The organism is Aeromonas sp. 30P, from assembly GCF_051919805.1.
Taxonomy (GTDB): Bacteria; Pseudomonadota; Gammaproteobacteria; order Enterobacterales; family Aeromonadaceae; genus Aeromonas; species Aeromonas veronii.
This window is the reverse complement of sequence record NZ_JBQBEA010000001.1, coordinates 2591215-2703564: the sequence shown is the minus strand read 5'-3', so window position 1 is coordinate 2703564 and position 112350 is coordinate 2591215. Positions and strand designations below refer to the sequence as shown.

The window sequence follows — 112350 nt, the reverse complement described above, 5'->3', positions numbered from 1 at the left end:
CCAGGATCAGGAACTCGCCAACAAAGTTGCCGGTGCCCGGCATGCCGAGCGACGCTACCGAGAAGAAGAGCATCACGCCGGGCAGATAGCGCAGGCGTCCCCACAGGCCGCCCATCTGGCGCAGATCCCGGGTGTGCAACCGCTCGTAGAGCTGACCGCAGAGGATAAAGAGGCCGGCAGCCGAGAGACCGTGGGCGATCATCTGCACCACGGCGCCCTGCAGGGCCAGCTCGCTACCCGAGTAGATGGCGATCATCACAAAGCCCATGTGGGAGATGCTGGTGTAGGCTACCAGTCGTTTGATGTCGGTCTGGGCAAAGGCCACGATGGCACCGTAGACGATACCGATCAGGCCAAGCACCATGGCGTAGGGAGCAAACTCGGCGGACGCCTCGGGGAAGAGCGGCAAGGCAAAACGCAGCAGACCGTAGGCGGCGGTTTTGAGCAAAATACCTGCCAAATCCACCGAGCCTGCGGTCGGCGCCTGACTGTGGGCATCCGGCAGCCAGCCGTGCAGCGGCACCAGTGGCATCTTGACCGCGAAGGCGATAAAGAAGCCCAGCATCAGCAGCCACTGAACGCCCTTGCTCATCGGGGTATTGAGCAGCTCCAGATAGTTGAAGGTGAAGACACCGGTGGCATGCTGGTGGGTCAGCACCAGCCCGATGATGGCCACCAGCATGATAAGGCCCGAAACCTGGGTGTAGATGAAGAACTTGGTTGCGGCGTTGATCCGTGATTTGCCGTCAGTGACCGAATGGCCCCAGAGCGCAATCAGGAAGTACATGGGGACCAGCATCATCTCCCAGAAGAAGAAGAAGAGGAACAGATCCAGCGCCATAAAGACGCCGAGCACGCCACCCAGGATCCAGAGCAGGTTTAGATGGAAGAAGCCGATGCGTTGCACGATCTCTTTCCACGAACAGAGGATGGCCAGCACCCCGATAAAGCAGGTGAGGATCACCATCAAGAGCGACAGGCCATCCACCGCCAGATGCAAAGAGATGCCGAAGCGGGGGATCCATGGCAGGCGCCACTCGGCGGCCCAGGCGGAGGCAGCACCGGAGACGCCCGTGCTGTCTAGGCCCGTGGTGGCAAGGGAGAAATCACCACTTAGCCAGATGGCACAGGAGAGCAGCAGGCTGGCGCTCATGGAGAGCAGGGCTACCCAGCGGACAAACTGCCCGCCGAGACGCTCCATCTGCCAGCAGAGCAAGCCGCCGATGAAAGGAATTAACAAGATCCAGAGTAAGGTCACGGTATCAGCTCTCGTTCAAGTTCATATGAGATTGCACGCCCTGTTCCATCAAGGTCGGCAAACAGCCCGGCTGTACGATTTTCGTGTTGTTCATCGCGTTTACCCCAGTAGCAGCAGTGCCAGCACCAGTGCGGCACCGATCCCCATGGAAGCGGCATACCAGCGCAACTTGCCGGTGACTGTCCAGGCCAGCAGCTGGTTGCCACGCAGGGCGAACCAGGCGGGCAGGCCCATCATCCAGTCCAGCGGATCCTGTCCGACCAGACGGGTTGCCAGCAGATAGGGTTTGACCCACAGCTGGTCGTAGAGCCAGTCAAAGCCCCAGGCGTTGAACCAGAGGGTGCTGAGCAGGCGACCCGGCGCGCTGTTGGCAATGGAGGTGGCCAGACGGCGCTCACCAAGGAACAGAAATGCAGCCAGCACAATGCCAGCGATGGCGATGATGCCAGAGGCTACCTCCAGCGCATGGCGACCCTCTTCGATATGGTCCCCCGGGCCTGCGGGTAGTACACCTGCCAGTGGCGGGGTGATCAGCGCACCTATGCCGGTAGAAAGCACCAGCAGCACCAGCAGCGGCAGATGGTGAGCCAGACCGTGGCCCGCATGGGCTTTGGTCTGCTCTTTGCCATGGAAGGCGATAAAGATCAGCCGGAAGGTGTAGAGCGAGGTGAGGAATGCCCCTACCAGACCTGCCCACAGCAGCGTGCTTTGGCCCGATGCTTCCACTTGCCACAGGATGGCATCCTTACTGTAGAAACCGGAAGTGACCAGCGGCAACGCCGCCAGCGCCGAGCCACCCACCAGGAAGCAGGCATAGACCAGCGGCAGACTCTTGCGCAGGCCACCCATCTTGAAGATGTTCTGCTCATGGTGGCAGGCAACGATAACGGCACCGGCGGAGAGGAACAGCAGCGCCTTGAAGAAGGCGTGGGTCATCAGGTGGAAGATGGCCCCTTCCCATGCGCCGACACCCAGTGCCAGAAACATGTAGCCAATCTGGCTCATGGTGGAGTAGGCGAGGATCCGCTTGATATCGGTCTGAACCAGCGCGGCAAAGCCTGCCAGCACTAGCGTGATGGCGCCAACCAGCCCGACCAGATGGAGGATCTCTGGCGCCAGCAGGAACAGGCCGTGGGTACGGGCAATCAGGTAGACACCAGCAGTCACCATGGTGGCGGCGTGGATCAGCGCTGAGACAGGGGTCGGGCCTGCCATCGCATCCGCCAGCCAGGTTTGCAGCGGCAGCTGGGCCGATTTGCCGACCGCGCCGCCCAAAAGCATCAGGCAGGCCAGCGACAGGGCAGGGGAGCCCTCGGCAAACAGGGTCGGGGCACGAACCAGCAGCTCGTGGATATTGAGGGTGCCCAGCTCCCGATAGAGGATAAACAGGCCGATGGCGAGGAAGACATCACCCACCCGGGTCACGACAAATGCCTTGAGGGCCGCTGCGCCGTTCTTGCGATCCTTGTAGTAGAAGCCGATCAGCAGATAGCTGCACAGCCCTACCCCTTCCCAGCCGAGGTAGACAAACAGCAGGTCATCGGCCAGCACCAGAAACAGCATGCTGGCGATAAAGAGATTGGTGTAGGTGAAGAAGCGGGAGTAACCCTCTTCCCCGCGCATATACCAGGAGGCGAACAGGTGGATAAAGAAACCGACCCCGGTCACCACCCCCAGCATGGTCAGCGACAGGCCATCCAGTGCCAGCGAGAAGCTCGGGGTAAAGTTGCCCACCGCCATCCATTGCCACAGGCGCTGGACATAGACGCCCCCCTCGGGCGGGTTGCCCAGAAAGTCGATGCCCACCCACAGGGTAGTGAGGGCCGACAGGCCAATGGAGCCTACCCCGATCAGCGCCGAGGTACGCTCACCAAACCGGCCGAGGGAGAAGGCCAACACCAGCCATCCCAGCAGCGGAAATAGAAAAGTCAGATATAAGAGGCTCATCCGCGCATCTCGCTCACAGTGTCCACGTTCAGGGTGTGGTAACGACGATAGAGCAGCAGTAACAGGGCAAGGCCGATACTGGCCTCCGCTGCCGCCAGAGAAATCACCAGGATATACATGATCTGGCCATCGGCCTGGGCCCAGCGGCTACCCGCCACCACAAACGCCAGTGCCGAGGCATTCATCATGATCTCGATACTCATCAGGATGTAGAGCAGGTTGCGGCGGATCAGCAGACCGCACAAGCCGATGCAGAAGAGCACCGCGGCCAGCAAAAGCCCGTGCTCCATGGGGATTCCATTCATTGCTGACCTCCTTCTTGTGCAGAGCGGGATGCTGTGCGGGGGACGGAGAGCACTTCACCGCTCTTCTCTTCCCGACCCAGGTGATAGGCGGTTACCAGACCCGCCAGCAGCAGGATGGAGGCAAGCTCCACCGCCAGCACATAGGGGCCAAAGAGCTCGACACCCACCTGCTTGGCGGTCACCTCGGTCACTCCGATCAGGCCCCCGGTCACCCCGAGAATGCCGTGGGCCAGAAAGCCCAGCAGGATCAGCGAGAGCAGGGCAGGGCACCCCCAGGTCATGGGGGTGAGCCACTTTTTCTCCTGCGCCTGCGCTGAGCCTAGGTTCAGCATCATGACCACAAACACGAACAGCACCATGATGGCGCCTGCGTAGACGATCACCTGCAGGGCGCCGGCAAAGGCGGCACCCAGGCAGAAGAAGATCATGGCCACGGCGATGAGGGAGATGATGAGATTGAGCAGCGCATGCATGGGATTGCTGGTGCTGATCACCCGCAGCGTGCTGTAAATGGCCACCAGGGCCGAGGCATAAAATGCCAGTTCCATGATTGACTCCTCAGGGCAGCAGGCTCTTGACATCGATGGGCTTGGCTTCGTTTTCGGCATCCCCTTTCGGCTTGCCGTCGATGGCCATCCCGCTCATGCGATAGAAGTTGTAGTCCGGGTATTTGCCGGGCCCGCTGATCAGCAGATCCTCCTTCTCATACACCAGATCCTGGCGGCGATACTCACCCATCTCGAAATCCGGTGTCAGCTGGATGGCGGTGGTGGGGCAAGCTTCTTCACACAGGCCGCAGAAGATGCAGCGAGAGAAGTTGATGCGAAAGAACTCCGGATACCAGCGACCATCTTCCCGCTCGGATTTTTGCAGCGAGATGCAGCCGACCGGGCAGGCAACTGCGCAGAGGTTGCAGGCCACGCAACGCTCGTCCCCGTCGGGGTCACGGGTCAGCACGATGCGACCGCGGTAGCGGGGGGCCGCATAGACAGCCTGTTCCGGATAGTTGAGGGTTTCACGGGGCCGCCAGGCATGGGAGAAGACCATGGCCAGACTGCGTAACTGGGTGCCGACACCCTGAATAATGCTCACAATTTTCATATTGAGTGCCTCACTGCGTACTTATCAGTACAACTGCCGCGGTGACCAGCATATTGATCAGGGTCAGCGGCAAGCAGACTTTCCAGCCAAACGACATCACCTGGTCAAAGCGCGGGCGAGGCAGGGAGGCCCGCAGCAGGATGAAGAACACCATGAAACAGGCGGTCTTCAGGGCAAACCAGATGAAGGGGGGCAGCCAGGGGCCGTGCCAGCCACCGAAGAAGAGGGTCACGATGAGCGAGGAGATCAGCACGATGCCGATATATTCGCCCACGAAGAAGAGACCCCACTTCATCCCCGCATACTCGATGTGATAGCCGTCGGCGAGCTCCTGCTCGGCTTCCGGCTGATCGAACGGGTGACGGTGGGTGACGGCGACACCGGCAAACAGGAAGGTGACAAAGCCCAGGATCTGGGGCACCACGTTCCACAAGTCTGCCTGTGCCTCGACGATATCCCGCAGGTTGAAACTGCCGGTCTGGATCACAATCCCCATCAGCGACAAGCCCAGAAACACCTCGTAGGAGAGGGTCTGGGCCGAGGCGCGCAAGCTGCCGAGCAATGAGTATTTGTTGTTGCTCGACCAGCCGGCGAACAGCACCGCATAGACCGCCAGCCCTGCGATGGCCAGGATGTAGAGCAGCCCCACATTGAGATCCGCCACGCCCCAGGTGGGGGTGATGGGCACCACCGCAAACGCCAGAATAAAGGCAGTGAAGGCGATGATGGGGGCCAGGATAAAGATCCGCCGATCAGCGAACGGCGGGATCCAGTCCTCCTTGAAGAACATCTTGATCATGTCGGCGGCCAGCTGGAGCAGACCAAACGGCCCCACCCGGTTGGGGCCGTAGCGATCCTGCCACAGGGCCAGCAGACGGCGCTCGATGAAGCTCATGAAGGCGCCAGCCCCCACGATCCCCACCAGCACGATCAGTGCCTTGCCCACCTCCAGCAACAGATCGATCAGCGACTCGCTCATGCGATCACCTCCTGCAGGTTAGTGATTGAGGCTTGTTGCAGGGCTGTCGGCAGGCCGTTCACCCCAAGGGGGAGCCCCACCAGACCGGCGCTCAGCTGCTCGCTAAGCCGCAGACGCAGTTGCCAGTGGCTCCCGCCCCAGGAGAAGGAGACCTGACTGTCCCCGTGGAGGGCCAGACGCTCTGCATCAAGGGGATTGAGCACCAGCTCGGGTTCGTTCATCCGGGCCTGAATGACCGGGCTGCGAGCGGAGAGCTCCTCGCCGCCAAACAGCTGGGCATAATTGACCACTTGCAGCGCCTCTGCGGCCTTGAAGGGGGCGGGGATGGTGGTGAACCAGCCGAGCAGCTCCTTGCCTTCTGCCTGCGGGTCTGTTGCTTCCAGCAGACGGCGACCCGGATCGCCAGCACGCAGTTTGCCACCCACTTCATCCTGGAACTTGTTCCATGCGGAGGGAGAGTTCCAGCCCGGCGCCCAGGCGAACGGTACTTGCGGCAGCGGCTGACGGGCTCCGGCATACCCTTCCATGGAGAAGTTGAAGGGGGAGTCGGGATCTTGCGCTACCCGCGGCTCGCTGACGTTCTGATCCGCCAGCATGGAGGTGCGACCGCTGTAACGATGCGGCTCACGGGCCAGTCGCATGCCACGGATCCGCAAGCCTGCGTTGGGCGCCGCTTCCAGCATGGTAGCCAGCAGCGGATTGCTGGTGGCGCAAGCGTGGCTGATCTGCTCGAAGTTCTGCCAGCGCAGCGGTTTGCGTTCGATCGCCCCTTGCAGCGCCGCCACCCAGCGCCACCCTTCACGCACCTGAATATCGGCGTTGTAGAAGGCGGGTGCATAGACCTGGAAGAAGCGCTGGGCGCGCCCTTCCATGTTCACCAGGGTGCCATCGGCTTCGGCAAAACTGGCGGCTGGCAGCACCAGATCAGCCTTGTTGGCGGTCGGAGTTGCCTGATGGTCGATGACCAGCAGGTGCTGCAGCCGTGCCAGCGCAGCATCCACCCGGTTGCGCGGCGCGCGGCGGTAGAGATCGTTCTCCAGGGTGACCAGCGCCAACCCCTCTTCTGACTCGATACGCGCAAGGGCGGCTTCGAGTGGCTTGTCTGTCAAGGTTTGAGCGCCCAGCATGGCCAGACCCAGCGAGTTGGCCTCCTGGCCAACCAGCGCGATGCTGGCTTCTAGACCTCGGCCTTTCAGGGCGCGGGCAATGTTGCTGGCCGCCTCAAGCAGCGCCACATCGCGGGCACTGGAGCCTGCAATGATGAGCGGCTTCCTGGCGTTGCCGAGCAGCTCGGCCCAGCGAGCCGCTTGTGCCCGCTGTTCGGGGCAGAGGTCGCTCACGGCCGGTGCGGCCGGGTCGAGCAGGTTGGCGATGGCAAAGCCAAGGCGCGCCTGATCGGCATAGGGGGCGTGCAGCTTGTCGGCCGCCACATCGTCCAGACGGGTGGTGTCGAGGCTGGTGATAAGCAGCGGGTAGCGCTCGCTCTGCCCCAGGGTCTGCACTGCGGCGACTTGCCACAAATCCACCTTCATCTTGCGGGCCAGCTCGCGGGCCTTGCCCTTGACAGCCTGACGCAGCGCCAGCGCGATACGGGCGGCGCTCATGGTGACATCTTCGCCGAGCAGCAGAATGGCGTCGGCCTCTTCCATGTCCCGCAGGCTCGGAGTCGGCACGCAGCCCTGTTGCAGGATCTGCAGCATCTTCAGCTGACAGGCCCACTCGGCCTGCTCGACGCCAGCGTAGAAGTTGGCTTCACCCACCAGCTCGCGCAGGGCAAAGTTGCTCTCCAGCGAGGCGCGGGGCGAGCCGATGCCGATGAGGTCGCTGGCACTGCGCAGGGCATCGGCGGCGCGGTTGAGGGCGCCATCGACCGTGATGGCCAGCTTGTCGTTACCATCGTTGAGCAGCGGTTGGCGCGGGCGGTCGGTCAGGTTGACATAGCCATAGCCAAAGCGGCCACGGTCACAAAGGAAGTAGTGGTTGACGCTGCCGTGGAAGCGGTTTTCGATGCGGCGCAGCTCGCCATAACGCTCGCCCGGGCTGATGTTGCAGCCCACGGAGCATTGCTGGCAAACGCTAGGGGCAAATTGCATGTCCCACTTGCGGTTGTAACGTTCGGAGTGGGTCTTGTCGGTGAAGACGCCGGTGGGGCAGACCTCCACCAGGTTGCCGGAAAATTCGCTCTCCAGGGTGCCATCCTCGACTCGCCCGAAATAGACGTTGTCGTGGGCACCATAGACCCCGAGATCCTCGCCACCGGCATAATCCTTGTAGTAACGGACGCAGCGGTAGCAGGCGATGCAGCGGTTCATCTCGTGACCGATGAAGGGGCCCAGCTCCTGATTCTGGTGGGTGCGTTTGGTGAAGCGGTAGCGACGGCTGTTGTGGCCAGTCATCACTGTCATGTCCTGCAGGTGGCAGGCGCCGCCCTCTTCACACACCGGGCAGTCGTGGGGGTGGTTGGTCATCAGCCACTCCACCACGCTCTTGCGAAATTCTTTAGCCTCTTCATCCTCGATGGCGATGTAGCTGCCATTGGTGGCCGGGGTCATGCAGGACATGACCAGACGACCGCGTTTGTCATCGGCATTCTGATACTGTTTGACCGCACACTGGCGGCAGGCGCCAACGCTACCCAGCGCCGGATGCCAGCAGAAATAGGGGACGTCCAGACCCAGCGACAGACAGGCTTGCAGCAGGTTATCTGCTCCGTCTACCTCGTACTCTTTGCCGTCTACATAAATGGTTGCCATACAACTTCCCTGAAACCTGTTTTGTGAAATCTGTGGTGTCGTTACCAGCGCTCGCCCAGCAGATTGGGCTGGATCCCTTTGACCGGCTTGCGGTTATCACCGCTGCCTTTGATCCCGGCCTCGAATTCGGAGCGGAAATATTTGATGGCGCTGGCCAGCGGCTCGACGGCGCCCGGTGCGTGGGCGCAGAAGGTCTTGCCCGGGCCAAGGAAACCGCAGAGTTGTTCCAGAGTCGCCAGATCGCCGGATTGCCCTTCGCCACGCTCCAGTGCCCGCAGCAGCTTGACGCTCCAGGGCAGGCCGTCGCGGCAGGGCGTGCACCAGCCGCACGACTCGCGGGCGAAGAACTCCTCCATGTTGCGCAGCAGGGAGACCATGCTGATGGAGTCATCCACCGCCATGGCGAGGCCAGTCCCCATCCGGGTACCTACCTTGCCGATACCGGCGGTATACATCTGGGCATCGAGGTGCTCCGGCAGCAGGAAGCCGGTTCCCGCGCCGCCCGGTTGCCAGGCTTTCAGGCGATAGCCGCTCTTCATGCCGCCGGCGTAATTTTCAAACAGCTCGCGGGCGGTGATGCCAAAGGGCAGCTCCCAGACCCCGGGGTTGTTCACCTTGCCGGAGAAGCCCATCAGCTTGGTGCCGTGATCTTCCGAGCCCGGCAGCGCCAGCCCGTGATACCAGGCGACCCCGTTGCCGATAATGGCGGGGACGTTGCAGAGGGTTTCGACGTTGTTGACACAGGTGGGTTTGCCCCAGACGCCGGAAACGGCGGGGAAGGGGGGTTTGGCACGCGGGTTGGCGCGGCGCCCTTCCAGCGAATTGATCAACGCCGTCTCTTCACCACAGATGTAGCGGCCGGCGCCGGTGTGGACGAACAGCTCAAAGTCAAAACCGGATCCCAGAATGTTCTTGCCCAGCAGACCGGCGGCTTTTGCCTCTTCCACCGCGCGGCGCAGGTGGATGGCAGCATCCACATACTCGCCGCGCAGGAAGATATAGCCGCGATAGGCCTTGAGCGCCCGGGCACTGATGATCATCCCCTCGATCAGCAGATGGGGCAGTTGCTCCATCAGCAGGCGATCTTTCCAGGTATTGGGCTCCATCTCGTCGGCGTTGCAGAGCAGGTAACGGATGTTCATGCTCTCGTCTTTGGGCATCAGCCCCCACTTCACGCCAGTGGGGAAGCCCGCGCCGCCACGCCCCTTGAGGCCGGCATCCTTGACGGTGCTGACGATCTCGTCCGGGCTCATCTGGCCGAGCGCCTTGCGGGCGGCGTCATACCCCTGTTTGGCCTGATACTCCTCCAGCCACACCGGCTGGCCGTCATCCCGCAGCCGCCAGGTGAGCGGGTGGGTCTCGGGGGCTCGCGGGGTGTGATTGGCGGTGCCAAGAGAGGCGAGGATCTTGTTTTGCGGCAGGCTCATGGGTAAGCCTCCAGGGTTTTCAGCAAGGTCACCGGATCGAGGCCGCCATAGGTGTCGTCATCGATCATGATGGCTGGCCCCTTGTCGCAGTTGCCAAGACAGCAGACCGGCAGCAGGGTGAAGCGGCCATCCGGGGTGGTTTGACCGGGGCCCAGGTTCATCACCTCCTTGAGACCGGCCATCAGATCTTCATGGCCATTGATGTAGCAGACCATGCTGTCGCAGACGCGGATGATGTGACGGCCTACCGGCTGGCGGAAGATCTGGCTATAGAAGGTGGCAACCCCCTCCACGTCGCTGGCGGGAATGCCGAGCTCGGCCGCGATGGCGTGAATGGCTCCATCGGGTACCCAGCCTCTGGCCTGCTGCACGATCTTGAGCGCTTCGATGCTGGCGGCGCGTGGATCTTCGTAGTGGTGTTTCTCGTGTTCGATGGCATCGCGTTCAGCCTGGCTCAGAACGAAGTCGTCCTGTTTGCTGCTGCATGCCCCTTGCCCCTGTGGGGTCTGATTATTGTGACACTGACATTGCTGGCTCATGACTTGACCTTTGGTGGCTTGTCCTTTTACTGCTCGTCCGGCGATCCCAATTCCCGGCCATGGCCGGGAGGCGGGATCACTTAACGGTCCACATCCGACATAACGAAATCGATACTGCCCAGGTAGACGATGAGGTCCGACACCATGCTGCCCTTGATCACCGAGGGGATCTGCTGCAGGTGAGCAAAGCTCGGGGTGCGGATCCGGGTCCGGTAGCTCATGGTGGAGCCGTCACTGGTCAGGTAGTAACTGTTGACCCCCTTGGTCGCCTCAATCATCTGGAACGACTCGGCAGCGGGCATCACCGGGCCCCAAGACACTTGCAGGAAGTGGTTGATCAGGGTCTCGATGTGCTGCAGGGTGCGCTCTTTGGGCGGCGGTGTGGTGAGGGGGTGATCTGCCTTGAAGGGGCCCTCCGGCATGTTTTTCATGCACTGCTCGATGATCGACATGCTCTGGCGGATCTCCTCGATCCGCACGGTGGCTCTGTCGTAGGCATCGCCATTGCTGCCGACCGGCACTTCAAAGTCGAACTGATCGTAACCGGAGTAGGGGCGCCACTTGCGTATGTCGAAGTTGAGGCCGGTGGCGCGCAATCCGGCCCCCGTGGTGCCCCAGGACAACGCCTGCTCGGTGGTGTAGGCAGAGACGCCTATGGTGCGACCGCGCAGTATGCTGTTGCGCATCGCCGCTTTTTCGTAATCCATCAGACGTTTGGGCAGCCAGCTCAGCAGATTGTCCTGCACCAGCCGCTGCCATCCCTTCGGCAGGTCGTGGGCCACACCGCCGATACGGAACCAGGCCGGATGCATGCGGGCACCGGTGATCGCTTCGATGATGGTGTAGATCTTCTGCCGGTCGGTGAAGGTGAAGAAGACCGGGGTCATGGCCCCCACGTCCTGGATATAGGTTCCGAGGAACAAGAGGTGGCTCTGGATGCGGAACAGCTCCGCCATCATCACCCGGATCATGTCGACCCGCTGCGGCACCTTGATGCCGGCCAGCTTCTCGACCGCCAGCACATAGGGGAGGTTGTTCATCACCCCGCCCAGATACTCGACCCGGTCGGTATAGGGGATGTAACTGTGCCAGGACTGGCGCTCGCCCATCTTCTCGGCACCGCGATGGTGATAGCCGATATCGGGCACACAGTTGCGGATCTCCTCGCCATCGAGTTGCAGTACCAGACGGAAGGCGCCGTGAGCCGAGGGGTGGTTGGGGCCGAGGTTGAGGAACATGTAGTCCTCATTCTCGTTGCCGCGGGCCAGCCCCCACTCTTCCGGTTTGAACAGCAGGTTCTCCTGCTCCATGTCCTGTTTGGCGGCATCGAGCATGAAGGGATCGAATTCGGTAGCGCGTGCCGGGTAATCCTTGCGCAGCGGGTGACCCTGCCAGCTCTTGGGCATCATGATCCGGGTCAGATGGGGATGGCCATCGAAGGTGATGCCCATCAGATCCCACACTTCCCGCTCGTACCAGTTGGCATTGGGGAAGTGGTTGGTGATGGTGGGCAGATGCAGGTCACTTTCGGCCAGCGCCACTTTCAACATCACATCGGCGTTACGGTCGATGGAGATGAGGTGATAGAAGACGGTGAAATCGCTCTGGGGCAGACCGTCGCGATGGCTGCGCAGCCGCTCATCGGTGGCGCTGAGATCAAACAGCATCACAAACGGGGAGGGCACCTTGCGCAAAAAGCCCATCACATCCTGCAGCAGTTCGCGGGGGAGCCAGACCACCGGCACGCCGGTGCGTGTGGTCTGCACGGTGAAGTGCTCGGCCCCGAAGTGGGCAAACAGTTCGCCAATGACTTTGGCATCCTTGTGGTCGCTGGGCTGCCACTGGGCCATGGCGTAATTGCTGGGAAAATCACGAGTCAGTTTCATGGTCAGATCTCATCCGGCGTGCGCAGGTTGGTCACATTGATCCGTTCGCCGCGCTTGCGCTCTTTTTCGGCCTGCATCTGGGGACGGTAGATCCCCTGATCGCCCACCACCCAGGAGAGGGGGCGGCGCTCTTTGCCGATGGAGTCCTGCAGCAGCATCAGGGCTTGCAAAAAGGCTTCGGGACGGGGCGGGCAACCCGGAATGTAGACGTCGACCGGCAGGAACTTATCCACCCCCTGCACCACTGAATAGATGTCATACATGCCGCCGGAGTTGGCACAGGCCCCCATGGAGATCACCCACTTGGGTTCGAGCAGCTGTTCATACAGGCGCTGGATGACTGGCGCCATCTTGATGAAGGGGGTCCCTGCAATCACCATGAAATCGGCCTGACGGGGCGAAGCGCGGATAACTTCGGCGCCGAAGCGGGCCACATCGTGGGGGGAGGTGAAGGCGGTACACATCTCCACGTAGCAGCAGGAGATACCGAAGTTGTAAGGCCAGAGGGAGTTTTTGCGGCCCCAGTTGACTGTGTCTTGCAGCACCTCCTCTAGACGGCCCATCATGATGCCGCGCGTCGCTTCTTGCGCCAGTGGGTCATCGACGGTCTGGCGCTGCTCCTGGGGGTAGCGCTCAACGGGTGCATCCGGGTCAATCCGGGTCAGGGTGTACTTCATGGTGCAACCTCAAGGAAAGGGTCTGTGGTTCAATCACTGTTTTTGTTGTTCAACTGCGGTTTGCGCGGTGACCAGTCCAGTGCGCCGATGCGCCAGAGGTAGATCAGGCCGATAAGCAGCAGTCCGATGAAAATGGTGGCTTCAATAAAGCCGACCCAGCCGCTCTCCCGCACGGAGACAGACCAGGCAAACAGGTAGAGCGCCTCGACGTCGAAGATGACGAAGAACATGGCGACCAGATAGAACTTGGCGGAAAAACGCAGGCGGGCACTGCCGACCGAGTCGACACCAGATTCAAATGGCTTGTTCTTGGTGCGGCCGTAGGCACGACCTCCCAGCAGGGCGGCGAGGCCTATCATCACCAGACAGATGGTGATGGCACCGATGACATAAATGGCAAAAGCCCAATGTTGAGCAGAAATATCAGCAAACATAGAGGTTTTTCCTAACCAAATTAATCAAGCGACTTAACAATAATGTTACGCATTATGACACTTTCGCACTGATTTACATGTCATTTTTACGGGTTAATTATTAATCGGTTAACCGGTAATTAAATTTTGTTAAGAAGCGCACTTTTTTGTTGGTTATGGCGGGCGAGAAAGGCCTGGAAAGCGCAGAGAGCTGCTCCTCGTCATCACCTGAAAGGGGTATGTCTCGTGCGAAGCAGGATCCGGTCGGTATCGCGGGCAGGGGGGCACAGGCGGGAGAAGAGCGTGATGGCGGGTGAGATAGGGGGGTGGCAAGAGCAATAAAAAGAGAGGCTCGCAAGCCTCTCTTGTCGTGACGATCCGGTTATAGGAATGTGGTGGTCAGGGCTTGAGCAGTTGCAGCGACTCTTCTGCGGCCTTGCCTTGAGAGAGGGTGATATCGACCCGGCGGTTCGCCTGGCGATGTTCGGGGGTGTCATTGGCAAAGCGGGGTTGGGTGTCGGCAACACCCTGAGCGATGACTCGTCTGGCATCCAGCTGGGGGTTGGTCAGCATGGTCTGCACGATGGAAGAGGCCCGCAGCACCGAGAGCTCCCAGTTGTTGCGATAGAGCTCCACCGGCGCTTGGGAGTTGTCGGTATGACCGGTGACCACTACCTGCCCCGGGATGTTGGCCAAAATACCGGCGATCTTGTTGACCAGCGGGATGAACTGGGGCTGCAGGAACGCCGAATCGGAGGGGAATAGCGCCTTCTCGCCGATGCGGATCACCAGCTGACTGCCAAGCTGCTCGACCTCGAGATCCTTCGATTCAATCTGGGCCTTTAGCTGCTGCTCCAGCTTCTGCTTGGTCACCTGCACCCACTCCTGCTCCTTGGTCTTGTGGGGCCAGGCTTCGGTGGCGCTCGGTTTTTCAGAGGCACCTATGGTCTCGTTGAAGGGGTCCGATGCCGCCATGGGGTCATCTTTCTCCAGTACAGTCTCTTCTTTCGGGCTGCTCGGCGTGGTCTTCGATTCCGGTTCGAGAATCCCTGTGCCCCCCTGCATCAAAGGTGAGCCGGCAGGCGGGGAGATGAGGCCGATTTTACCCAGCGACTCGATAAAGCCCTGGATAAGCACCCGGGTTTCGGACTGCTTTGCCATGGCAAAGGAGTAGAGCACCACAAACAGGGCGAACAGCAGGGTCATGAAGTCGGCATAGGAGACCAGCCAGCGTTCGTGGTTCTCCGGTGCTTCAGCCTTTTTCTTTTTCGCCACCGTGACCTCCCAGATAAGGTTCGAGGGTAACTTGCAGGCGTGCCTGTGACTCGCCATCCACGATGCAGAGAATGCCGGTCAGGGTCATCTCCTTGTAGTGGCGGATCTGGTGGGCAAACCCTTTGTAGCGGTTGCCGAACGGCAAGAAGATCAGGTTGGCTGCGGATACCCCGTAGATGGTAGCGATAAAGGCCACCGCGATGGCGCCGCCCAGCTTGTCGGGGGCATCTAGCAGACCCATGGCGTGGATCAGGCCAAATACCGCCCCGACGATCCCCATGGTCGGGCAGTAGCCGCCCATGGCTTCATAGAATTTGACCGTCTGTTCGAGATCTTCCTGTTCAAATTCGATCTCGTTCTCCAGCACCTCGTGTATCTTGGTTTTCTCGTAACCATCAACCATCATCTGCACCCCTTTCTTCAGGAAGGGATCCTTGATCTCGTCGATCATCCCTTCCAGCGCCAGCATGCCGCTGCGGCGGGCGTTGCCTGCCAGGGTCTCCAGTAACTGGGCCTGTTCATGCATGTCGAGCTTGAGGGGGGAGAGCAGCCATTTGAAACGCTTCATGGTGCTGCCGACGACGGAGAAGGGGAACTGGGTCAGCGCAGCACCTATGGTACCGCCGATCACGATAAGAAATGCGGGCAGATCGAGCAGTGCGCTGGGATGACCACCCTCGATCATGTTGCCGCCAAGGATGGCGATCAACGCCAGTACCAAGCCAATCAAGCTCATTTTTTACACATCCCTGCATGTTGATAATCGCTAGTGTAGCTACTTAAGTATCAGTTTTTCAAAATGATATCCAATCGCTGAGCAATTAATGGGCGCTGGGTAACGTCCATAAAAGAAGGCGTGTTGCGGCCATAAGATGGCATTGCAATCATCTTGTTGCTCCTGTTGTGACAGGCAGGAACGCTTGTCGGGTGGGGCAATCACAAAAGCAAGGTAGGGGGCGGGAGTTGGCAATACGAAAAGCAGTGATGTTCCATCAGTGCTTTGCAAACCGGGGGATGAGAGCGTGGATGATCTGCCACTGCGTGGCTCTGGCTCACTTGTCGGCATAGGTGTTTGCCGGAAAGCAAAAAACCGACCCTGAGGTCGGTTTTTTTAGATTTGGCGGTGAGGGAGGGATTCGAACCCTCGATACGTTGCCGTATACACACTTTCCAGGCGTGCTCCTTCAGCCACTCGGACACCTCACCAAATTTTCGTTCGCTGCGCTGTTGCGCTGGAACGGGGCGTAATTTAGGGGAAAGGGCTGTGTGGGTCAACCTCTTTTCCCCTTATTTTTCATAATCTTTTCCGAATGCTTAACCCTTGTGCAGAATGCCGTTTTTTTAAACCGGATCAGGGCTTGTCGAGGATGATCAGACTGTCCGGCAACTCGTTTTGATCCCGGGTGGCCGGGAAAGCGTCGGTCAGAATGGCGCTAACGCGTTCCACGCACTCCAGAAAACCCTGTTCGATCTCCTTGTTGCGCACTCGCGCCACGAAGTCGTCGATGATCTCCTGCCACTGGCCATTGTCGATATGCTGGGCGATGCCGTCATCCACCAGTATTTCTACATAGTGCTCGGCGGCCGAGACGAAGATCAGCACCCCGAGCCGGTCGCGGGTGCGGTGCAGCCCCTGTTCGACAAATTGCAGGCGAGCCATCAGCGCAGCCCGGTGCTGGCGAACCTTCTTCGGGATGAGCCGCATCTTGATGGGGGTCCAGTGGAACAGCAGGCTCAGCAGCAGCCAGACCGACCACTGCACCAGCAGGATTTCGTACCAGCCGAGCCAGAAGCCGAGCTGGAACACCAGCAGCGGGGTGAGCATCGCCAGTAGCGCCGCCCAGAGGGTGGGAATGTAGCGATAGCCATCGCTGGCCGGGGCCAGCACGGTGACCAGTTCAGCATCAGTCTCTAGCTCCGCTTCACGCACCTTTGCCTGAAGCGTGTGGAAGAACTGTTTAGAAATCATGATTTGTCTCTTTACTCCTGTTACCAGCCACCGGAGGCTCCGCCGCCGCCAAAACTGCCGCCGCCACCGCTGAATCCGCCGCCGGAGCGACCACCAAAGGAGCCGGCACCCAATCCACCGGCCATGTAGGTCGACCGACGTCGTCCTCCCGGCCCACCGCCACCACCGCCGCGCAGGTTGTGGAGTACGATCATCGCAATCACCACCAGAATAAACAGCCAGGGGCCGCCACCGTTGTCACTCTTTGGCTGCTCGACCGGCTGATACTCTCCGGCGAGTGCCTTCATGATGCTCTGGCTGCCCGCCATGATCCCGGCCACCATATCGCCGCGCTTGAAGGCGGGCAGGATGCGGCCATGGATGATGTTGGCTGCGATGGCGTCGGGCAGGGCGCCTTCCAATCCATAGCCTACCTCGATCCGCACCTTGCGCTCATCCTGGGCGATCAGCAACAGCACGCCATTGTTTTTGCCTTTCTGGCCGATCCCCCAGTGGCGACCGAGCTGGTAGCCGTACTCCTCGATAGTCTCCCCATCGAGGCTGTCGACAGAGACCACCACCAGCTGGATACCGCTGCGCTTTTCAAAGGCGGCCAGCTGTTGGGTCAGTTGATGGGCCTGTTTGCGGGACATCAGACTGGCTTCATCCACTACCCGTCCGCTCAGCGTCGGGAAGTCCGGTGCCGCTTGCAGGGCAGTGGCCCAGAGCAGCAGACAGGGAAGAAACCAGCGCAGCATCATCTTCATTGGAAGCTGACCTTGGGCGCCTCATCGGCACCGGGTTTGGCACTGAAACTGGGTTTGGCCTCCAGATCCGAGTAGAGCAGCTTGGACCAGATGACGCCGGGGAAAGTGCGGATCTCGGTATTGAACTGGCGCACCGCCTCGATATAGTCGCGGCGTGCCACCGAGATGCGATTCTCGGTTCCTTCCAGCTGGGCCTGCAGGGCAAGGAACTGCTGATCCGCTTTCAGCTCGGGGTAGCGTTCTACCACTACCATCAGGCGAGAGAGGGCGCTGGAGAGCTGGTTCTGCGCCGCTTCAAACTCCTTGAGCTGGGCAGGATCGCTCACCTGCACGCTGCCGACCCGGGCACGGGCATCGGTGACCGCTTTGAGGGTCTCCTGCTCATGGCTGGCGTAGCCCTTGACGGTGGCGACCAGATTGGGAATAAGATCGGCGCGGCGCTGATACTGGTTTTCCACCTGCCCCCAGCTCGCCTTGACCTGCTCATCCAGGGTCGGAATGTTGTTCATGCCGCAGCCGGTCAGGCCGAGCAGCAGGGTCAGGGTCAACAGGCTCTGCGTGGTTCTGCGCCAGAGTGATGTGGTCATCTTGTTGTTCTCCTTTGATATTTCGAGTCGATAGTGCGCCATGGATGGTGTACGACCAAGAGTGCATCACCATACCAGCTTGGGGTCAGTTGCCACAACGCGCAGGTAGCTCAGGTCGCTTGTTGATGCCGGATACCTTGGGCAGTTGGGGCTTGTCTTTGAGCCAGGAGGCCAGCTCTTCCCCACAGCCATTGCTGGGCGGAATGGGAGCCTGGGGTTCACAATCGGGGCTGCCTACCGGGCAGCGCAGCCGCACGTGGAAGTGGCTGAAGTGGCCCACCCAGGGGCGTAGCTTGGCGACCCAGGGTTCGTTACCAGCCTGTTGGCAGACCGCGGATTTGATCACCGGATTGACGAAGATGCGGGCCACCTCGGGCTTGCTGGCCGCCAGCCGCAGCAAGGTGAGCTGCTGGGGACCAAAGCGACCCGGCAACATCTTGTAGCTGGGTTCGTCGATCAGTGCCCACTCCTTGGGGGCATCCTGCTCCCATTTGCTGATGGGGCGGTTGGCCATGCGAAACCAGATATCGGCATCAAGGCCAGTCTGGTGGCTGCGATGGCCGGAGGTAAAGGGGCCGCCACGGGCCATCGCCAGATCGGCGATATAGAGATCCGGCAGCCCGGCCATGCGGGTCTGGTTGGCCAGCGTCTGCAGGTAGTGGATAAGGTCGGGGTGGCCGTAGTAGCGTAGCCGCTTGGTGCGGATCACCTGATAACCCGGCCCTTCGAGGGGCAGGGATACGCCGTTTTTCAAACAACCGGCGGCATAACCGCCGATGGCTTCTGCTTGCAATACGGTCGCCAGCAACAGGGACGTCAGCATGTGCGTGCTCCTTGTCTTGCTTCGAGTCGGCTCAGCAATACGAACAGACTCAAACATATAAATAAATAGGCCGCGGCCACCAGCAGCCAGATCTCGTAGACCAGTCCGCTGGAGTTGGCCATCTCGGTGCCGACGAAGGTGAGCTCCTGCACCGAGATAAGGGAAACGATGGCGGTATCCTTCACCAGCGCAATGAGCTGGCCGGTGAGGGGGGGGAGCATCAGCAGCATGGCCTGCGGCAGGATCACATGGCGTAGCCGCACCCAGGGAGAGAGCCCGAGGCTCTGCGCCGCCTCCCACTGGCCACGGGGGATGGCAGCCAGCCCAGCGCGGACGATCTCGGCGACGAAGGCTGCGCTGATCATGCCAACGCAGAGGGTGCCTGAGATGAGGTTTTCCCAGCGGGCAGGTGGGCCAAACAGCGCCTCTTGCCACGGGGAGAGCGATACGGTGCCGAGCCAGCGGGAGAGGCCGCTCGCAGGCAGCAGCTGGTTGGCGATAAAGAAGTAGAAGATGAAGATAAAAACCAGCGGCGGCAGATTGCGGATCAGCTGGATAAACAGGGTCGCGGGCATCACCAGCCAGGGGCGGCGGCTGAAGGCGGCTACCCCCAGCGCAGTGCCGAGCAGCAGCGCCAGCACCATGCCGAGCAGGGCGATGCGCAAGGTGGTGAGCAGACCGCTGAAAAAGTAGGGCAACTCGCCGTGAGGGCCAGGGGTGAACAGCAGATCGAAGGCCTCATGCCAGCGCCACTGATAGGCCACCCCGATGTGCAAGCGGCTGGCCAGCCAGAGGCCAGCCAGCAGCAGGATCAGGGCGATCGCCCCATCCAGCCAGTTGATGTTCCGACATGCCCCACGGACGATGCGCCGGATGGTCTCTTTTAGAGCAATCAGCATCAGGGGTTGGCGACCTGCGCTTCCCAGGCCAGCGACTTGAACCAGTAGTCATGGCGCGCCTTGAGCCAGCCATCGGCCTGACGGGCGGCGATCCACTCGTTGAACTGTTCAGCCAAGGCATCATCCCCCTTGCGCAGGGCAAAGCCTTCATCGCCTTGTGCCAACGGCTCGGCAAACGGCATAAAGAGGGCATCCGGGTGGCGCAGCGCCTCTTGCTCGGGTTTCGGGGAAGAGGAGAGGGCGCCGTGGGCGCGGCCGTTCAGCACCTCCTGAAATACCTGTGACTCGTCATCAAACTGGCGCAGGGTGGCCTTGGGGAAGTGTTCTTTTGCCACCTGTACCGGTGAGGCGCCACGACGTACCGCCAGGATCACCCCGCGCTGTTTGAAGTCCGCCACGGTTTTCTTCTCTTTGGCCATGGTGCTGGAGGCGGCCAGCTGCACCCCCGAATGGGAGTAGGCCTGGGTGAAGCGCACGCTCTTCTCCCGCTCGGGGGTGATGGTGAGGCCGCCGATGATGACGTCATATTTTTTCGCCAACAGGGAGGGGATGATGCCATCCCAGGCGGTAGGCACGAACTCTACCTGCCAGCCGTTATCTGTGGCGAGGCGACGGGCCACGTCAATCTCGAAACCGATCAGGGCCCCCTGCTTGTCGCGCATCGCCCAGGGGGCGAAGGTGGACATGCCGACCCGCAGGGTACCGCTCTGCTCGATCTGCGCCTGGGTGTCGGAGGGGGCGGTTTCTGCCAGTGCTGGAGTGAGCAGGCTTGCCAGCAGCAGGGCTGCGCCCGACAGGGTGGTCTTGAATGACAGAGTCATGGTTAGCGTCCTTGTTGATCCGGATTCAGGTGACGGGCCAGCGCCCGCGAACAGGCTGACAGCGTCAGGGTTAACAGCAAATAGAGGGCAGCTACGGTAAACCACACCTCAAAGGTCAGAAACGTATCGGCAACCAGAGTACGCCCTTCGTTGGTCAGATCGAAGATGGCGATCACACTCACCAGCGCCGAATGTTTGATAAGGGAGACCAGCTCGTTGGTCAGCGGCGGCAAGGTGATGCGCACCAGCTGGGGCAGGATCACCTTGCGCAGGGTGATGGTTCGCGACAAGCCAAGAGAGCGGGCCGCCTCCCACTGTCCTTTGGGAATGGCCTGTACGCCTGCACGCAAGACCTCGGCGGTGAAGGCACCCTGATAGAGGGAGAGGCTCAACACGGCGCAGGCAAGGGGGGCCAATCCCAGCATGGGGCCAAGCAAGAAATAGAGAATATAGAGTTGCACCAGCTGGGGCGTGGTGCGCACCAGCGCCAGATAGGCGATGGCGAGCCAGGGGCCGAGCCGGGAGGGGACCAGCCGCAGGCTGACCACGCACACCCCGATCGCCAGAGTGCCCAGCAGACTGAGCAGCGCCACCTGCAAAGTGACCAGCAGGCCGTTTAGCAAGGGGCCGGCATAAAAGGTTCCCTCATCCCATTCGCCGAGAAAGGGCAACACCCGCGGCCACTGCCACTCATAGCCCATCTGGCGAGCGCCGCTATAGAGCGCCCAGCCCAGTAGCGCACAGAGCATCACAGTGCCTGACAACCAGCCGAGCAGGCGGGGGCGATTGAGCCTAGCCATGATAGCTGAGCACCTGTTCGAGGAAGGCCCAGGTACGCGGGTGACGAGGGGCGTTGAACAGCTGGGCGGGCGGGGCCGACTCGATGATTTTCCCCTCATCCATAAAGAGCACCCGATCCGCCACTTGACGGGCAAAGCCCATCTCGTGAGTGACGCAGATCAGGGTCATCCCCTCGTCAGCCAGCTCGCGGATCACATCGAGCACTTCGCGGATCATCTCGGGGTCGAGGGCGGAGGTGGGCTCGTCAAACAGCATTAGCTCGGGTTGCATGCAGAGGGAGCGGGCGATGGCGACCCGCTGCTGCTGGCCGCCGGAGAGCTGGTGGGGGTACTTGTCGGCCTGCGCCTGAATGCGCACCCGCTCGAGCAGCCCGAGCGCCCGGGCTTTGGCCTCCTGAGGGCGCAACCCCAGGGTATGCACCGGCGCCACCATCAGGTTTTCCAGCACCGTCATATGGGGGAAGAGGTTGAACTGCTGAAACACCATGCCAACCCGACCTTGCAGGCGGCGCAGGTAGGAAGGGGTCACCGGCTCGCCAAACAGGAACAGCTGGCCGTCGTCGATCTCCTCCAGCCCGTTGATGGTGCGGATCAGGGTCGATTTTCCCGAGCCTGACGGGCCACAGATGACCCACTTCTCTCCCCGTTCAATGGTGAGATCGATGTGATGAAGCGCCTGAAAATCGCCATAGAATTTGTCGACGCCACAAAAGCGCACACAGGGTTGCGAGCTGGTCAAGAAGCGGGTTCCACTGAGGATCATTTACGCCATGGTATTGATTTTATAGGGGGATGACAAAGAAAACCCCCTTGTCAGCATCCTGATGGCTATTCACAATGGCGCCATTTCGTGATGACAGGAGCTTTTCATGCGTATTACATCCTTGCTTGCCGGTTCCCAGGTGCAGCTGTTGATGCCGCCAGCGGTTCGCTATCGCTGCGTCATTTTTCTGTTGTTGCTGGTGAGTTGGGGCGTGGTGGCGGCCTCCTTGTGGGATGGCTGGGGCGCCATGGCGCTGCTCAACTGGGTGGGCGTGGTCTTTGGTGGCATCACCGGGATCATGGTGTCGCTGCCCCGCAGCTGGCAGCCCTGGCGCCTGGCGGAGCTGGGGTGGGATGAACAGCATATCTATCTGCTCAATGGCAACAAGGATGAGGCGCTGGCACTGCCCCGCAGCCAGCTGGTGGCGCTCGAACGGGAGCGGCGAGTGGGTCACGACGGCCAGTGGCTCGACTTCAGCCTCGATCTGCAACTGAGTGAAGAGGAGCTGGCGGCGGCTATGGCCTTGCTGGATCTCAAGGCGGGGGAGCTGCATCTGGTGAGCCCGTCTGTCTATCGCTTCGGCTTTAAACGGGCCTGGCACGGTCGCCAGATGCTGGCGCAACGGTTGTCAGATCTGCAATCGGCCTGAGTCGACTATTTTCTCGACAATTCCCGGCAAAGCTCAGATACTGCCAGTGACTCGAATTGATCTTGTCTGCACTGTTAACCCAAGAGATCAATCACTTGACGACAGTGTGGAGAAGGCCACGGCATGAAGCCATGGCAGGTCCGGCATAGGGGTTGTGCCCTTACCGTTATGCTGGGAATTGCATAGAGAAGGCACCTTGAATCGAGAGTGGATGGCATGAAGATTTACGTAGGAAATCTGTCGTACCGGATGACGGCCGACGAACTGAAAACCCTGTTCAGCCAGTTTGGGCAGGTCGACAAGGTTGATATCATCATCGACCGCGATACCGGCCAGTCAAAGGGGTTTGGTTTTATTGAAATGCCGGTCAATGGTGATGCCGAAAAGGCCATCGCTGGTCTGCATGGCACAGAAGTCGGTGGCCGTACCATCACCGTCAACCAGGCCAAACCGAAGACAGATGCTCCCCGTGGTCGCCCGCAACAGCGCCACCGCTAAGGTACCTCGGCAATAAAAAAACGGCATGGGTTTCCCCCATGCCGTTTTTGTTTCTGGACGTTTTGCTGTTATCAGGGGACGTCGTAACCGAGCGCTGCCTTGCGGATGCGGAACCACTGCTGGCGATTGAGGGCGATGGATTCGGCGGCCACGGCGGCAGCAATCCGCTCCCGTTTGCCGGAGCCAATCAATGGCAGCGGCTGGCTTGGCAGCATCATTACCCAGGCGTAGACCACCTGCTCGATAGTCTGGGCACCCACTTCCTGACGGATCTGCTCCAGTTCGGCACGCAGCGGGGTATAGGCGTCATCGCTGAACAGTCGGCCGCCGCCGAGACATGACCAAGCCATCGGCTTGATGCCAAGCTGCTGGCACTGATCCAGGGTACCATCAAGGGTCCCTTCCTGATGAAGCGGCGAGATCTCCAGCTGGTTGGTGACCAGCGGGAAGGGGAGGCGCGATTGCAGTAGCTCGAACTGACGGGCGGTGAAGTTGGATACCCCGGCGTGCTTGATCTTGCCCGCCTGTTTCAGGGTGATAAAGGCGTCGGCCACTTCATCTGCGTTCATCAGGGGATCAGGGCGGTGGATCAGCAGCAGGTCCAGATGGTCGGTGCCGAGCTTGCGCAGCGAGGCCTCGGCGCTGGCGATGATATGGTCCTTGCCGGTGTTGTAGTGGTTGAGAGCATGCTCCGGCTTGGCGGTGAGGGCGATACCGCACTTGGTGACGATCTCCATCCGGCTGCGCAGGGAAGGCTCGAGGCGTAGGGCGTGACCAAAGGCCTCTTCGCACTGGTAGCCACCATAGATATCGGCGTGATCGATGGTGGTGACCCCCAGATCCAGATGATATTTCATCATATCGAGCAGAGCGGCCGGAGAGAGCTGCCACTCCATCAGGCGCCAGTAACCCATGATGAGGCGAGAGAAGGTGGGGCCTTGCGGATGCAGGGCGACACGGGATACAGACATGGTTGACTCCTTGAAAAACACGATGCGAAAACGATGTGCAACATAGATGACTGCGGGCATCTTGGCCTCATGTGGCTGGCAAAGCAATAATGGGCAGTGGCATGATTCGAACTTTGGTTCTGATCGCAGAGTAGGAGAGAGAGTTGGATGGAAGGATTTGCCGAGCGCTTGCAGAGCCTGATCGGGGAGATGAGCGTGAGCGCGTTTGCCCGCAAGGTGGGGCTCAGTGAAGCGCTGATACGCAAATATTTGAAGGGAGCCGAGCCTGGCCTGGCGCGGGCCAACCAGATCGCCATGGGGGCCAACTGCTCGCTGGAGTGGCTGGCAACCGGCTGCGGTTATCTCTACCGTCAGGCGGAAGTGGTCGACAGGGAGGCGCTGGCAGCGGCGCAGCTACTGCTGGGCGAGCAGCAACCCGGGGTGGGGCTGCCCGATGAGGAGGCACTGGTCACCCTGCTCGCCTATTACCAGTTTTTGCGCACCCACAAGAAAGCGGACGGTTTTCTCGACTTGGCGCTGGCGCGGGAGTTTGGTCGCCATCTGGGGGAAGCGTGATGGGGGGCATATTACCCTTTGGTCGTGTCACGGCCGGTTGATTATTCTGATACGCTCTAAGCAAGATAACTCTCCATGGAATGGGCGATGAGCTACTTGATCCTCGGAAGTGGTGCGCTGGGCTCGGCGCTGGCAAGAGAGCTGATGGCAAGGGGGGAGTCCTTCCTTCTTGCCGGGCGCACCTATCCAAAAGGGATCGAGATGGGGGCTTTCTTCCCGTTGCAAGAGGTGGACGCCATCTCGTTCGACGCCCTGTTTACCCTCTACGACACCGATCCGCTTCCCACTGTGGTGATCAACACCATCGGCCTGTTGCACGATGTCAGCTTTATGCCAGAGCGGCGGGTCGAAGAGGTGCACCCCAAGTGGCTGTGCGACAGCCTGCTGGCCAATGCCTGGCCAACACTGGCGCTGGCTGCCCGTTTCAGTCGGTTGATGGGCAATGGCCATCCGCTGTGGCTCTGTGCCATCTCTGATCTGGCGGGCTCCATCACCTCCAATCTGGAGGGTGGGCGTTACAGCTACCGGATGAGCAAGGCGGCCCTCGACATGGGGGTGAAAACTCTGGCCCTCGAGTGGGCGCAACGTTTCCCGCAAGCGGGGGTGGTGGCGGTGGCGCCCGGCTTGATGGACTCCCCGATGAACACCCCCTTTCTGAGTGAGTTGCCTGCGGAGCAATTGCAGGAGCCTGCCGAGGTGGCGGTGAAACTGCTCAATCTCATCAAGGGGTTATCGTTGACCCAATCGGGCCAGCTACTGGATCTCAACGGTCAGCCGCTACCCTGGTAAATCCCGCCTGCGGGTTCTATGGACGTCTATTGGCTTCACATTCTGCTCATGCGCCCCTTGCCAAGCGAGGGGCGCATGGCTAACGTCACTCTCCTGTTTCAGGAGGGATCTCATGCGCTATATCGATTTACGAAGTGACACCGTCACCCAGCCTACTGACGCTATGCGTCAAGCCATGCTCCACGCCGAAGTCGGTGACGATGTCTATGGTGAAGATCCGGGCGTCAACGCGCTGGAGGCCTTTGGGGCCAGATTGCTGGGCAAACAGGCGGCGCTGTTTGTGCCGTCCGGCACCATGTCCAATCTGTTGGCGGTGATGAGCCACTGTCAGCGCGGTGAGGGGGCCATCCTCGGCAACGCCGCTCACATCTATCGCTATGAAGCGCAGGGGAGTGCCGTGCTGGGCTCCGTAGCCCTGCAACCCTTGCCGATGCAGCGCGATGGCACGCTGGCATTCGATGATATCAAGGCTGCGCTGGCCCCTGATGATGCCCACTTCGTCCAGACTCGCCTGATCTGCCTTGAGAACACCCACAACGGCAAGGTGCTGCCGCTCTCCTATCTGCAGGAGATGGGGGCATTTGTTGCTGAACGTGGCTTGAAGCTCCATCTCGATGGCGCACGGCTTTTTAACGCCGCCGTGGCCAGCGAGACCCCGGTCGAGGTGATCGCCGCTCCATTTGATAGCATCTCGATTTGTCTCTCCAAGGGGTTGGGCGCACCGGTGGGCTCGCTGCTGGTGGGCAGCCACGATTTCATCGCCCGTGCGCGCCGCCTACGCAAGATGCTGGGAGGTGGCATGCGTCAGGCGGGGATTCTGGCGCAAGCCGGTCTGTTTGCCCTCGAGCAGCATGTGACCCGCCTGGCCGATGATCACCGCCGTGCCAAACGGCTGGCCGAAGGGTTGGCTGCACTGCCGGGCATCGAGCTCGACCTCTCGCTGGTGCAGAGCAACATGGTGTTCCTGCGGCTGCGTGAGGGGGAGTCTGCCCCTTTGCTGGCCTTTATGAAGGAGAGGGGGATCCTCTTCTCCGGTTACGGCGAGCTGCGGCTGGTGACCCATCTGCAAATCAACGATGACGATATTGAAGAGGTGATCGACGCCTTCACCGAGTATCTCGGAGCGCGTTGAGACGGCTGGTCAGGTAGAGGTTATACCAAGACCTGTTCATACCGAAATAACAGAGGGCGCCGCGGCGCCCTCTGTTATTTGCTGCAAGCTCAAGCCTGCCGCTGGCCGCTCATCAGCATGGCCTCATCGGTGGCATCGTAGATCATCACCGCGATGTGGGTCACCTGACCGCCGAAATCGGCTAGTGGCACCAGCGTCAGGTTCTGGAACATATGGGGAGCCGAGCCGGTAATGGGGCGATAGTTGGAGAAACGCAGCAGATAGGGCTTCTGCTCCCAGGTGCTGAAGGCGCGGTTGTTGAGCTTGAAGACCATGTTGGCCTTGCGCTCGAACCAGGCTCTGTCCACATCGGGGAAGATCTCGAACAGTACGCCATCGCGCACGTCACTGGCCAGTCGGCCGCTGTGGCTCTCCATAAAGCCGTTCCACACCTGTACCTTGTACTCCTTGTCGAGCACAACCAAGCCTACGTCCAGGTTCTGGACTATGTTCATCAGCCAATGAAATTCACGGATTTCCATAGTCACTCCTAGAGCATGTGCATGATTTTGTTGTTCATGGTGGCGATGGAATCTTCGGTAAACAGCAGCAGCAGATCACACTGCACCGCGTAATCCTGGATCCGGTAGTTGATCTCGATGGCGAGCGTGCGGCGCCAGCGACTCTTGTTGGTGTTGATCAGCTCGTTGATGGGTCTGTGCTGGCCGAGCACCACCGGGTGCCCCTGACTGAAGGGGGTGTCGAGCTGGTTGGCGTAGCCGCGCAGGAAGGCGCCGATCAGCACGTTGGCGGTATCCATCAACAGCTCCAGTTCGGCGGTGCGATCCAGCGTCCCCTGATGGTTCATCAGCTTGGCCAAATCTTTGAAGCTGGAGTCATGGAACAGGATCAGCGCTTCACCGGCGATCCCCGCTCCGATAAACCCCTGACAGACGGCGGAGAGGGTATCTGAATCCGCAGCGGCCGAGAGGGCCATGTGCAGCTCGGAGACCTCCAGCACGTTGACGTTGGGGATAGGCAGTACCACGAAGGCGTTGAGCAGCCGAGCCAGCAAGTCGGCTGCCTGACCCATGGAGACGTTGGCCAGCTCCTGATAGACATCGCGGATTTCGGGGGTGATCTTGACGCCTGCATCGGCTACCACGCCGTTTGGCTGCAGTTCGGGGACGCTTGCTTGACCGCTCGGGGCGGCACTCCAGAAATCATGCTTTTTGAGCAGGGCGAGCAGGGTTTCTGGGGCGGCGGGTTTCTTGATGAAATCGAGCGCCCCCAGCCCCATGACCCGTTGATAGGCCTCTGGTTGGATATCCCCGGAGACCACGATCACCTTACTGCGTAGACCCTCCCGTTGGAGGGTCTCCAGCACGCCGTAACCGTCCATCTCCGGCATGGTCAGATCGAGGAAGATGAGATCGCCATGACCCATCAGCACCTGTTCGATCCCTTCGAGACCATTGGCTGCGTAGTGCAAATCGACTTTCCAGTCGGCCGGGAGCGCCCGCGCCAGCTGTTTGCGGGCGAACCCGGAGTCATCACATATCAATACATTCATGGCGTTAGGCAGGCTCTGTTGGCAAGGGATGCTATAAGTGTGGCCCGCTAACGGTCAGATGCAATGGGTGAGGCTATCACCTTGTGAAAATTGGTTGTCCCACTGCCGATTGCGATAGCGTGCTGAGTATTTTTCAACAAATTCAACGAACATCTTAACACGCAACGGAGCGAACTGGTGCTGGCAACACAACATGTAGAAGGGGCGATTGCCGGTTTGCCAGTCGGTCAGTACCGGCACCAGTTGCTCGTCATGGAGGAAGCTGCTCAGATAGTGCAGCGGGGCGTTGACGATCCCCAGATGACGCCGGGCTGCGCGTACCGCGGCCTGGGTCTGGTTGACGGTCAGTTTGGCGCTGCGTTTGATGCAGACGCTCTGGCCATCCTTGTCGGTCAGCTGCCAGTGCTGGTGAGGCCAGCAGTAGATGAGATCATGCTCTTCCAGCTGGTTGGGATGGGAGGGAGTGCCCTTCTTGGTCAAATAGAGTGGTGAGGCAAACAGGCCGTACTCGATATGGCCGAGACAGATCGCATTGGGCAGCGACTGGGGCAGCTCACCGTTGAAGAACACCAGATCCCGATCATTGTCGAACAGGTGCTGGTGATCATTGGTCTGGGTGATATCGAACTGTACCTCGGGATAGTGCAGCCCGAATTCGGCCAGCATATCGATGAGGATGGTGTTGGAGAGCGCGATCGGCGCAGCTATCCGAATAAGCCCGGTGATATCGGCCTCTTGACCCTGGATCTCGCTGGTGGCCTGCTCGATTTGTGCGAGTGGCGTGCAGAGACGTTCGTAGTATCTGAGGCCATCATCGGTAAGGCGGAGCTTGCGGGTAGAGCGATGTAGCAGGGAGCAACCCAGTTGCTCTTCCAGCTGGGAAATGCGTCGACTGATGGTGCCTGTTGGCATGCCCAGTGCGGCTGCAGCGTGGGAGAATCCTCCCTCTTGCACCACCTTGACGAACAGGTAGAACTCTTCGATGTGCTTCATAAACGCTGTTCTGGGTGTAACAAGGGGGCAACCATAAAAAGAGCGTTCCGGGTTGGCAAGGTTAATTCAGCGTTTAATTGATCTGGATTCGATTTCTGTTGATACCAGTTCTCCACCCGCCCGTCATCTCAGTTTCTCCGAGCTGGTGATTATTCCGGCACGATGCCAAATGGTACTGCGGCAGTGATGTTTGCCATATTCCCTGATTTGTTCCGCTATAACCGCAGGCGAAGGCCGATATTGCAACCTGATGGAAGGGCGCCGGGTTGCTCTGCGTACTCAGCCGGGGTGGTTTGCCATCTACAGCCAATGTGATGCAGATCATATATTCGGGTTTTGCTCATTGCCTGTTGAAAAATGAATTTGGGGTATATCAATTCCGCCTTAGTGAACTATTTTTGTCCGTTTTGGCGTTTTTTTGGCTGTTTATCCATCCGCTTGGTTAATTAATGGAAGCTTTGTGACAGAGAGTGATGACTATTTCCACCATTGATTTAAATGTTAATAACAAATTTGTCGCAGCAAATATGCAATCGCTCTTTCAAGGTCTCGAGTGGATAGCTCTTAGTGCTTGTTTTTACTGGGGAAAAAAGTTAAAAATCGACTATATGATTCGCCTGGATTAACAGGGTCCTTGGCTGAGTCCTTTGTAGTATTGCCGTACAGGCTGCCCTGTTGTTGATATCTGAAATAGTTTTGTCCGCTCTTGGCTATGTGAAAAGGGATAATGGCCGAGAGGTATTTGCACCTTGCATTCTGCAGCTAGCGGTTTGCCAGATCTGTTTTCCGGTTAACCAGTGACCATCCAGCATGAATGACCTTGACCAGATGAATACGCTTGACGAACGGTTACTGAAGACGATGGATGTTCTGCATACCCCGATCTGGGTTTATGACATCGAGCATCACCATATTTTCTGGGCAAACAGCGCCGCGCTCTCCGTGTGGGAGGCGACGTCTCTCGACGAACTCTGCTCCCGCGACTTCTCTGCCGATATGGCAACCGCCATCGATCTGCTGCTGCAGCGCTATCTGGGTGATTTTCAGCAGGGGCGCAGTTACAACGAGTGGTGGACCCTCTCCCCAAAGGGGGTCAAGAAGCAGATCTATCTGCGCCTCTCTGGTATTCAACTGGCTGGCCGTCTGATGATGATGACCGAAGCGGTGCTCGACTCCGATACCCTCTATCAAGAGTCCTCGCTGGCAACCGGCGATACCCTTGCCTGCCTGTTCGATAGCCATGGTGTGTTCGAGAGCGGCAATTATCACTTCGAAATGTGTTTTGGCCACCAGATCGCCAAGCTCTCCCAGGTTTTCTCCGGCAATGATGACAGCTTCTACCAGAAGCTCTCCCGTCTCGATGAAGTGGTGACCGAGGGGGAGTGCCGAACCCTCAAGGGGATGCGCTGGTTCCAGTATCAGTTCCGCTATATCCAGCAGGGGGCCCGCATTCTGCTCACCATGCGGGATATTACCGATCGCAAACTCGAAGAGCTGGAGCATCGCCACCTCGCCTGGCACGACTCCCTGACCGGCCTGCTCAATCGGTATGGCTTGATGAAATCCCTTGAGGCCTATTGCGGGCTGGGGGAGCGTTTCGCGTTGGTGTTCATGGATCTGGACAACTTCAAGCTGGTCAACGACAACTACGGCCACAAGGCGGGAGATCGCCTGCTGGAGCGGGTCGCCGGTCGCCTCAAACAGATTTGCCCGCGGGATGTGGAGCTGGCTCGCCTCGGTGGCGATGAATTCACAGCACTGGTGCCGCTGGGCAATCAGGGGGATCGGGCACAAGAGGTGGCCGATCAGATGCTCTCCCAGATGACCAAGCCGCTGCAACTGAGCGGGCTGCCGGAGGTGACCATCGGTGGCAGTATCGGTATCGCCATTTATCCCGATGATGCAGATGACGGGGACAACCTTATCACCCGTGCCGATATGGCCATGTATCAGGCCAAGCAGATGGGGCGGCTGCGCTGGCAGCGTTTCACCCCCAGCATGCAACAGACCCTGCAGCGCAAGCTCAATCTCAAACAGTTTCTGGCCAAGGCCATCGGCCGTCAGGAGCTGAGCCTCTGTTACCAGCCGCAGGTCGATGCCGCCAAACGGCGTCTGATCGGTTACGAGGCCCTGCTGCGCTGGTACAACCCGGTGCTCGGCCATGTCTCGCCGGTGGAATTTATCCCGCTGGCCGAAGAGATGGGGCTGATCCGCGAGATCGGCAGCTGGGTGCTCTCCACCGCGCTGGCACAGGTCGCCAGCTGGCAGAAGCGCTTCCATCAGCGGGTGCCGGTCTCCGTCAACCTCTCCGGTTTCCAGCTCTCGTCGGCGTTGCCCGGGCAAGTTCGCCAGCAGCTGGAGCTGCACGGGGTGGATGCCTCCCTGTTGACGCTGGAGCTGACCGAAACCGTGCTGATGCTCGATATGAAGGGGTGCCTCGGCATTCTCGACGATTTGAGCGAGCAGGGGATCAAGATTGCCATCGACGATTTCGGTACCGGCTACTCCTCGCTGGCCTATCTCAACCGGTTGCCGATCAACAACATCAAGTTGGATCGCTCCTTCGTGGTCGGTCTCAACTTGCCGGTGATCCGGGCGACTGCGGCCATGGCTACCAATCTGGGGTTGGGGATCATGGCGGAAGGGGTGGAGGAGCCTCACGAGCTGGCCGCCCTGCAGACCCAGGGGTGCCATGTGTTCCAGGGATATCTGTTCAGCAAGCCGCTGACTGTGGCGCAAGTCGAGGCTAGCGGTTTTGTGGTTGAGTGCCTGGCTGGGCGTTATCCACTGCTAGATGCCGTAATGGCAGAGTAACAAGTGTGCGTTAGGCCACAACTTGGGATTTTATTCCGCAATATTTAATCAAAATTAATCATTCTTTTGCGATCGGTCATGAGACGGATTGGCTGGAATTGCTAGCATGCGACCTCGTTTCTAGGGAAAGGAGTATCGCAATAATGAGTCATGCTGCTGTCAATGACCGTCCGGCCAGCCCTCCCAAGGGTTGGCTGAACCGTTTCCTCAATGGCGTCGAGAAAGCCGGGAACAAATTACCCGACCCCGCCATGCTGTTCCTCTACGCCTTGCTGATCGTCTGGGTCGGCTCCTGGGTGTTGTCACAATTCCAGTTTGATCTGGTCAACCCCCGTACCGGGGAGGCGGTAGTGGTCAACAACCTGCTGACCGGTGCCGGTCTGGCCGAGTTTCTCTCTACCATGGTCACGACTTTTACCGGCTTTGCCCCGCTCGGGATCGTGTTGGTGGCCATGCTCGGGGTCGGGGTGGCCGAGCAGTCCGGTTTTATCAATACCGGTCTGAAAAAGTTGCTGAAAGTGACGCCTGCCCGTTTTCTCACTCCCATGCTGATCCTGGTAGCGATCGTCAGCCACACCGCCGCAGATGCGGGTTATGTGCTGGTGATCCCCATCGGTGGCATCATCTTCCACGCTGCCGGACGCCATCCGCTGGCGGGGATCGCCGCTGCCTTTGCCGGCGTCTCAGGCGGTTTTGCCGCCAACTTCCTGCCCTCCGGCGGGGATGCGCTGCTGCAGGGTTTTACCCAGTCCGCCGCTCAGTTGCTCGATCCTGACTACATGGTCAACACCCTGTGCAACATCATATTTACCGGTGCCTCTTCGTTGCTGATCATCTGCGTCGGCTGGTTCGTCACCGAAAAGGTGGTGGAGCCGCGCCTCAAGCATGTGGCGCTCAACGAGGATCTGGAGAGTGCCGACGAGATGGGGCGCTACAGCGCGCAAGAGAGCCGGGCCTTCAACTGGGCCGGGTTTGCCATGCTGGCGGCTATCGTGCTGCTGGCGCTGGCGCTGGCCCCGAGCGATTCACCGCTGCGTGCTGCCGATGGCTCCCTGACCACCTTCGCCGCACCGGTGATGAAGTCCATAGTTCCGCTCATTTTCCTGCTCTTTATCCTGCCCGGGATTGTCTACGGCTTTGTCGCAGGCAGCTTCAAGAGTGGCAAGGATGTGATCGACGCTATGTCGGCCACCATGAACAAGATGGGCTCCTACATGGTGATGGCCTTCTTCTGCGCGCTCTTTATCAAGGCGTTTGGCGACTCCAACCTGGGCACCCTGCTGGCCCTCTCCGGTGCCGAAGTGCTTCATGCGCTGGCGCTGCCCGGTGAAGTGACCATCGTCGGGATGATCCTGCTGACCGCCAGCGTCAATCTGGTGGTGGGGTCGGCTTCGGCCAAGTGGGCGCTGATCAGTCCGATCCTGGTACCCATGCTGATGGCGGTGGGGATCTCCCCCGAGCTGACCCAGGCGGCCTATCGGGTCGGGGATTCCGCCTCCAACATCATCACCCCGCTGATGGTCTTCTTCCCGCTGGTAGTGGTCTATTGCCAGCAGTATGTGAAGAGCACCGGGATCGGTACTCTGGTCTCCATGATGCTGCCGTACTCGCTTGCCTTCCTGGTGAGCTGGACGATTTTCCTGCTGCTCTACTGGGCGCTCGGCTTCCCGCTCGGGTTGCAAGCCCCTTACGTCTATCCGGCCCCTTAAGCTGGGTGTGCGAGGGAGCCTTGGGCTCCCTCGTTTTTTTCGCTATGGTGTTACCTCATTTTGGAGGTGCCATGAATCAGACCATCGATCTTATCCTTTCCCATCGCTCCATTCGTCAGTTCACTGCCGAGCCGATCGCCCCGCAGCAGCTGGATGCCATTCTCGCCGCCGCCCAGTCCGCCTCAACCTCGAGCTTTTTGCAGCTGACCAGTATTGTGCGAGTCTGCGAGCCCGAGGCGCGTCAGCAGTTGGCCATGCTGGCGGGCAATCAACCCTATGTGGTGCAGGCGGCCGAGTTTCTGGTGTTCTGCGCCGATTACCACCGCCACACCCAGATCGTGCCCGAGGCCCAGACCGGCTATGCGGAGCAGTTGCTGATCGGAGCCATCGACGGCGCTCTGATGGCGCAAAACGCCTTGCTGGCGGCGCAGTCGCTGGGGCTGGGCGGGGTCTATATCGGCGGCATTCGCAACCATCCGGCCGAGGTGAGCGAACTGCTCGGCTTGCCCCATCAGGTGATCCCGCTGTTTGGCCTCTGCCTTGGCCATCCTGCCCAGCAGCCGGAGCAGAAACCCCGTCTGCCCAGGGGATTGGTGGTACATCAGGAGCGCTACAAGCACGAGCTGGATCGCGACCTGCTGGCCCGGTACGATCAGCAGATCGCGGACTACTATCAGGCCCGCAGCAGCAACAACAAACAGCAGACCTGGAGTGGCCAGATCCGCGCCATTCTGGGCAAGGAGTCCCGCCCTTTTATGCTGGGCTTCCTGCAATCGCGGGGCTTTAACCTCAAGTAATGGCGCTGATGGGCGATACTATGGGGAGGTGACCGTCATGGTCATCATCCCCTGATCCTGCAATCTCTCCCTGAGACCGGGGGCACAGCTTGGTTACAAATCGTGGGCAAGGGGGGATCTGCAGGCTACCTTAAGTGGGTAAGCTGTTGTAGGATCACGCAATTGGATAGGAACAGGGGTTTGGACATCCTATGATTTTAACTTTGGTATTGCTGTCTATTGGCGCACTCCTGTTTTTGGTTATCGCCTATAACGTGGTGCAGCAATATAAGCAGAAGGCAGAGGCGGACAAGCGTCACGCCGTTGCCAGACACAAGACGGTGGCTGACGAGACCGAAGAGGTGTTGCTGAACGTCAATCTGGTGCCTTTCTCCAAGAACATGGTGTTGCTGTTGCAGCACCGGATCCTCGATGCCTATCGCGCCATCGCCCAGGTGATGCCGAACAATCAGATCAAGCAGCGCATCGTCGATGTGCAGACCCAGATCAAGAATGTGCAGGAGAACTACAGCGTGCAGGATGAGGGGCAGTTCAAGACCCCGGAGTCCGATCGTCAGGCGATCCAGATGCTGCAGTTGGTCAAGAAGATGCGGGCCGTGCTGCGGGTCGAGCACAACAAGGGCAAGATTGACCCTCAGGGGTTTGCCCAGGAAGAGCGCCGCCTCGAGCTGATGCAGCTCAAGATCAATATCTCCAATCTGGTCAAGCGGGCGATGGATGCCCGCATTCAGGGCCAATATGGTACTTGCCGCCAGCTCTATACCAAGGGACTCTCTGCCATGGCGAGCGTGGGCGACAAGGATCCCTATCTGCTGGCCCGTGAAGAAGATATGCGTCAGGGGCTCAAGGAGCTTGAAGAGCTGCAGCAGCAAAACAGCGCCCAGGATCTGCAAAACATCAAGGACAAGGAAGCTGACGAGCTCGATGTCCTGTTTCAACCCAAGAAGAAATGGTAAGCATGTCCCACCCACTCGATTCCACACTGGGGCCAATGGCCCCATTTGTTTCTCAGCTGTTGGCCGAACTGGCCGCCACTGGCGTCACCATTTCCCGGCCAACGGTCGATCACCTCTGTTATCGGGCGGCTACCCTGCAGGAATACCGCGCGCTATGTGCTGTGCTGGCCGAGGCGGGCTCCTTGCTGGTGGAGGGGATGATTGGCGGACGTCCCATCGCCACTTATCAGTTGCATCAGCCGCTGTTGGCTGGTGAGGTACAGGTACCCTGTATCGAGCTGGCTGCACCGAAACCGGGTCGCGTCCATCAGGCGGGGCTGGAACATATCGAGCTGGTGGTCACTTCACTGCAAGATCTGGTAGCGTGCTATCCCGAGCTGCCATTCAAAACCGGCAACATGCAGAATAGCCGCAACCCCGATATTGGCCTGATGTTGCCCTCCGGACAGATCAAGTTTCATCTGCGCTCGCTGGCGGAGGTGATCGCCGAAGAGATGGCGACTGGTGCTGTGGTCGCGGTGCCTGCGGATTATTTCGATCAGGAGTGATCCTGCGCTCAATGCGGTGCGAGCCTGACAGGCTCTTGAATAACGCAGCAAAAGGGGTCACCGGTGTGACCCCTTTTGTTATCTGGCGGTGCTGGGTTGCGAGAGCGCCATCTGCTCGTGGGTGACCCTGTTTGCGCTGAGCCCGTTACCCGTGTCGGTGGGGTTGCTGGGCGGGCAGTGGCGATTGGCTTCGCTGCTTGAGACGGCCGAGCCAGAGGCTCAAGCCCGCCGTCAGGATGAGGACCAGTTCAATCCCCATGACCAGACCGCCTAGCTCACCCTGCTCCCAGAAGGGGTGCAGGTAAAGTCCCCCCAGACTGGCTCCCAGATAGTAGGCCACCAGATAGAGGGAGGAGGCGAGGGCGCGGTTGTGTTCGACATGATGACCGACCCAGGCACTGGCGCAGGCGTGTGCCAGGAAAAAGCCGAAGCTGGAGATCAGCAAGCCACTCAGGATCCCGAGCAGGCTAGCTTGCAGCAGCCACAGACTCCCGAGGGCCATCAGGGCGATCCCGACCAGCAGCATGCGCTGTGCCCCCCAGCGGTTGGCAAATCGGCCACTCAGAGAGGAGGCCACCGTTCCCGAAAGATAGGTGAGAAAGAGCATGCCGAGCCACTGGGTGGGCAGGGAGAAAGGGGGCTTGGCCAGCAGGAAAGTGAGGTAGCTGAACTGGTTCAGAAACACCATAAAGTTGAGCCCGCCGATAAGGTAAGCCCCTACCAGCAAGGGGTTGGTCAAGTGTTGCTGCAAGGCGTGGGTAAATTGACCGCGAACGGGGGCGCGCCACAAAGCGGGTCTGATGAGGAAGCAGCCAGAAGACCAGTGGCAGCAGCGACAGGCTGATAATACCAATCCCCAGAAAGGTGTGCTGCCAGTCACCAAACCAGCCCGCCAACAGACCGCCGACCACCCGACCGGCAATGCCACCGAGGGAGTTGGCGGCAATATAGACCCCCACCGCCGAGAGCAGCGCCCGTTTGCTGAACTCTTCCCCCATATAGGCAATCGCGGTCGCGGGCAGTCCTGCCAGCAGCGCGCCCTGCAGGATGCGCAGCAACAGCAGGGAGCCAAACTGCTCAACCAGCGGGATCAACAGTGAGAGCAGGATCGCCAGGGTGAGGGTACCCAGCATGACCTGCCGACGGCCATGGCGATCCGCCAGTCTGGCGCAGATCAGCAGGGAGGCGGCGAGGCCAGCAGTGCATCCTGCCAGGGTCCAGCTGGCCGAGAGGGAGTTGACCGAGAAGACCTCGGCAATCAGGGGTAACAGGGGATGGGTCTGTAGAGGTTCAGAAACACCAGAAAAGAGCCTAGGCTGAGGGCCAGGGTTGCACGTATCCACTCGCGACTTCCAACTTCAATCATTGCGTATTGTCCTGACTACTTTTGGTCAGGGTAGAGTCCTTACGGCTATAAATATAATATATTTAAGTTATCCATCTCATAAGATGAATTGATACATGGATCTGAAACAGCTCACCTATCTGCTGGCGGTCAGGGATGCCGGCTCATTTACCAAGGCAGCCAATAGCTTGCACGTGGCGCAACCGGCCATCAGCATGGCCATTGCCAAACTGGAGCAGCAGCTCGAATTGCGGCTGTTTGATCGACAGGATCGGGCGGTACGGCTCACCCCGGAGGGAGAGGTGCTCTGTCGCCATGCCGAGCGTCTGTTGCTGCAGATGCATCAGGCCGAGGCCGAGATGGCCGAGCTCAAGGGGCTGGAGCGGGGGGAAGTGCGGATCGGGATCCCCTACATGATGGGCTCCTACTATTTCCCCCCTCGTCTGATGGCCTTCAAGCACCGCTACCCCGGCCTCAAGATCCGGGTCGAAGAGGCCGGCACCCGTGAGCTGCTCAGCCGGATGGTGGATGGCTCCCTCGATCTGGCCATTCTCATCACCAGTGATCTCCCCCCGCCATCGAGGGGGCACATCTGCTGAGTGAAGAGATGTTGATGGTGGTGGGGGACGATCACCCCCTGCGCGGTGAACCAGCCGTCACCCTCTCTCAGTTTTTCGCTCAGGAGCTGGCGCTGTTTCGCCGTGGTTTCTACCACCGGGAGCATATGGAGGCGCTGGCCCAGAGCCTGGGCGTCGAACCCGATATCGCCTTCGAGAGCAATCTTATCCCTCTGCTCAAGGCGGTGGTGCGGCAAGGCTTTGCTGTGACCACCTTCTTGCGGATGGTGCTGGAAGAGGAGCCGGATCTGAGTGGCGTGCCCTTCGACCCGCCTATCTATCTCGATCTCTGCGTGGCGTGGCGGCGTGGCGATCCGCTCTCCATGGCCAACCGTGCCTTGCGTGATTTTCTACTCAAGGAGCGCCCGGCCTGATGGCGGCGGGCCATTGCTGAAAGTTTGTTACTATTAACGGTGGGTTCGCTTGAGGGCTACACCATGAAATTGCAGCAATTGCGCTATATCGTCGAGGTGGCGAACCACAGGCTGAATCTGTCGGCCACCGCCGAGAGCCTCTTTACCTCCCAGCCCGGGATCAGCAAACAGGTGCGGATGCTGGAGGATGAGCTGGGGATCCAGATCTTCGAGCGCAGCGGCAAACACCTGACCCAGATCACCCCCATAGGTCGGGACGTGATCAAAGTGGCCGCGGAGGTGCTGGACAAGGTCGCCACCATCAAGGTAATGGCCAGGCAGCATGTGCATCCGGAGCAGGGAACCCTCACCATTGCGGCTACTCATCTGCAAGCCCGTTATATTCTGCCCGCCATCCTCAAGGGTTTCATGGCCCGCTTTCCCAAAGTTGCCGTAACTGTGATGCAGGGGAGTGCGACGCAGTGCCGCGCAGCCGTGCATGATGGCGCTGCCGATCTGCTGCTGGCGGATGAACCGGAGGATGGGGGCGATCTGCTTGTGCTCCCCTCTTTTCAGTGGCAACGGGGCTTGGTGCTACCCAAGGATCATCCGTTGGCCAAAGCAACATCGCTGACTCCGGCCGAGCTGGTGGAGTTTGCATTGGTGACCGATGGAAGGGCTCTCTTCACAGCTCATGGCACTGATTGCGCTCATGCCGAGAGCAGGATCGCCTGCTGTGCGAGCGACAGCGATGTGCTCAAGACCTATGTCAGACAAGGAATGGGCATCGGGGTGATGGCAACTTTTGCCTGGGAGCCCCAGCGCGATGGCGATCTGGTGCTCAAAACGGCGCCCTGGCTACCAGGCGGTGTGGCCGCTATCGGGTTGCGCAGAGGGACATTTTTATGCGGCTATCTCTACGATCTGATAGAACGTCTCGCGCCGCAATTGACCCACGAGCGGGTCGATCAATACTGCGCGGCCCGCACTGGCGAAGAGCTTGAAGCTCTGCTGGCCAATCTGACCGTGCCACTTAGATAGCTTGGGTTGTAGTGGTCATCCCAAGAAAAACGCCTCCCAATGGGAGGCGTTTGACTATCTGACATTCGTCAATGCAGGCTCATTTTTTGAGCATGTGATCCAGCTTGTTGGCCTTGGTCGACAGATAGAACTCGTTGTGGGGATTGCGCCCTTCCTGCAACGGTACCCGTTCGGCCACCGGAATACCGAAGGATTCCATCGCTTTCATCTTGCGCGGGTTGTTGGTCATCAGTTTGAGAGACTTGACTTCAAGCTGCTTGAGCATGTCGGCGCAGATGGTGTAATCGCGCATGTCGGCGGCAAAACCAAGGGCCACGTTGGCCTCCACGGTATCGGCACCCTGATCCTGCAGGTGATAGGCGCGGATCTTGTTGAGCAAGCCGATGCCACGGCCCTCTTGACGCACATACAGCAACACGCCACGACCGGCTTTGGCGATATTCTCCATGGCCGCCTGCAACTGGAAACCGCAGTCACAACGCAGGCTGAACAGGGCGTCGCCGGTCAGGCACTCTGAGTGGATCCGGCCCAGCACGGGCTCGTCACCTGTAATGTCGCCCATCACCAGTGCGGCGTGATCTTTGCCTGTGCCGGTTTCCTGAAAACCTACCAGCGTGAAGGTGCCCCAAGGGGTTGGCAATTTGGATTTGGCCACGAGGGTAACGCTGCTCATAGGTTGCTCCTTACTACTAACGGCTCAAAAAAGGGGGCCAGTTTAGCGCGCCTTGTCAGGAACGACCATAAGAACAAGTCCCTGCATTGCTTAATGAAATCTCCAAATGAGATACAAGCACAGCTGTCCGTCGGGGTTTTGGCCCTTTGTGCGGGTTGATGACTGCCAGGCTCACCACATTCGGGTATAATCGGCGCCCATTAACCCACCCCTTCGGGATGGGAGCAACACAGTGCAGGAGAGAAGTTATGCCTCAGATGGCCCCCGTAATGACAATTGATGGCCCCAGTGGTGCAGGTAAAGGCACCTTGTGTCAGCTGCTTGCTGAGAAGCTGGGTTGGCACTTGCTGGACTCGGGCGCCATCTATCGGGTGTTGTCCTTGGCCGCCCTGCATCACGATGTAGAGCTGGACAGTGAAGCCTCACTGGTGCCGCTGGCTGCCAATCTGGATGTGCAATTTCAGGTTGAGGGCGATCTGGTCAAGGTGATCCTGGAGGGGGAAGATGTCTCCCGCACCATCCGCACCGAAGAAGTGGGTAATGCTGCCAGTAAAATCGCCGCCTTCCCCCGTGTGCGCGAAGCCTTGCTGCGCCGTCAGCGGGCATTTCGTCAGGCCCCGGGTCTGATTGCCGATGGTCGTGACATGGGTACAGTTGTTTTCCCCGAGGCCGAGGTGAAGATTTTCCTCGACGCCAGTGCCGAAGAACGGGCCCAGCGTCGCTATAAGCAGTTGCAAGATAAGGGCTTTGATGTTAACTTTGAGCGTCTTTTAACCGAGATTCGGGAACGTGACGATCGCGACAGAAATCGCGCTACAGCACCCCTGAAACCGGCAGAAGATGCTCTGGTGGTAGACTCTACCGCCATGACCATAGATGAAGTGCTGGCAACAGTACTCGCCTATGCAGAGCAACAACTTGGTGATGCCAGCGCAAGCTGACATCCGGTCGTCTGCACCAAGGATGGCGCAGATTATTTAAAACAGCCCCGCTTGTGCCGGATTGCAAGTGGATGTTTCATTTGTGACATAAACAATGATCGAATCTTTTGCTCAACTCTTTGAAGAGTCCCTGAACGCCGTTGAAACCCGTCAAGGTTCCATCGTCAAGGGTACTGTCGTTGCTATCGAGAACGGTTTCGTACTGGTTGACGCCGGTCTGAAATCCGAGTCCGCTATCCCGGCTGAAGAATTCAAGAACGCCATGGGCGAGCTGGAAATCAACGTCGGCGACACCGTTGACGTGGCTCTGGACTCTATCGAAGATGGTTTCGGCGAAACCAAGCTGTCCCGCGAAAAAGCCAAGCGCCACGAAGCCTGGCTGCAGCTTGAGAAGGCTTACGAAGAGCAAGCTACCGTTATCGGTATCATCAACGGCAAGGTCAAGGGTGGTTTCACCGTTGAACTGAACGGCATCCGTGCCTTCCTGCCGGGTTCTCTGGTTGACGTGCGTCCGATCCGTGACACCGCTCACCTGGAAAACAAAGAACTCGAGTTCAAAGTCATCAAGCTGGACCAGAAGCGCAACAACGTTGTTGTTTCCCGTCGTGCCGTGATCGAGACCGAGAACACCTCCGAGCGCGAAAGCCTGCTGGCTAACCTGCAAGAAGGTCAAGAAGTTAAGGGTATCGTCAAGAACCTGACCGACTACGGTGCATTCGTAGATCTGGGCGGTGTTGACGGCCTGCTGCACATCACCGACATGGCGTGGAAGCGCGTTAAGCATCCTTCCGAAATCGTCAACGTTGGCGACGAGATCGCTGTCAAGGTTCTGAAGTTCGACCGCGAGCGTACCCGTGTATCCTTGGGTCTGAAGCAGCTGGGCGAAGATCCTTGGGTTGCTATCGCCAAGCGTTACCCGGAGACCACCCGTCTGTCTGGCCGCGTGACCAACCTGACCGACTACGGCTGCTTCGTTGAAATCGAAGAAGGCGTTGAAGGCCTGGTACACGTATCCGAGATGGATTGGACCAACAAGAACATCCACCCGTCCAAAGTTGTTAACGTTGGCGACGTGGTTGACGTGATGGTTCTGGACATCGACGAAGAGCGTCGTCGTATCTCCCTGGGTCTGAAGCAGTGCAAATCCAACCCGTGGCAGCTGTTTGCCGAAACTCACGCCAAAGGCGACCGTGTTTCCGGCAAGATCAAGTCCATCACTGACTTCGGTATCTTCATCGGTCTGGATGGCGGCATCGACGGCCTGGTTCACCTGTCTGACATCTCCTGGAACAACCAGGGCGAAGAAGCCGTGCGTGAATTCAAGAAAGGCGACGAGATCGAAGCCGTTGTTCTGCAAGTGGATCCGGAGCGTGAGCGCATCTCCCTGGGTGTCAAGCAGATCGAAGAAGACCCGTTCAACAAGTACCTGGCTGACAACAAGAAAGGTGCTATCGTGAAGGGTAAGGTTACCGAGGTTGATGCCAAAGGTGCCGTTATCGAACTGGCTGATGGCGTAGAAGGCTACCTGCGTGCCTCCGACGCTGCTCGTGACCGTGTAGAAGACGCCACTCTGGTGCTGTCTGTTGGTGACGAAGTTGAAGCTAAATTCATGGGCGTTGATCGTAAGAACCGCACCGTAAGCCTGTCTGTCCGTGCTAAGGACGAGGCTGATGAGCGTGTTGCTATCGATAACCTGAACCAGCAAGAAGAAGTTGTGTTCAGCAATGCTATGATGGAAGCGTTCAAAGCCGCCAAGGGTGAGTAATCCTTGATGCAAGAAAAGGGCGGCATTGCGCCGCCCTTTTTTATCCTGGCAAAATGAATATTGCATGTGATCGGGGAAGGAGATTTAACGTTATGACCAAATCAGATCTCATCGAACAACTGGCAGCCAGCCGCATGCATATGCCGGCCAAGGATGTCGAAGCCGCCATCAAGGAGATCCTTGAGCAGATGGCGTCGACCTTGCAAAACGGCGACCGGATTGAAATCCGCGGATTTGGCAGTTTTTCACTGCACTATCGTGCGCCCCGTGTGGGCCGCAACCCCAAGACTGGGGACAAGGTTGAACTGACCGGGAAATATGTCCCGCACTTCAAACCTGGTAAAGAGTTGCGCGAGCGCGTCAACATCATTGAATAATGCAGAAATGGGCATACCTCGGGTATGCCTTTTTTCTTTTTGGCACCGATTCCTGTGCCAATCGTCTTGTTTCTTAAACTCTTTTCCCATTCACTCTAGAGTCTGCCTGCGATTTTAAGGATAATCAGCCTCTCATTAGATACTGACAGGGAGCTCTTATGAAGCGTATTTTGGCCCTCATTCCGCTGGTGCTGGTGTTTGTTCTGACCCTGGCGCTGGGCTCACAAAATGGCCAGCTGGTTCAGTTCAATTACCTGATCGCTCAGGGTGAGTTTTCGCTTGCCATGCTGTTGGGCTTCTTCTTCGCTGGCGGTTTTTTGCTGGGCTGGCTTGTATTCGGCCTGCTGTTCCTGCGCCTGAAAATGCAAAACCGCACCCTCAACCGCACCATGCGTCGTCAATCCCGCGAGTTGGAGCTGGCCCGGTCACCGGGTAAGGAATAATGTTCCTCAATGCTTGAACTGCTTTTCCTGCTGTTGCCCATCGCCGCCGGTTATGGCTGGTACATGGGTCGCAGGAGTGTTCGCCAGGACACCCAAAAACAGAGTAACCAGTTTTCCCGCCAGTATGTGGCGGGCCTCAACTATTTGCTGTCCGATGAGTCCGACAAGGCGGTGGATCTCTTTATCCAACTGCTTGAGGTGGACAGTGAAACCATCGAAACACACCTCTCCCTCGGCAACCTGTTTCGCCAGCGTGGGGAGGTCGATCGTGCCATCAAGATCCACCAGAACCTGGTAACCCGCCAATTGACCCGGGAGCAGCGCCAGCTTGCCCTGCAGGAGCTGGCTCGCGACTTTCTTGCTGCCGGTCTGCTCGACCGGGCGGAAGCGCTCTGGAACGAGTTGTGTGACGACAGCGATTTTGAAGAGACGGCGCTGGCACAGTTGTTGATTATCCATCAGCAGTTGCGGGATTGGGACAAGGCCATCGATGTGGCGGTTCGTCTGCAAAAATTCCAGGGCAAGAAGCTGGCCGACCCCATCTCCCATTTCTATTGCGAACAGGCCGAAACCGCGCTTCGTGAGGGCAATAAAGGGGAGGGGCTGGCCAAGCTCAAACGGGCGCTCAATATCAATCCGGCATGTGCCCGGGCCAGTTTGCGCCTCGCTGAGCTCGCCATGGCTGAGGGGGAGTATGAGCAGGCCAGCAAGGAGCTGCTGCGGGTGTTCGAGCAGGATATCGACTTTGCCTCCGAGGCGATGCCCAAATTGCTCGAGTGCTATCAGCAGTTGGGGCGCACGCCTGCGTTGATCCCACTGCTTGAGAAGGCAGTGGAAGATCACGCCGGTGTCAGCGTGACCCTGGCCCTTGCCAAGCTGGTTGAAGAGCGTGATGGCCTGAGCCAGGCCCGTTCGCTGGTGTTGCGTCAGCTGCGTCGTCATCCGTCGATGAAAGGTTTTTACCAGCTGGTGGGTTTTCAGCTGGCCAGTGCGGAAGAGGGGCCTGCCAAGGAGAGCCTCGAACTGCTGCAACAGCTGGTCGGCGAGCAGATCAAAATCAAGTCAACCCACAAGTGTCGGCAGTGTGGCTTTGCCACTCACTCGCTGTTCTGGCAGTGCCCGTCTTGTCGCCAGTGGGGTTCCATCAAGCCGATCCGTGGTCTGGACGGTGAATAACAAGCAATAGGATGTGAGATGCAAGATCCCAAAGTACTGGTAGCGCTGGATTATCAGCACGAGGCAGATGCCTTAGCGTTCGTTGAACGTATCTCTCCGGCCCAGTGCCGTCTCAAGGTAGGCAAGGAGATGTTTACCCTGTTTGGCCCGCAGTTTGTACGCCAGCTGGTGGCCAAGGGATTCGATATCTTTCTGGATCTGAAATTTCACGATATTCCCAATACCGTTGCCAAAGCGGTGGCAGCCAGTGCCGAGCTCGGTGTCTGGATGGTCAACGTGCATGCCAGTGGTGGTGAGCGGATGATGCGTGCCGCCAAAGAGGCGCTGCTGCCTTATGGCGACAAGGCCCCCCTGCTTATCGGCGTGACCGTGCTGACCAGCATGGAGCAGTCCGACATGATCCCCCTCGGGTTGGATGTGAGCCCGGCCGAGCAGGTGATCCGGCTGGCTACCTTGACCAAGGCATCCGGCTTGGATGGGGTGGTCTGCTCTGCCAACGAGGCCCATGAGCTTAAAGCCTTGCTGGGTGATGAGTTCAAGCTGGTGACCCCGGGTATTCGCCCGACTGGTTCAGCGGCCGGGGATCAGCGCCGGGTGATGACACCGAAAGCGGCGGTCGAGGCGGGGTCCGATTATCTGGTTATCGGTCGCCCCATTACGCAGGCTGCCGATCCGGCCGCCATGCTGGCCAGCATCAATGCCGAGCTGGCTGGTGCGTAACAGGCTCACTCAGTGATACGCGGTGCAGGCCGAGCAACAGGCCTGCACCGGCCCCGATAAGATGAGAGCCGATGTGTACCCTGGCATTGATCAGGGTGGATATCGGGCTCTCTCCTGCGTTGTAGAAGTCCATCGCCAGCTTGAGCCCCATCCCTGCCAACAGTAGCCAGCCCGATGTGCGGCGTCCGTGGCGGATATCCTGCATTGCCCCCCAGACAAACAGGCCATGCAGCGAGCCGGATAGCCCCATGTACCATTGGGTCTGCGGGCACCACCACCAGATCCCCAAGCCCACTGCCAGCCAGAGCAGCAACATCAGCAGCGGCAGGCGAGCCCCACCCAGATAGTCGCGAAACAGGCTATAGAGGATGGCGAGGCCGCCCAGATTGAGCAGCAGGTGCCACAGATTGGTATGAGCCAGATTGCCTGTTATGATCCGCCACCCTTCGCCCCCGGCGATCAAGGGCCGATCGAAGGAGAGCTGAAGATTGGGAACGGTAAAGAAGAGTAGCAAGCTGGTGAGAGAGAGCGTGATAACCCAGAGCAATCCAGATTTGTCTGACAACATGAAACAGTCCAACGACAAGAACAGTCGATACTGTACACGTTGCACCCGAGCCCTCAAAGCCTGCCTGTGCGATTATATTGTGCCGGTTGACAATCACACGCCATTCTACATCTTGCAGCACCCCAACGAGGTGGCACATCCCAAGGGGACCGCGGCGCTGCTGGCAGCCTCTTTGCAACAGTGCGAGATCCATGTGGGGGAGGACTTTTCCCGCGATGAGTGGCTCAATGGGTTGCTTGCAGATCCTTCTCGTCGCTGCTATCTACTCTGGCCGGATGAGGATGCCATTTCGCTGACCGATCTTCGCCAACAGTGGGAGAGTGAATCCTCTGGCTCCGCATCCGTCGCCTTTATCTTGTTAGACGGCACCTGGCGCAAAGCCTATCGCATGTTGCAGAGCAACCCGGCACTGGCCCGCTTGCCCCGCATCGGCGTTGGTGCCATTGCCGGTCAATATGCCATTCGAAAGAAACCCTTTCCCGATGCCCTCTCTACCATAGAGGCGGGCTATCACCTCTTGTCCCGGTGGGAGGGGAGGCCGGAGCACTATGCGCCCTTGCTGACCCTGTTTAACCGGTTGAATACCCAGTGGCAGGACTTTGCCGAAGGCCGCCGCGCGTGACATTTGAAGGAGTTATCAAGATGAAAAAAGCAGTCGTGGTTTTCAGTGGCGGTCAGGACAGCACCACTTGTCTGGTACAGGCATTGGCTCAGTATGATGAAGTGCACGCCATCACCTTCGACTATGGCCAGCGCCATCGGGAAGAGATCGACACCGCGCGTCGTCTGGGCAGTGCTCTGGGGATCGCCGCCCACAAGGTGATGGATGTGACGCTGCTCAATGAGCTGGCGGTCTCTGCCCTGACCCGTGACGACATCCCGGTCAGCTGCGAGCTGCAGGATAATGGCCTGCCCAACACCTTCGTGCCGGGTCGCAATATCCTGTTCCTGACCCTGGCTTCCATCTATGCCTATCAGGTGGGCGCCGAAGCGGTGATCACCGGTGTCTGCGAGACCGACTTCTCCGGCTATCCCGATTGCCGTGACGAGTTCGTCAAGGCCCTCAATCAGGCGGTGTCGCTGGGGTTGGATCGCGGCATCCGTTTTGAAACTCCCTTGATGTGGCTCGACAAGGCCGAGACCTGGGCTCTGGCGGATCACTATGGTCACCTCGACACGGTGCGCCAGCAGACCCTGACCTGCTACAACGGCATTGCCGGTGACGGTTGCGGCACGTGTCCTGCGTGTGAACTGCGCAGTCGCGGCCTGAACAACTATCTGGCCGACAAGGCGGGCATTATGGCCAGACTGTTTGAGAAAACCGGGCTGGGTGAGAAAAGCGCAGAGTGAGCCTGCGTCTTGCCGTGGCTTGGGGTATAATCCGCGACTTTTGCAACAAGCCGTGATCGAGATGCACTACCCAATCAACGAGATTTTCCAGACCATCCAGGGGGAGGGCATCTTTACCGGCCTGCCCGCCATCTTTGTTCGCCTGCAGGGTTGCCCGGTGGGCTGCCCCTGGTGCGATACCCGTCATACCTGGGTTGTTGATCCGGCTCGTGAAGTGGGCAAGGCGGCGGTGCTGGATCGCTCCAACGAATCCGATTGTTGGAGCCAACTTAGCACCGCGCAGATTATCAAGAGCTTTACCGACCTGGGTTATCAGGCGCGCCATGTGGTGATCACCGGTGGCGAGCCCTGCCTCTACGATCTGCACGAACTCTCGTCAGCCCTGCTGGCGGCGGGTTATCAGGTGCAGATTGAAACCAGTGGCACCAGCGAGATCAAGACCCATGAGCAGACCTGGGTAACCGTCTCCCCCAAGATCGGTATGAAAGGGGGGCTGCCTGTGCTGGTCTCGGCGCTGGAGCGGGCCAACGAGATCAAGCATCCGGTGGCCACCGAGCACCATATTGAAGAGCTGGATGCGCTGCTCGCTACTGCTACCCTGCGCCCTGATGTGGTCATTGCCTTGCAGCCGATCAGCCAGAAGCCCAGGGCCACCAAATTGGCGATGGATACCTGTATCGCGCGTAACTGGCGGCTCTCTATCCAGACTCATAAATATCTGGATATCGATTAATATGGATTGGCTATCCGACGAACAGGTGCTGCTGACTCTGACCAACAAGATGCCTTACGGTAAATATCATGGGCGGCGTATCATCGATATTCCCGAGCCCTATCTGGTGTGGATGGCGCGCAGCGGTTTTCCGGCGGGTAAATTGGGCCAGACGCTGGCGTTGGCTTACGAAATCAAACTCAATGGACTCGAGTCCATGATTATTCCCATTATTAACAGGATGTCGGTATGAGAATATATACGAGGCAGGGCGACAAGGGCATGACCCGGCTGGCCGATGGTATCCAGTTGCCAAAGGATCATTTGCGAGTCGAGACCTACGGTTATATCGATGAGCTCAACTCCCATATTGGCTTGCTGATTTGTGACGTACCATCGCAAGAGGTCGGCTTATTGGCTGATTTACAGCTGTTGCAACAGGAGTTGTTTGATCTGGGGGGCGAGTTGGCATTCTCCAGCGACGCCCAGAATGAATCAATTTGGCAAGTTAATGCCGCCTGGACCACTCGCCTTGAACAGCAGATAGATCGTTATAGTGAGCCATTGCCGCCGCTGCGCCAATTTATATTGCCCGGTGGTTCCCGTGCCTCGGCGCAAGCGCATGTGGTGCGTACTCTGGTGCGTCATTGCGAGCGCTTGCTGCTGACATTGAGCCGGGAAGAGCGGGTCAATCCCGAGGTGCTGCCCTATCTGAACCGGATGAGTGACTGGTTCTTTACTGTTGCCCGCTATCTCATCTGCGTAGCAGGGGATCGTGAAGTGCTGTGGGTCAAGGCAGCAGATCGCCCGCAATCGGCTATCTGATATGTCACGTTTAAGCGGCAATAAAAAACCTCGCCCTAGCGAGGTTTTTTTATTCGCAACGAGATTGAGATCAGATAGCAAAATCTTCCAGTGATTTGCCTGCTGCCACTGCGCTGGCAATGACCGAAGGCATACGGCCCTGGCCGGTCCAGGTTTTCTCTACGCCATTATCCTGATAGCGATATTTGGCCGGACGTGGCGCCCGCTTGGCTTTTTCTGATTTGCCGGGGTTGGTAGCGACAGCGCTTACCAATTCTGCCGGGTCAATACCGGCGGCTTTCAGCATTTCGCTATATTCGTTAATTTTCCGCAGATGCTCTTCACGGGCCTGACGCTCGGCAGCTTCATCCTGCTGACGCTCAGCAACGATCGCAGAGAGTTTTTCCAGTGCCTCTTCCAGTTGTTCCAGAGAAAGTTCGCGGCAGGTCGCACGCAGACTGCGGATATTAAGCAGTACCTTTAAAAATTCATTCATAGGAGTTACCACGTCGAGTCAGAGAAAAATATTATGTTCTAGCTGATTCTTGCTTGGCGATTTAAATAAGTCAAGCCGGGTTAAATATAATATCCGTGGGGAACATCGATACAGATATTTAATATGGCCTGCAATAGGCTTGGTGATTGGATGCCAATGAAACCGCAGTAGGTGAAAATAGCGTCAAAGCTGGTGTTGTTGCATCATTTGACTACCATTTTTCGAGCTTGATATGTTTGTCATGACTATTTAATCAAAAAACTTGCTATAAGCTGCCATCTCGATAAAATGTGCGGCGAATACCTTTAAGTAGAGGCGCGCTGCCTATGAGTATTTGTGCGGAGGGTGATGCCTGTGATGCACAAGGAAAGGAGTCAGCGCCGAAGTGGCCAGGCCATCATACCGGGCTGCTGGTTCTGCATCTAATAGGTGCAGGACTGCCATAGTCATCCACTATGGAGCGCTACCTGAAGGGGCTGAGGAGTATGACCTCCCCATAGGTTTTGTTTCTTTAGATCCTCTCGGTAGATCTCCACCTGTAATCTTTAGGTGCAAAGAGATCATGGACATTAGTCATTTCGCCGACTCCGGTTGGTCCGTTCTTCCCCCCTGTTGGCTGTCGCGCTGGCGATCATGACCCGCCGCGTGCTGCTGTCCCTTGGTGTGGGCATCGTCACCGGCAGTTTGCTGCTCAATCAGTTTTCACCCCTCGAATCCCTGCATTACATGTTGAATACCGTGCTCAAGATCTTCTGGGTCGATGGCGCGCTCAATCGTGACAATGTCAACATGATCCTGTTTATGCTGCTGCTGGGTGGCCTCATCAGCCTGATGAGCGTCTCCGGGGCGACCCGTGCCTTTGCCGAGTGGGCCGAGCGTCGTGCCAAGACCCGCAAGGGCGCCAAAGCGCTGACCGGCATGATGGTGTTTGCCTTCTTTATCGATGACTTCTTCCACAGCCTGTCGGTGGGGGCCATCTGCCGTCCGGTCACCGACCGCTTCCAGATCTCCCGTGCCAAATTGGCCTATCTGCTGGACTCCACCGCGGCGCCGGTCTGCGTGCTGATGCCCATCTCCTCTTGGGGCGCCTATATCATCGCTCTGGTTGGCGGCATCATGGCGGCCCACGGTCTGACTGAACAGAGCCCCATCGCGGCGTTTGTCGAGATGATCCCGATGAACCTCTACGCCGTCTTCACCCTCATCATGGTGCTGGTGGTGATCGCCTGTCAGCTGGATATCGGCCCGATGCGTCAACACGAAGCGTGGGCGCTGGAAGGCAAGTTGTGGGATGAGTCCAAGGGCCGCCCCATTGGTCTGGATATGGAGAGCCCGGAAGAGAGCAACGGCGGCATGATCGACATGGTCCTGCCGATCCTGACCCTGACCGCTGCCACCATCTATTTCATGATCGATTCCGGTGCGGCGGTGCTGAGCGAGAAAGGTCTGCCGTTCAGCGTGCTCGGCTCGTTCGAAAACACCAATGTCGGCTCTTCGCTGGTCTACGGTGCCCTGTGCAGTCTGGTGGTTTCCATCGGTCTGGCGATGCGTCTGAAGCTGGGTGCCAAGAACTGGATCAAGGCCGCGCCGCAAGGTGTCATGGCCATGCTGCCGGCCATCAACATCCTGCTGTTCGCCTGGACCATAGGTGCCGTGGTGCGCGACGTGGAGACCGGCAAGTACCTAGCTTCGCTGGCTAACGGCAACCTGCCGATCGAAGTGCTGCCTGCCGTGGTCTTTATCCTCTCCTGTGCCATGGCGTTTGCTACTGGTACCAGCTGGGGTACCTTCGGCATCATGCTGCCGCTGGCCGGTGACATGGCCGCCGCCAGCGACATCAGCCTGATGCTGCCGATGCTGGCTGCGGTACTGGCTGGCTCGGTGTTCGGGGATCACAGCTCACCCATCTCCAGCACCAGCATCCTCTCTGCCACCGGTGCCGGTTGCCATCACATCGATCACGTGATGACCCAGCTGCCCTATGCACTGGCCATCGCCTTCGGCGCGGCCATCGGTTACCTGGCGATGGGCTTGATGCACTCCAGCCTGGCCGGTTTCAGTGTCAGTGCCCTCTGGTTCGTGCTCTTTACCGGCTATCACCTGAAAAAGGCCAAAGCGCGGCCAGTGTTGGCCACCGCGTAACATTTATAGAGCAAGGGGCCCGCGGGCCCCTTGGTTTTGTCAGGGGCTTTGGTTAGCATGCGCCCCATAAATTCAGTTTCGGAACAGTATCATGGCTTCACTGCACTACAAATTTGCCACCATGAATTCAGGCAAATCCACCCAGCTCATTCAGGCGCACTTCAACTATCTGGAGCGGGGCATGCATCCTCTGGCGATGACGCCAGCCATCGATGACCGTTTCGGGGTCGGGGTGATCAGTGCACGGGTAGGCCTTGAACTGAAGGTTGACGTGTTCAGCGACAGCTGTGATCTGTTTGAAATGGTGAAAGAGCGCCATGCGAAGAAACATATCGATGTCTTTATTGTGGACGAGGCCCAGTTCCTGACCCGTGAGCAGGTCTACCAGCTGGCCCGCATCGTCGATGAGCAGGATATTCCGGTGATGGCCTATGGCCTCAAGACCGATTTTCGCGGCGAGCTGTTCCCCGGTTCCTACCATCTGCTCTGTCTGGCCGACAAGTTTGAAGAGCTGAAGAGCATCTGCTGGTGTGGCAACAAGGCTCACATGAACTCCCGGGTCAACGAAGCGGGGCAGGTGATGCGTGATGGCGAACAGGTGGAGATCGGCGGCAACGATCGCTATGTGTCGCTCTGTCGCAAACACTATCTCGAAGGTCGGGCCTACAAGTAAGTCGGCTGCGATATCTGAATAGTCGAGAAGGGTGCCAATCTGGCGCCCTTTTTATTTTCCCCAACTTGTATCGCTGTGGTTCAGTCGATCTCGATATCCACCGGCGCAATGATGGGGTCGGCCACCGGCAGGCGTTGAAACAGCTGGCGAAAATGGTGCTGTACCCGACCGATATCCACTAGCGACATGCCGGAGGCAAAGCCGAACCAGACATAGAGGCCGGTGAGATCGCGAAACATCGGCGGCAAATAGCGGGGAGCGGCAATCAGCCCCTCCAGATAGTGCTGATAGAGCACCGGAATGTCATCCAGTGTCACCTTGCCGACAAACAGCATTGGCAGGATCTCGGGCACCCCTTCCAGCACGGCGCTGCGGATAAAGTTGACCGTCTCCACATAGCCACGCACGTAGGAGAGATCCTTGGTAAAACAGGCGCCGCCGCCCACCATGCCGCCACGAAAGACCCGCTGGGTGATCTTGTAGGCGTCGTGCTCGCTGGTGCCCTGTTCCACGAAGTGCTGAAACACCTCGATAAAATCGGCGCCGCGCTCGGCCATGTCGATGGCCATCACCCGATCGGAGATACGCTTGGCCCGATCCGGAAAGGAGCTGAAGGTGAGGGTCTCTATCAGAACAGCCAGCCCCTCCTGACAGGCGGTGATCCGTGGTGAACCGGCGCTCAGCCAGGTGGCATAAGGCTGCTGGCGACCGTTGAGGGTGGTGCCGACATGGACCCATCCCTCGTGTACCTCCAGCACCTGCAAGTCCAGCTCGGAGAAACGGGCGTGGGAGTTGAGCTTGATGTAGTCGCCACCGGCAGCGGCATCGGAGACGATGCCATCGCTCAGCTTCACCTGCACAGTGCCGTCACTGAAGTAGCTCGACAGCTTGCCCTGCAGTTTGGCGACCGCGGCTTCTCCTTCGAACTCCTTGGGGTAGGGGCGCACCAGATGGCGGGCGCCGGGCAGGGAGAAGATATCGCACAGGCGGGCACCCAGCTCCTTGAGAGTCTTGCGATCCCCGCGCAGGTGATCGCTGGCAGAGCCATAAAGCAGCTGGCTGTAACGCTGAAAATCGGGTTGGCCGCGCTGACGCAGCATCTCGATCACCACCATGTACTGATCGACCGTCTCTTGCAGGATCCGGCCAAGATCGTCCTGTGGCCCCAGTTTTCTGCGGATCCGGTCCCGCAGCTCCTTGAGTTCGAGATATTTGTTGCGCGGATCGAAGCCGAGGGGGAGGGCATCATAGAAGTGCCTGTCGATAGCGGGCAGCTCCCTGCCACCGCTTGCCAGAAAGCGATCCTGCAGATGGCGTGGCCATTTGATGGCATCCAGAATGCGGATGGGTTTTTGCAGGGTGAGCAGCTCATCCGAGAGTGATTTCAGATGAAGGCGATACTTTTCTTGGATAGTCATGGGGCCCCCTGTGGGGCAAGCGTCATCGTGGATTTGGCTGAGTATATGCATAGCGCTTGCCAAAAAGAAGCGAGCCGCAGGGTTATCGGGTTGGCGTGCTTTTTGTTGATAGCAAATTGGTTTAGACTGCGCCCCTTGATCCCAATCTTGTCGTGGAAATGATGAATATCCCCAGCTCCGAAATGATAATGCGTTGGTTGCAACAGGCTCGTATCGAGCACTATGTCTGCGACCAGTGTCACGGTATCCACATTGTCTCTTTGCAGTCGGTCGATGGTATTCAGGAGAGCCGGATCTTCGTGGAAGAGGAAGGCCTGCTGTTCTCCTCCGAGCTGGAAGTGCGCCCCTCCGCAATGCTGCCGCTGGTTGCCGAACTGGGCCGACTCAATATGCAGTACCCCTCCCTCAAGGTGTTCCTCGATATCATCGATGACAACCTGCCGCGGCTGGTGGTCGGCCACACCGTCTTTACCAAGGCCGGACTCAGCGTCGAGCAGTTCCTGCTGTTCGTGCAAAGCACTATCGCCGCTACCCACGAACTGGTTGCCGAATGCGAACGTTTCGGCTTCCTCAACCTGCCGGAAATCCAGGTTGCACCGGAATCTGTGCATTAAGTGTTCGAACGGTTCGCTAGGTGAAAAAAGCCGTTGACGCGGGCGGGGCTTTCCCCTAAATTACGCCCCGTTCCAGCGCAACAGCGCAGCGAACACCGTGTTGGCTGAACACGTTAAACCACAGACCAAAATTTGGTGAGGTGTCCGAGTGGCTGAAGGAGCACGCCTGGAAAGTGTGTATACGGCAACGTATCGAGGGTTCGAATCCCTCCCTCACCGCCACATTGCAAAGCCCTGATGGAAACATCGGGGCTTTTGTTTTATGGCGCAATCCCGAGCGGTTGTCAGCATAGGACTGCAAATCCTTATTGTTGATAGCCCAGCATCTGGCTGAACAGCTTGGGCAATAGCAGTGAAATGCCTCGGTGACCTTGACGGCACAGCCAATCCATTGGTCGCTCCTTTTAAAGTTTCCGCCCAATTCAGTACAAGGGCCTCTCGCAAGAGAGGCCCTTTTCATTGCTCGCTGATTCGCCCTGATCGGTACTTGAAAGGCATTCCGTGGTGATACGGGTTAATGCTCCACAGACTACGGAGCCGGGGACAGGTTCAGATGCTTGGTGATGGCCTGATAGAGCTGGGGGTAGTTATCGTCAAAATGGTGTCCTCCCGGCAGGGTGACGCTGGTGACGTTGGGTTGGTTGAGACGGGGGCAGAGGCGGTCGCCGTCATCGTCATCGGCTCCTTGCAGGCAGAGCATCGGCAGGTCCCGGATGGTCTTCACCTGCGGCTCGGTCGGGTAGCTACGTGTCTTGTGGGTCAGCATGTCGCTGACGTGGATCTCGAAATCCGAGCTGGTGGAGGGGGAGAGCATCACGGCCCCGACCAGCCCCTGACGATAGTGCTCCGGCAACCGGTTGATGACGAAGGGGACAATCTCGGCACCAAACGAGAAGCCGACCAGCAGCCAGCGGGGGCGCTGCCAGCGAGTCTGGTAATCATCGAGGATCCGCTCCAGATCGGCGGTCACCTGCTCCGGGGTTTTCTTCTTCCAGTAGTAGGTGAGGGAGCTCCAGCCCACGACCGGCAAGCCGTGCAGCTGAAACTGGGCGCTCAACCCCTTGTCGAGCGCTGCCCAGCCACCATCGCCGCTGAGAAAGATCACCATGGGGGCGTCCGATGGCTGCTTGACCGGCAGCTCAATCAGGCTCAGGTCATCCTTGACCGGGGCGGCATGCGCCGCAAAAGATGAAACGGGCAGTACGAGACTGAGTAACAGCAATATCAGGGCTCTCATTGGCCATGCTCCTATTTCTTGATCAGCCCCAGCGGGCCGCGGCTAATCAGGGTGATCAGGTGAGTCAGGGTTCTGGGCAGTACCAGCTTGCTGCTGCAGAGCAGGTAGCGGGGTTCCCAGCGGGGCGAAAATTTCTCCTTGTAGCGTCTGAGCCCCTGAAAGTTGTAAAAACGGCTGCCACGCACAAACAGGGTATTGCCAAGGCGGGCCCAATAGCTGTTGAGCGGATGATCGTTGAAGCCGGACATGGGGGCCATCCCCAGATTGAAGCTGGCGTACCCCTGCGCCTTACCCCACAGCAGCAGCTCGACAAAGAGAAAATCCATGATGGGGGCGGTGCCGGTATCCAGGCTGTAGCGCATCAGATCGATGGAGAGCATCTCCTTGTTATCGCTCACCCAGAGGTTGGCAAAGCCGACAATCTGCCCCTCGTGCCATACCAGCGCAGCCGGGCTTAGGGTCAGGTAGTCAGGCTCGAAGCGGCCGACCGAGAAGCCCTTCTCCTTGCCCATCTTGCTCTGCAGCCAGGTATCGGAGACGGTTTGTAATCTGGGCAGCAGGGGGGCCACGGCACTTGCCTCGACCACCTCGAAGGTCAGTCCTTCCCGTTTGCCCTTGGCGTGGCTCTGGCGCAGGTTGCGCAGCCGGCTGCCCGCCAGATCGAAGGTGGCCAGATCGACCATCGCCTCTTCACCGAGCTTGAAGGGGATCAGCCCCAGCTCCAGATAGAGCGGAAGATAGCGGGCCGAGACCTGATAAAAGACCGGGTTGGCGTCGTGCTCGTCGCACCGCTCGCGAAATTGCCAGAGCAGCTCTTCGATCTGCTCGGGGCGGCCGACCGGATCCCCCATCACAATCCAGCTGTTGCCCTCGATGCCATACATCAGGAAAGCGTCGCTGGCGGGATGGAACAGCAGGGACTTGTCCTGTAGCTGGGCCAGATAGCCGTGGATCCCCCCTTCGCGCACCACCAGCTCCTGAGCGCGCGCCAGCGTCTCCTTGTCCGGCTTTTCACCGACCATGCGCAGCGGCGCAAGCAGCTGGGCGACCCCGGCCACGGCCAGCACGGCCACCACGCTCCCCATGGCGCGCAGGCCGCGGGCAGCCCCGCCGTGTGGCGAGAAGTGGAACCAGAGGGCGTGGTCATACTCCACCTGACGATAGGAGAAGAGCAGCAGCCACAGCGCCCCCAGCAGCACGGCGCCGACCGAAATGAGCCAGCCCGGGGTGTACTGGGGATAGAGCAGCGACCCCTTGCGATAGAAAAGAGAGCGGCAGGGGGTCATGAGCAGCAGGAAGCTGCCAAGCAGCAGGGCTGACTCCCAGTCGCCCCCCTTGAGCAGGGAGAAGGCGATACCCAGAGCCAGCAGCAGCTGGGTGATGCGAAACGCGGCGTCGTGACGGCGATAGAGGCTGCGCGCCAGCAGGATCAGGAGGATACCGCTCACGCTGCCGAGCACGTGGGAGAGCTCCAGCAGATGGAGCGGCAACACCTGCAGCCAGACTTCAATGTGGCTGCGCATGGTCGGGATCATCCCCGAGCAGAGCAGCAGGCTGCCGGCGGCGAAGGTGCCCATGCTGATAAGGGCGGGAAGAAATTCGCGCACTGCGCTCATCAGCCCCTGTAGCCGCTGCCAGCGCGCTTTTTGTTGCAGCATCTCCTGACTCGCAAAGAGCAGCAGGGCACAGAGAAAGGGAAGCAGGTAATAGATGCAGCGATAGAGCAGCAGCGAGGCGAGCAGCTTGTCGGTTGGCAGATAGTTAGCCAGCAACAGGCTCATGCTCGCTTCGAACACCCCAATCCCGCCCGGCACGTGGGCCAGTACCCCGAGGAAGCTGGCCAGCACGAAGGCACTGAGCAGCACAGGGTAGGGGACGCTATCTGCAGGCAACAGCACAAACAGCACGGCGGCGGCGGCCATCCAGTCGGCCAGCGCGACCAGCAGCTGCGACAGCCGAACCTTGAAGCCGGGCAGGGTCAGGGTGTGTTCGCGCCAGGAGAGACGGTGTGTAGGCCAGCAGAGGTAGCTGGCCACCAACAGCAGAGCCATGACGCCCGCCAGCCTGAGCAGGGTATCTACCCACTGCGGCCAGTCAGGCAGCAGCTGTGATACATCGCAGGTCAGTAGGGCGCCACCTCCCCACGCCAGCAGGCCGAGGAAAAAGGTGATGGAGCAGAACAGCACCACTCGGGCCACTTCCCCGGTGGCGAGCCCCAGTGCGGAGTAGAGGCGATAGCGTACCGAGGTACCGGTCAGCAGGGCAAATCCCAGGGTGTTGGAGAAGGTGTAGGCTATAAAGGAGGTGATGCTGACCTGTTGCCAGGGAAGGCGCTTGCCCAGCGCATGGAGCGCCAGCATGTCATAGCTGCAGAGGCAACCATAACTGAGCAGGGTCAGCAACAGGGCGCCCGTCAGTCGCGGCAGGGGTTGGGACCAGATGGCCAGACGAATATCGTGCCAGTGCCATGCCTGAGTCAGGTGATACAGCACGATCAGAGCGGTGCCGAGCAGCAGCAAGCTGCACAAGGGGCCGAGCCATTTAAGCAGATGACGCCACATGCCATGTTCCTGTGGTCATTGACCGTTTCCCGCAAAGGGGGAGCTGGGTCGTGGATCCGGTTTGGACGAGGGAGGCGCTCGTCAGGAAAATTTCGGGAAGAGATGGAAAGGGAGGCGTCAGCCTCCCTTTGTGCTATCAAGTGACCGCTTGGATCACTTGGTTTTCGGCGCGACTTTGACGGCAGGGGTCTTGGCGTGGGTGGCTTTATGGTGTTTTTTCACCACCTTGGTCTGGGTAGCCTGCGGTGTGGCAGTCTTGGTCGGGGTGGCCGCCATGGTGAAACCGGAAGTGAGGGCGAAGACGGCTGCCAGGGTCAGAGGAATGATCTTTTTCATGTTCAATTTCCTTATTCGGGTTGATGTTATGGAGCGTTCTCCATGACAGTCATCCTATGACGGTTGCAGCGGCCCTTCAGTGAGCGGTTGGTGACGGTTTGTATCCAAATGTACAGGCAGGGTGAGGCAGAAGCGGGCGCCGTGGTCACTGGCCAGCAACGCCACATCCCCCCCGTGATGACGGGCAATGCTGCGCACGATGGCCAGCCCCAACCCGGAGCCGCCGGTGCGACGATCCCGGCTCTGATCAAGGCGCACGAATGGTTCGAAGATCTGGGGCGCCAGCGCCGGATCGATCCCCGGCCCATCGTCGCTCACCTCCAGCAAATAGTTCTCCTGTAGCCGCGAGATGGAGAGGGTAACCTCGCTCTCGGCGTAGCGCAGGGCATTGCCGATGAGGTTCTCCACCGCGCGCGTCAGCAGACGCTGATCGCCGCACCAGGGCATGTGGCGTGGCAGCAGATCGAGGGTGAGCCTCTTCTCGGGTGCCAGCGCTTGCCAGTCGCCGAGATGCGCTTGTGCCCAGTGACTGAGCTCCAGCTCGTCTTGCTGCAGCGGCAGCTCGGGTCTATCCAGCTTGGCGTAGGTGAGCATCTCTTCGATCAGAGCGTCCAGCGCTCCCAGATCTCGCTCCAGCGCCTGCTGCTCCTGCTCGGCAGGGGCAGGATCGAGCATGGCAAGCCGATAGCGCAACCGGACCAGCGGAGTGCGCAACTCGTGGGCGATGGCATCGGTCAGTTGTTTGCGGCTGGCAATCATGGCCTGCAATTGGGTCGCCATTTGATCGAAGGTGCGTCCCACCCGGGCCAGACTGCTGCCCGGTGGCAGATTGGTTCGGCAGGAGAGATCCCCATCGCCTACGCGACGAGCGGTCTGCTCCAACTGCTGCAAACCCTGCCAGTGGGGACGCAACCAGAGAAGAATGGGCAGGCCGAGGGATAGGCCGATCACCAGCAGCAGGCCCACATCGACCCAGTGCAGCTCGTGCAGGTAGGAGAGGTAGGGTACAGGGCCGACAATCAGCACCCGATCGGTATCGGGGATGCGTTGCAGGAAGGTGTCATCCTCCTCGACGATGACAATATTGCCAGCGGCCAAAAAGGCCTGATCCTCGCTGGTCAGGGGCTGGCGCACCAGCTCGCCGATCTTGAGGGGGAGGGTAAACTGACTGCTCTGCTCGGCCAGCCGATCGGGCCAGCGCTCTGGCGGGGTTCTTGCCAACTCGCCGGTCAACAGGCCAAGAGAGCCCTGCATCATGCGTTCGAGATAGCGATCACCCGCCCGTTCGGCGGTCACCTGATAGACCACACCAACCAGCAGGATGGCCAGGGTGAAGCAGCCGATCAGCAACAGATAGAATTGGATAAAGAGACGGCGCATGGCGGTGTTCCCGAAAGAGGGTTATTCCCAGGCGTGGGGGACGAAGAGGTAGCCTTTCTGGCGCACCGTCTTGATCCGGGTCGGGTTGTCGGGGTTATCACCCAGTTTGCGGCGCAGGCGGGAGATGGCCACATCCATGCTGCGATCCTGACCGTCGTACTCCCGGCCGCGCAAGCTGCGAAAGAGGGCTTCCCGACTCAAGATTTGGCCCGCGTGGCAGGCGAGCTCCCACAGCAGATCAAAGTCGGCGGTCGAGAGAGCAATGCTCTCGCCATCGAGCCGCACATCTCGCCCCGGGCCATCCACCCGCAGCCGACCAAATTGCAGCTGCTGGGGAACGCAGCTGGTGGCGGCCGGTTGGGTTGATGCTTGCTGGTGCTGGCGAAACTGCACCCTCAGTCTGGCCAGTAGCACGGGGGGCGGGGTGGTTTTAAGGATGTAGTCGTTGGCGCCCAGCTCCAGACTTAGGATCTGGTTCATGTCGCTATCCAGCGAGGTGAGCATTACGATGGGGCCGTCGAAGCGCGGCCGCAGATCCCGACAGAGGGACATGCCATCCTGTCCCGGCAACATGATATCGAGCAGCACCAGGTCGGGCTGTTCGGCCTCGACCCGGGCCAGCGCCATGTCCCCTCTGGGCTCGAGGATCACCTCCATATCGTGGCGACCGAGCCAACTGCTGATGAGCTGGCCAATCTCGGGATCATCTTCGACAAAAAGAATGCGTTGCATAGAAAAGCTCCAACGGAAAGCAGGAGAGAAGAAGTGCGATCAGCATATCAATGGCGCTTGGGAAATACAGAAAAAGAACCGGGCTGGCTGATGTGCGGGGGAGCGTGGTTGTGTGTATCGATGAGGAGGCGCGAATCGTGACAAATGGGCAGAGCCGCGTTTATCGATCTGGAGGATGATGGCCTTGCAGACAAGGCAAGGCGCTGTCGGGCGCAAAAACAAAAAAACCGGCCAATGCCGGTTTTTCGTGGAGCAGATCAGAAGGTCACTGCACCAAGTCGATGGACATCACCTTGCGGCGATTATCGACAGAATAATGGGGTGGCTGATGGGGCTCGAACCCACGACAACCGGAATCACAATCCGGGACTCTACCAACTGAGCTACAGCCACCACTGAAATCTTCATCAACACTCGCCAATCCAGAAGGATTGGGGAACATCAATGGCGCGCCCTGCAGGATTCGAACCTGCGACCCACGGCTTAGAAGGCCGTTGCTCTATCCAACTGAGCTAAGGGCGCTTTGTACCAACACGTCTTGAGGACGAGTCGATGAACATGGTCGGTGATAAAGGATTCGAACCTTTGACCCTCTGGTCCCAAACCAGATGCGCTACCGGACTGCGCTAATCACCGAAAATCCCTGACCAGCATATCGACATGAGTCGTACTGGGCAACGGGCGGGCATCATAGCCAAGCGTAAGGGGCAGCGTCAACGACTTTTTCCCCCAGTAAATTCAAGTGCCTACTTATTGCCCGCTACAGGTCTGGCGTGCGTCTGCCGCTAACATCCCGGCTAAAAAAATGCGACAATGCGCGGCAGTTGAACACATGGTGAGTGGAGAACGATGTCTGCCAAAATCATAGATGGAAAACAGGTTGCGCAAACGATTCGCAGCCAGGTCGCGGCGCAAGTCCAACAGCGGTTGGCGGCAGGGAAACGGGCTCCAGGGCTGGCAGTCATTCTGGTGGGGGCGGATCCCGCCTCTCAGGTCTATGTCGGCAGCAAACGCCGGGCATGTGAGGAGGTGGGGTTTCTCTCCCGCTCCTATGATCTGAGTGCAACCGCCAGTCAGGAAGAGCTGCTGGCGCTGATCGACCAGTTGAATGCGGATAGCCACGTAGATGGCATTCTGGTTCAGCTGCCGTTGCCGGATCACTTTGATACCACTCAGGTGCTGGAGCGGATCCAGCCTGACAAGGATGTAGATGGATTTCACCCGTATAACGTCGGTCGTCTGGCCCAACGTATTCCGGCGCTGCGCCCCTGCACTCCGAAAGGGATCATGACACTGATCGAGACCACCGGCGTGAAGACACATGGTCTGCATGCGGTTGTGGTGGGAGCGTCCAACATAGTGGGGCGTCCCATGACCCTCGAATTGCTGCTGGCGGGCTGCACAACCACGACCTGTCACCGTTTTACCCGGGATCTGGAAGAGCAGGTTCGCCGTGCCGATCTGTTGGTTGTTGCGGTCGGCAAGCCCAACTTCATCCCGGGCGAGTGGATCAAACCGGGGGCACTGGTAATCGATGTGGGCATCAACCGCTTGGCTGATGGCTCGCTGGTCGGGGATGTGGAGTTTGAGACGGCGCGCAGCCATGCCTCCTTCATTACTCCAGTACCCGGTGGTGTGGGCCCGATGACGGTCGCCAGCCTGATGGAAAATACCCTGATCGCCTGCAGTGAATATCACGACTGATCATGGCTGGCGATAACCCTGTGATCCCATGAGGAGGCAGGATTCGCCAGAAATCTGACAATAAAAAACCGGTTGCTCAGAGAGGAACCGGTTTTTTATTTATCCAACGGGTGTTATTTACATATTTTGTGCTTCGTTTGGCACAATCACAGAGGCGTGATTTCCTTTCGGCCCCTGTTGCAGTTCAAAATTGACAGCCTGACCCGCTTTCAGGGTCTTGTAGCCCTCCATTTGAATCGTGGAGTAGTGAGCGAAGATATCCTCACCGCCCCCTTCCGGACAGATAAACCCAAATCCTTTTGCGTTGTTAAACCACTTAACTGTGCCGGTTGCCATACTTCTACATCCTTTTATTGATTACCCAGAAGTCGTTGAGTAACCTGCGCCAGCCCTTTATAACTAGGGACATGGGCCCATAGCAGACGGGCACAGATTAGCAAGTAACCAATCTAGTCTAACTTTTGAGCGAGTCAAGAAGTTGTTAACAGCTGATGTGATCTGGTTAACAAGTCTATTGACAACCTTGTGTTAGACGGTAGTAATCTAGAGGTACCAAAGCGCGATTATGAGCAAGCAGAAAGAACTCTTTGCTAATGAAGAGATTGCAGAAGCAGAGAAAACAAAGCTGCAGCCGCCACCCATGTATAAAGTTGTGTTGAACAACGATGACTACACCCCGATGGAGTTCGTGGTGGAGGTGCTGCAAAAGTTCTTTGGTATGGATTTGGACAAGGCGACTCAGGTCATGCTGAGTGTGCATTATAGTGGTAAGGGTGTCTGCGGCATGTTTACCGCAGAGATCGCCGAAACCAAGGTTGTCCAGGTCAACACCTATGCACGTAACAACGAACATCCACTGCTCTGTACTATGGAAAAGGCTTGAATCTGATGACTTGATGGCGAGTGTGACACCACATTGTAGCTGTACTAGGGGAGGTGCCTATGTTGAATAAAGATCTAGAAAAGACGCTGAACGAGGCTTTCAAACTGGCCCGTGACGAGCGCCACGAATTCATGACCGTCGAGCACCTGTTGTTAGCCCTTCTGGATAACAGTTCAGCCCATGAGGCGCTGAGCTCTTGTGGTGCCGATGTTGAGCAGATGCGCAAGGAGATCCGCGCATTCATCACCCAAACTACTCCGCTCATACCGCGCGATGATGAAGATCGTGAAACCCAGCCGACACTGGGCTTCCAGCGCGTGTTGCAGCGTGCCGTCTTCCATGTGCAATCCTCCGGCAATACCGAAGTCAGCGGCGCCAACGTGCTGGTCGCTATCTTCAGTGAGCAGGAGTCACAAGCTGCCTATTTCCTGAAAAAAGCCGAGATCAGCCGTCTCGACGTCGTCAATTTCCTCTCCCATGGGGTTCGCAAGGACAGCAAGCCTGATCTCGGCAGCAATAACAATCCCGAATCTGATGATGATGTCTCGGCCGCACAGATCGAGAGCTTTGCCACCAACCTGAACCAGCTGGTGCTGGAAGGGCGCATCGATCCGCTGATTGGCCGTGATCAGGAGCTCAACCGTACCATTCAGGTGCTCTGCCGCCGTCGCAAGAACAACCCGCTGCTGGTGGGTGAAGCGGGCGTGGGCAAAACTGCTATTGCCGAAGGCTTGGCTTACCGTATCGTTAAAGGCGATGTGCCCGAGGTGATAGCCGGCAGTACCATCTATTCGCTGGATATGGGGTCTCTGCTGGCGGGCACCAAATACCGTGGGGATTTCGAGAAGCGCCTCAAGGTACTGCTCAAGCAGATTGAGCGTCAGGAAGGGGCCATCCTCTTTATCGACGAGATCCATACCATCATCGGTGCCGGTGCGGCATCCGGTGGTCAGCTGGATGCAGCCAACCTGATCAAGCCGCTGCTCTCCAATGGTTTGCTCCGCTGTGTGGGATCCACCACTTATCAGGAGTACGCCCAGATCTTCGAGAAAGATCGTGCGCTGGCCCGTCGCTTCCAGAAGATCGATATTGTCGAGCCAACAATCGATGACACCACTCGCATCTTGATGGGGCTCAAGAGTCGCTACGAAGCCCACCACGGCGTACGCTATACCGCCAAGGCGATCCGTGCAGCTGCCGAGCTTTCTGCCAAGTACATCAATGATCGTCACCTACCCGACAAGGCGATCGATGTGATCGACGAGGCGGGCGCCGGTCAACGGTTGCTGCCGGCGAGCAAGCGCAAGAAAGTGATCAATGTGCAGGAAATTGAGTCCATTGTGGCCAAGATCGCCCGCATTCCGGAAAAATCAGTCTCCTCTTCAGATAAAGAAGTACTGAAGAACCTGGAGCGCAATCTGAAGATGGTGGTCTTTGGTCAGGATAAAGCCATCGAGGTGCTGACCGATGCGATTCGCCTGTCACGCTCCGGACTTGGCAACGAGCGTCGCCCGGTTGGTTGCTTCCTGTTTGCCGGTCCTACCGGTGTTGGTAAAACAGAGGTGACCCAGCAGTTGGGCAAGGCATTGGGTGTCGAGATGCTGCGCTTTGATATGTCCGAGTACATGGAACGCCATACCGTATCTCGCCTGATTGGTGCGCCTCCCGGCTATGTCGGTTTTGAGCAGGGGGGTCTGCTGACTGATGCGGTGATCAAGCATCCTCATCCGTTGTGTTGCTTGACGAAATTGAGAAAGCTCACCCGGACGTATTCAATCTGCTGTTGCAGGTGATGGACAACGGCACCCTGACCGACAACAACGGGCGCAAGGCGGATTTCCGTAACGTGATTTTGGTCATGACTACCAACGCCGGTGTGCAGGAGACCCAGCGTAAATCGATTGGCTTCCAGCAACAGGATTTGAGCCACGATGCCATGGCGGTGATCAACAAGACCTTCAGTCCGGAGTTTCGTAACCGGCTTGATCACACCATCTGGTTCAACCATCTCGATATGACGGTGATTCATCAGGTGGTCGACAAGTTTATTGTCGAATTGCAGGTTCAACTGGATGCGAAGGGCGTTTCTCTCGAGGTGTCCGAGCGTGCCCGCCACTGGTTGGCAGAGACGGGATATGACAGATCCATGGGCGCCAGACCTATGGGGCGGGTGATCCAGGAGCACCTCAAGAAACCCTTGGCCAACGAGATCCTGTTCGGTTCACTGGTTGACGGGGGAATTGTGAAGGTTGAGTTGGTAAATGACAGCCTCAGCTTTGATTTTCAGGTCAATGTTGAAGCTGTTTCCCACTAAGCGTCAGTGATCAGAAAACGACAAAAAACCCCAACCGAAAGGTTGGGGTTTTTTGCTGAATTCCTGGCTTAGCGAGAGCGGAAAACAATACGTCCCTTGGAGAGATCGTAGGGAGTCAGTGCTACCGTTACTTTGTCTCCAGTCAGGATACGAATGTAGTTTTTGCGCATCTTGCCTGAAATATGAGCGATAACCACGTGACCATTCTCCAGTTCCACACGGAACATGGTATTGGGCAGGGTTTCGAGAATAGTGCCCTGCATCTCAATACTGTCTTCTTTAGCCATTGAATCCTCTTGATAAGCCACAACAAAAAACCGCTGGATCATGCCGGATTTAAGGCTATGTGTAAAGTTTACTCGGGCTTGGTGTCGATATTTTTCCATTCCCCCTGAATTAACAGCTCATGAGGGAGGTAATTGCGTTTGTAATTCATCTTGCGACACGCCTCTACCAGATAGCCAAGATAGAGCCAGCTTCGCCCGGTTCGCCTGGCCAGATCGAGCTGGCAAAGGATGGCAAAGGTGCCTAGGGAGCGATCGGCATAATCCGGATCGAAGAAGGTGTACATGGCGCTCAAGGAGTGGGGTAGCAGGTCTGTGGTGGCCACGCCGATAAGACGGCCCTCCTTGCGCATCTCCAGATAGAGTGGCGGCATCCAGTCACAATGGAGAAAACCGCGATACTGGCTGCGGTTGGGGGGATACATGCTGCCATCGTGGTGGCGTTCGCGGATATAGCGTTCGTAGAGCAGGTAATACTCGGGTTTGTCATCGTAGCTCAGGACGATCTCGATATCCCTGTTGAGCTGGTGGATCCGCTTCTGGCCGCGGCTGGGACGAAAGTGTTCACTGTGAATACGAAGGGATTGGCAGGCATGGCACGCCGGGCAGTGGGGACGATAGATGTCGTTGCCACTGCGGCGAAAACCGGCAGTCAACAATCGTTCGTAACCGTTGGCGTTGAGCAGATTGTGATCCATCAGCACCAGCAACTGCTCCTGTTCATGGTCCAGATAACTGCAGGGATGCTTGGGAGTCAGCCCTACTTTGAGGATCACTTCTTCAGTCATAAGCTGATCTCCCCCTCTTGCCAGCAGGAAACCAATAGTGGTTGATGGCCAAGGCGCGCCAGCTCGGCCAGAAAACGGGCCCTTGGCCACTCCTCGATACCCAGGGTCGCCAGAAACGGGCTCTGCATCTGGCAATCGATGAGGGCGCCGTGATGGCGGGCGAAGTGGCGACAGAGTGCCACCATGGCAAGTTTGGCGCCGTTATCAATCCGGCTGAACATGGATTCACCGCAAAACAGTCGGCCGATAGATAGGCCATACAGTCCCGCTTGCAGCTCTCCCTCCTGCCAGATCTCGATAGAGTGGGCATGACCCAGCCGATGCAACTGCTGGTAAGCCTCGATCATGGGTTGACTGATCCAGGTGCCATCGGCAGTGCGACGAGGGGCGGCGCAGGCGGTAATGACTTCATTAAAGGCGCGATTGACGGAAATATCGAATGGGGTTCGGCGGATAATCTTCTGCAGTGTCCGCCCCACATGGAGTTGGTCGGGACGGATCACCCCGCGGGGATCCGGTGACCACCACAGAGTCGGTTGGTGGGGTTCATTCCACGGGAAGATCCCCTTGTGGTAAGCTGCCAGCAATCTGGCAGGGGAGAGATCCCCGCCGATCGCCAGCAAGCCGTTGGGCTCTTCCAGCGCATGGCTGGGGTCGGGAAACCAGCAAAGCTCATCATCCAGTTGGGTAAGATAGCGAGACATAAGGCAACGAGGTTCATAGATGAAGGCCATTATCCTGATAGTATCCAGCTTGCTCTGCTTTGTCACGACGCCCGCCGGGGCGGAGGTCTACCAGCGCAATACCGCGCGGCCGGTCAATCAGGTGGTGTTTGGTCAGGTCGAAACGGTGCGCAATATTACCCAGCGTCAGATCCTGGAGTCCGAGCACTCTGGCTGGAAGACGCTGGGTGGTGCCGTGTTGGGCGGTCTGCTGGGCAACCAGTTTGGCGGCGGTCATGGCCGTGAAATCGCCACCGCCGTCGGCGCGCTCGCAGGAGCTGCAGCTGCGCAGCAATACCAGTCCGGGGGAACCGTGGTGGAAAACAAGCTGGTGGAGCTGCTGATCCGCAACGAGCAAAATGCCCTTATCAACGTGATCCAGGATTATGATCCCGCCATGGTCTTTGCCAATGGAGACAAGGTGCGCATTCTCTACTTCGATGATGGGGTGCGGGTCGACAAGACTTACTGACTTTCGATAGTCATGTTGATGGGGAGACTGTGGCAGGAAAGGAACCCGCAGACTCTCCTGCTGGAAAGTCTGTCGGGCGGTAATACACGGGACTGATGCCCTGAGGATTCAGATAGCTGTCTCTTGAGAGACTATCTTGTCGCGACCGGTGTTCTTTGCCTGATAGAGCAGCCGATCCGCTACGCTCAGCGCCTCGTCCATGGATATCCGCCCGACGCTGATCACGCCGTAACTGGCGCGAACAAAGAGCGGGGTTTCCGGTGACAAAGGTTGCTGGCGCAGCTGCTGACGCAGCCCTTCAAGACGCTTGATCAACACGGGGACGGTACAGTGAGGCACCATCATGGCAAACTCCTCTCCGCCAAATCGGGCGATCATGGCATCTGGGAAGAACTGGGTCAGTAGCCGGGTCAGATGGCAGAGCAGTTGATCGCCGATGGCATGGCCCCAGTGATCGTTGACCTGCTTGAAGTGATCCACATCAAGCACACAGAGTACGAGAGGCGTCTGCTGGCGCTGATGCTCTTCAAACCATTTTTGCCCTTCGTTGAACCAGTAGCGCCGGTTGTAGAGACCGGTCAGGTAGTCACGATTGGCTGACTCCTGAATGCTGTTGAACTGCTCGAGCGCTTCCAGATTGTGGCTGACCCGACACTGCAGCTCTTCCGGCTCGAACGGCTGGTTGAGAAAGTCGTTGGCGCCTTGCTTGAGGTAGCGAGCAGAGAGACCGCGCTTGTCCGAGACCGAGATCCCGATAATCGCGAGCTGCTGCTTGCTGTATCGCTCTCTCAGCATCCGCACCAGACTGATGCCATCGATATCCGGCATATAGTAGTCGACCAGTGCCAGCCGGATGTCCGGGTGTTGCTCCAGCATCGCCATCGCTTCACGGGCATGACTGGCCTCATGCACCTGCAACAACTGCTTGCGCAACTGGGCCATGGTGCGGTGACGGGAGGTGCGTGAGTCGTCGACTACCAGCACTTCGATGGACTGGTTGAGATAGAGGCGGTGCACCAGACTGACGGCATATTGCAGCGAGTGGCGCGAATCCTTCATCACATAGTCCAGCACGCCGGTTTCCAGCCAGGCGGCACGTTTATCCTCGCTGATGTCGGCAGTGAGGATCACCACCGGCAAACCTCGAGCCAGCAGCTCGTTGACCGCTTCGCCACGGGGCGCATCCGGCAAGGTCAGGTCCACCAGCGCGACCACATACTCCTCGCCCCGGCAGTGACGGGCACCTTCGAGGGTATCGAAGGCGTCAATCTCGAGGCCTGTCTGCTGGGCAATGGCCTGAGTCAGCATACGGCGGATGGTCAGGCTATCTTCGACAATCAATATCTTCTGTTTCATTAGACTCCTTTAAATAAAAAAGGCATACCGACTGGTATGCCTTATATCACATCTGCGCTTGTTTATTGCGCGTCGAGGTAGCGTTCGGCATCGAGGGCTGCCATGCAGCCGGTACCGGCAGAGGTGATCGCCTGACGGTAGTTGTGGTCGGCCACATCGCCGGCAGCGAAGACACCTTCAATGCTGGTCTGGGTGGCAAAACCGTCGAGGCCGCCACGTACCTTCAGATAGCCGTTTTGCATCTCCAGCTGGCCATCGAAGATCTGGGTATTGGGCTGGTGGCCGATGGCGATGAAGACGCCCATCAGCGGCAGCTCGCTGGTGCTGTTGTCCTGAGTGTTGCGCAGGCGCACACCGGTGACTCCCATCTGGTCACCCAGCACTTCGTCCAGGGTCTGGTGGGTGTGCAGCACGATGTTACCGCTCGCGACCTTGTCGTACAGACGCTTGATCAGGATCTTCTCGGCACGGAATTCGTCGCGGCGGTGGATCAGGTGCACCTTCTTGGCGATGTTGGCCAGATACAAGGCCTCTTCCACAGCGGTGTTGCCGCCGCCGATCACCGCCACTTCCTGATTGCGGTAGAAGAAACCGTCACAGGTGGCACAGGCGGAGACGCCGCGACCCTTGAAGGCCTCTTCGGAGGGCAGACCCAGATACTTGGCGGAGGCGCCGGTCGCGATGATCAGGGCATCGCAGGTGTACTCGCCGTTGTCGCCCTTGAGACGGAACGGGCGCTGAGTCAGTTCGACACTGTTGATGTGATCAAACAGGATGCGGGTGTCGAACTTCTCTGCATGCTCTTTCATGCGCTCCATCAGGGCAGGGCCTGTCAGCCCTTCCGGATCACCTGGCCAGTTTTCCACTTCGGTGGTGGTGGTCAGCTGACCCCCTTGCTGCATGCCGGTGATAAGCAGGGGATTGAGGTTGGCGCGGGCGGCGTAGACGGCCGCGGTGTAACCGGCCGGGCCTGACCCTAAGATCAGCAATTTGCTGTGAGTGACTTGGCTCATGATGTCATTTCCGGGATGTGATGAGTTTGCGCGATTGTAGGTAATTCGTGATCCGGGGTCAAAGGCTGGTGAGTCGATTGCACTAATCGTGTTCACAAGGGGTGACATGCAAAATAAAGGAATAAAAAAACCGCCCATCGCGGGCGGATTTTCACTCATCTCCAACTGGCGCAGGCCAGAGCAGATCAGTTCAGCAGGGTCAGGGGATCCGTGTAGGCAAGGCCATGCGCCACGGCCACTTCCTTGCAGGTGAGCTTGCCCTCCATCACGTTGAGCCCGTGCAGCAGGTTGGGATCGTTCAGCAGTGCCTGACGATACCCTTGCTGGGCCAGCTTGATAATAAAGGGGAGGGTGGCATTGTTGAGCGCCACGGTCGAGGTGCGGGCCACCGCCCCCGGCATGTTGGCGACACAGTAGTGCACAACCTCATCGACAATATAGGTCGGATCCTGGTGGGTGGTGGCGTGGGAGGTTTCCACACAGCCGCCCTGATCGATGGCCACATCGACGATGGCAGAACCCGGCTTCATGCGCGCAATGTGGTCACGGCGGACAAGTTTTGGCGCAGTGGCACCCGGTACCAGCACGCCGCCGATGACCAGATCGGCCGCCAGCAGATGGCGCTCCAGCGTCTCGCTGTTGGAGTAGACCACCTTGGCCGCTCCTTGGAACTCGTTATCGAGACGGCGAAGGGTATCGACGTTGTTATCGAGGATGGTCACATCCGCGCGCAGGCCAATGGCCATGCGGGCTGCATTGGATCCGACCACGCCGCCACCGATGATCACCACCTTGGCCGGTTCGACACCGGGTACGCCGCCGAGCAGCACACCGCTACCACCGCGCGATTTTTCCAGCGCCTGGGCACCCGCCTGAATAGACATGCGTCCGGCCACTTCCGACATGGGGGCCAGCAGGGGCAGGCCCCCACGGCCGTCGGTGACGGTTTCATAGGCGATACAGATGGCGCCGCTTTTCAGCAGGGCTTCGGTCTGGGGCAAGTCTGGCGCCAGATGCAGATAGGTGAACAGGGTTTGACCCGGACGCAGCATGGCACATTCGACAGGCTGAGGTTCCTTGACCTTGACGATCATCTCGGCTTTGGCGAAAACCTCTGCTGCAGAGGCCAAAATTTCGGCTCCAACAGCGATATAATCTGCATCGCTGAAGCCAATGCCGTTTCCGGCACCGCTTTGGACGAAAACAGTATGGTTTCGTGCTGTCAGTTCACGTACACTGGCCGGAACCATGCCTACGCGGTATTCATGGTTTTTTATCTCTTTAGGTACACCGATAATCATGCTATCCCTCGTCTATAGATTGGTGTTTCATGTTGCCAAAATGTTAATCAACATTTGCGCCTAGTATATTCAGGTATTGACAGGATTTGTGACCATAATTATAAAATGACTGGTGATTCTTACCAAAAAATAGCCAAAGGATGGAATAAAATGATGGAAGCTAAGAGTCGGCTAAAGGATTTGGACAGGATTGACCGCAACATTCTTAATGAACTGCAAAAGGATGGCAGGATTTCGAATGTTGAGTTGTCCAAGCGAGTTGGCCTGAGTCCTACACCGTGTCTGGAACGGGTTCGTCGCCTCGAGCGACAAGGTTATATCGAAGGATATGCCGCTATTCTGAACCCTCATTATCTGGACGCATCTCTGCTGGTGTTTGTAGAGATAACCCTCAATCGCGGGGCGCCTGATGTGTTTGAACAGTTCAACAAGGCTGTTCAGGTACTCGAAGAGATCCAGGAGTGTCATCTGGTTTCCGGTGACTTCGACTATCTGCTCAAGACCCGAGTCAGCGACATGTCGGCTTACCGCCGTCTGTTGGGGGAAACCCTGCTGCGTCTGCCCGGTGTCAATGACACCCGCACCTACGTGGTGATGGAAGAGGTCAAGCAGAGCAGTCGTCTGGTGATCAGCACCCGATAAAGCAGGTTATGCCGTGGTATCTTTTCCATATGAGACACCATGACAGTCAGAAACGAGCGGCCGGTCCGCTCGTTTCTTCTTGTAAAGATAATTGCAAATATGGCCCCGTCCCATCAGGCTCTGGCTGACAATCGATGGGCTTTTCGGGGATACTAGGCCCCCTTATTTCCTGCATTACATGTTTTCAGAAAGGAGCCGGAGTTTGGCCGATAAAAAGCTGTTTACTCCTTTATCAGGTACACAACGGATCTTCGAAGCCGTCTTGATCGCCATCACCCTGATGGCTGCTTATCTTCTGCTTGCCCTGTTGTCCTATCATCCCGCTGATCCCGGCTGGTCCCAGACCTCCTGGCAAGGGGAGGTGAAGAACCTCGCCGGTAGTGCCGGTGCCTGGCTCGCCGACATCACCATGTTTACCTTTGGTGCCTTCTCCTATCTGGTGCCGCCGCTGGTGGTACTGCTGGGCTGGAGTCTGTTCTGGCGTCCGAGCCGTCTGCTTGATGTGGATTACCTCACCCTGGGGGTGCGGATCATCGGCTTTATCCTGACCGTGCTCGGCATGTCGGCCATTGCCAGCATGAACTTCAACGATATGCAGAACTTCTCCGCCGGTGGTCTGGTGGGGGATGTGATCGCTTCTGCAGTGGTGCCGCTGTTTGGCGGCGTCGGGTCCAACCTGATGCTGCTCTGCTTCGTGGCAACCGGCATCACCCTGTTTACCGGCTGGTCCTGGCTCACCATCGTCGAGCAGATCGGCGCGGCCTGTACCGGTTCGGTCAGCGCTGTTTACCACTTCCCGACCACCCTCGGCCGCTGGCTGACCGGTGGCTGGCGTCAACCCCGCAACGAGGGGCCGGATCCCTTGTTGGAAGGCGGGGTAGGGGCCATCGCGTTTGATGATGAGGAAGATGAGCCGCACACCAGCTGGACTCGCAAGCCCAAGGCCAAGAATCAGAAGGCTGCCGCCGAAGAGTGGCTGCCGGAACTCGACGACGATACCTTCGAGTTCGATCCCCAGTTTGATGATGAGGATGACGAGCCGGCGCCAGCTGCCAAACCGAAACGTGCGGTGGCGGCCGCCAATGGGCGCCGCCAGCCGGTACTGGCTGTGGTCGATGACGATGATGAGGACGATCTGGATCTGCCCTGGGCCGAAGGGGACGACGAGGTCGCCGCGCCGGTAGCCGTCGCACCAACCAAGCCCAAGCGTCGTCCGCAGTCAACAATGCCACCGTTGCCGAGTATCGAGCTGCTCGACCGTCCACCAGCCAAGACCCAGATGATGAGCAAGGATGAGCTGGATCGCATGGGCCGTCTGGTGGAGGCCAAGCTTGCCGACTACAACGTGCAGGCCAAGGTGGTGGGTGTCTATCCGGGTCCGGTTATTACCCGTTTCGAGCTGGATCTGGCGCCGGGCATGAAGGCGAGCAAGATCACCAACCTCTCGCGCGATCTGGCTCGCTCGCTCTCTGCCAGCAGCGTGCGGGTGGTGGAAGTGATCCCGGGTAAAACCTATGTCGGTATCGAGCTGCCCAACCGGGTGCGTCAGACCGTTTACCTGCGCGAAACCCTTGACTGCGATGCCTTCCGCGATAGCCGCAACCCGCTCACCATGGGCCTGGGTCAGGACATCGCAGGGGAGCCGGTGGTGGTGAACCTGGCCAAGATGCCGCACCTGCTGGTGGCCGGTACCACAGGTTCCGGTAAGTCGGTGGGGGTGAACACCATGATCATCTCGATGCTCTACAAGTCATCCCCCGATGATTTGCGTTTCATCATGATCGACCCCAAGATGCTGGAACTCTCCGTCTACGAAGGGATCCCGCATCTGCTGACCGAGGTGGTGACCGACATGAAGGACGCCGCCAACGCCCTGCGCTGGTGTGTGGGCGAGATGGAACGCCGTTACAAGCTGATGTCGGCAGTCGGGGTGCGCAACCTCAAGGGCTACAACGACAAGGTGCTGGCCGCCATCGAGGAGGGGGAACCCCTGCTGGATCCGTTGTGGCGCCCGGGTGACTCCATGGATCAGATGCCGCCGGAGCTGGAGAAGCTGCCCCACATCGTGGTGGTGGTGGACGAATTTGCCGACATGATGATGATCGTCGGCAAGAAGGTGGAAGAGCTGATCGCCCGTATCGCCCAGAAGGCACGGGCCGCCGGTATTCACCTTATTCTGGCGACCCAGCGTCCGTCGGTGGATGTCATCACCGGTCTTATCAAGGCCAACATCCCGACCCGGATCTCGTTCCAGGTGTCGAGCAAGATCGACTCGCGCACCATCATTGATCAGGGCGGCGCCGAATCTCTGCTCGGTATGGGCGACATGCTCTACATGCCGGCCGGTACCTCCAACCCGACCCGGGTACACGGTGCCTTTGTCGATGACCACGAAGTGCACAAGGTGGTGGCGGACTGGAAACTGCGCGGCGAGCCGAACTACATCGAGGAGATCCTCTCCGGTGAGTCGGGGGGCGAAGGTGGCAGCGGCGAATATGGCGGTGGTGGCGATGAAGAGCTCGATCCCCTGTTCGACGAAGCGGTCGCTTTTGTGGTGGAGTCCCGCCGTGGCTCGACCTCCAGCGTCCAGCGCAAGTTCAAGATTGGTTACAACCGGGCAGCCCGTCTCATCGAGCAGATGGAGAATCAGGGTATCGTCAGCTCACCGGGTGGCAATGGTCAGCGCGACGTGCTGGCACCGCCGCCGGTGCGGGACTAAGCCTCACCGTTTCATACTATCCCTGGCCATGCCCTCCGCGGGCGTGGCCTTTTATCGAGAGCGTCTTTATGAAGAGCGTGATGAAAAAACAACTGTTGATGGGTACCGTGCTGCTGATGGCCAGCAGCCAGGTGTGGGCCGATGCGGCCAGCGATCTCAAACAGAAGCTGGCGGGTGTCAGCCTCTTCTCCGCCAAATTTGCCCAGACCGTCTATGACAGCAAGGGCAAGGAGCTGCAAAAGGCCAGCGGCGATCTGCTGGTGCAGCGGCCAAACCGTTTCAACTGGCACACTACCTCGCCGGACGAGAGCCTGATCGTTGCCGATGGTCAGGATGTCTGGGTCTATGATCCCTTCGTCGAGCAGGTGACCGCCCTCAAGCTGAAAGATGCGGTGCTCAACACCCCCTTTATTCTGATCGCCGGCAATGACGACAAATTCTGGAAGAACTATGACGTGACCCAGCAGGGGGATGTCTACACCGTCACCAGCCGCAACAAGGATGAGCTGATTGCCTCCTTCCGTGTCACCTTCGACAGACAAGACAACATCAGTCGTTTCGATGTGAAAGAGGCGCAAGGGCAGTGGAGTGAATTCACCCTGAGCAGCTTCAACCGCAAGCCGGTGCTCAAGGGCAACGAATTTGTTTTCAAGATCCCGAAGGGGGTCGAGCTGGACGACCAGCGCTAATGAGCAAGCGGTCGTTGGATTGCTCGCCACTGCGCCAGTCAAAGGCGAGTGGCGTGACGCTGGGTGGTCAATACAGATGAGCAACTTGTCGCTGGATTTCTCGTCGGACTTTCGTCCGCTGGCGGCCCGGATGCGGCCGCAAAACCTCGACCAGTATATCGGTCAGCAACATATCCTGGGGGCTGACAAGCCCCTGCGCAAAGCCATTCTGGCGGGTCACTGCCACTCGATGATCCTGTGGGGGCCGCCCGGTACCGGCAAGACCACGCTGGCGGAGCTGATGGCTCACTACTGTCAGGCGGAAGTGGAGCGACTCTCTGCGGTCACCTCCGGTATCAAGGAGATCCGCGCCGCTATCGACAAGGCGAAGGAGAACAGCTGGCGCGGAGTGCGCACCATCCTGTTTGTGGATGAGGTGCACCGCTTCAACAAGAGCCAGCAGGATGTGTTCCTGCCCCACATCGAAGATGGCACCATCACCTTTATCGGTGCCACCACTGAAAACCCCTCGTTCGAACTCAACAACGCACTGCTCTCACGAGCCCGGGTCTATCTGCTCAAGCGACTGGAGGAGAGCGATATTCTCGCCATGCTCGATCAGGCGATGACCGATCCCCGTGGTCTTAATGATCCGGCACTCACCTTTGCCCCCGGCGTCAAAGAGGCGTTGGCTAAGGCAGTTGATGGGGACGGGCGAAAATCCCTCAACTATCTGGAGCTGTTGGCCGACATGGCCGAAACCGACAGCGCAGGGGCGCGGGTGATCGACAGCTCCCTGCTCGCCGCCGTGGTAGGGGAGCACGTGGCCCGCTTCGACAAGGGGGGCGATCACTTCTACGACCTCATCTCGGCGGTGCACAAATCCATTCGCGGCTCGGCGCCGGATGCGGCGCTCTACTGGTATGCCCGTATGGTGAGCGCCGGTTGCGATCCACTCTATATTGCCCGCCGTTTGCTGGCGATTGCCTCGGAAGATGTGGGCAATGCCGATCCGCGCGCCATGCAGGTCGCCCTGTCGGCCTGGGATTGTTTCCATCGGATCGGTCCGGCGGAAGGGGAGCGGGCCATCGCCCAGGCGATCGTCTATCTCGCCTGCGCCCCGAAAAGTAATGCGGTCTATACCGCCTGGAAGGCGGCGCTTCATGATGCCAAAAACCTTCCTGACTTCGAGGTGCCGGTGCACCTGCGCAATGCGCCGACCAAACTGATGAGCGATCTGGGCTATGGCGCCGAGTATCGCTACGCCCATGACGAGCCGGGCGCCTATGCCGCTGGCGAGCAGTATTTCCCGCCCGAGCTTGCCGGCAAGCAGTACTACCAGCCCACCGATCGCGGCCTTGAAAAGCAGATTGGTCAGAAGCTCGATTACCTCCATGAACTGGACAGGCAAAGTCCGCAGCAACGGGGCAAATAGCCCCTTTGTTACCCCGCGTGGCTGAAAATTGGTCAGGCGTTTGAATATGCAGGACGGTTTGCGTGCCAAAGTCGGTAAAAACGACACAAATAGTCCCTGTTCGGGCGGGGGGGCGGTCTGCTACACTGCCCGTCTGACCCCGCTTGTCTTGGCCTTGCGCCATCTTCTTGATCTCGAAGGCCTGATTGTTGAGGCCCGATTCTGAAGACGATTGGGGTGCGCCAACCGATGTTAACTTCCGGATCTGTTTCCCAGCCCGTCATGACGACTCAGGCCCAGATCCCATTTTAAAAAAGTAGGTAAACCATGCTGGATCCCAAATATCTGCGCAGCGATATCGAAGAGGCTGCCGCTCGTCTGGCGACACGTGGCTACGTTCTGGACGTAGCGGCTGTCAACGCTCTGGAAGAGAAACGCAAGGATCTGCAGTCCCGTACCCAGGAGCTGCAGGCCGAGCGCAACGCCCGCTCCAAATCCATCGGTGAAGCTGCCCGTCGTGGTGAAGATGTTGCCCCGCTCAAGGCCGAAGTGACCAAGATCAACGACGAGCTGGAAACCAGCAAGGTCGAGCTGGATGCCCTGCTGGCCCAGCTGAAAGCCATTGCCGACGCCATCCCCAACCTGCCGAGCGAGACCACTCCGGTGGGCCGTGACGAGAACGACAACGTGGAAGTGCGCCGCTGGGGTACCCCGCGCGAGTTCAGCTTCCCGGTACGCGATCACATCGATCTGGGCGAAGCGGCCAAGGGCGTTGACTTCAAGAATGGCGTCAAACTCTCCGGTACCCGTTTTGTGGTGATGAAGGGTCAGATTGCCCGTCTGCACCGTGCCCTGGCTCAGTTCATGCTGGATCTGCACACCCAGCAGCACGGTTACACCGAGTGCTACGTGCCCTATCTGGTGAACCCGGACAGCCTCTATGGCACCGGTCAGTTGCCGAAATTTGCCCAGGATCTGTTCAATACCGGTATCGAAGGTGAAGGGGAAGAAGAGGGCAAGCTGCGCAAGTTCCCCTGATCCCGACCTCCGAAGTGCCGCTCACCAACATGGCCCGTGACGAGATCTTTGACGCGCAAGAACTGCCAATCAAGATGACCGCCCACAGCCCCTGCTTCCGCTCCGAAGCCGGTTCCTACGGTCGTGATACCCGTGGCCTCATCCGTATGCACCAGTTCGACAAGGTTGAAATGGTTCAGCTGGTTCATCCGGAGAAATCCTGGGATGCGCTGGAGGAGATGGTGGGTCACGCCGAGAAGGTGCTGCAACTGCTGGAGCTGCCATATCGCGTGATGGCGCTCTCTACCGGTGACATGGGCTTCTGCGCTTCCAAGACCTACGATCTGGAAGTGTGGCTGCCGGCCCAGAACACTTACCGCGAGATCTCCTCTGTCTCCAACTGCACCGACTTCCAGGCGCGCCGCATGCAAGCTCGCGTGCGCATCGACGGCAAGCCGCAACTGCTGCACACCCTGAACGGTTCCGGTCTGGCGGTGGGTCGTACCCTGGTTGCCGTGATGGAGAACTACCAGCAGGAAGATGGCCGCATCGCCATCCCGGCTGCGCTGCAATCCTACATGGGTGGCCTGACCCACATCGGGTAAGCTCACGCCGCTGACCACAACGCCATGGCATTGCCATGGCGTTGTGCATTCTGGCGCCGATCAACCGTTTTAGTGCTGAAAAAATGCGGCTTCTCGGCGTCGCTTTGAACAGTTAACACATTTTTATCAAGCAATGCGCAATCGTTTTTGTTAGACTGCGCCGCAATTTCGCAGGACATCTTTTTCTATGGTCTGGATTGATTACGCCATCATCGGCATCGTCGGTTTCTCTGCTCTCATCAGCCTGGTGCGCGGCTTCGTCAAGGAGGCCATGTCTCTTGTCACCTGGTTCGTCGCCTTCTTTATTGCCAGCCATTTTTATCCCGATCTCGCCGTCTATTTTACCTCCTTCTCCGACGCGCTGGTTCGCAACGGTCTGGCCATCGCGGCGCTGTTTGTGGCGACCCTGATCCTCGGCAGCGTAGTCAACTATGTGGTGGGCCTGTTGGTGGACAAGACGGGTCTCTCCGGTACCGATCGGGTGCTGGGGGTCTGCTTCGGTGCAATTCGCGGGGTGCTGATCGTCAGTGCCCTGCTTTTTTTCATGGATACCTTCACCAGCCTCTCCCAGAGCGACTGGTGGGTGGCGTCCAAGCTGGTGCCGGAGTTCAAGCCGGTGATCCAGTGGTTTTTCGGGTTCATGTTGAACTCATCCAGTTTTCTTAAACAGGTATAGTGACTTCGAGGTAGCAAAGACATGTGTGGTATTGTCGGTATAGTTGGCACCACCCCCGTCAATCAGGCCCTCTACGACGCCTTGACGGTGTTGCAGCACAGGGGACAGGATGCCGCCGGGATCGTGACCATTGATAGTGGAAACTTCCGGCAACGCAAGGCCAATGGCCTGGTGAAGGACGTGTTTGAAGTGCGCCACATGCAGCGTTTGCAAGGGAACATCGGCATAGGTCATGTCAGATATCCCACCGCAGGTAGCTCAAGTGCCGCTGAAGCCCAACCTTTTTATGTGAACTCGCCCTACGGCATGGTGCTGGCCCATAACGGCAACCTCACCAACGCCAAGGAGCTCAAGGAGCAGCAGTTCAAGGTCGCCCGCCGTCACATCAACACCACCTCCGACTCGGAAGTGTTGCTGAACGTGCTGGCCCACGAGCTGGATCGCTGTGACAAGATGGCCCTGCGTCCCGAAGATATCTTCGCTGCGGTGCGCAGAACCCATCAGCAGATCCGCGGTGCTTATGCGGTGGTCTCCCTGGTGATTGGCCATGGTCTCATCGGTTTTCGCGATCCCAACGGCATTCGCCCGCTGATCCTCGGTCGTCGTCAGGACGAGCAGGGCCAGGTGGAGTACATGCTCGCCTCCGAGAGCGTGGCACTCGACGCCATCGGTTTCGAGACGGTGCGGGATATTGCGCCGGGTGAAGCCATCTACATCACCGAGCAGGGCCAGCTCTTCTCCGAGCAGTGTGCGGAGAACCCGCAGATGAGCTCCTGCATCTTCGAATATGTCTACTTCGCCCGTCCCGATTCGTGCATCGACAAGGTCTCGGTCTACGCCGCCCGCCTCAACATGGGTCGCAAGCTGGGTCAGAAGATTGCCCGCGAGTGGGAAGATCTCGACGTCGATGTGGTTATCCCCATCCCCGAGACCTCCTGTGACGTGGCGCTGGAGATCGCCCACACCCTCGACCTGCCATACCGTCAGGGCTTCGTGAAGAACCGCTACATCGGCCGTACCTTCATCATGCCGGGCCAGACCCAGCGCAAGAAGTCGGTGCGCCGCAAACTCAACGCCATCAGCTCCGAATTCAAGGGCAAGAAGGTGTTGCTGGTGGACGATTCCATCGTGCGTGGTACCACGTCCGAGCAGATCATCCAGATGGCCCGTGAAGCGGGGGCAGCCAAGGTCTACTTCGCCTCGGCAGCGCCGGAAATTCGCTTCCCCAACGTCTACGGCATCGACATGCCTACCGCCAACGAGCTGATCGCCCACGGCCGCGAAGTGGAAGAGGTGTGCAAGCTGATTGGTGCTGACGGTCTGATTTTCCAGGATCTGGAAGATCTGGAAGCCGCCGTACGGGAGATCAACCCGGATCTGCGTCACTTTGAGACCTCGGTGTTCAATGGCCACTACGTCACCTCCGACGTGGACCAGACCTATCTGGATCACCTCAACGCCCTGCGCAACGATGACACCAAAGCGGTGCGTGAATGGCAGGAAGGCACCAGCAATCTGGAAATTTTTAACGAAGGTAGTTAAACGTTTGCGGTTTTGCCGGATGGGATAGCGAAATGGGGGCCAGTAGCCCCCATTGTCGTTTTTGTCTTGCACCGGCAGAAGGGGGAGGGGGTATCTGTTTGAAAAACATCCGTTTATCTTGCCGGATATGGGCATGGCCAGCGGGATCCGCTAGCATAGGCGGCAACATATATGATCGATACGCTTTTAAGATACGAGAGTTCAGATGGATGATCTGCTAGCCCCAGTGCGCCAGTTTTTGCAGTGCGAGACCCCGGATGAGTGGGTGGAGATGGCGCGAGATCCGGCCCGTTTGCCGACTCTGCTCATCGATCACGCCAACTGCGAGACCAAGGCCGCACTCACTGCCCACAGTCTGGTGCGCCGCTACTGCCTGCCCAAGGGCAAGCGCCATCTGCTGCCCAAGCTGGAGTTCTATCGCGAGCTGGATGCCATCCCGGAGAAGGCCGAGATCCTGGGCAAACGCAGCATGGGGGAGTCTGATCGCACCGTCTTTGCCGAGCTGGAGCGCAATCCACTGCTGTTTCCCATGGTGCGACTCATTCAGGAGGAGCTGCACCACTTCGAGCAGGTGCTGGAGATCATGCAGGCCCGCGGCATCGAATACGGGCCGGTGACGGCCTCCCGCTATGCCCGCCAGTTGATGCAGCATGTGCGCACCCATGAGCCGGCCACCATAGTCGACAAGATGATCATCGGCGCCTATATCGAGGCCCGCTCCTGCGAGCGCTTTGCCAAGCTGGCCCCCCATCTGGACGAGGAGTTGAGCCGCTTCTATGTCTCTTTGCTGCGCTCCGAAGCACGCCACTATCAGGATTACCTGAGCCTGGCCGAACAGTACGCAGGGGAGGATATCAGCGAGCGGGTGGCCTTCTTTGGCAAGCTGGAAGCCGAGCTAATCTGCTCGCCGGATCCGCAGTTCCGGTTTCATAGCGGCCTGCCTGTCACATCTGACAGTTGTTGACGCACAGGGGGCAAACTACTATTGCCCTGTTCCTACTACGAGCGACAAGTAGTTACTTTTGAGCGCAATTCCCGGCCCTGAGCCGGGATCTTTTTTTCTGCCGTACCTCCTTTCTGCATTTGGCGCTCTATGCTGAATCCTTGGCTATTTTTGCGTCTTCCCCTTGCGATGAAATCCTGTTCGATCAGCCGGTTATTGTGGTGATAAAGTGCTCATTCAGGTGGCTCACCCTTGTAGAAACGGGCGAAACCGTGTACTTTTTTGCCTTCGCAAGATTTGAATAACCAATCAATAGGAGCGTGTATGCGCATTGTTCTGTTGGGGGCTCCGGGCGCCGGCAAAGGTACCCAGGCTCAGTTCATCATGGAAAAACACGGTATTCCCCAGATCTCCACCGGCGACATGCTGCGTGCGGCGATCAAAGCGGGCACCGAGCTCGGTCTGAAAGCCAAAGCTGTGATGGACGCAGGTCAGCTGGTCTCTGACGACATCATCATCGGTCTGGTCAAAGAGCGCATCGCTCAGCCGGACTGCGCCAAAGGCTTCCTGTTGGACGGTTTCCCGCGCACCATTCCCCAGGCGCAAGCCATGAAGGACGCCGGTGTCGTGGTTGATTTCGTGCTGGAGTTCGATGTGCCGGACGAAGAGATCGTCAAGCGCATGAGCGGCCGTCGCGTTCACTCCGGCTCCGGCCGTACCTACCACGTGGTGTTCAACCCGCCGAAAGTGGAAGGCAAGGATGACGTGACCGGTGAAGATCTGGTGATCCGCGCCGACGACGAAGAGACCACAGTACGCAAGCGTCTGGATGTATATCATCAGCAGACCGCGCCGCTGATCGGTTTCTACGGCAAAGAGGCGGAAGCGGGCCACACCCGTTACGTCAAGATCGACGGCACCCAGCCGGTTGATCTGGTCAGCAAGCAGCTTGCCACCATTCTGGGCTGATCTTTGCTGCCGGCACTGTTTCCCGTGCCATCAGATAAATAAAGAGAAGGGCCCTGTCGGGCCCTTTTTGCATAATGACAGATAGACAGGAAGCCAACGTGACCACGAAAACCGGAATATTGCTGGTCAATCTGGGTACCCCAGCCGCACCGACCACCGCTGCCGTCAAAGCGTTCCTCAGCCAGTTCCTGCACGATCCCCGTGTGGTGGACCTGCCCCGTTACCTCTGGTGCCCGCTGCTCCACTTCATCATCTTGCCGACGCGCTCGCCCAAAGTGGCCAAGCTCTATCAGCAGGTGTGGACCGAGCAGGGCTCGCCGCTGATGGTGATAAGCAAGCAGCAGCGCGCCGCACTGGAGCAGGAGCTCAAGCGGGAGGGGGTCGATGTGCCGGTGGAGCTGGCGATGACCTATGGTTCCCCGTCAGTGAATGATGGCTGGCAGGCGCTCAAGGCCAAAGGGGTCAACCGGGTGATCCTGTTGCCGCTCTATCCGCAATATTCGGTCAGTACCACCGCCTCGGTCTTCGATGCCTGGGGCAAGGCGATGAAGAGAGAACGCAATCTGCCGGTGGTACGGCTCATTCGTGATTATCACGCCCATCCCGAATACATTCAGGCGCTGGCCATGAGCGTACGCCGTCACTGGGAGCAGCACGGTCAGGGTGGTCACCTGCTGATGTCGTTCCACGGTATTCCCGAGCGCTATGAGAACGAAGGGGACCCCTATGGTCACCAGTGTCGCCATACCGCCAGCTTGCTGGCCGAGGCGCTCGGGCTGGAGGCCGGGCAGTGGACGGCCAGCTTCCAATCCCGCTTTGGCAAGGAGGAGTGGCTCAAGCCTTACACCGACGTGACCATCGCCGGTATGCCTGCAGCGGGTATCAAGCGGCTCGATGTAATTTGTCCTGCCTTTGCCGCCGACTGCCTCGAAACCCTCGAGGAAATTCAGGTACAGAACCGGGATATCTTCATGGAGGCCGGTGGCGAGCGGTTTGAATATATTCCGGCCCTCAATAGCGATCAGGCCCACATCAGGATGATGGTCTCGCTCATCTGCCGCGAATTGGCATGAGTGACCGGCAGTCAGTCAAACAAGGAGTCGAGTCATGGTACATATCACGCTGATCTACGCAGGCCTGCTTGGACTGCTGTTTCTGGGGCTCTCCTTCTGGGTGGTCAGACGCCGCGCCCAGTTCGGGGTGATGATAGGGCAGGGGGAAGCCCCCGAGCTGCTGGCGGCGATCCGGGCTCACGGTAATTTTGCCGAGTATGTGCCGCTGACCCTGCTGCTGATGGCGCTGTGCGAGTTCTCCGGTGCCGGTGCGCTCTGGCTGCATGCCGGTGGCGCCATGCTGTTGGTCGGCCGCATCCTGCATGCCATCGGCATCCAGATCCCCAAAGCCCCCAATGTGCCCCGTTTTCTGGGCACCTTGCTGTTCTGGCTCGCCCTCGGCCTCTTCTCGCTGCTGGCACTGTTGCAGGGGATGGCGGCCGCCTGAAAACAGTCGCTTTTGTATGCTATGGAACCACCCCGGGCAGGGTGGTTTTTTTATGGTGAAAAGGCAAACGTTTTTCCTTGCAAGCCTTGTCTATACTGACTCCATTATTTAAACAGGGCGACTTTTCGGGGCGGCGGATTGTGTTAAAATCCCGCCCCTCTTTCCCCCAGAGCACAGAACATTGCCATGAAATTTCCCGGTCAGCGCAAGTCCAAACACTACTTCCCTGTCGACAGACGCGATCCCCTGGTTCCGCAAAATCCCCTGTTAACCGAGCTGGGCAAAGCCTACGTGGTCGGGATTGATCAGACCCTGGTTGATATCGAAGCCCATGTGGATGAAGACTTTCTGACCCGTTATGGTCTGAGCAAGGGACACTCCGTCGTCATCAATGACGACGTGGCCGAACGGATTTATGACGAGCTCAAGGCCAATAACATGGTGGTGAGCGAGTTTGCCGGTGGCACCATTGGCAACACGGTACACAACTACTCGGTACTGGCCGATTCCCACTCCATCCTGCTGGGTGTGATGAGTCAGGACATTCGCATCGGCTGCTACGCCTACCGTTATCTGTGCAACACCTCTTCCCGCGTCAATCTGGACTATCTGCAGCCGGTTGATGGCCCCATCGGCCGTTGCTTCACCTTCATTACCGAGTGCGGCGAGCGCAGCTTCGGCATCAACGCCGGCAAGATGAACCAGCTGGATGTGCAGCACATTCCGGAGGATGTGATTAAGGGGGCGTCAGCCCTGGTGATCACCGCCTATCTGGTGCGTGGTGACGATGGTGACCCGATGAAAGAGGCGGCCATGACCGCGGTGCGTTATGCCCGCGAGGCCGGTATTCCCGTGGTGCTGACCCTGGGCACCCGTTTCGTCATCGACGAAAACCCCCAGTGGTGGCGCGATTTCATTGCCGAGAACGTCACTGTGCTGGCGATGAACGAAGACGAAGGTGAAGCCCTGACCGGCATCGCAGATCCGCTGGGTGCTGCCGACAAGGCGCTCGACTGGGCCGACATGGTGCTCTGTACTGCTGGCCCCATCGGCCTTTACATGGCGAGTTATACCGATGAGGACTACAAGCGCGAGACCACCCATACCCTGTTGCCCGGCGTTATCCCCGAGTTCAACATGTATGAGTTCAGCCGCCCGATGGCCCGGGCCAAGTGCCGCAAACCGGCCCGTATCTACTCCCACATCTCCCCGTATATGGGTGGCCCGGAGAAGATCAAGAACACCAACGGGGCAGGGGATGGCGCCCTTTCCGCCGTGCTGCACGACATGGTGGCCAACTCCTATCACCGGATGAATGTGCCTAACTCCGCCAAGCACATCTCCGAGTTCCTGACCTACTCCTCACTGGCCCAGGTGTGCAAATACGCCAACCGCGTCAGCTACGAGGTGTTGGCCCAGAGCAGCCCCCGTCTCTCCCGCGGTTTGCCGGAGAAAGAGGACAGCCTGGAAGAGGTTTACTGGGAGCGTTGATCTCCTGAATCTGCAAGACGCCTCCATCGGGAGGCGTTTTTGCAGGCAAATATGAGTTATCCCGGCTTTTTTCCCGGAATAACCCCAATATGCTTGAGTCCATGTCACTTTTACGACACCATTTGGCCATCGTATTGTCGCCCGACAATGCCGCAGCACCCGAAAGAAAGAGAGAACCCCATGAGCATGCTTAACGACAACCTTGACGCCAATTTCCAACTGTTTATCGAACAAGTCCGCGAGTCGGGTCAGGTGTGGGGTCTGCGCTATGGGGAAGACTGGGTCGTCTGTCGCTCCGCCGAATTTGAAGATGCCGACGTGATGCCGCTCTGGTCTGCCGAAGAGGACGCCCGTCTGCACTGCGTCGACGAGTGGGCCGATTACGAGCCGGAAGTGATCGATCTGGAAGAGTTTCTCGATATCTGGATCAACGATCTGGATGAAGACGATGTACTGGTCGGCCCGAACTGGAACGCCGATCTGGAAGGTCAGGAGCTCGAACCCATCGAGCTGGCCAAGGCACTGGTTGAACTGGACGCCTGAAAGCGCCTCCATTGATGGCCTGAACGCACAGGCTATCGGGACAAAGACCGGCATCCGTGAGGGTGCCGGTCTTTTTTATGGTCGAATGGCCCGATTGATGAGTTAAAAGCCGATTTGCCTTTGCACCTGTCAGGGGGATGGTCCATCATCAACCTTTTGCCAAGGGAGGAGCGCCATGTTTGTATTCGACGTAACGGGAGCTGCGGGTGAGAAGGCCAGCATTCGGGTGCAGGCGCTGGATTGGGCGCAAGCCGGACCTGTGACCTTCCAATGCGATGATGATCAGCTGGCGGTCGTGCTCCTGAGCGGTTGTCGTTGCGATGCGGTGGGCTTTTTCAATCTGTTGGCGGGGTGCAAACCCCTCTATATCGAGCAGTGGCTCAGCTATCTGCAGGAGAGTGGTCGCATTGGCAAGTGGAGCCATCAGACCGAGAGTCCCGCCGATGGGGACTATCTGGCCAGAGCCGGTCTGGAGCACGATGAACTCAATACCCTGCTTGGCCAGGTCTATCAGGTGGCGGGGTTCAATCGCCTGCAAATCAACCGTTACCTCAAGAACCGCCACAACCCCACCACGCTGGCGACCCGTTACGATCAGAAAGAGCTGGAGCGCTATCGCCAGCTCAATGACATCATTCTGACCCTTTTGAAGCTGAAGCATCCTCAGTAAAGAGCCCCAGCTGGCTTATATCCGGTCGCAGCGGTTGCGGCCGGGCGATCAGATAGCCCTGCAAGCCATCCACGTACATCCCCTGCAGCAGCTGTTTCTGACCAAGCTGTTCTACCCCCTCTGCAATCACCTGACACCCCATCCGATGTGATACATCGACGATCATCCGCACGAACTGCTGGTTGGTCTGATCCTGCTCCAGCCCGGTGATCAGGGCAGGGTCCAGCTTGATATAGTCGGGCTTGAGCTCGCGAAACAGGGTAAAGGAGCCGATCCCCTTGCCGAAATTGGCGATGGCCGAGCGGCTGCCGTTGCGGCGCAGCAATTCAAACACCCGCTTGGCGCCTGTCAGGTTGCGTTCCAGATGCTCTTCATCCAGTTCGAACACCAGATTGGCGCTGGTATTGGGATCTTTGAGCAGCTGGCGGTCAAGCCAGATCAGGAAGGCGCTGTTTTGCAGCAGGTTGGGGGAGAGGTTGATTCCCCAGCGACTCTGGTTGGCACCAAAGGCCCGATACTGGCGCATGATGTGGGTAATGACCAGCTGCTCCAGCCGCATCACCATATCCAGCCGCTGGGCCATGGCAAACAGGGTGTCGGTGGGCAGGGCGGTGCCGTCATTGCCGCTGAAGCGGGTGTAGATCTCGTTGTAAGCCAGCATGCTACGGTGCAGGGGCTGGATCGGCTGGTAGGTAAAGCTGAGGCGCTCCTGCGCCAGCACTTCGGTCAGCACGTCGCGCCAGTGGTGTTGCCCCTGTAGCTCGGAGGCGCTGTCATCCTGCTGGATGGCCCAGCCGTTGATGGTTTCGGTCTGGGCGCGAGCCAGCGCCAGATCCGCTCTGGCCAGCACGGCTTCAATTTTCTGGCCGCTGCTGAGCTTGGTCAGACCCGAGTAACCGGTGCTTTCCAGCTCGTGCTGATCCTGATAGTGATCGAAGGCCACCTTCAAATCCTGCCCCAGCAGATGGGGAGGAATATTGGCCACCGGTTGCACCAGCACGGCGAAATCGGCCCCCGAAATGCGGTAGACCTGATTGCCCGGGAAGCGGCTTACCACCCGCTTGATAAGGGCTGCCATGTCCTTGATGTAGGCATCACCAGATTGGAAGCCGCGCTGGGCGTTGATCTTGCCAAGCTCGGTGGCACGGATCAGCACCAGGGTCGCGGTCTGGGTGTCCTGATCCCTCTGCAGCAACTCGGTCATGTCGCGGCGAAACGCGTGGCGGTTGAGTAGCTGGGTCAGCTCGTCGGTGGTGGCCAGATTGCTGAGCTCGGTCAGCTGGCGATGAGCGCTCTGCTCGGCACTTTCGAACTGCTCCAGCAGCTGTTGCAGCACCTCCCGGGAGGCGGGCTCATCGAGTTGTGAGGGATCCCGTCCCCTGATCGCCTTGACCCAGGTGAGCTCCTGATGCTGGAGCATGCCATCCATGGTGCGGATGGCCAGCATCAACAGCAGGATCATGCCAAGCAGTGTGGTGGCCAGGATAATGGCCAATGTGAGCGGTGTGCTCTGAAGGGCCAACCAAACTGCTTGCAGGAGCAGCAGGGGTATGGTCACTATGGTGGCGATCAGAAAGAGGGTACGTCCGAGCTTGTGAACCATCTTGTCATCCTTGAAGTGGCTGCTTTGTGGGGGAATTTTAACCAAGCTGGCGGAGCAAAGCATGCTATTCCTCGCAACTCGGTGAAAAGGGTCAATTGAGATCGGTTAAATGTGAGTGAAACCACTTTCACAGGTGCCGAAACAGGCGAAGATGAGTTGAAAATAGATCAAACAAGGCAGAGGTAAATCATGTTGTTAGAGCCCGAAAATAGTGCCAAAGCACGACAATTATTGAACCAGAGTATGGCACTGGTGCTGGCGGGTGGACGTGGTAGTCGCCTGAAGCAGTTGACTGACAACCGCGCCAAGCCTGCCGTCCATTTCGGTGGCAAATTCCGGATCATTGATTTTGTGCTCTCCAACTGTATCAACTCGGGGATCCGCCGCGTTGGTGTAGTCACCCAATACAAATCCCACAGCCTGCTGCGTCACCTGCAATCGGGCTGGTCCTTCCTGCGTTACCAGATGAACGAATTCATCGACCTGCTCCCTGCCCAGCAACGGGTGGACGAGGTGCACTGGTATCGCGGCACCGCCGATGCCATCTATCAGAACGTCGATATCATCCGTGACTACGGCCCCAAATACCTGGTGGTGCTGGCGGGGGATCACATCTACAAGATGGATTACGCTGCCATGTTGCTCGACCATGTGCGCCTCGGTGCCAAGGTGACGGTCGCTTGTATCGAGGTGCCGCGGGCAGAGGCATCCGCCTTCGGGATCATGGATATCGACGAGCAGCGCAAGATCCGCGCCTTCGTCGAAAAACCGGCCAATCCGCCCGCCATGCCGGGTTGTGAAGATCGCTCGCTGGCCTCCATGGGGATCTACATCTTCGAGGCGGAGTACCTCTACCAACTGCTGGAGGAGGATATTCACAATCAGGACTCCAAACACGACTTCGGGATGGACGTGATCCCCCGCATCGTGGAGGAGGGGATGGCCTTTGCTCACCCCTTCAACATGTCCTGTGTCGGGGCGCGCGAGGGGCAAAAGCCCTATTGGCGTGACGTGGGTACGCTGGACTCCTTCTGGGAAGCGAACATGGATCTCGCCTCCGTGCTGCCCGAGCTCGATATCTACGATCAGAACTGGCCCATCTGGACCAGCCAGACCCTGACGCCACCGGCCAAGTTTGTGCAGGACCGCAATGGTCAGCATGGCATGACCATCAACTCCATGTTCTCGGGCGGTACCATCGTCAGCGGGTCATTTGTGCTCAACTCGGTGCTCTTTACCAATGTGCGGGTGCACTCCTTCTGCACCCTGGACCAGGCCATCATCTTCCCCGGGGTAGAGATCGGCGCCGGTTGCCGTCTGCGCCGGGTGGTGGTGGACAAGGGATGTGTGCTGCCCGATGGGCTGGTGGTGGGCGAGAATGCCGATGAGGATAGCCGCCGCTTCTACCGCTCCGAGCAGGGAATTGTGCTGGTGACCAAGGAGATGCTGGACAAGCTGGTTTAAGGAAGGCCCTTGAAACTGTGTCAGACGCTGTAATGCAAAGGGAGCCAAGTTGGCTCCCTTTTTCATGCTGGTGAATGGCGAGGATTACTCGCTAACCACCGCTTTGGCGGCCATCACCATGGCGGTGCCGTGCTTGCCACCGGCGGCGGTCACCTGCGGTACGCCATCTTCGTCGGTATCGCTGCCGGCACCTTCGATGATGTTCTCGCCGGAGTCACCGATCCACTCGGCCATTTGCATGCCACCGTTGACGGTGCCACGGAACCAGCTGACGTACTGACCTGTCAGCTTGGCCAGCTCCAGCTCGGGCGCCTTCTCGGCCCCTTCGTTGCGCAGGTTCAGCATGGCTGAGCGCAGTGCGCCGGAGATGGCAGCCTGGGTCCAGGGAGTGTATTCACCCTGTTTACCCGCCAGCCAGGTGCCCGCCTTGGCATTGAAGTAGGCCTTGTCGGTGGCGATGAACAGCTCGCGGGCAGCGGTGCGGTACTTGGCATCGGAGGTAGCGAGGAAGGCGGCAGTCAGACCACGGATGGCGGCGAACTGTGCATCGATGGAGTGGCCGGCATCGAGCTTGCCACCTAGCGTGATGCCATCATGCACCAGACCATTTTTGCCCTTGAGGTTGGCAAGGATGAAATCGGCCTGTTTGCGGATCAAGTCGAGCGCCTCTTGACCCTGCTTGGTCTTGAGGTTCAGCTCGCCATTGTCACCGGCGGCGTAACCGACCGGCAGCGCATCCTGAGCGCGCTGGAAGATCTGCAGGGCGACCAGTGCGTAAGCGGCGTCAAAGGTGGTGACGTGCTTACCCTGTTTGCCTGCCTGCCAGCTGTCGACCAGGGTACCAGCCTTGGCATCAAAGTGCAGGGCAGCCAGGTTCTGGAAGGTGAGGTTGGAGAGATTGATCGCCAGCGAGAAGGCATCGCTGCCCGCGACCGCCTTGCCCAGGTCATTGGTCTTGTTGGCAGCCGGTGCGGCGGCAAACGGCGCACCGTCAAACACGGCGTGGAAGGCCGGGTTCTGGTTGGTGTTGGCGCTGCGCTGATCGCTGAAGGCATAGAACTCGGAGAGCGGCCACAGCATCATCCAGGCATCGCGCAGCTGGGCGGAACCATCCACCACCTCCAGCTTGCCGATGGCACCGGCATCGTTGTTGCTGGTTTCGGTCACTTTCACCTGATGGGGGAAGTAAATCACGCCCTTGGCCGGATCGTACTGCGGGGTGATTTTGGCGCCCAGTTGCTTGCCATCGAAGCCGAGCTGGTTCTGCATGATGGCCAGCTTGTCGATGGATTGCTCGGTCAGCATCATGCCGTTGAAGCCATCGGCGGCAGAGACGCCCAGCTTGTGCTTGCCATCCTGATCCATGGTGGCGGAGGCGGCTTCTACCTCTTCATCGGTCTCGGCCACGTGCATGCCGCCGAGGAAGTCTTGCGACCACATCACCTCTTTGAGCAGGATACCGCCCACGGCTGCGGGCACCAGCAGGTTGTCACTGCCACTCCAGCGCAGGGTGCTGTAGTCACGGAAGTAGGCGGGGACCTGGGTCTTGACGGTTTTCTCGGTCCCTTTGGCGGTCTTGATGGTGATCTGGTCGCCATTGACCGGGGTGGCGTTGACGGCCTGGGCAAACTCCGGATTGGCGGAGGCGTAGGGCAGGGAGAGGGGATACATGCCCTGCGGCACTTCATCAGCCGGGAAGCCAACGGCATCGGCCATGGCCAACACCCGTTGCCCCAGAGATGCCATGGTGCCGCCACGGGCCAGGTTTTGCGGCCCGTTCACCAGATGCGGGCCCATGCCGGATTGGTAGTTGAGGGCGTACATCGCCTCTTCGGAGTATTCGTAGGATTCGATGCCGGCAGCGAAGTCGAACGGGGTCGGCTCATCGGCACGGTTGGCATCCAGCACATCCAGATCCAGCCCCAGCGCTTCGGCCAGCGGCTCACCGGAGAGCTCGAATTCGGTATAGGCCAGCATGTTGGCGGCGGTATTGAATGTCTTGTCTTCGACTTTGACGGCAGCGTGTGCGGCGCCGCTGATCAGTGCGCAGGCAATCGCCTGAACCAGTACGGTTTTTCTCATGTCCCTTCTCACCATTGGTTTTATTATTGACGCTTCTCATAACGAATCTAAATGAGAATGGTCTGCATTATGCTGTGTTGCAGGGGACTTGAGAAGTAAAAAACCGCCCCATTCGGCTGCACGTTAAACCGGATGTGTGCTGTCGAAGAGGACGGTTATCTGTTTATTGCGATGAAAGTGCCGGTGCGACGGCGATCAGAGCAGCTTGAACGGGATGACCAGACGGCCCGGCTCTACCTTGAGGGCTTCTACCTTCTCCTTGATCCTGGCTTCGTTCTTGCGGCTGCTGTCGAGGCGGTAGACCGGCGTCTGCGACAGGAACAGGGAGAGCGACTGATTGAAGGTGGGCAGCAGCGGGGTGAGGGCGGCCCCGATATCGGCCGGCTCGGTCTTGACCGAGAACAGCTCAAGGTCGCGCAGATAGATGGCACCCTGATCGGCCACATAGTCCGGGCGTGCGCTCAGGGCAAATCGGATCTTCATCTGCTGGCTGCCAAGGGGGCTGCTCACCTGCAGGTCGCCAGCGGCGTCCAGCTCGATGCGATCTGCTTGTTTGCGGCCGATACGGCTCTGCATCTCATCCAGACGGATCTTGCTCGACATGATACCGGGGATCCCCAGCTGTTTTTCAAAAGAGACCTGATCCTTGAGGTACTGGTTGATTTCGGCCTCGCTGACGTTGTACTGGGTCAGGGTGCAGGCCCCCAGCAGCAGGGCGAGGGGGAGTAACAACAGCTGTTTCAACATGATGGATTCCGCTTGGGCAACTATGATGGCGCTATCTTACGCGATAACGGGCGTGGAATGAGAGCCTCATACCGTGGGAAGTCACGGAGTTGCTGCATTCCCGACTGTTTTTTGGCAACCGCCGGGTTCATCATCGACGGGTGAACGGAATAGGGCTGAGCTGTTGGCTGCGGGCGTAGGTCTACGCCTGAGCAGAGAGAAGAGAACAGAAAGCGAGAAGAGCACAGAGAACGAGGAGAGCGTAATGGTTCGGATGGGCAAGGTTGGCCGCAGGGCGCTGCTATGGCTTGGCTGCATGATGGGACTGTGGAGCCCGTTGCTGTGGGCCGAGGTGAAGGTGATCCCAGTCTTCGAGGCGCAGGCGGCGGTGCAGACCCTCAAGGAGATCTATCCCCAGCTTGGGGTCAGCGCCATGGGGAATCAGCTGGTGCTGAGCGGGACGCCAGCCCAGCTGCAGGAGGCCGAAGCCACGCTGGCGCAGATCAACCAGCCACCGCAAAGCCTGCTTATCGAGTGGCGGGTCGATGGTGCCGCCAGCGGTCAGCAACTGGGGGGCTCAATCAGTCGCGACGAGGCCAAGCGGCAGTGGCTGGTCGATGGCAACGCCCAGCAGTACCAGCGCAGCCAAAACGACAGCTGGCAGGTGCGCGGGCTGTCTGGCCGTCCCGTGCTGCTGCAGATGGGCTCCTATCAGCCGGTGACTTTCTACCAATGGAACGGGGGGGCAGTGGTGGGGATGATGCCGCTGGTGAACGGTCTCTATGCCACGGCCACCTTGATTGGCGATCGGGTGCAGATTGCGCTGAGCAGCGAACAGGCGAGGCTGGATCAGGGCACAATCAATCGTGGGCAGAGTGCCACCGAGGTGAGCGGGGCCCCGGGCCAGTGGCTGACGGTGGGAGAGCTTTCGACCAGCTCAGCGGATCAAGGAAGCAGCCTCGGGACCCAGCTACAGGGAGGGCGAGGCAGCCAGAGCGAGCGCCAGACCCTGCAGATCCGGGTCACTCGTCAATAGGTGTCAGCCCCGTTAGTGGGGCTGATCTGCGGCATATTCCCGTAGCTGGCGACTGCGCAGCAGATACCAGAGTGACCAGAGGCTGGCGACCAGCACCAGTGCGGTGGGCCAGCTGAACGACCACTTTTGCAGATTGAGGCTGTGCAACTGCATCAGCAGACCGCTGACGGCAGAGCAGAGCAGCAGCAGCGGGCTGTGGCGCCGGAGTCTGGCGCGAATGCTCTGGGTCTGCTGATAGGTGCCCCCGCAGGCGAGCAACGCCAGCATGGCGGGTACGTCGGTCAGCAGGCTGATGTAGAGGGTGATCTTGTCCGGATAAAAGAGGGTCAGGATCTCGCTGCCGCTCTCGCGGGTGACCCCTGCCATCAAAAAGAGCCAGACCGAGCGGGTCAGCAACAGGGCGATGGGCCAGAACCAGAGGGGCGGGCGCAACTGGCCGTGATCGTCATATCGGTGTTCGGGGTAGAGGGTCATGGTTGCCCGTTATCCACTTGAATTGAGTGATGGAGGGGATATGGGGCGACGAAGCGCCCTTTGCAAGGCGTTGGGTGTGGCGCAAATTAATCGGGGGGCCATGCCCCCCAATCCGTTTCTTCAGATATCGCAGCGCGCGTCTGCGGCGTTACAGCCAGCCTTTGCGCTTGAAGAAGAGGCCGGTGCCGAGCGATGACATCACCATCAGCACCAGTGACATGGGATAACCATACTCCCAGGCGAGCTCCGGCATGCGGCCGAAGTTCATGCCGTAGATACTGGCGATCAGGGTCGGCGGCAGGAAGATCACGGCGGCTACCGAGAAGATCTTGATCACCTTGTTCTGCTCCAGATTGGTCACCCCCATGGAGGCCTCCAGCTGGAAGTTGATCTTGTCGAACAGGAACTGGGTGTGGGGCAAGAGAGACTCCACGTCGTGCAGCATCTCGTCGATCCACTTGTTCTGCTCAAGGCTCATGCGCTGGCGCAGGCTGCGTTTGAGGAAACGCAGGGCGCGGCGGGTATCGTGCAGAGAGAGACGGATCTGGCCGTTGGCCTCTTCCTGTGCCATCAACTCTTTCAGCATGGGGTTGATCTGATCCGGCTCGAAGATCTGATCGGCGGTGTTTTCCAAGGTCTTGTAACCATCTTCGATAAGGTCGGAGAGGTACTCCACCTTGAGGTTTTGCACTTCCAGCAGGATGTCGAGGGCATCCTCCACCTCCAGCCGATCCTGGCGCATATAGTGGCGCAGCAGGCGCACCAGCCCGATGTCATCTTCGCGAATGCTGATCAGCAGGTTGTTGCGCAGGGTAAAGGAGACGTGGACACCCTTGGTGTCACGACCGATCCGCTGGGGAAACAGGGAGTGAATGTGCAGACCATCGGTATCCCAGTAAAAACGGGCGGATGCTTCGATGTCGTCGAGCTCTTCCTTGTCGGGGACCTCTTCCAGGAACAGGCCCGTCAACCATTCTCGCTCTGCCGTGTCCGGCTTGTAGGCATCCAGCCAGACCGTGTTGTCAGGTACTATGTCGTCAGGCCCGAGCGTGACTATGTCCAGCACCTTGTTGTTGAGAATGTAGGCGGTGATCATCTGTCCCCCCTTAAAAAGTCATGGGTAATCAGGGATGGTTGCACAGGTCATGCGGCCTTAGATCGCTGCAGAAGGCGATCCCGTGGATAAGCAGATCGGGCCGATGGAAAACCTGAATGCGGCGAACTATACAGGGGCGGGCCGCGCTTGTCAGGGGCTATTCATCAGGGATTCAGCCTGTTTGTTCAAAAAAGCAGCGAGGTCGGATCACCTGAGCGGCTATGCGGGGTAGAACCCAGCCTTTGGCTGGGGGAGGGCTAGCTGGGGCTGCTTGTTGCCGCTGCCCCGCTTCATCACATATTCGGATAATTGGGCCCGGAGCCCCCCTGTGGCGGCGTCCAGATAATGTTTTGACTGGGGTCCTTGATATCGCAGGTTTTGCAGTGGATGCAGTTGGCGGCGTTGATCTGCAGTTTGGCCGCGCCTTCCATTTCAAGCACTTCAAACACCCCTGCCGGGCAGTAGCGTTGGGCGGGTTCGGCCCAGGTGGGCAGATTGACCTCGACCGGAATGCGCTCGTCCTGCAGCTTGAGGTGGCAAGGCTGATCCTCGTCGTGACTGGTGTTGGCCAGATACACAGACGAGAGCTTGTCAAAGCTCAGTCTGCCATCGGGTTTGGGGTAATGGATGGGCTCGCAGCGGCTGGCCACGCGCAGCTGACGGTAGTCGTGAGCCTTATCGAGCAGTTTGAAGGGCGAGTTTGCGCCAAACAGCCGTTGCTCCAGCCAGTTGAAGGCACCGCCCAACCAGGGACCATAGCGGTGAAGCGCCGCGCCGAAGTTGCGCGCCGCCTTGAGTTCGCGGGCCAGCCAGCTCTGGTGCTGCTCGTCGCCATACTGGGCCAGATCCCGGCCCCCTTCATCGCCACCCTGCAGCGCCATCGCGACGGTTTTTGCCGCCAGCATCCCCGATTTCATGGCGGTGTGGATCCCCTTGATGCGGGAAAAGTCGAGGGTGCCCGCATCACAACCGATCAGCAGGCCGCCCGGGAAGTGCATGCGGGGCAGGGCGTGCCAGCCCCCCTTGGTGATGGCGCGGGCGCCATAGCTGATGCGCTCCCCATCTTGCAACACGCCAGCGATAAGCGGGTGATGCTTGAGGCGCTGGAATTCGTCAAACGGGCTGAGCCAGGGATTCTGGTAGTTGAGATCGACAATCAGCCCGACTGCCACCTGATCCCCCTCCATGTGATAGAGATAGAAGCCACCGTGGCTATTGCCGCCCCCCTGCTTGCCAAGGGGCCAGCCACTGCCGTGCAGCACCTGTCCCGCTTTGCCTTGGCCAGCAGGCAGTTGCCACAGCTCCTTGAAGCCGATGGCATAGTGCTGGGGCTGGGCAGGGCTTGCCAGGTTGAAGTCGGCGATCAGCTGCTTGCCGAGATGACCGCGGGCCCCTTCGGCAAAGAGGGTGTAGCGACCGAGCAGTGCCATGCCGGGCACATGATCTGCTTTCGGATTGCCCGCCCGATCCAGCCCCAGATCGCCGGTGATGACCCCCTTGACCCGGCCCGCCTCCATGATAAGTTCGCTGGCGGTAAACCCCGGGTATATTTCGACTCCCAGTTTTTCCGCCTGTTGGCCAAGCCAGCGGCAGAGATTGCCTAGGCTGACGATGTGACAGCCCTCATTGTGCATCCGGGGTGGCACCGCCCAGGCGGGGAGTTGCAGGGAGCGTTGCTCGCTTTGCAACAGATGAACCTGATCGTCGCTGACCGGCACGCCGAGCGGCGCTTGCTGCCAGCCATCCGGCAGCAGCTCTTGCAAGGCGACGGGATCAAACAGGGCGCCGGAGAGCAGATGGGCGCCAATTTCCGCCCCTTTCTCCAGCAGACAGACGGAGAGAGTGGCATCCTGCTGTTTCAGGGCGATGGCTGCACTGAGCCCCGCCGGACCGCCGCCGACGATGACGACATCAAATTCCATTGCTTCCCGTTCCATCTTGCCTCTGCGCTCTGGTTGGCCTAGGGTAATGCTGGTAGTTTACGTAAACGTAAAGCAGTTGTAAGCAAAACTGAGCAAGAAAAAGCAAAAAATCAGGGAAGAGCGTACTGTAACAAACGCAGAGGCACACTAATGAATTCAATCCAAAGAGACGAGGCATGACCCCATGAAGCTGCTGGTCGCAATCAAACGGGTAGTCGACTACAACGTCAAGATCCGGGTGAAGGGAGACGGCTCCGACGTGGAGCTCGCCAATGTGAAGATGGGGATCAACCCCTTTTGTGAAATTGCGGTGGAGGAGGGGGTCAGGTTGCGGGAAGCCGGGGTTGCCAGCGAACTGGTAGTGGTGACCTTCGGCCCTGACGCTGCCGCCGAGCAACTGCGCCATGGGCTGGCGCTGGGGGCGGATCGGGCGCTGCATTATGTCACCGATGAGACGCTCACCCCGCTGACTGTCGCCCGCGCCTTGCACAAGGTGTGTGAGCAGGAGCTGCCGGATCTGGTGCTGCTCGGCAAGCAATCCATCGATTCAGACAACAATCAGGTGGCCCAGATGCTGGCTGCCCTCAATGAGTGGCCGCTGGCGACCTGCGCGTCAGCCCTCAAGGTGGAAGCGGGGGAACTGCTGGTGACCCGCGAAATCGACGGTGGCCTCGAGACCCTGGGCATGCCGTTGCCTGCGGTGGTAAGCGCCGATCTGCGTTTGAATGAACCGCGTTTTGCCTCGCTGCCCAACATCATGAAGGCCAAGCGCAAGCCGCTTGATAGCGCTCCGTTCTCGACACTCGCCGTTGAGGTGGCCAACCAGACCCGTTTGCTCGGGGTGATGGCGCCGCCAGCCCGCAGCGCCGGGATCAAGGTGGGCTCGGTGGACGAGCTGGTGGACAAACTCAAACACGAAGCGAAGGTGCTGCCATGAGCGTGCTGATCATTGCCGAACATCATCAGGGTCATCTGGCCGACAGCGTGGCACAACTGGTCACCGCTGCCGTATCCATCGGCGGTCAGGTTGACCTGCTGTTGCTGGGTCAGGGGCTGACCGAGGCGAGTGAACAGGCGGCAGCTCTCGGTGGCGTCGACAAGGTGCTGCTTGCCGAACATCCCCGCTTGGCCGACGGGCTGCTGGATGGGGTGGACAAGCTGCTGGCCAGCTGGTGCGAAGGTTACAGCCACTGCCTGATGGCGGCGAGTGCCATGGGCAAGGCGTTGCTGCCACAGGTGGCGGCCCGGCTCGGGGTGGAGATGCTCTCCGAGGTGACGGCTATCGAGAGCAGCGATACCTTCTTGCGCCCCATCTATGCGGGCAATGCCATTGCCAGAGTGGCAAGCTCGGCGCCCGTCAAAGTGATGACAGTGCGGGCCACTGCGTTTGCCAAGGCGGCGACGGGCGGACAGGCTCTCATCGAGCACTTGGCCGTGCCCGAATTCGCTGGCCGTACCCGGCTGGTCGAGCGCCGCGCGGTGCGCTCCAGCAGGCCCGAACTGACCGCCGCTCGGGTCGTGGTCTCCGGTGGTCGGGCGCTGGGCTCAAAGGCGCAGTTTGCTCTGATTGAGGCGCTGGCCGACAAGCTGGGCGGCGCGGTGGGGGCATCGCGGGCCGCCGTTGATGCGGGATATGTCGCCAACGATCTGCAGGTGGGGCAGACCGGCAAGGTGGTGGCGCCCGAGCTCTATATCGCGGTCGGTATTTCGGGCGCCATCCAGCATCTGGCGGGGATGAAGGAGTCGAAGGTGATTGTGGCCATCAACAAGGACAGCGATGCCCCCATCTTTCAGGTGGCGGACTACGGGCTGGTGGGGGATCTCTTCACTCTGCTGCCGGAGCTCACCGCCAAACTGTAAATTTGTCAGAAATGGCTGAGCTGTGGTCGTTTATGCGCTCTGCCCGCCATTTCTGTGCATGTTCCCTGCAAGCCCTGACCCGTTCAGGGCTTTTTCTACTGCAAGGGGGATGCAGAGTGACGGTAAAAGGTTGAGCCAGCTCCCAAAAAGCCTTTGATCCGCTGGCTGCTCTTGTGTAAAACCTGACAAGTCATCGATTACTCTCATCCACTCACGGAAAGCGTCATGAGCAAACAGATTTACAACTTCTGCGCCGGCCCCGCCATGCTGCCGGTTGAAGTCATGGAGCGCGCCCAGCGCGAATTTTGTAATTTTCAGGGGCTGGGAGCCTCGGTCATGGAGCTTTCCCATCGCGGCAAGCCCTACATGGCGGTTGCCGAGAAGGCTGAAGCGGATCTGCGCGAGCTGCTGGCGGTACCGGACAACTACAAGGTGCTCTTCATGCACGGCGGCGGCCGCGGTCAGTTCTCCGCCGTGCCCATGAACCTGCTGGGCGGGGCCAACAAGAAAGCGGACTTTCTGCTGACCGGTGTCTGGTCCCAGAGCGCGGTGGATGAAGCCAAAAAGTATGGCGATATCCAGACCTTCCAGGGGGTTGCCAAGAACGAGCAGGGGAGCTCTCACCTGCTGCCGACGCCGGCGTTTCGCACCGATGCGGCCTATGTTCACTACTGCCCGAACGAAACCATTGACGGCATCGAGATGTTCGACATCCCGGCCACCGGCGAGGTGCCGCTGGTGGCAGATCTCTCTTCCACCATTCTCTCCCGTCCTCTCGACGTGAGCCGCTTCGGCATCATCTATGCTGGCGCTCAGAAAAATATCGGGCCGTCCGGGCTCGCCATCGCCATCGTGCGCGATGATCTGCTGGATCAAGCGAGAGCCGATGTCCCCTCGATTTTTGACTACAAGCTCACCGCCAAGAACGACTCCATGTTCAACACCCCGCCCACCTACGCCTGGTATCTGGCCGGTCTGGTGTTCGAGTGGCTGAAAGAACAGGGTGGCCTCGAGGCGATGGAAGCGCGCAACAAGGAGAAGGCCGACTTCCTCTATGACTATCTCGATCAGTCGAGCTTCTATGGCAATCAGGTGGATGTCAGCTGCCGTTCGCGGATGAACATCCCGTTCCAGCTGAAAAATGCCGAGCTGGACAAGCAGTTCCTGGCCGAATCGGAAGCCGCTGGCCTGCTGGCCCTCAAAGGACACCGCATTGTCGGTGGCATGCGTGCCAGCATCTACAACGCCATGCCGCTGGAGGGAGTGAAGGCCTTGGTGAGCTTTATGGATGGCTTTGCCAAGCGCCACGGCTGAGAAGAGAGTACTCACATGCTTGCTGGCGGCCTCTCGTAACAACTCGTGAGCCGCTTCCAGCTATTGCAGTGATTCAAGACGCCGGGGATACCCCGGCGTCTTTTTTTCAACAGAACCAGCGCGCTGGCGTTTGCCGTGCGATTTCCCCTGAAAGTGCCCTTGCCGAGCGGGACGCAGGCTGTTAACGTCCGGACAGGCGTTTATTTTTGAGATAGCACAGGAAGTCTATGAATTCGTTGCGTTTGGAACCCATTTCTCGTGTGGCCGGTGAGGTCAATCTGCCCGGCTCCAAGAGTGTCTCTAACCGTGCGCTGCTGTTGGCGGCGCTGGCTCGTGGCACCACCCGTCTGACCAACCTGCTCGACAGCGATGACATTCGTCATATGCTGGCTGCGCTGACCCAGCTCGGGGTCAAGTACAAGCTCTCTGCCGACAAGACCGAGTGTACCGTGCAGGGTCTGGGTCGCAGCTTCGCGGTGAAAGAGCCGGTCAATCTGTTCCTCGGCAACGCCGGTACCGCCATGCGACCGCTCTGCGCCGCCCTGTGCCTAGGCTCCGGTGAATACACCCTGGGCGGTGAGCCGCGCATGGAAGAGCGTCCCATCGGCCATCTGGTGGATGCCCTGCGTGAAGCGGGTGCCCATATCCAGTACCTGAAACACGATGGTTATCCGCCGCTGGTGGTGGATGCCAAGGGGCTGTGGGGCGGCGATGTGCATGTCGACGGCTCCGTCTCCAGCCAGTTCCTGACCGCGTTTTTGATGGCGGCGCCGATGGCGGCCGGTGATACCCGGATCCACATCAAGGGGGAGCTGGTCTCCAAGCCTTACATCGACATCACTCTGCACATCATGAAGCAGTTCGGGGTGGTCATCGAGCACGACAACTACAAGCTGTTCTACATCAAGGGCAACCAGACCTACATCAGCCCGGGTGACTTTCTGGTGGAAGGTGATGCCTCCAGCGCCTCCTACTTCCTCGCGGCGGGTGCCATCAAGGGCAAGGTACGGGTCACCGGTATCGGCAAGCACAGCATTCAGGGTGATATCCACTTCGCCGACGTGCTGGAGAAGATGGGCGCGCGCATCACCTGGGGCGATGATTTTATCGAGGCGGAGCAGGCGCCGCTGCACGGAGTGGATATGGACATGAACCATATTCCCGATGCGGCCATGACCATCGCCGTAGCGGCGCTGTTTGCCGAGGGGCCGACCTCCATTCGCAATATCTACAACTGGCGGGTGAAGGAGACCGATCGTCTGCACGCCATGGCGACCGAGCTGCGCAAGCTGGGCGTCGAAGTGGAGGAGGGGCATGACTTTATCACCGTGACCCCACCGACCCAGCTTAAGCATGCCGATATCGATACCTACAACGATCACCGTATCGCCATGTGCTTCTCGCTGGTGGCGTTGTCGGATACCCCGGTCACCATCAATGATCCCAAGTGCACCTCGAAGACCTTCCCGGATTACTTCGACAAGCTGGCCAGTATCAGCCAGCGTGGCTGATCACTGACAAACCAGTCATCACCGACGCTTCGGGCCCGCGCTGAGCGGGCCTTTTTGCCTTCCTCATCCGCACTTTCATTTCGCCTAGCATTATTTCAATAACTTGCAAGATTGATATATAAAATAGTTTTGTAATTGCTGTAATTTCCTATTTACACATGCGCGGTCGCGGGCTATGTTGAGATTTCCTAATCGCAGTCATCTAGCAGGAAGCCTTGTCATGCAGCATCAAACCGACGACGTTCGTATCAGTGAAATCAAAGAGTTATTACCCCCGGTTGCGGTGCTTGAGAAGTTTCCGGCTACCGAGGTTGCCTCGTCCACCGTTTTTGAATCCCGTCAGGCCATTCACAATATTCTGGCCGGCGAAGATGAGCGTCTGCTGGTGGTGATTGGTCCTTGCTCCATCCATGATCCGGTCGCCGCGCTGGAGTACGGCAAGCGCCTCAAGGCGTTGCGCGACGAGCTGAAAGGTCAGTTGGAGATCGTGATGCGGGTCTACTTCGAAAAACCGCGCACCACAGTGGGCTGGAAGGGGCTGATCAACGATCCGTACCTCGACAACAGCTGCAAGATCAACGACGGTCTGCGCATTGGTCGCAAGCTGTTGCTGGATCTCAACGACATGGGGCTGCCAACTGCCTCCGAGTTCCTCGACATGATCACCCCGCAATATGTGGCGGATCTGATGAGCTGGGGCGCTATCGGTGCCCGTACTACCGAATCCCAGGTACACCGCGAGCTGGCCTCCGGTCTCTCCTGTCCGGTGGGCTTCAAGAACGGCACTGACGGCACTATCAAGGTGGCCATCGATGCCATTGGCGCTGCCAGTGCGCCGCACCACTTCCTGTCGGTCACCAAATACGGTCACTCCGCCATCGTGGCGACCCGCGGCAACCCGGACTGTCACATCATTCTGCGTGGTGGTCGTGAGCCGAACTACAGCGCGGCCCATGTCAGCGAAGTTGTGAAGGGGCTGGAGAAGGCCGGTCTGCCCCAGAAGGTGATGATCGACTTTAGTCACGCCAACAGCAGCAAACAGTTCAAGAACCAGATGGTGGTGGCCGAAGACGTAGCCGGTCAGCTGCGTGCCGGCAGCAAGGCGGTGTTTGGTGTGATGGTGGAGAGCCATCTGGTAGAAGGCCGTCAGGATCTGGTGGAAGGGTGTGAACTCACCGTCGGCCAGAGCATCACCGATGCCTGCATCGGTTGGGCCGATACCGAAGTGCTGCTGCGCAATCTGGCGGATGCCGTCGCAACCCGTAACGCCCGTTAAAGCTATCCTGGCGGCGCTGTTAATAGTCAGCGCGCCGCTGGAGTAGCAACGCGGCCGTTCGGCCAAATCGAATCCATAAAGCAAAAGCGCGACCCTCGGGTCGCGCTTTTTCATATGTGAAGCGGATTACCAACGGTAGGTTTTCAGCAGCGCCTCCAGTTTCTGGCACTGCTCTACCAGCTGAATGCTGGCGAGGTTGGCGGCGTGCGCCTGACCCAGGGTGTCGTTGGAGGTGTTGCGAATGTCGCTCACCGAGCTGTCTACCTCATGGCAAACCCTGTCCTGCTCTTCGGCCGACTGGGCCATCTGGGCGTTGAGGTCATTGATGCGGGCGATGCGCTCGATGATGTTCTGCATGGCTGCCAAGGTCGCTTCGGTCTTGCTGATGCTCTCATCGGCTTTGCTTTTTGCATCCCCGATCACCGTAACTGCGCTCTGGGCCTCATTTTGCAGGGTGGCGATCATCTGGGAGATCTCTTCGCTGGCGGCGCGGCTGCGGTTGGAGAGGGCCCGCACTTCATCGGCTACTACCGCAAAGCCACGGCCTTGCTCACCTGCCCGGGCTGCTTCAATCGCAGCGTTGAGGGCCAGCAGGTTGGTCTGATCGGCAATCCCCTTGATCACCTCGAGCACACCGTCAACCGCAAGACAGCGGCTGTCGAGTTGCTGGATCACCTGATCCACCCGATCGATCTCTGCCGACATCTCGCCCATATCAGTGATGGAGTGCTGGGCGAGGCGGCTGGTATCGGCGGCATCCTGATTGGTGAGGGCGGAGAGCTCGGCGCTGTGGCGGGCATGCTCGCGCACTTCATGAGAGCTGGCGGCCAGCTCGCTGACGGCGGCAGCAACCTGGGTGGTCATCCCCTCTTGCTGGCGGGCCGAGTTTTCGGTCTGGGTCGCCACCTGACGGATCTGGTTCGACTCCTGATAGAGCTGGTGGGTTGCCCCTTCCACCTCCTGCAGACTGTGGCGGAAGCCCTGCACCATGTCATTGACGGCGCGGGTCATCTGGCCCAGTTCATCCCGGCTGTGATTGACCAGGGGGAGGGCGAGGTCGCGCTCTTTGGCCATCCGGATCATGGTGAGTTGCAGCTGGCGCAGAGGGTGTTTCACGTAGCGTTGCAATACCCACCAGAGCAAGCCGAAGCCGAGGCTGAAGACGGCGGCCAGGCTGCCGCTCAGGATCAGGTTGTTGTGGCGGATCTCGCCGAAGGTGTGGCTGAGGTCATAACTGATCCGCACTGCCCCCATCACGGTTCCTTCATTGACCTGGTGGCAGGTGAGGCATTGGGTGCCGCGATACTCCTTGTAAGCTTTGAACGGTTTGATCAGGGTGAGCCGGTTGCCCTGCTGCTCCAGGATGGCTTCGCCCTGATTGATGGCACGCTCATCGAGGGGATCCTGCGCTTTCTGATCCGGGTGGCCCGGGCCAAACAGGTTGCTGACGGCTGGCGCGCGCACTAGGCGGGCCTCAACGATGCCCGCTTCACTCTTGAGTTTGGTCTGCACTATCTGCCGGTTGGCCATGCCACCTGTCATCATCAGCACGTTCACCTGATCCATATAGGTGTTGGCCATACTCTCAACTTTCTCCTCTGCCAGCCGGATGGCGAGATCCCGTTGCAGCCAGGCGGAGAGTTCGAAGCAGAGGCCAAAGGTGGTGCTGATGACCAGCGCAAGAGGGAGGAATATTTTCCAGTTCAAGGAGAGGTTATGCATTTTGGGCAAGTTCCATGCGCTTGGTGTTGTTATGTGATCCCGTATCATCTTGATCGTAGACGAAGAAACGGCGGGAGATGGTTCTCTATCGGCACACGATAACCACTCTTGAGTAAATAATCTGTTAAGCAGATCGGTAATGCAGGTTGCCAAAATGCCTTTCGGGAGAGGGGCTGCTCCTCGGGTTGATCCAGAACAAATTGCCAGTAACGATAATCGTTATCATTGTCATTATTTGCTGATAATAGTGACCATCATGAATCTGACCTCTTCCATGACCGGTATTGCCACGCCGGATCCCCTCAAGTTTGCTTTTAGCGCCAAGACCTCGGCTCACGCCAGTCGGGGAGGGATGCGCCCTTTCCCGCTGGATGAGGCTGGCTGGCAGAGCTGGTGGCAGCGAGAGAGTGAAGCAGAGGAGCGAGCCCTCTACATCCACATTCCGTTTTGCCGAAAGCGCTGCAGCTTCTGCAATTTCTTTGAAAATGGCGCCAATCCGGCGCGGATCAACCGCTATGTCAACGCCTTGTGCGCCTCCCTTGCGCAGGCGGCTGACACCCCGCTGGCGCAGAGCATGCCATTTTCAGCCGTCTATGTGGGGGGCGGTACGCCGACCGACATGAGCGCCGACGAGCTGGCCATGCTGGCCGCCGTGATCCGCCGTTTCCCATTGGCGGCCGATGCCGAGGTGACGCTGGAGGGGCGTCTCAACGGCTTTAATGATGAGAAATGGCAGGTTGCGCTGGCGGGGGGCTTCAACCGCTTCTCATTCGGGGTGCAAAGCTTTGATACCCGGGTGCGTCAGCAGGCGGCCCGTTTCGATGACAGGGAGACCTTGCTGACCCGTCTGGGTGAGCTGACCCGGGATGATGCGGCTGTGATCGTGGCGGATCTCATCTTTGGTCTGCCCGGTCAGGATGATGCCGTGTGGCAGCAGGATATCCGCGATGTGATGGCAAGCGGGGTAGACGGGGTCGATCTCTACCAGCTCATCGCCATGCAGGGCACCAATCTGGAGCGGGCGCAGGAGAAGGGCACTCTGGATTGGCTCGCCGATGGCCAGCAGCGGGCGGCCATGTATGCCTATGGCGGAGCGCAACTGGAAGCCCACGGCTGGGAGCGTCTCTCTTGCAGTCACTGGCGGCGCAGCACGGCCGAGCAGAGTCGTTATAACCAGATGGCCAAGCGCGGTGCCGAGATCCTCCCCTTTGGCGCCGGTGCAGGAGGCAACATTCTTGGCCATGGCTTGATGTATGGACGGGATCTGGCCCCCTGGCACGACGCGCTGGCCAGTGGCAAGCGGGCGCCCGGGATGGTGATGGGGCGCAATCACAATGCAAGGATGGACGGTCTGCTGCGTGGCGCCCTCGACAGCGGTGTGCTGGCGCTGGATCGTCTGCCAGCGCCTTTGCTGACCCATCTGATGCCGCTTTTTTCCGCCTGGCAGCAGCACGGGCTGGCCGAGATCGAGAGCACACGGTTGCAACTCACCCTCGCCGGACGCTTCTGGAACGTCAATATGCAGGCTGGCTTGTTCGAGTTCTTGCAGCACAATCCGCTCGATGGTTCAGCGCCGCCCAGCCATGGTACCGCCGCGGTGCGCCATTCGCTGGTTTGAGCCCGAGCGGAGCATTTGCACGGAGCACTTGCATGGCTCCGAGCGATCCATAACAAAAGAGGGAGCCTTGCAGGCTCCCTCTTTTGGCTTGGCAGTTAGCGTCGCGCGAGCTTACTCGTCGCTGCTCTCCTGATAGCTGTCACGCTGCGCCTTGGGCAGGCGGCGCATTGGCGCAAAGCCGATATCCTCGCCCACCACTTCCCGCTTGCGGGCCGGTGCAGTTTTTTTGCTGGCGTCACCCTTGGCTTTGCCCTTGCCCGCGGCTGGCTTGCCCTTGGCATTGCTGCTCTTGGCGTTAGCATGACCGCGAGCCCGAGGCGGGTTCTGCACCGGCTTGCTGCCGGGCAGAGTCTGGCGACTCGGCTTGCCGCTGGGCTCATACCCTTCCAGGATCTCCACGGACAGGGATTGGCCGATCAGGGCTTCGATAGCCTTGAGCTGACCCAGCTCGTCCTGGCTGACCAGCGAGATGGCCTCGCCGCCACGACCGGCACGGCCGGTACGGCCGATACGGTGGATGTAATCCTCCGCCATCTGGGGCAGTTCAAAGTTGATCACGTAGGGCAGTTGATCGATATCGAGACCGCGGGCGGCGATATCGGTCGCCACTAGCACCCGCACCTCGCCACTGCGAAAATCGGCCAGCGCCCGGTTGCGGGCACCCTGGCTCTTGTCACCGTGGATCGCCACGGTATTGAGACCATCTTTTTGCATCTGCTGGGCGAGGCGGTCGGCGATCTGCTTGGTGCGAACAAACACCAGCACCCGCTGCCAGTTGCCACGGCCAATCATGTGGGATAGCAGCTCGCGGCGGCGTTCCCGATCCACCTGAATGATGCGCTGGGTCACCTGCTCGGCGGCAGTATTGCTGGGGTCCACCTCGATGAGTGTGGGGTCGTTCAGCAGATCGTCCGCCAGCGCCTTGATGTCGTTTGAGAAGGTGGCAGAGAAGAGCAGGGTTTGCCGCTCTGCAGGCAGCGCCTTCATGATGCGGCGGATGTCGACGATAAAGCCCATGTCGAGCATGCGATCCGCTTCATCCAGCACCAGCACTTCCAGCTGGCTCAGGGTCAGGGCGCCCTGGGTCAGCAGATCCAGCAGACGGCCCGGGGTGGCGACCAGAATGTCTACCCCCAGCTTGATGGCGTCCAGATTGGGCTTGATGCTGACACCGCCATAGGCGATCAGCGTCTTGAACGGTAGGTGGTGGGCATACTTGATGATGCTCTCGCCCACCTGTGCCGCCAGTTCGCGGGTCGGGGTCAGTACCAGTGCGCGCACCTGACGACGGCCACGACCGTGGTTGGCCAGCAGACGCTGCAACATCGGCAGGGTGAAACCGGCCGTTTTGCCTGTGCCTGTCTGAGCGCCGCCGAGCACATCCTGACCGGCCAGAATGGCCGGAATCGCTTGCTGCTGGATGGGGGTTGGCTGTTCGTAACCCAGCTCCTTGACGGCCCGCAGAATATGCGGAGACAGACCCAGTTCGTTGAATGACATGTTCGAGAGAAACTCCTGAGATGAGCCTTTGGCTCAACGGGCAGCCAGCGTGTTGGGGCCAGCCACGATATGGAAAAGATAGTGGGGCCGTAATATAGCAAAAGAGCGGCCGCTGCGCAGTAGCTGTCGCACCGGCCGCCATACAATCGTTCAACGCAGTGGCGTAAAACGGTGCGGGAGCATCAGAGCATCTCGCGGATCTGCTCGGCCAGACTCTCCGGTTTGGCCTGGGGGGCGAAACGCTCTACCACATTGCCATCGCGGTCGATCAGGAACTTGGTGAAGTTCCATTTGACGTTTTCCAGCCCAAGAAAGCCCGGTTTCTGTTGCTTGAGCCACTGGTAGAAGGGGTGGGCATGCTCACCGTTGACATCGCACTTGGCCATGATGGGGAAGGTGACCGGATAGTCGAGGGAGCAGAAGCGGGCGATCTCGTCCGCATCCCCCGGCTCCTGCTGACCAAACTGGTTGCAGGGGAAGCCCAAAATCACCAGCCCCTTGGGGCCTAGCTCCCGATAGAGCGTTTCCAGCCCTTCATATTGGGGAGTAAAGCCGCAGCGACTGGCCACATTGACCACCAGCACCACCTTGCCCGCCAGCTGAGTCAGCGGGTAGGGGGTACCATCCAGTCGTTGCAAAGCGAGATCGGGCAGAGGCATATGAAGATCCTTTCGTGGGTGATGCGCGGGTTGTGCCGTGAGTAGTTCGGTCGGTGACAGAGACAAGCGCCGGATGAACAGCAACATGGCGATGCGGCTACGGTATCGGCTGGCTCTTGGCTCCGCAAGGAGGCCGCGGCGCCTCCTCGTCCCGATTGCAAGGGCCATCACAGTTTCGACAGCCAATACGCTCTTTGGCAGGGCAGGAGCACAACTGGCGACAAAAATGCGGGGAGGCGGGCAGCAACTCGCGTATTGATGTTGGGACTTCTCAAGAGAAGCAAACCGGTTTGTGACTTTGCCGGTAAGTCGCTAAAAAGCGCCCTCTCTCCACTCATTGTGAGCCAATCTTGGACTATCAAGCTGCCATGGATGCCATTTACACCCGGGGATGGGTGATAGTGGATGATTTTTTGACCGCCGCCGAGGTGGATGCCCTCAAAGCCTGTTTGCCAGGCGAATGGCAACCGGCCGGGATCGGCCGTGACGCCCTGCACCAGGGCAATCCCGATATTCGCCGTGACCAGATCCACTGGCTGGAGCCCTCCCTCGGTGCGCCGGTGACTGACTACCTCGCCCGAATGGAGTCCCTGCGTCTTGCCGCCAACCGGATGCTGATGCTGGGATTGTTCGACTACGAGGCCCACTTCGCCCGCTATCGCAGCGGGGATTTTTACGCCACCCATCGGGATGCCTTTGCCGGTCGCTCCAACCGCCGTCTTACCACCGTGTTTTACCTCAACAACGACTGGCTGCCCGAAGCGGGTGGAGTGCTGCGCATGTATGACGACAAGGAGCAGTTTCTGATGGATGTCAGCCCCAAGGGGGGGCGGCTGGTCATGTTTCTCTCCGAGGAGTTTCCCCACGAGGTGCTGCCTGCCAATCGTGAGCGCTACAGCATTGCCGGCTGGTTTCGGGTCAATGGCAACGGCATGGGAAGGGTCGATCCCCCGCGCTGAGGGGCAATGTGTCCCGATTTTGACACAGGGGAGACTTTTCACTGCAAGAAGTGGGGTCATGGGTCTCCCATCAGCTGACAAGGGTTGAGCTCCCTTGCTACACTGGCGCGCACTTATGTTCGTATCTGGCTTCGTCCGGTTTTTATGGTGGTTGGCTTATCAAATGGTCATGACGAGGCCGCTTTTCCCAAGGGATCACATCTAATGAAGAACATGCATGTCTTGCTGCTGTGCGGCGGCGGTGGCTCCGAGCACGAAGTTTCTCTGCGCAGCGCCAATTTCCTCGAAAAACAACTCGCTCTCCTGCCCGGCGTCGAAGTGACCCGTGTCGAGATGTTTGCCGACCGCTGGCTCAGCGCCGATGGTCGCGAGTGCAAACTGGGGCTCGACAAGCTGCTCTCGTTTGACAGCGTGGCCCGTCCGGTAGACTACGTGGTGCCCTGCATCCACGGTTACCCGGGCGAGACCGGCGATCTGCAATCCTTCCTCGAGCTGGCTGGCCTGCCCTATCTGGGCTGTGACGCTGAAGCGAGCAAGATCTGCTTCAACAAGATCAGCACCAAGCTGTGGCTCTCCGCCATCGGTATCCCCAACACCCCTTATCTGTTCCTGACCGAACAGGGCGATGCGGCTCTGGCTGAGGCGAAAGCGGCGCTGGCCAAGTGGGGTAAGGTCTTTATCAAGGCCGCCTCCCAGGGCTCTTCCGTTGGCTGCTACTCCGCCAGCAACGAAGCGGATCTGGTGAAGGGCATTGCCGATGCCTTCGGTTACTCCGAGCAGGTATTGATTGAGAAGGCGGTCAAGCCGCGCGAGCTGGAAGTGGCGGTTTACCAGTACGGTGACGAGCTGGTGGCCACCTATCCGGGCGAGATCTGCGTGCCGCAGGACAAGTTCTACACCTATGAAGAGAAGTACAGCAGCGCCAGCCATACCGAAACGGCACTGCGTGCCGAGGGGCTGACCCAGGCGCAGGCCGATGCGATCCACGAGTATGCCCTCAAGGCGTTCCGTCAGCTGAAGCTGACCCATCTCTCGCGCATCGACTTCTTCCTGACCGAGGAGGGGGAGATCCTGCTGAATGAAATCAACACCTTCCCGGGCATGACCTCCATCTCCATGTTCCCGAAACTGCTGGAGCATCACGGTCACCGCTTCGCCGACTACCTTGAGCAGATCCTGCGCAAGGCCAGCTAAGCGGGTCGCTCTCGCTGACGGGCGTTGATACCGTTCCAATAAAAATCCCCGCCAATTGGCGGGGATTTTTTTATGTCTTTATCAAGCGGGATAGGCCTGCCTGAGGGATAAACAGGCGGGGAGGGGATGACTCTTCCCCGCCTGTTGCTACCTGTGGGTGTTACCGGCGGTTAGCCGCGAGCCACCCGAAAGCGCACGCTGCGGGAGTGGCACGGCGCCAGCTCGCCAAACTCGCCAGCGGCCAGTTCAAGGGGCTGGGGCTGTTCGTCCATCCGCACCGCTTGCCAGTCGCTCAGGGCGTGTTCGCTGCTCATTTTGCCACCCTCCAGTACCGCCTGCTCGCTCGGGTTATAGACCCGGATCACCAGCGCCTCTTCATCTTCGGCTTTCTTTAGGGCGCTCAGCACCGGACCGGAGGGATCCATGGTGAGCAGACTGAAGTGGAGCGGGGTGGTGAAGCTCGCCTTGTTGAGCTTCATGGCATCGAACGGGATCTTGTTGTAGCAGCGCACCGGGGTGAGGTAGCTGCGCGCCGCCTGCATCACGTTGGCGCTGATGTGATCGCCAGCAAACGCCAGCAGGCTGAAACGGCAGCTGAGTTTGCCACGCACCTGGGAGTCCGGGGTGGGCAGCTTGATGCCGGAGGGGCGACCCGGGCGTAGCAGCAGCTCCTCTTTACCGAGTACGCCGACCCCGCGCAGCAGGGTGAGCGCCAGGGTGTCGCACTGCTCACCGATCACTTCAAACTCGCGCAGACCGTCGCTCAGCACCGCCAGCCCCTGCTTGCCATCTTGCAGGGCGACGAAGTTCATCAGCTGCCAGACCGGAATGGGTGCCTCTTTCCACCCCTCCGCTTCCCAGTTCGCCATGGCGCTGTCGCGGGTGGGGCGGGTGATGCAGCCAAACTGGTTGTCAGAGACCACAGTGTCGCTCGGGAAGGGGGTGGGGATCAGCACCCGCACCCGGTGATCATCGGCCTGATTGTCGAGCTCCAACTCGATGTCGATGCGTGGGCTCTGGTGCGCCAGGGTGATGCGGCAGGTGACATCGAGGTGGCCGCTGCACTGGCGGTTGGCCCGCTCGGCGAGGTTGGCCGGCAAGGCCATACGCAGTTTGAGAGTGGCGATGCTCTGCCATGCCTGATGGGTAACCTCGCGAGTCACGGCAAACTCGGTGGAGTAGCGCAGCCACTCTTCGCGCGACGGCGAGTAGTCATACTCGTCGCCATCATCGGAGCCCTCTTCGAGAGTGAGCACCTGATCGAAGGTGGTGCCGCGCAGCTTGTCCAGGATCTGCAGGGTGCCGTTGTCATTGAGGGCGATGCGATAAAAATCGTTCTCCAGCAGATCGCCGCTGGCCGTCACCGGCTGCTCCACTCCCGGCTGGTTGCCCTCGATATGGAGGGTGCAGTAGCCCATGGCAGGCAGCGGATGGCAGAGCTGGATGTCGTACTCCATAAAGGGGTCGTAGTTGCCGTAGTGAACGATCTGTCGGTCTACCAGACCCGGATCAATCTCGCGTCTGGCGCGGATGAAGTAGGGGACCGGTTGGCCCGCCTTATCGCGCAGGGCAAAGGATTGGGCACGAATGCGGATGCTGGTGTTGATCACCTCCTGACGGGGGAAGGGCATCAGGTTGAAGAGGCAGAGCTTGTCGGCCACCTGCACGCCGTCTTCGCAGAGCGCCACCGGCA

General features: G+C 59.0%; 103 protein-coding genes, 5 tRNA genes, 5 pseudogenes and 1 riboswitch (2 of these 114 cut by a window edge). Of the genes and pseudogenes, 55 read left to right on the top strand and 58 right to left on the bottom strand.

All coding sequences use genetic code 11. The features are described 5' to 3' along the window. From nuoM to ACTG2B_RS12380, 23 genes are all read right to left on the bottom strand, one after another. Positions 1 to 1258, bottom strand: partial view of an NADH-quinone oxidoreductase subunit M gene (gene nuoM, locus ACTG2B_RS12490; RefSeq protein ID WP_236284518.1) — the 5' portion only. The gene continues 287 nt to the left of window position 1, outside the view; the window shows 1258 of its 1545 coding nt (coding positions 1-1258); it begins with the start codon at positions 1256 to 1258; the stop codon falls past the left edge of the window. Positions 1259 to 1357: 99 nt separating this feature from the next. Next, positions 1358 to 3205, bottom strand: a complete 1848-nt coding sequence (gene nuoL / locus ACTG2B_RS12485; RefSeq protein ID WP_439995967.1) for an NADH-quinone oxidoreductase subunit L — start codon at positions 3203 to 3205, stop codon at positions 1358 to 1360. Further along, on the bottom strand, positions 3202 to 3510 hold the full coding sequence (nuoK, locus tag ACTG2B_RS12480) for an NADH-quinone oxidoreductase subunit NuoK (RefSeq protein WP_005337247.1): 309 nt from the start codon (positions 3508 to 3510) through the stop codon (positions 3202 to 3204). The genes nuoL and nuoK overlap by 4 nt, the downstream gene beginning before the upstream one ends. Continuing rightward, positions 3507 to 4058 (bottom strand): NADH-quinone oxidoreductase subunit J, encoded by a 552-nt coding sequence (nuoJ, locus tag ACTG2B_RS12475; protein WP_439995965.1) that lies wholly within the window; start codon positions 4056 to 4058, stop codon positions 3507 to 3509. The genes nuoK and nuoJ overlap by 4 nt, the downstream gene beginning before the upstream one ends. 10 nt (positions 4059 to 4068) lie before the next feature. Beyond that, the gene (gene nuoI, locus ACTG2B_RS12470; RefSeq protein WP_005337245.1) at positions 4069 to 4611 is read right to left on the bottom strand and encodes an NADH-quinone oxidoreductase subunit NuoI; all 543 of its coding nucleotides are present in this window, start codon (positions 4609 to 4611) and stop codon (positions 4069 to 4071) included. A 10-nt stretch (positions 4612 to 4621) separates the two neighbouring features. Continuing rightward, positions 4622 to 5590 (bottom strand): NADH-quinone oxidoreductase subunit NuoH, encoded by a 969-nt coding sequence (nuoH, locus tag ACTG2B_RS12465; protein WP_005337244.1) that lies wholly within the window; start codon positions 5588 to 5590, stop codon positions 4622 to 4624. Beyond that, the gene (gene nuoG, locus ACTG2B_RS12460) at positions 5587 to 8343 is read right to left on the bottom strand and encodes an NADH-quinone oxidoreductase subunit NuoG (protein WP_439995964.1); all 2757 of its coding nucleotides are present in this window, start codon (positions 8341 to 8343) and stop codon (positions 5587 to 5589) included. The genes nuoH and nuoG overlap by 4 nt, the downstream gene beginning before the upstream one ends. Before the next feature lie 41 nt (positions 8344 to 8384). After that, positions 8385 to 9770, bottom strand: coding sequence for an NADH-quinone oxidoreductase subunit NuoF (gene nuoF / locus ACTG2B_RS12455; RefSeq protein WP_439995962.1), 1386 nt, complete (start codon positions 9768 to 9770; stop codon positions 8385 to 8387). Beyond that, positions 9767 to 10309, bottom strand: coding sequence for an NADH-quinone oxidoreductase subunit NuoE (nuoE, locus tag ACTG2B_RS12450; RefSeq protein WP_042658436.1), 543 nt, complete (start codon positions 10307 to 10309; stop codon positions 9767 to 9769). Before nuoE ends, nuoF begins: the two co-directional genes overlap by 4 nt. Positions 10310 to 10389: 80 nt before the next feature. Continuing rightward, positions 10390 to 12195 (bottom strand): NADH-quinone oxidoreductase subunit C/D, encoded by a 1806-nt coding sequence (nuoC, locus tag ACTG2B_RS12445; RefSeq protein WP_005337234.1) that lies wholly within the window; start codon positions 12193 to 12195, stop codon positions 10390 to 10392. A 2-nt stretch (positions 12196 to 12197) separates the two neighbouring features. After that, positions 12198 to 12872, bottom strand: a complete 675-nt coding sequence (locus ACTG2B_RS12440) for a NuoB/complex I 20 kDa subunit family protein (RefSeq protein ID WP_005344917.1) — start codon at positions 12870 to 12872, stop codon at positions 12198 to 12200. Positions 12873 to 12901: 29 nt separating this feature from the next. Continuing rightward, on the bottom strand, positions 12902 to 13306 hold the full coding sequence (locus tag ACTG2B_RS12435; protein ID WP_005344919.1) for an NADH-quinone oxidoreductase subunit A: 405 nt from the start codon (positions 13304 to 13306) through the stop codon (positions 12902 to 12904). A gap of 378 nt (positions 13307 to 13684) precedes the next feature. Continuing rightward, on the bottom strand, positions 13685 to 14560 hold the full coding sequence (locus ACTG2B_RS12430) for a flagellar motor protein MotB (RefSeq protein WP_376901236.1): 876 nt from the start codon (positions 14558 to 14560) through the stop codon (positions 13685 to 13687). Beyond that, positions 14538 to 15296, bottom strand: coding sequence for a flagellar motor protein (locus ACTG2B_RS12425; RefSeq protein ID WP_040067282.1), 759 nt, complete (start codon positions 15294 to 15296; stop codon positions 14538 to 14540). Before ACTG2B_RS12425 ends, ACTG2B_RS12430 begins: the two co-directional genes overlap by 23 nt. 382 nt (positions 15297 to 15678) lie before the next feature. Further along, positions 15679 to 15766: transfer RNA gene (locus ACTG2B_RS12420), tRNA-Ser, on the bottom strand. A gap of 145 nt (positions 15767 to 15911) precedes the next feature. Continuing rightward, positions 15912 to 16529, bottom strand: a complete 618-nt coding sequence (locus tag ACTG2B_RS12415; RefSeq protein WP_005337196.1) for a TPM domain-containing protein — start codon at positions 16527 to 16529, stop codon at positions 15912 to 15914. Positions 16530 to 16549: 20 nt separating this feature from the next. Further along, positions 16550 to 17275 (bottom strand): TPM domain-containing protein, encoded by a 726-nt coding sequence (locus tag ACTG2B_RS12410; protein ID WP_058058421.1) that lies wholly within the window; start codon positions 17273 to 17275, stop codon positions 16550 to 16552. Beyond that, a complete protein-coding gene (locus tag ACTG2B_RS12405) occupies positions 17272 to 17862 on the bottom strand; it encodes a LemA family protein (RefSeq protein WP_439995961.1) in 591 nt (196 codons plus the stop codon). Before ACTG2B_RS12405 ends, ACTG2B_RS12410 begins: the two co-directional genes overlap by 4 nt. A gap of 85 nt (positions 17863 to 17947) precedes the next feature. After that, positions 17948 to 18685: a penicillin-insensitive murein endopeptidase gene (mepA, locus tag ACTG2B_RS12400; protein WP_439995959.1), complete on the bottom strand. Its 738-nt coding sequence runs from the start codon at positions 18683 to 18685 to the stop codon at positions 17948 to 17950. Next, a complete protein-coding gene (locus tag ACTG2B_RS12395; RefSeq protein ID WP_069555751.1) occupies positions 18679 to 19584 on the bottom strand; it encodes an amino acid ABC transporter permease in 906 nt (301 codons plus the stop codon). Before ACTG2B_RS12395 ends, mepA begins: the two co-directional genes overlap by 7 nt. Next, positions 19584 to 20405, bottom strand: a complete 822-nt coding sequence (locus ACTG2B_RS12390) for a transporter substrate-binding domain-containing protein (RefSeq protein ID WP_439995957.1) — start codon at positions 20403 to 20405, stop codon at positions 19584 to 19586. Before ACTG2B_RS12390 ends, ACTG2B_RS12395 begins: the two co-directional genes overlap by 1 nt. Before the next feature lie 2 nt (positions 20406 to 20407). Further along, entirely contained in the window at positions 20408 to 21205 is a 798-nt protein-coding gene (locus ACTG2B_RS12385; protein WP_439995956.1) for an amino acid ABC transporter permease, read from the bottom strand. Further along, positions 21198 to 21968 carry an amino acid ABC transporter ATP-binding protein gene (locus tag ACTG2B_RS12380; RefSeq protein ID WP_439995954.1) on the bottom strand — a complete coding sequence of 257 codons (771 nt, stop codon included), beginning with the start codon at positions 21966 to 21968 and terminating at the stop codon, positions 21198 to 21200. The genes ACTG2B_RS12385 and ACTG2B_RS12380 overlap by 8 nt, the downstream gene beginning before the upstream one ends. 106 nt (positions 21969 to 22074) lie before the next feature. On the opposite strand from ACTG2B_RS12380, the gene ACTG2B_RS12375 reads away from it, so the two are divergent. Further along, complete coding sequence (locus ACTG2B_RS12375) at positions 22075 to 22617, top strand: hypothetical protein (RefSeq protein ID WP_088869409.1); 543 nt, start codon at positions 22075 to 22077, stop codon at positions 22615 to 22617. Between the two features lie 216 nt (positions 22618 to 22833). Then, positions 22834 to 23115 carry an RNA recognition motif domain-containing protein gene (locus ACTG2B_RS12370; protein WP_005337180.1) on the top strand — a complete coding sequence of 94 codons (282 nt, stop codon included), beginning with the start codon at positions 22834 to 22836 and terminating at the stop codon, positions 23113 to 23115. 71 nt (positions 23116 to 23186) lie between these two features. Here ACTG2B_RS12370 and ACTG2B_RS12365 read toward each other — a convergent pair whose 3' ends face one another. Further along, positions 23187 to 24086, bottom strand: coding sequence for an aldo/keto reductase (locus tag ACTG2B_RS12365; protein WP_439995952.1), 900 nt, complete (start codon positions 24084 to 24086; stop codon positions 23187 to 23189). Positions 24087 to 24233: 147 nt separating this feature from the next. On the opposite strand from ACTG2B_RS12365, the gene ACTG2B_RS12360 reads away from it, so the two are divergent. From ACTG2B_RS12360 to ltaE, 3 genes are all read left to right on the top strand, one after another. Then, the gene (locus ACTG2B_RS12360; RefSeq protein ID WP_005351138.1) at positions 24234 to 24641 is read left to right on the top strand and encodes a helix-turn-helix domain-containing protein; all 408 of its coding nucleotides are present in this window, start codon (positions 24234 to 24236) and stop codon (positions 24639 to 24641) included. A gap of 87 nt (positions 24642 to 24728) precedes the next feature. Further along, entirely contained in the window at positions 24729 to 25430 is a 702-nt protein-coding gene (locus ACTG2B_RS12355) for an SDR family oxidoreductase (RefSeq protein ID WP_439995950.1), read from the top strand. A gap of 112 nt (positions 25431 to 25542) precedes the next feature. Further along, complete coding sequence (gene ltaE, locus ACTG2B_RS12350; RefSeq protein ID WP_005351141.1) at positions 25543 to 26562, top strand: low-specificity L-threonine aldolase; 1020 nt, start codon at positions 25543 to 25545, stop codon at positions 26560 to 26562. A gap of 89 nt (positions 26563 to 26651) precedes the next feature. Here the strand turns inward: ltaE and ACTG2B_RS12345 are convergent, their stop codons facing one another. Genes ACTG2B_RS12345 through ACTG2B_RS12335 form a run of 3 tightly spaced genes read right to left on the bottom strand, consistent with a single transcriptional unit; the run spans position 26652 to position 29107 of the window. Beyond that, complete coding sequence (locus ACTG2B_RS12345) at positions 26652 to 27083, bottom strand: PAS domain-containing protein (RefSeq protein WP_179214422.1); 432 nt, start codon at positions 27081 to 27083, stop codon at positions 26652 to 26654. 8 nt (positions 27084 to 27091) lie between these two features. Beyond that, positions 27092 to 28114, bottom strand: coding sequence for a response regulator (locus tag ACTG2B_RS12340; RefSeq protein ID WP_157160969.1), 1023 nt, complete (start codon positions 28112 to 28114; stop codon positions 27092 to 27094). Positions 28115 to 28168: 54 nt separating this feature from the next. Then, entirely contained in the window at positions 28169 to 29107 is a 939-nt protein-coding gene (locus tag ACTG2B_RS12335; RefSeq protein ID WP_005337171.1) for a LysR family transcriptional regulator, read from the bottom strand. Positions 29108 to 29968: 861 nt separating this feature from the next. Here ACTG2B_RS12335 and ACTG2B_RS12330 point away from each other — a divergent pair. The 5 genes from ACTG2B_RS12330 (at position 29969) to ACTG2B_RS12310 (ending at position 35931) form a co-directional block, all read left to right on the top strand. Then, a complete protein-coding gene (locus tag ACTG2B_RS12330) occupies positions 29969 to 31921 on the top strand; it encodes a putative bifunctional diguanylate cyclase/phosphodiesterase (protein ID WP_439996937.1) in 1953 nt (650 codons plus the stop codon). 143 nt (positions 31922 to 32064) lie between these two features. Beyond that, positions 32065 to 33630 carry an AbgT family transporter gene (locus tag ACTG2B_RS12325; RefSeq protein ID WP_439995948.1) on the top strand — a complete coding sequence of 522 codons (1566 nt, stop codon included), beginning with the start codon at positions 32065 to 32067 and terminating at the stop codon, positions 33628 to 33630. A 71-nt stretch (positions 33631 to 33701) separates the two neighbouring features. Beyond that, positions 33702 to 34427 carry an oxygen-insensitive NADPH nitroreductase gene (gene nfsA, locus ACTG2B_RS12320; protein ID WP_439995946.1) on the top strand — a complete coding sequence of 242 codons (726 nt, stop codon included), beginning with the start codon at positions 33702 to 33704 and terminating at the stop codon, positions 34425 to 34427. 191 nt (positions 34428 to 34618) lie between these two features. Continuing rightward, a complete protein-coding gene (locus ACTG2B_RS12315; protein ID WP_005337161.1) occupies positions 34619 to 35383 on the top strand; it encodes a hypothetical protein in 765 nt (254 codons plus the stop codon). Further along, on the top strand, positions 35377 to 35931 hold the full coding sequence (locus tag ACTG2B_RS12310) for a VOC family protein (RefSeq protein WP_181363595.1): 555 nt from the start codon (positions 35377 to 35379) through the stop codon (positions 35929 to 35931). The genes ACTG2B_RS12315 and ACTG2B_RS12310 overlap by 7 nt, the downstream gene beginning before the upstream one ends. Positions 35932 to 36076: 145 nt before the next feature. On the opposite strand, the pseudogene ACTG2B_RS12305 reads toward ACTG2B_RS12310, so the two are convergent. After that, positions 36077 to 37297, bottom strand: a pseudogene (locus tag ACTG2B_RS12305) (MFS transporter). Between the two features lie 95 nt (positions 37298 to 37392). On the opposite strand from ACTG2B_RS12305, the pseudogene ACTG2B_RS12300 reads away from it, so the two are divergent. Together ACTG2B_RS12300 and ACTG2B_RS12295 are read left to right on the top strand one after the other, a co-directional pair. Beyond that, positions 37393 to 38267 (top strand): annotated as a pseudogene (locus ACTG2B_RS12300) (LysR family transcriptional regulator). Positions 38268 to 38330: 63 nt separating this feature from the next. Further along, on the top strand, positions 38331 to 39287 hold the full coding sequence (locus tag ACTG2B_RS12295) for a LysR substrate-binding domain-containing protein (protein ID WP_236289996.1): 957 nt from the start codon (positions 38331 to 38333) through the stop codon (positions 39285 to 39287). Positions 39288 to 39366: 79 nt separating this feature from the next. Here the strand turns inward: ACTG2B_RS12295 and ribA are convergent, their stop codons facing one another. After that, a complete protein-coding gene (ribA, locus tag ACTG2B_RS12290; protein WP_005351157.1) occupies positions 39367 to 39960 on the bottom strand; it encodes a GTP cyclohydrolase II in 594 nt (197 codons plus the stop codon). A gap of 248 nt (positions 39961 to 40208) precedes the next feature. Between ribA and cmk the strand changes: the two genes are divergently transcribed. The 6 genes from cmk (at position 40209) to pyrF (ending at position 45382) form a co-directional block, all read left to right on the top strand. Next, on the top strand, positions 40209 to 40901 hold the full coding sequence (cmk, locus tag ACTG2B_RS12285; protein ID WP_019444698.1) for a (d)CMP kinase: 693 nt from the start codon (positions 40209 to 40211) through the stop codon (positions 40899 to 40901). 94 nt (positions 40902 to 40995) lie between these two features. Further along, positions 40996 to 42666: a 30S ribosomal protein S1 gene (gene rpsA / locus ACTG2B_RS12280; RefSeq protein WP_005337148.1), complete on the top strand. Its 1671-nt coding sequence runs from the start codon at positions 40996 to 40998 to the stop codon at positions 42664 to 42666. Between the two features lie 92 nt (positions 42667 to 42758). Then, positions 42759 to 43043, top strand: a complete 285-nt coding sequence (gene ihfB, locus ACTG2B_RS12275; RefSeq protein ID WP_005299934.1) for an integration host factor subunit beta — start codon at positions 42759 to 42761, stop codon at positions 43041 to 43043. Between the two features lie 158 nt (positions 43044 to 43201). After that, positions 43202 to 43486: a LapA family protein gene (locus ACTG2B_RS12270; RefSeq protein ID WP_005337143.1), complete on the top strand. Its 285-nt coding sequence runs from the start codon at positions 43202 to 43204 to the stop codon at positions 43484 to 43486. Between the two features lie 9 nt (positions 43487 to 43495). After that, positions 43496 to 44662, top strand: a complete 1167-nt coding sequence (gene lapB / locus ACTG2B_RS12265) for a lipopolysaccharide assembly protein LapB (RefSeq protein ID WP_139463884.1) — start codon at positions 43496 to 43498, stop codon at positions 44660 to 44662. Between the two features lie 18 nt (positions 44663 to 44680). Further along, positions 44681 to 45382, top strand: coding sequence for an orotidine-5'-phosphate decarboxylase (gene pyrF / locus ACTG2B_RS12260; protein ID WP_439995943.1), 702 nt, complete (start codon positions 44681 to 44683; stop codon positions 45380 to 45382). Here pyrF and rrtA read toward each other — a convergent pair. After that, positions 45357 to 45950 (bottom strand): rhombosortase, encoded by a 594-nt coding sequence (gene rrtA, locus ACTG2B_RS12255; RefSeq protein ID WP_074042643.1) that lies wholly within the window; start codon positions 45948 to 45950, stop codon positions 45357 to 45359. The genes pyrF and rrtA overlap by 26 nt on opposite strands. Here rrtA and ACTG2B_RS12250 point away from each other — a divergent pair. From ACTG2B_RS12250 to ACTG2B_RS12230, 5 genes are all read left to right on the top strand, one after another. Beyond that, the gene (locus ACTG2B_RS12250; protein ID WP_439995941.1) at positions 45949 to 46572 is read left to right on the top strand and encodes a tRNA-uridine aminocarboxypropyltransferase; all 624 of its coding nucleotides are present in this window, start codon (positions 45949 to 45951) and stop codon (positions 46570 to 46572) included. The genes rrtA and ACTG2B_RS12250 overlap by 2 nt on opposite strands. A 20-nt stretch (positions 46573 to 46592) precedes the next feature. Next, positions 46593 to 47300, top strand: coding sequence for a 7-cyano-7-deazaguanine synthase QueC (gene queC, locus ACTG2B_RS12245; RefSeq protein ID WP_042013218.1), 708 nt, complete (start codon positions 46593 to 46595; stop codon positions 47298 to 47300). A 61-nt stretch (positions 47301 to 47361) separates the two neighbouring features. Then, complete coding sequence (gene queE / locus ACTG2B_RS12240) at positions 47362 to 48033, top strand: 7-carboxy-7-deazaguanine synthase QueE (protein WP_439995939.1); 672 nt, start codon at positions 47362 to 47364, stop codon at positions 48031 to 48033. A gap of 1 nt (position 48034) precedes the next feature. After that, the gene (locus ACTG2B_RS12235) at positions 48035 to 48265 is read left to right on the top strand and encodes a DUF3820 family protein (RefSeq protein WP_257124765.1); all 231 of its coding nucleotides are present in this window, start codon (positions 48035 to 48037) and stop codon (positions 48263 to 48265) included. Further along, the gene (locus ACTG2B_RS12230) at positions 48262 to 48837 is read left to right on the top strand and encodes a cob(I)yrinic acid a,c-diamide adenosyltransferase (protein ID WP_368216839.1); all 576 of its coding nucleotides are present in this window, start codon (positions 48262 to 48264) and stop codon (positions 48835 to 48837) included. Before ACTG2B_RS12235 ends, ACTG2B_RS12230 begins: the two co-directional genes overlap by 4 nt. 70 nt (positions 48838 to 48907) lie before the next feature. On the opposite strand, the gene ACTG2B_RS12225 is transcribed toward ACTG2B_RS12230, so the two are convergent. Continuing rightward, positions 48908 to 49312 carry an H-NS family histone-like protein gene (locus ACTG2B_RS12225; protein ID WP_206899770.1) on the bottom strand — a complete coding sequence of 135 codons (405 nt, stop codon included), beginning with the start codon at positions 49310 to 49312 and terminating at the stop codon, positions 48908 to 48910. Between the two features lie 302 nt (positions 49313 to 49614). After that, positions 49615 to 49786, top strand: a riboswitch (Lysine riboswitch). 88 nt (positions 49787 to 49874) lie between these two features. Between ACTG2B_RS12225 and ACTG2B_RS12220 the strand changes: the two are divergent. Together ACTG2B_RS12220 and ACTG2B_RS12215 are read left to right on the top strand one after the other, a co-directional pair. Further along, positions 49875 to 51454, top strand: a pseudogene (locus tag ACTG2B_RS12220) (Na+/H+ antiporter NhaC family protein). Between the two features lie 91 nt (positions 51455 to 51545). Next, positions 51546 to 52127, top strand: coding sequence for a thymidine kinase (locus ACTG2B_RS12215; RefSeq protein ID WP_005337121.1), 582 nt, complete (start codon positions 51546 to 51548; stop codon positions 52125 to 52127). An 80-nt stretch (positions 52128 to 52207) separates the two neighbouring features. On the opposite strand, the gene ACTG2B_RS12210 is transcribed toward ACTG2B_RS12215, so the two are convergent. Further along, the gene (locus ACTG2B_RS12210) at positions 52208 to 53545 is read right to left on the bottom strand and encodes a flavohemoglobin expression-modulating QEGLA motif protein (protein ID WP_439995937.1); all 1338 of its coding nucleotides are present in this window, start codon (positions 53543 to 53545) and stop codon (positions 52208 to 52210) included. 158 nt (positions 53546 to 53703) lie between these two features. Between ACTG2B_RS12210 and ACTG2B_RS12205 the strand changes: the two genes are divergently transcribed. Both ACTG2B_RS12205 and ACTG2B_RS12200 read left to right on the top strand, forming a co-directional pair. Beyond that, positions 53704 to 54159, top strand: coding sequence for a YbjN domain-containing protein (locus ACTG2B_RS12205; RefSeq protein WP_193859395.1), 456 nt, complete (start codon positions 53704 to 53706; stop codon positions 54157 to 54159). Between the two features lie 134 nt (positions 54160 to 54293). After that, positions 54294 to 54381: transfer RNA gene (locus ACTG2B_RS12200), tRNA-Ser, on the top strand. 307 nt (positions 54382 to 54688) lie between these two features. On the opposite strand, the gene ACTG2B_RS12195 is transcribed toward ACTG2B_RS12200, so the two are convergent. The 8 genes from ACTG2B_RS12195 to ACTG2B_RS12160 form a co-directional block, all read right to left on the bottom strand. Continuing rightward, on the bottom strand, positions 54689 to 55396 hold the full coding sequence (locus tag ACTG2B_RS12195) for an AcvB/VirJ family lysyl-phosphatidylglycerol hydrolase (protein ID WP_204419138.1): 708 nt from the start codon (positions 55394 to 55396) through the stop codon (positions 54689 to 54691). Between the two features lie 11 nt (positions 55397 to 55407). Then, entirely contained in the window at positions 55408 to 57957 is a 2550-nt protein-coding gene (mprF, locus tag ACTG2B_RS12190) for a bifunctional lysylphosphatidylglycerol flippase/synthetase MprF (RefSeq protein ID WP_421286451.1), read from the bottom strand. A gap of 153 nt (positions 57958 to 58110) precedes the next feature. Then, positions 58111 to 58293 carry a hypothetical protein gene (locus ACTG2B_RS12185; RefSeq protein WP_005337116.1) on the bottom strand — a complete coding sequence of 61 codons (183 nt, stop codon included), beginning with the start codon at positions 58291 to 58293 and terminating at the stop codon, positions 58111 to 58113. Between the two features lie 54 nt (positions 58294 to 58347). Continuing rightward, positions 58348 to 59673, bottom strand: coding sequence for a two-component system sensor histidine kinase RstB (rstB, locus tag ACTG2B_RS12180; RefSeq protein WP_439995935.1), 1326 nt, complete (start codon positions 59671 to 59673; stop codon positions 58348 to 58350). Positions 59674 to 59694: 21 nt separating this feature from the next. Beyond that, positions 59695 to 60405 (bottom strand): two-component system response regulator RstA, encoded by a 711-nt coding sequence (rstA, locus tag ACTG2B_RS12175; RefSeq protein WP_439995933.1) that lies wholly within the window; start codon positions 60403 to 60405, stop codon positions 59695 to 59697. 317 nt (positions 60406 to 60722) lie between these two features. Continuing rightward, positions 60723 to 60798: transfer RNA gene (locus tag ACTG2B_RS12170), tRNA-His, on the bottom strand. Positions 60799 to 60850: 52 nt separating this feature from the next. Next, positions 60851 to 60927: transfer RNA gene (locus ACTG2B_RS12165), tRNA-Arg, on the bottom strand. A gap of 37 nt (positions 60928 to 60964) precedes the next feature. After that, positions 60965 to 61041, bottom strand: a tRNA-Pro gene (locus ACTG2B_RS12160). A gap of 213 nt (positions 61042 to 61254) precedes the next feature. On the opposite strand from ACTG2B_RS12160, the gene folD reads away from it, so the two are divergent. Then, a complete protein-coding gene (gene folD / locus ACTG2B_RS12155) occupies positions 61255 to 62109 on the top strand; it encodes a bifunctional methylenetetrahydrofolate dehydrogenase/methenyltetrahydrofolate cyclohydrolase FolD (RefSeq protein ID WP_005337113.1) in 855 nt (284 codons plus the stop codon). 117 nt (positions 62110 to 62226) lie between these two features. Here folD and cspD read toward each other — a convergent pair whose 3' ends face one another. Then, entirely contained in the window at positions 62227 to 62445 is a 219-nt protein-coding gene (gene cspD / locus ACTG2B_RS12150) for a cold shock-like protein CspD (RefSeq protein WP_005300025.1), read from the bottom strand. A gap of 229 nt (positions 62446 to 62674) precedes the next feature. Here cspD and clpS point away from each other — a divergent pair, with 229 nt between their 5' ends. Both clpS and clpA read left to right on the top strand, forming a co-directional pair. After that, positions 62675 to 62992: an ATP-dependent Clp protease adapter ClpS gene (clpS, locus tag ACTG2B_RS12145; protein ID WP_005337111.1), complete on the top strand. Its 318-nt coding sequence runs from the start codon at positions 62675 to 62677 to the stop codon at positions 62990 to 62992. A gap of 59 nt (positions 62993 to 63051) precedes the next feature. Continuing rightward, positions 63052 to 65306: pseudogene (gene clpA / locus ACTG2B_RS12140) on the top strand (ATP-dependent Clp protease ATP-binding subunit ClpA). A 68-nt stretch (positions 65307 to 65374) separates the two neighbouring features. Here the strand turns inward: clpA and infA are convergent. The 3 genes from infA to aat all read right to left on the bottom strand — a co-directional run bounded on the left by infA (position 65375) and on the right by aat (position 67082). Continuing rightward, the gene (gene infA / locus ACTG2B_RS12135; protein WP_005300033.1) at positions 65375 to 65593 is read right to left on the bottom strand and encodes a translation initiation factor IF-1; all 219 of its coding nucleotides are present in this window, start codon (positions 65591 to 65593) and stop codon (positions 65375 to 65377) included. Between the two features lie 68 nt (positions 65594 to 65661). Continuing rightward, positions 65662 to 66378 carry an arginyltransferase gene (locus ACTG2B_RS12130; protein WP_439995931.1) on the bottom strand — a complete coding sequence of 239 codons (717 nt, stop codon included), beginning with the start codon at positions 66376 to 66378 and terminating at the stop codon, positions 65662 to 65664. Continuing rightward, positions 66375 to 67082, bottom strand: a complete 708-nt coding sequence (aat, locus tag ACTG2B_RS12125) for a leucyl/phenylalanyl-tRNA--protein transferase (protein ID WP_439995930.1) — start codon at positions 67080 to 67082, stop codon at positions 66375 to 66377. The genes ACTG2B_RS12130 and aat overlap by 4 nt, the downstream gene beginning before the upstream one ends. A gap of 19 nt (positions 67083 to 67101) precedes the next feature. On the opposite strand from aat, the gene ACTG2B_RS12120 reads away from it, so the two are divergent. Continuing rightward, positions 67102 to 67572, top strand: coding sequence for a glycine zipper 2TM domain-containing protein (locus ACTG2B_RS12120; RefSeq protein ID WP_323892447.1), 471 nt, complete (start codon positions 67102 to 67104; stop codon positions 67570 to 67572). Between the two features lie 108 nt (positions 67573 to 67680). On the opposite strand, the gene ACTG2B_RS12115 is transcribed toward ACTG2B_RS12120, so the two are convergent. The 3 genes from ACTG2B_RS12115 to ald all read right to left on the bottom strand — a co-directional run bounded on the left by ACTG2B_RS12115 (position 67681) and on the right by ald (position 71242). Continuing rightward, positions 67681 to 68928 (bottom strand): diguanylate cyclase, encoded by a 1248-nt coding sequence (locus ACTG2B_RS12115; RefSeq protein ID WP_335831529.1) that lies wholly within the window; start codon positions 68926 to 68928, stop codon positions 67681 to 67683. Between the two features lie 62 nt (positions 68929 to 68990). Then, complete coding sequence (gene trxB / locus ACTG2B_RS12110) at positions 68991 to 69941, bottom strand: thioredoxin-disulfide reductase (RefSeq protein WP_216963189.1); 951 nt, start codon at positions 69939 to 69941, stop codon at positions 68991 to 68993. Positions 69942 to 70126: 185 nt separating this feature from the next. Beyond that, positions 70127 to 71242, bottom strand: a complete 1116-nt coding sequence (gene ald, locus ACTG2B_RS12105) for an alanine dehydrogenase (RefSeq protein WP_005351212.1) — start codon at positions 71240 to 71242, stop codon at positions 70127 to 70129. 150 nt (positions 71243 to 71392) lie between these two features. Here ald and lrp point away from each other — a divergent pair, with 150 nt between their 5' ends. The 5 genes and pseudogenes from lrp (at position 71393) to serS (ending at position 78307) form a co-directional block, all read left to right on the top strand. Beyond that, positions 71393 to 71884, top strand: coding sequence for a leucine-responsive transcriptional regulator Lrp (gene lrp, locus ACTG2B_RS12100; protein ID WP_005300047.1), 492 nt, complete (start codon positions 71393 to 71395; stop codon positions 71882 to 71884). A gap of 202 nt (positions 71885 to 72086) precedes the next feature. Further along, entirely contained in the window at positions 72087 to 74603 is a 2517-nt protein-coding gene (locus ACTG2B_RS12095) for a DNA translocase FtsK 4TM domain-containing protein (RefSeq protein WP_439995927.1), read from the top strand. Between the two features lie 80 nt (positions 74604 to 74683). Continuing rightward, the gene (lolA, locus tag ACTG2B_RS12090; protein WP_041202312.1) at positions 74684 to 75292 is read left to right on the top strand and encodes an outer membrane lipoprotein chaperone LolA; all 609 of its coding nucleotides are present in this window, start codon (positions 74684 to 74686) and stop codon (positions 75290 to 75292) included. A 76-nt stretch (positions 75293 to 75368) separates the two neighbouring features. After that, positions 75369 to 76706, top strand: a complete 1338-nt coding sequence (locus tag ACTG2B_RS12085) for a replication-associated recombination protein A (protein WP_139444221.1) — start codon at positions 75369 to 75371, stop codon at positions 76704 to 76706. Between the two features lie 306 nt (positions 76707 to 77012). Beyond that, a pseudogene (gene serS / locus ACTG2B_RS12080) lies at positions 77013 to 78307 on the top strand (serine--tRNA ligase). Positions 78308 to 78309: 2 nt separating this feature from the next. Here the strand turns inward: serS and ACTG2B_RS12075 are convergent. Beyond that, positions 78310 to 78486, bottom strand: a complete 177-nt coding sequence (locus tag ACTG2B_RS12075; RefSeq protein ID WP_155395816.1) for a hypothetical protein — start codon at positions 78484 to 78486, stop codon at positions 78310 to 78312. Positions 78487 to 78494: 8 nt separating this feature from the next. On the opposite strand from ACTG2B_RS12075, the gene ACTG2B_RS12070 reads away from it, so the two are divergent. The 9 genes from ACTG2B_RS12070 (at position 78495) to ACTG2B_RS12030 (ending at position 86641) form a co-directional block, all read left to right on the top strand. Beyond that, complete coding sequence (locus tag ACTG2B_RS12070; protein WP_005337086.1) at positions 78495 to 78983, top strand: CvpA family protein; 489 nt, start codon at positions 78495 to 78497, stop codon at positions 78981 to 78983. A gap of 21 nt (positions 78984 to 79004) precedes the next feature. Next, entirely contained in the window at positions 79005 to 80525 is a 1521-nt protein-coding gene (gene purF / locus ACTG2B_RS12065; protein ID WP_270904619.1) for an amidophosphoribosyltransferase, read from the top strand. A 205-nt stretch (positions 80526 to 80730) separates the two neighbouring features. Continuing rightward, positions 80731 to 81489 (top strand): tRNA isopentenyl-2-thiomethyl-A-37 hydroxylase MiaE, encoded by a 759-nt coding sequence (gene miaE, locus ACTG2B_RS12060; RefSeq protein WP_005346385.1) that lies wholly within the window; start codon positions 80731 to 80733, stop codon positions 81487 to 81489. A gap of 303 nt (positions 81490 to 81792) precedes the next feature. Continuing rightward, on the top strand, positions 81793 to 82437 hold the full coding sequence (gene adk / locus ACTG2B_RS12055; RefSeq protein WP_005337083.1) for an adenylate kinase: 645 nt from the start codon (positions 81793 to 81795) through the stop codon (positions 82435 to 82437). A 98-nt stretch (positions 82438 to 82535) separates the two neighbouring features. Beyond that, the gene (hemH, locus tag ACTG2B_RS12050; RefSeq protein ID WP_439988558.1) at positions 82536 to 83510 is read left to right on the top strand and encodes a ferrochelatase; all 975 of its coding nucleotides are present in this window, start codon (positions 82536 to 82538) and stop codon (positions 83508 to 83510) included. Between the two features lie 34 nt (positions 83511 to 83544). Continuing rightward, positions 83545 to 83937 carry an MAPEG family protein gene (locus ACTG2B_RS12045; RefSeq protein WP_005337081.1) on the top strand — a complete coding sequence of 131 codons (393 nt, stop codon included), beginning with the start codon at positions 83545 to 83547 and terminating at the stop codon, positions 83935 to 83937. 186 nt (positions 83938 to 84123) lie between these two features. Next, on the top strand, positions 84124 to 85428 hold the full coding sequence (locus ACTG2B_RS12040) for an inosine/guanosine kinase (RefSeq protein ID WP_005337079.1): 1305 nt from the start codon (positions 84124 to 84126) through the stop codon (positions 85426 to 85428). A gap of 180 nt (positions 85429 to 85608) precedes the next feature. Next, the gene (locus ACTG2B_RS12035; protein WP_005337077.1) at positions 85609 to 85971 is read left to right on the top strand and encodes a DUF2750 domain-containing protein; all 363 of its coding nucleotides are present in this window, start codon (positions 85609 to 85611) and stop codon (positions 85969 to 85971) included. A 175-nt stretch (positions 85972 to 86146) separates the two neighbouring features. After that, the gene (locus ACTG2B_RS12030; RefSeq protein WP_042055706.1) at positions 86147 to 86641 is read left to right on the top strand and encodes a hypothetical protein; all 495 of its coding nucleotides are present in this window, start codon (positions 86147 to 86149) and stop codon (positions 86639 to 86641) included. On the opposite strand, the gene ACTG2B_RS12025 is transcribed toward ACTG2B_RS12030, so the two are convergent. After that, positions 86604 to 88244 carry an EAL domain-containing protein gene (locus ACTG2B_RS12025; protein WP_088869175.1) on the bottom strand — a complete coding sequence of 547 codons (1641 nt, stop codon included), beginning with the start codon at positions 88242 to 88244 and terminating at the stop codon, positions 86604 to 86606. The two genes, ACTG2B_RS12030 and ACTG2B_RS12025, sit on opposite strands and share 38 nt — an antisense overlap. Positions 88245 to 88433: 189 nt before the next feature. On the opposite strand from ACTG2B_RS12025, the gene glgC reads away from it, so the two are divergent. Beyond that, positions 88434 to 89708 (top strand): glucose-1-phosphate adenylyltransferase, encoded by a 1275-nt coding sequence (gene glgC / locus ACTG2B_RS12020; protein WP_005337070.1) that lies wholly within the window; start codon positions 88434 to 88436, stop codon positions 89706 to 89708. Positions 89709 to 89792: 84 nt separating this feature from the next. On the opposite strand, the gene ACTG2B_RS12015 is transcribed toward glgC, so the two are convergent. Then, a complete protein-coding gene (locus ACTG2B_RS12015) occupies positions 89793 to 91790 on the bottom strand; it encodes a hypothetical protein (protein WP_194496281.1) in 1998 nt (665 codons plus the stop codon). 195 nt (positions 91791 to 91985) lie between these two features. Continuing rightward, entirely contained in the window at positions 91986 to 92537 is a 552-nt protein-coding gene (locus tag ACTG2B_RS12010; protein ID WP_439995925.1) for a lipoprotein, read from the bottom strand. 295 nt (positions 92538 to 92832) lie between these two features. Between ACTG2B_RS12010 and ACTG2B_RS12005 the strand changes: the two genes are divergently transcribed. After that, positions 92833 to 93552, top strand: a complete 720-nt coding sequence (locus ACTG2B_RS12005; RefSeq protein ID WP_429200516.1) for a hypothetical protein — start codon at positions 92833 to 92835, stop codon at positions 93550 to 93552. A 12-nt stretch (positions 93553 to 93564) separates the two neighbouring features. Here the strand turns inward: ACTG2B_RS12005 and ACTG2B_RS12000 are convergent, their stop codons facing one another. The 3 genes from ACTG2B_RS12000 to ACTG2B_RS11990 form a co-directional block, all read right to left on the bottom strand. Further along, positions 93565 to 94026: a DUF2919 domain-containing protein gene (locus ACTG2B_RS12000; protein WP_042657897.1), complete on the bottom strand. Its 462-nt coding sequence runs from the start codon at positions 94024 to 94026 to the stop codon at positions 93565 to 93567. A 148-nt stretch (positions 94027 to 94174) separates the two neighbouring features. Then, the gene (gene corA / locus ACTG2B_RS11995; protein WP_005337059.1) at positions 94175 to 95122 is read right to left on the bottom strand and encodes a magnesium/cobalt transporter CorA; all 948 of its coding nucleotides are present in this window, start codon (positions 95120 to 95122) and stop codon (positions 94175 to 94177) included. A gap of 293 nt (positions 95123 to 95415) precedes the next feature. Continuing rightward, positions 95416 to 97059: an electron transfer flavoprotein-ubiquinone oxidoreductase gene (locus ACTG2B_RS11990; RefSeq protein ID WP_323968643.1), complete on the bottom strand. Its 1644-nt coding sequence runs from the start codon at positions 97057 to 97059 to the stop codon at positions 95416 to 95418. A 169-nt stretch (positions 97060 to 97228) separates the two neighbouring features. Here ACTG2B_RS11990 and ACTG2B_RS11985 point away from each other — a divergent pair, with 169 nt between their 5' ends. The 5 genes from ACTG2B_RS11985 to aroG all read left to right on the top strand — a co-directional run bounded on the left by ACTG2B_RS11985 (position 97229) and on the right by aroG (position 103005). After that, positions 97229 to 97981, top strand: a complete 753-nt coding sequence (locus tag ACTG2B_RS11985; RefSeq protein WP_158113140.1) for an electron transfer flavoprotein subunit beta/FixA family protein — start codon at positions 97229 to 97231, stop codon at positions 97979 to 97981. Further along, a complete protein-coding gene (locus ACTG2B_RS11980) occupies positions 97978 to 98904 on the top strand; it encodes an electron transfer flavoprotein subunit alpha/FixB family protein (RefSeq protein WP_335813117.1) in 927 nt (308 codons plus the stop codon). Before ACTG2B_RS11985 ends, ACTG2B_RS11980 begins: the two co-directional genes overlap by 4 nt. A 225-nt stretch (positions 98905 to 99129) precedes the next feature. Beyond that, positions 99130 to 100218, top strand: coding sequence for a 3-phosphoserine/phosphohydroxythreonine transaminase (gene serC, locus ACTG2B_RS11975; protein ID WP_263717087.1), 1089 nt, complete (start codon positions 99130 to 99132; stop codon positions 100216 to 100218). 227 nt (positions 100219 to 100445) lie between these two features. Beyond that, positions 100446 to 101729, top strand: a complete 1284-nt coding sequence (gene aroA / locus ACTG2B_RS11970; RefSeq protein ID WP_159158784.1) for a 3-phosphoshikimate 1-carboxyvinyltransferase — start codon at positions 100446 to 100448, stop codon at positions 101727 to 101729. Positions 101730 to 101949: 220 nt separating this feature from the next. Continuing rightward, positions 101950 to 103005: a 3-deoxy-7-phosphoheptulonate synthase AroG gene (gene aroG / locus ACTG2B_RS11965; protein ID WP_227096384.1), complete on the top strand. Its 1056-nt coding sequence runs from the start codon at positions 101950 to 101952 to the stop codon at positions 103003 to 103005. A gap of 126 nt (positions 103006 to 103131) precedes the next feature. Here the strand turns inward: aroG and ACTG2B_RS11960 are convergent, their stop codons facing one another. Next, complete coding sequence (locus tag ACTG2B_RS11960; RefSeq protein WP_181269884.1) at positions 103132 to 104727, bottom strand: methyl-accepting chemotaxis protein; 1596 nt, start codon at positions 104725 to 104727, stop codon at positions 103132 to 103134. A 256-nt stretch (positions 104728 to 104983) separates the two neighbouring features. On the opposite strand from ACTG2B_RS11960, the gene hutW reads away from it, so the two are divergent. Then, the gene (hutW, locus tag ACTG2B_RS11955) at positions 104984 to 106345 is read left to right on the top strand and encodes a heme anaerobic degradation radical SAM methyltransferase ChuW/HutW (RefSeq protein WP_439995921.1); all 1362 of its coding nucleotides are present in this window, start codon (positions 104984 to 104986) and stop codon (positions 106343 to 106345) included. A 111-nt stretch (positions 106346 to 106456) separates the two neighbouring features. Here the strand turns inward: hutW and ACTG2B_RS11950 are convergent, their stop codons facing one another. Together ACTG2B_RS11950 and ACTG2B_RS11945 are read right to left on the bottom strand one after the other, a co-directional pair. After that, positions 106457 to 107845 (bottom strand): DEAD/DEAH box helicase, encoded by a 1389-nt coding sequence (locus ACTG2B_RS11950; RefSeq protein WP_005351275.1) that lies wholly within the window; start codon positions 107843 to 107845, stop codon positions 106457 to 106459. A 182-nt stretch (positions 107846 to 108027) separates the two neighbouring features. After that, positions 108028 to 108504, bottom strand: coding sequence for a glutathione peroxidase (locus tag ACTG2B_RS11945; RefSeq protein ID WP_123173224.1), 477 nt, complete (start codon positions 108502 to 108504; stop codon positions 108028 to 108030). A gap of 350 nt (positions 108505 to 108854) precedes the next feature. Between ACTG2B_RS11945 and ACTG2B_RS11940 the strand changes: the two genes are divergently transcribed. Together ACTG2B_RS11940 and ACTG2B_RS11935 are read left to right on the top strand one after the other, a co-directional pair. After that, positions 108855 to 109463 (top strand): 2OG-Fe(II) oxygenase, encoded by a 609-nt coding sequence (locus tag ACTG2B_RS11940; RefSeq protein ID WP_439995918.1) that lies wholly within the window; start codon positions 108855 to 108857, stop codon positions 109461 to 109463. 204 nt (positions 109464 to 109667) lie between these two features. After that, positions 109668 to 110657 carry a D-alanine--D-alanine ligase gene (locus tag ACTG2B_RS11935; protein WP_439995917.1) on the top strand — a complete coding sequence of 330 codons (990 nt, stop codon included), beginning with the start codon at positions 109668 to 109670 and terminating at the stop codon, positions 110655 to 110657. Positions 110658 to 110827: 170 nt separating this feature from the next. Here ACTG2B_RS11935 and mngB read toward each other — a convergent pair whose 3' ends face one another. After that, positions 110828 to 112350, bottom strand: the 3' portion of a protein-coding gene (mngB, locus tag ACTG2B_RS11930; protein ID WP_439995915.1) for a mannosylglycerate hydrolase. Its footprint extends 1132 nt past the window's final position; only the last 1523 of its 2655 coding nucleotides appear in the window; its start codon lies beyond the right edge, outside the window; its stop codon occupies positions 110828 to 110830.

Excerpts from the sequence above, each read along its gene's own strand:
- ACTG2B_RS12410 (WP_058058421.1), bottom strand. The coding sequence starts at position 17,275 with ATGAAGATGATGCTGCGCTGGTTTCTTCCCTGTCTGCTGCTCTGGGCC.
- ribA (WP_005351157.1), bottom strand. The coding sequence starts at position 39,960 with ATGAGCAGCGTTACCCTCGTGGCCAAATCCAAATTGCCAACCCCTTGG.
- ACTG2B_RS12315 (WP_005337161.1), top strand. The coding sequence starts at position 34,619 with ATGATTTTAACTTTGGTATTGCTGTCTATTGGCGCACTCCTGTTTTTG.
- queE (WP_439995939.1), top strand. The coding sequence starts at position 47,362 with ATGCACTACCCAATCAACGAGATTTTCCAGACCATCCAGGGGGAGGGC.
- ACTG2B_RS12120 (WP_323892447.1), top strand. The coding sequence starts at position 67,102 with ATGAAGGCCATTATCCTGATAGTATCCAGCTTGCTCTGCTTTGTCACG.
- miaE (WP_005346385.1), top strand. The coding sequence starts at position 80,731 with ATGGATGATCTGCTAGCCCCAGTGCGCCAGTTTTTGCAGTGCGAGACC.
- rrtA (WP_074042643.1), bottom strand. The coding sequence starts at position 45,950 with ATGTTGTCAGACAAATCTGGATTGCTCTGGGTTATCACGCTCTCTCTC.
- ACTG2B_RS12335 (WP_005337171.1), bottom strand. The coding sequence starts at position 29,107 with ATGAAGCACATCGAAGAGTTCTACCTGTTCGTCAAGGTGGTGCAAGAG.
- serC (WP_263717087.1), top strand. The coding sequence starts at position 99,130 with ATGAGCAAACAGATTTACAACTTCTGCGCCGGCCCCGCCATGCTGCCG.
- ACTG2B_RS12075 (WP_155395816.1), bottom strand. The coding sequence starts at position 78,486 with ATGTCCTGCGAAATTGCGGCGCAGTCTAACAAAAACGATTGCGCATTG.
- ACTG2B_RS11950 (WP_005351275.1), bottom strand. The coding sequence starts at position 107,845 with ATGTCATTCAACGAACTGGGTCTGTCTCCGCATATTCTGCGGGCCGTC.
- ihfB (WP_005299934.1), top strand. The coding sequence starts at position 42,759 with ATGACCAAATCAGATCTCATCGAACAACTGGCAGCCAGCCGCATGCAT.
- ACTG2B_RS12040 (WP_005337079.1), top strand. The coding sequence starts at position 84,124 with ATGAAATTTCCCGGTCAGCGCAAGTCCAAACACTACTTCCCTGTCGAC.
- nuoC (WP_005337234.1), bottom strand. The coding sequence starts at position 12,195 with ATGAAACTGACTCGTGATTTTCCCAGCAATTACGCCATGGCCCAGTGG.
- rstB (WP_439995935.1), bottom strand. The coding sequence starts at position 59,673 with ATGCGCCGTCTCTTTATCCAATTCTATCTGTTGCTGATCGGCTGCTTC.
- ACTG2B_RS12345 (WP_179214422.1), bottom strand. The coding sequence starts at position 27,083 with ATGGAAATCCGTGAATTTCATTGGCTGATGAACATAGTCCAGAACCTG.
- ACTG2B_RS12330 (WP_439996937.1), top strand. The coding sequence starts at position 29,969 with ATGGATGTTCTGCATACCCCGATCTGGGTTTATGACATCGAGCATCAC.
- aroA (WP_159158784.1), top strand. The coding sequence starts at position 100,446 with ATGAATTCGTTGCGTTTGGAACCCATTTCTCGTGTGGCCGGTGAGGTC.
- ACTG2B_RS11980 (WP_335813117.1), top strand. The coding sequence starts at position 97,978 with ATGAGCGTGCTGATCATTGCCGAACATCATCAGGGTCATCTGGCCGAC.
- ald (WP_005351212.1), bottom strand. The coding sequence starts at position 71,242 with ATGATTATCGGTGTACCTAAAGAGATAAAAAACCATGAATACCGCGTA.
- ACTG2B_RS12370 (WP_005337180.1), top strand. The coding sequence starts at position 22,834 with ATGAAGATTTACGTAGGAAATCTGTCGTACCGGATGACGGCCGACGAA.
- ltaE (WP_005351141.1), top strand. The coding sequence starts at position 25,543 with ATGCGCTATATCGATTTACGAAGTGACACCGTCACCCAGCCTACTGAC.
- ACTG2B_RS12070 (WP_005337086.1), top strand. The coding sequence starts at position 78,495 with ATGGTCTGGATTGATTACGCCATCATCGGCATCGTCGGTTTCTCTGCT.
- ACTG2B_RS12270 (WP_005337143.1), top strand. The coding sequence starts at position 43,202 with ATGAAGCGTATTTTGGCCCTCATTCCGCTGGTGCTGGTGTTTGTTCTG.
- ACTG2B_RS12340 (WP_157160969.1), bottom strand. The coding sequence starts at position 28,114 with ATGAATGTATTGATATGTGATGACTCCGGGTTCGCCCGCAAACAGCTG.
- lapB (WP_139463884.1), top strand. The coding sequence starts at position 43,496 with ATGCTTGAACTGCTTTTCCTGCTGTTGCCCATCGCCGCCGGTTATGGC.
- ACTG2B_RS12085 (WP_139444221.1), top strand. The coding sequence starts at position 75,369 with ATGAGCAACTTGTCGCTGGATTTCTCGTCGGACTTTCGTCCGCTGGCG.
- folD (WP_005337113.1), top strand. The coding sequence starts at position 61,255 with ATGTCTGCCAAAATCATAGATGGAAAACAGGTTGCGCAAACGATTCGC.
- ACTG2B_RS11935 (WP_439995917.1), top strand. The coding sequence starts at position 109,668 with ATGAAGAACATGCATGTCTTGCTGCTGTGCGGCGGCGGTGGCTCCGAG.
- ACTG2B_RS12425 (WP_040067282.1), bottom strand. The coding sequence starts at position 15,296 with ATGAGCTTGATTGGCTTGGTACTGGCGTTGATCGCCATCCTTGGCGGC.
- purF (WP_270904619.1), top strand. The coding sequence starts at position 79,005 with ATGTGTGGTATTGTCGGTATAGTTGGCACCACCCCCGTCAATCAGGCC.
- nuoF (WP_439995962.1), bottom strand. The coding sequence starts at position 9,770 with ATGAGCCTGCCGCAAAACAAGATCCTCGCCTCTCTTGGCACCGCCAAT.
- ACTG2B_RS12000 (WP_042657897.1), bottom strand. The coding sequence starts at position 94,026 with ATGACCCTCTACCCCGAACACCGATATGACGATCACGGCCAGTTGCGC.
- ACTG2B_RS12390 (WP_439995957.1), bottom strand. The coding sequence starts at position 20,405 with ATGACTCTGTCATTCAAGACCACCCTGTCGGGCGCAGCCCTGCTGCTG.
- rstA (WP_439995933.1), bottom strand. The coding sequence starts at position 60,405 with ATGCAACGCATTCTTTTTGTCGAAGATGATCCCGAGATTGGCCAGCTC.
- ACTG2B_RS12225 (WP_206899770.1), bottom strand. The coding sequence starts at position 49,312 with ATGAATGAATTTTTAAAGGTACTGCTTAATATCCGCAGTCTGCGTGCG.
- ACTG2B_RS12435 (WP_005344919.1), bottom strand. The coding sequence starts at position 13,306 with ATGTTTGCTGATATTTCTGCTCAACATTGGGCTTTTGCCATTTATGTC.
- nuoL (WP_439995967.1), bottom strand. The coding sequence starts at position 3,205 with ATGAGCCTCTTATATCTGACTTTTCTATTTCCGCTGCTGGGATGGCTG.
- ACTG2B_RS12115 (WP_335831529.1), bottom strand. The coding sequence starts at position 68,928 with ATGAAACAGAAGATATTGATTGTCGAAGATAGCCTGACCATCCGCCGT.
- ACTG2B_RS12310 (WP_181363595.1), top strand. The coding sequence starts at position 35,377 with ATGGTAAGCATGTCCCACCCACTCGATTCCACACTGGGGCCAATGGCC.
- clpS (WP_005337111.1), top strand. The coding sequence starts at position 62,675 with ATGAGCAAGCAGAAAGAACTCTTTGCTAATGAAGAGATTGCAGAAGCA.
- nuoI (WP_005337245.1), bottom strand. The coding sequence starts at position 4,611 with ATGAAAATTGTGAGCATTATTCAGGGTGTCGGCACCCAGTTACGCAGT.
- corA (WP_005337059.1), bottom strand. The coding sequence starts at position 95,122 with ATGATCACCGCCTACATTCTCAACAACAAGGTGCTGGACATAGTCACG.
- mepA (WP_439995959.1), bottom strand. The coding sequence starts at position 18,685 with ATGCTGACGTCCCTGTTGCTGGCGACCGTATTGCAAGCAGAAGCCATC.
- ACTG2B_RS12250 (WP_439995941.1), top strand. The coding sequence starts at position 45,949 with ATGAAACAGTCCAACGACAAGAACAGTCGATACTGTACACGTTGCACC.
- nuoE (WP_042658436.1), bottom strand. The coding sequence starts at position 10,309 with ATGAGCCAGCAATGTCAGTGTCACAATAATCAGACCCCACAGGGGCAA.
- ACTG2B_RS12205 (WP_193859395.1), top strand. The coding sequence starts at position 53,704 with ATGATGAATATCCCCAGCTCCGAAATGATAATGCGTTGGTTGCAACAG.
- ACTG2B_RS12380 (WP_439995954.1), bottom strand. The coding sequence starts at position 21,968 with ATGATCCTCAGTGGAACCCGCTTCTTGACCAGCTCGCAACCCTGTGTG.
- adk (WP_005337083.1), top strand. The coding sequence starts at position 81,793 with ATGCGCATTGTTCTGTTGGGGGCTCCGGGCGCCGGCAAAGGTACCCAG.
- ACTG2B_RS12035 (WP_005337077.1), top strand. The coding sequence starts at position 85,609 with ATGAGCATGCTTAACGACAACCTTGACGCCAATTTCCAACTGTTTATC.
- cspD (WP_005300025.1), bottom strand. The coding sequence starts at position 62,445 with ATGGCAACCGGCACAGTTAAGTGGTTTAACAACGCAAAAGGATTTGGG.
- ACTG2B_RS11990 (WP_323968643.1), bottom strand. The coding sequence starts at position 97,059 with ATGGAACGGGAAGCAATGGAATTTGATGTCGTCATCGTCGGCGGCGGT.
- ACTG2B_RS12005 (WP_429200516.1), top strand. The coding sequence starts at position 92,833 with ATGATGGGACTGTGGAGCCCGTTGCTGTGGGCCGAGGTGAAGGTGATC.
- nuoK (WP_005337247.1), bottom strand. The coding sequence starts at position 3,510 with ATGAATGGAATCCCCATGGAGCACGGGCTTTTGCTGGCCGCGGTGCTC.
- trxB (WP_216963189.1), bottom strand. The coding sequence starts at position 69,941 with ATGAGCCAAGTCACTCACAGCAAATTGCTGATCTTAGGGTCAGGCCCG.
- pyrF (WP_439995943.1), top strand. The coding sequence starts at position 44,681 with ATGCAAGATCCCAAAGTACTGGTAGCGCTGGATTATCAGCACGAGGCA.
- ACTG2B_RS12010 (WP_439995925.1), bottom strand. The coding sequence starts at position 92,537 with ATGTTGAAACAGCTGTTGTTACTCCCCCTCGCCCTGCTGCTGGGGGCC.
- aroG (WP_227096384.1), top strand. The coding sequence starts at position 101,950 with ATGCAGCATCAAACCGACGACGTTCGTATCAGTGAAATCAAAGAGTTA.
- ACTG2B_RS12355 (WP_439995950.1), top strand. The coding sequence starts at position 24,729 with ATGAGCTACTTGATCCTCGGAAGTGGTGCGCTGGGCTCGGCGCTGGCA.
- nuoG (WP_439995964.1), bottom strand. The coding sequence starts at position 8,343 with ATGGCAACCATTTATGTAGACGGCAAAGAGTACGAGGTAGACGGAGCA.
- ACTG2B_RS12215 (WP_005337121.1), top strand. The coding sequence starts at position 51,546 with ATGGCTTCACTGCACTACAAATTTGCCACCATGAATTCAGGCAAATCC.
- nfsA (WP_439995946.1), top strand. The coding sequence starts at position 33,702 with ATGAATCAGACCATCGATCTTATCCTTTCCCATCGCTCCATTCGTCAG.
- ACTG2B_RS12230 (WP_368216839.1), top strand. The coding sequence starts at position 48,262 with ATGAGAATATATACGAGGCAGGGCGACAAGGGCATGACCCGGCTGGCC.
- hutW (WP_439995921.1), top strand. The coding sequence starts at position 104,984 with ATGAATCTGACCTCTTCCATGACCGGTATTGCCACGCCGGATCCCCTC.
- ACTG2B_RS12210 (WP_439995937.1), bottom strand. The coding sequence starts at position 53,545 with ATGACTATCCAAGAAAAGTATCGCCTTCATCTGAAATCACTCTCGGAT.
- rpsA (WP_005337148.1), top strand. The coding sequence starts at position 40,996 with ATGATCGAATCTTTTGCTCAACTCTTTGAAGAGTCCCTGAACGCCGTT.
- mprF (WP_421286451.1), bottom strand. The coding sequence starts at position 57,957 with ATGTGGCGTCATCTGCTTAAATGGCTCGGCCCCTTGTGCAGCTTGCTG.
- ACTG2B_RS12185 (WP_005337116.1), bottom strand. The coding sequence starts at position 58,293 with ATGAAAAAGATCATTCCTCTGACCCTGGCAGCCGTCTTCGCCCTCACT.
- ACTG2B_RS12045 (WP_005337081.1), top strand. The coding sequence starts at position 83,545 with ATGGTACATATCACGCTGATCTACGCAGGCCTGCTTGGACTGCTGTTT.
- aat (WP_439995930.1), bottom strand. The coding sequence starts at position 67,082 with ATGTCTCGCTATCTTACCCAACTGGATGATGAGCTTTGCTGGTTTCCC.
- ACTG2B_RS11960 (WP_181269884.1), bottom strand. The coding sequence starts at position 104,727 with ATGCATAACCTCTCCTTGAACTGGAAAATATTCCTCCCTCTTGCGCTG.
- ACTG2B_RS12130 (WP_439995931.1), bottom strand. The coding sequence starts at position 66,378 with ATGACTGAAGAAGTGATCCTCAAAGTAGGGCTGACTCCCAAGCATCCC.
- ACTG2B_RS12025 (WP_088869175.1), bottom strand. The coding sequence starts at position 88,244 with ATGGTTCACAAGCTCGGACGTACCCTCTTTCTGATCGCCACCATAGTG.
- ACTG2B_RS11985 (WP_158113140.1), top strand. The coding sequence starts at position 97,229 with ATGAAGCTGCTGGTCGCAATCAAACGGGTAGTCGACTACAACGTCAAG.
- ACTG2B_RS12415 (WP_005337196.1), bottom strand. The coding sequence starts at position 16,529 with ATGATTTCTAAACAGTTCTTCCACACGCTTCAGGCAAAGGTGCGTGAA.
- glgC (WP_005337070.1), top strand. The coding sequence starts at position 88,434 with ATGTTGTTAGAGCCCGAAAATAGTGCCAAAGCACGACAATTATTGAAC.
- cmk (WP_019444698.1), top strand. The coding sequence starts at position 40,209 with ATGCCTCAGATGGCCCCCGTAATGACAATTGATGGCCCCAGTGGTGCA.
- ACTG2B_RS12295 (WP_236289996.1), top strand. The coding sequence starts at position 38,331 with ATGAAATTGCAGCAATTGCGCTATATCGTCGAGGTGGCGAACCACAGG.
- lolA (WP_041202312.1), top strand. The coding sequence starts at position 74,684 with ATGAAAAAACAACTGTTGATGGGTACCGTGCTGCTGATGGCCAGCAGC.
- ACTG2B_RS12360 (WP_005351138.1), top strand. The coding sequence starts at position 24,234 with ATGGAAGGATTTGCCGAGCGCTTGCAGAGCCTGATCGGGGAGATGAGC.
- ACTG2B_RS12195 (WP_204419138.1), bottom strand. The coding sequence starts at position 55,396 with ATGAGAGCCCTGATATTGCTGTTACTCAGTCTCGTACTGCCCGTTTCA.
- ACTG2B_RS12385 (WP_439995956.1), bottom strand. The coding sequence starts at position 21,205 with ATGGCTAGGCTCAATCGCCCCCGCCTGCTCGGCTGGTTGTCAGGCACT.
- ACTG2B_RS12440 (WP_005344917.1), bottom strand. The coding sequence starts at position 12,872 with ATGAAGTACACCCTGACCCGGATTGACCCGGATGCACCCGTTGAGCGC.
- ACTG2B_RS12325 (WP_439995948.1), top strand. The coding sequence starts at position 32,065 with ATGAGTCATGCTGCTGTCAATGACCGTCCGGCCAGCCCTCCCAAGGGT.
- ACTG2B_RS12365 (WP_439995952.1), bottom strand. The coding sequence starts at position 24,086 with ATGTCTGTATCCCGTGTCGCCCTGCATCCGCAAGGCCCCACCTTCTCT.
- infA (WP_005300033.1), bottom strand. The coding sequence starts at position 65,593 with ATGGCTAAAGAAGACAGTATTGAGATGCAGGGCACTATTCTCGAAACC.
- ACTG2B_RS12395 (WP_069555751.1), bottom strand. The coding sequence starts at position 19,584 with ATGCTGATTGCTCTAAAAGAGACCATCCGGCGCATCGTCCGTGGGGCA.
- ACTG2B_RS12375 (WP_088869409.1), top strand. The coding sequence starts at position 22,075 with ATGCGTATTACATCCTTGCTTGCCGGTTCCCAGGTGCAGCTGTTGATG.
- lrp (WP_005300047.1), top strand. The coding sequence starts at position 71,393 with ATGATGGAAGCTAAGAGTCGGCTAAAGGATTTGGACAGGATTGACCGC.
- ACTG2B_RS11945 (WP_123173224.1), bottom strand. The coding sequence starts at position 108,504 with ATGCCTCTGCCCGATCTCGCTTTGCAACGACTGGATGGTACCCCCTAC.
- queC (WP_042013218.1), top strand. The coding sequence starts at position 46,593 with ATGAAAAAAGCAGTCGTGGTTTTCAGTGGCGGTCAGGACAGCACCACT.
- ACTG2B_RS12405 (WP_439995961.1), bottom strand. The coding sequence starts at position 17,862 with ATGACCACATCACTCTGGCGCAGAACCACGCAGAGCCTGTTGACCCTG.
- nuoH (WP_005337244.1), bottom strand. The coding sequence starts at position 5,590 with ATGAGCGAGTCGCTGATCGATCTGTTGCTGGAGGTGGGCAAGGCACTG.
- ACTG2B_RS12235 (WP_257124765.1), top strand. The coding sequence starts at position 48,035 with ATGGATTGGCTATCCGACGAACAGGTGCTGCTGACTCTGACCAACAAG.
- ACTG2B_RS12015 (WP_194496281.1), bottom strand. The coding sequence starts at position 91,790 with ATGAGAAAAACCGTACTGGTTCAGGCGATTGCCTGCGCACTGATCAGC.
- ACTG2B_RS12030 (WP_042055706.1), top strand. The coding sequence starts at position 86,147 with ATGTTTGTATTCGACGTAACGGGAGCTGCGGGTGAGAAGGCCAGCATT.
- nuoJ (WP_439995965.1), bottom strand. The coding sequence starts at position 4,058 with ATGGAACTGGCATTTTATGCCTCGGCCCTGGTGGCCATTTACAGCACG.